Here is a 115,343-nt window from a genome sequence, read left to right on the forward strand (position 1 = left end):
CGCGTGAAGCTGGCGCTAAGAAAGTCTATTTTGCTTCGGCAGCGCCTGAAGTTCGTTTCCCGAATGTGTATGGGATCGACATGCCAAATGCTAATGAATTAATTGCTCACGGCAGGGAAATCAAAGAAATTCGCCAGCTCATTGGTGCTGATGCGTTGATATACCAAGATCTCACTGATCTGATCGCTGCGGTGCGTGAAGAAAATCCGGATATTGAAAGATTTGAAGGTTCAGTTTTTGATGGTATCTATGTCACAAAAGATATTGACCAGATTTATCTCGATTATCTGGAAAATCTGCGTAAGGATGATGCCATGAAATTACGCGGGCAGAGCGAAATTGAGAGTTTAGAAATATATAATGAAGGATAATTATATTCCTATTATCATTGAGTTATTTCTAGTATCTCAGAGGACACATGAAAAAACTGATCGTCGGGCTGACAGGAGCAAGTGGTGCGATTTATGGTATCCGATTACTGCAAGTCTTACAGCCTGTAGAAGATATTGAAACACATTTAGTGATCAGCCAATCAGCCCGACAGACATTGGCATTGGAGACTGACTATACCTTGCGGGAAGTTCAGGCTCTTGCCGATGTTGTGCACGATAACCGTGATATCGCTGCCTCTATCTCTTCAGGATCATTTAAGACAGCAGGAATGGTGATCTTACCTTGTTCTATTAAAACATTGTCGGGTATTGTGCATAGTTACACGGATGGCCTAATCACCCGTGCCGCAGATGTTGTCTTGAAAGAAGGGCGCAAATTAGTGTTGGGAGTCAGAGAAACACCATTGCATTTGGGGCACTTAAGGTTAATGACTCAGGCTGCTGAAATAGGGGCAGTGATAATGCCGCCAGTTCCTGCGTTTTATCACCGCCCTGAGTGTATTCAGGATATCATTGACCAGACAGTTAACCGGGTACTTGATCAGTTTGATATTGAACTGCCAGAGGATTTATTCAATCGTTGGCAGGGGACGAAACTCACTGATATTTAATGCTGGTTAGCATTTTCCTTTAATAAACTCTTTAAGGCTTCTTCTAATTCAAAATAGCGGAAGCTGAATCCAGCTTCTTCTAACCGTTTGGGTACAGCTTGTTGCCCCCCTAAAATCAGTGCTGCTGCTTCTCCCATTGCGATTCTTAATACAAAAGCAGGTATACGGATAAAAGCGGGGCGATGCAGGATTCTTGCCAATATCGCACTGAACTGATCATTATGAACAGGATAGGGCGCAGTTATATTGAAAGGGCCATCCAGTTCTGGAGAAACCAGCAAGTAATAGATGCCGTTGACCATATCATCAATATGGATCCACGGTATATATTGTTTGCCACTTCCTATTGCTCCTCCAAGTCCCAAACGGAATAGAGGCAGCATTTTTTTCAGTGCTCCCCCATTACTGGCTAAAACGATACCTGTCCGTAACAGGCATATACGGGTCTTTTCACTTTTAGCTTGTAATGCCAGCTTTTCCCAGCGTTCACAGAGCTGGTGAGAGAATTCATCATGGGGAGGATCATTTTCTGAGATAACGGCTTGCCCCTGATCACCATAATACCCAACGGCTGAACCGGAAATAAAAACAGCAGGAGGGGACTCACCAGCCTTAATTAAAGCGCTTAGTTTTTCAGTTAATTGCCAACGGCTTTGGCAAAGTTTATTTTTTTGTTCTGGTGTCCAGCGCTTATCAGCGATAGGTTCACCAGCAAGGTTGATAACTGCATCAAAATCGTCCAGATTGCTCTGTTCATTCAATGTCGTCCAGCATTCCACCTTATCGCTGAATAAAGAGTAAACCTTTTGTGGAGAACGGCTCAAAATGGTAATGGAGTGGGAGAGTGAAAGCAATTGATAGATTAGCTTGCGACCTATCAGCCCGGTTCCTCCCGTAACTAAAATATGCATAACCACCCCCTGTAACCAAAAGTGGATATACTCTCGTCTTTCAAGTTACAGCTCTGTTGGCTGCAACTTGAAATCCATCGGTATAATCATTGATTGACTATAGCAAGGGATGGCTTATACAGCAGCGAAATATGCTGTTATCTGTTATCAATATCAAGTTTTAGTGAAAAGTTTCGTTGCTAAACGAGCTTCCATCATTATTTGTATGCTGCCTTTGTTGCTGGCCGTTGACTGATGTTTTCGAGCCATTTTTCAACAGCAGGGTAATCCTGCAAATTAATTTTTTGATATTCATAACACAGCGCCCACGGATAGGTGGCAATATCAGCAATACTGTATTCATTGCCGCCAAGATACGGTGTTTTTTCCAATTGGGTATTCAGTACCTTGTATAAACGCTGAGTTTCTGTCACATAGCGGTTTATCGCATAGGGTACGACTTCTGGGGCATAACGATTGAAATGGTGGTTTTGTCCAAGCATCGGGCCGAATCCCGCCACTTGCCAGAATAGCCATTGTTGCTGTTGAATGCGTTCCCGTTCATTCTGGCTCAGAAATTTCCCGGTTTTTCCTGCCAGATAGAGCAAGATAGCGCCTGATTCGAAGATAGATATGGGTTCCCCTCCATCAGCAGGCTCATGATCGACAATTGCGGGGATCTTGTTATTGGGTGAGATGGCTAAAAATTCCGGGGTAAATTGTTCATCAGTACCGATATTGATTGGATGAATGGTATAAGGGAGACCGGTTTCTTCAAGGAACAGTGAAATTTTATAGCCGTTAGGCGTAGGAGCGTAGTATAGATCTATCATATAACCTCTAGTAATAATAATGTTAGGATAAATGTTAGATTTATTACATTAGCATTGATTTTGTTTGTCTGTAAAATGCCATCGATCCTCTATAGCTGTGTGAGTGGATTGTTAGGTGCTTGTATCAAGACGAAGGGTATAGAGAGGCCGCCACACAGCAAGAGTTAGATTCATAGATTATTTCGTAAAGGTTCTAGGATGACTCAAGAGAAATCAGTAAATATTGAGTGGGTTGATATCGTTAATGAAGAGAATGAAGTCATCGCACAGGCAACTCGCCAGCAAATGCGTAGCCAAAACTTGAGGCATCGGGCAACTTACATTGTTGTACATGATGGGATGGGGAAAATACTGGTTCAGCATCGCACAGAAACAAAAGATTTTTACCCAGGTAAATTGGATGCAACTGCTGGTGGTGTGGTGATGCTGGGGGAAAGTATGCTTGAATCTGCCCGCCGTGAAGCCGAAGAAGAGTTGGGAATTGCCGGAGTTCCTTTTGCGGAGCATGGGCTTTTCTATTATGAGGAAGATATCTGTCGTACATGGGGAGGGTTATTCAGTTGTGTCAGCCACGGGCCATTCGCGTTACAGGAAGAAGAAGTTTTCGCGGTTTACTGGCTGTCACCTGGAGAAATTACTGCTCGTTGCGATGAATTTACACCTGACTCTTTGAAGGCGCTTTCTTTATGGTTGGATCGCAACAAAAAAGATGTTAGCTGAGATCCGTAATTGAAAAGATAACGTTTACAGGCTCCTCATTCTGAAGAGCCTTTTATGCTTTTGTCTTTCAAATTGCTGCTTTATTGACTGCAATTTGAAATTCATAGGATGTATATTACTTTTTTTATATACCACTCAATAATTAATCTTTTAATATAGGTAAAGTTGTATTAATTATTTGTTTTTAAATGATTAATTGGCTTTTTTTCTTGAATTGAGCCAATTTTTTTAAATTGAAACTATAGTCAATTAGATGTATACAAAGACGCTATTACGGAAAATGTCAGTCGCATATATTTATAGTGGTAAGAATTATAAAATTTATAACACAGAAAATAATAAATACACTCAATAGATTTCAAGTTACAATTAGAGCGGAAAAAATAGAAATAGCCGATAAATAGTTAACTTGAAAGATAAAAAGTATCAGTGATAATTATTTATAGTAAGTCAGATTTACAAGGGGAGTGTCATGGTTGCATTAAACCTCAAACAAGGTCTGACAATGGCTGATTTCTCCAATGCTGTTGTGCGTGCTTTTATTGATATTACTATTATTGGTGGGATCTACTTTTTTCTCTGTGGTATATGGGGAGAGCCGCCTTCAGTAGGTGTTTACCTTATTATTTATCCACTGATTTCTATCATTACAGTTTCTTTTGAAATTATTTATGATAATGTCAAAGCTCATTCTGATAAATACACTCATCGCGCTTTGTTAAATAAAGTTGGAGAAGCAAGTGTTCTGATGAGTGGGCGTGGAAGTCATTATCGATTATGGGGGCTAATTATCCTTTATGCTTTAATGTTTTATATTATATTACTACTTCCTTTTTATTTTTTATTACAGAATACTTCACTTTCATTACAATTAAACATTTGGTTAGCATTAATTATAAGTTTTTTATTGGTAGTGTTTTCAAGTTGTTTTATTGTATCCAAACTTAAGTATTACGCTGTTGAATTATACGGGAAACTATTTTCTACTAAAAAAGTTGAGGTAAGAAAAGAAGACAGTGACGCACATATAATATTTAATTATTTTTTACCTTGGGCAATTATTTCCGGTGCGATTGCAGGCTTACTAGCATATGGTTATTTTCGAGAAGAAAGTGGTAATTTTACAGAGGTAATTACCGTTTCAGTAGTGGCTTTTAGTGCAGGAGGAACATCCTATATTATTTCTTTATGGATAGCTTATGTGACACAGAAACAAACTATCCTTGATATCGAAGCAAATTTATTACGCTTTGAAAAAGATGATAAGCTTGATGAAAGCTCAATGTATTTTTTAATTCATGCTTTTAGTGCATGTGTCATAGCATTAATCTTTATCGTGACGCATTTTTTATCTATAGATCATCTTTCTCCAATACAAATAACAGTTATTGAAACTGTGGTTGGAGCCACATCCGCTGTGGCAGGTTCAATAGCCGGGTTATTGAGAGGGAGAGCAAAAGTTTTATCCAAAAAAATATAAGTAACATTCTTGTCAGAATATCTTACTAATCTACCTTGATTTACGTGTATTCGAATAGATTTCGAAAGCATATTTAATGGTTAATAATGATGTTCCTGACAGCGGATGACAGTGAATGACAGTGAAAACACTCAATGCAGTGCATTAAATATGTGCTGGATACGAGACTGTTTTGTTCAAAACGCGAGGAATGTATGTCCAAGACGTATTTTTTGCATGATAGGAAAATTAGTGGGGATATTGCGATCGTTGGGATGGCAACTCATTTCCCGGATGCACCGAATTTATATAATTTCTGGGAAAATATTATAGGCAAAAAGGATTCACTGATCGATATCACTGAGATGTCAAAGGAAGAATATTGGAAAAAAGAACACTTTTACCATCCAGACCCAACAGCCGCCGATAAAACTTATGGTCATCGTGCTGGTTTTGTGCCTGCCATTGATTTTGACCCTGTGGAGTTCAAGATTCCGCCCGCGATTCTCGATTCGCTCAGTACAACCCAGTTATTTGCTCTGTATGTTGCCAAGCAGGCGATGCAGGATGCCGGTTTGCTGGATCAGAAAAACAGTAAAGTTGATCGTGAGCGTATTGGTGTAATTTTGGGGGGAGGCGGTAATGGTAATACATCATTCTCGCTGTCTGCCCGTCAGCAGACTCCTTACTTGCGCGAAATCATGATGAAGTCAGGTCTTTCCGAAGAAGTGGCAAGCGATATTATTGAACGCGCGCACGGAATGTATCTTGAGTGGAATGAAGACAGCTTCCCGGGGTTTTTGGGCAATGTTGCCTGCGGCAGAATTGCCAGTTATTTTGACCTTGGTGGCACATCTTATATGGTGGATGCTGCCTGTGCCAGCAGCCTTGCTGCAATCAAAGCCGCAATTGGTGAGTTACATTCCGGTAGCTGTGATGCGGTCTTAACAGGTGGTGTCAATCTGGAAAACTCTATTTTTTCTTTCCTGTGTTTCAGCAAAACCCCTGCATTATCGCGAAATAATGTATCCCGCCCCTTCGATCAGAATGCTGATGGCATGATGTTGGGGGATGGTGTGGGTATGTTGGTTTTGAAGCGTCTTGAAGATGCTGAACTGGATGGTGATAGGATCTATGCAATCATAAAATCTGTCGAAGCCTCCAGTGATGGCCGTGCTAAAAGTATTTTTGCACCCCGTCTGGAAGGGCAGGTAAAAGCACTGAAACGAGCCTATGCTTGTGCGGGGATTGTGCCGGGTGATATTCAGCTGGTTGAAGCACACGGTACAGGGACAGCATCAGGTGATGATACAGAACTTAAGAGTCTGCATGCTGTGTTTGGCGAGTTTCAGATCCCGCCGAAATCAGTGGCGATTGGTAGTATCAAATCCCAGATTGGACATACCCGTTGTGCAGCCGGCGCTGCTTCTATGATCAAAGTTGCATTGGCGTTACACCATAAGGTATTGCCACCAACTATTAATGTGAAGAAGCCTACCGATCTGTTGATGTCAGAAAACAGCCCTTTCTACGTCAACAGTGAAGCCAGACCGTGGCTACGTTCATTCAGCAATGCACCACGCCGGGCGGCATTAAGTGCCTTTGGTTTTGGTGGTACTAACTTCCACGCTATTCTGGAAGAGTATGAAAAACAGACACACGGCCGTTATCGGTTGAATGAATCACCTTGGATCATGTTGTTTAAAGGTGAAAATCCCGCGGACTTGCTTTCACTGTGTGAGGCAGCTTTATCCCGCTTCACTGGCGATTTACCGGAAAATGCCATTCGTCGGCATCTTGAGCAACAAGACATTGAAAACTTACAGTCGCATCAGGCCAGAGTTGTGTTCGTTTCTCAATCTGTAGCACAAACAGCGGAATTGCTTTCTATCGCTGTTAATCAGTTACAACAAAGCCAGTTACAGCAAAATAGCACCAACGGTTGGGAACATCCCCGCGGGATCTATTATCAGCCTAAAGGAAAAGCACTGGATGGCAAGGTTGTTGCTCTGTTCCCCGGTCAGGGTTCGCAGTATGTCAATATGGCGCGGGATATTGCCAATGACTATCCTGAAATGCGTCAATCACTGGAAGCACTGGATGATGTCGCTATCAGTCAGTCAGGTCATGAATTGTCCCCTGTTATTTATCCCGTACCTGCCTTTTCAGAAGAAGAACATACAAAACAGCAGCAACGGCTGACAGACACTGCTAATGCCCAGCCTGCATTAGGGGCAATCAGTGCGGGTTATTTCAATATATTAAAAAATATGGGCTTCAGACCTGATTTTGTCGCGGGTCATAGTTATGGTGAAGTCACAGCTCTCTGGGCTGCGGGAGTACTTTCCGAGAAAGATTTCCACCGCGTTTCTCTGGCAAGGGGATGGGCCGCTGCATCAGCTAGCCAGCTCTGTAGTACTGATTCGGATGCTGGTGCGATGCTGGCAGCTTCTTTGACCCATGCACAACGTGAAGAAATTCTGCAACGTTATACAGGTATTGTCATTGCTAATGATAACTCTGAACAGCAGGTGGTTTTTGGAGGAGAAACTGACCAGATTAATCAGCTATATGATGAGTTGAAAAAACAGAATATTCATTGCCGTATTTTGCCTGTCTCTGCCGCTTTCCATACGAAATTTATTCAGCCGGCCTATCAGCCTTACCGTGAGTGCCTGACTGATATCCATTTCCAGCCACCAGAGTGCAAATTATTCTCTAGTGCAACAGCAGAACCCTATGACAATTCACCACGAGTAATTCGGGAATTGTTGGCAGAACAACTGATAAAACCAGTTAAGTTCCGTCAGACCATAGAGGCAATTTACCAGCAGGGAGGGCGCTTATTTGTTGAGTTCGGGCCGAAAGGTGTCTTAGGCAAATTAGTATCTGATATTTTGAAAAACCGGGAGCATACCGTGATTTCAACCAACCCCAGTGATAAAGGGGAAGAGAGATTACAGTTAGCCCGTGCTCAGGCCAAATTACTGGCAGAAGGTGTCAGGCTGTGGGATATAAACCAGCATGTCCGCATCAAGCCAGTGGAAGAAGACAAAGGTAAACGTCTGACATTCAGACTAAGCGGCGGTTTCTTCTTATCCGAGAAAAATAAAGCTCGGCGTCAACATGCCTTGCGTGATGGTGATCATGCTGTTGTTGAGCGGTTTATCGCGGGATCATTACCACAGCCAGAAAAGGCAGTATCGGCAGAAATTGAAAGTCACCCTGAGCATGAAGTTGAAAGCGGAGTCGTCGATAACATCGAAGATGCCGTTGAAAGTTACATTGAAAACGAGATTGAAAGTAAGATTGAAAAGAAGACTGAAAAGGTGATTGAACACAAGCAACCTGTTTCAGCCGAATTTTTCCAACAGAACGTTCTGACAATTATTCAACGACGAGATAACCCCATGGAACAGAATAATAAATTGAGCGAAAGCCAAAATGCTGAAACATTAAATGGACTGTTGCAGGCTCAACAGGTAATGAGTCAACTACACCAGCAATTTCAGACGAATCAAAAAGAGTACATCCAGTTGTTGAGTATGTTACTGGAGAAACAATACAGTTTGCTGGAAAGTTGCAAAGATCACCAGAACCTGCCAACGATGCTCTCCAGTTTGAGTCAAAGTGTTCAATTGTTGGACAAAAACCTCGAATTATACCATACCAATCATGAACGCTATTTTATGACGCAACAGAGCCTGTTCCAGTCCGGGCAGGCAGCACCTGTTATGGCATCGGTTAGCCGTCTGACTCAATCTGTTGTCGAATATTCTGCCCCGGTAAAACCTGCTGAATCTATTTCTGCCCCTGTATCTAACATACAGCCAGTAGAAATGGTGGAAAAAATTGAGGCAGTGCGCCCAATGATGCCAGAAATGCCAGAAATGCCAGAAATGCCAGAAATGCCAGAAATACCTAAGACTGAGGAAGTTCCGGTTACGTCAGTGGTATCAATGGTTTCTTCTGAATCGGCTAACGAACCGATTAAGCTTGAGCCAGAACCGGAAAAAGCGGTCGTCAAATTGCAGGCGAAAGTACTTGATCCTGAAGTAGAAAAACTGATTAAACATCTTGAGCGGATCACTGAAGAAAGCATCATCAGCCAATTGATCAACATTGTCAGTGAAAGAACCGGTTATCCGCAGGATATGATCAGCTCAGAGATGGATCTGGAGGCGGATCTGGGTATTGACTCCATTAAGCGGCTGGAAATCTTCGGGGCGATGTTTGATGCATTCTCTGCGAACATGGGGCTTTATAGTGAGACAGCAAGAAATAAAGATATGGAAAACTTCGAAGTCGATTCGTTGAGCACTATTGCTAAGATGAGTGACTTCTTCAAGCACATGATCGATGAAGCAGTGAGTGCCTTGTATAACAAGGGGCTCGGATCTGAGCCAGAACAGGTACAGCCACCTGTAGAACACCATGAAAAAGAGCAAGTTGTTGTTGCGGAAAGCAGTGGAGGGGCATCCGACAAATTGCGGTCATTGGGATTTGTCACCTCGACAACGGCTTCATCTGAGGGCTACAACGTAAAAAAGCCGCTAGCTGAATCGCAACGGATGGTGTCCTCTGCGGTTCAGCCTGAACTGAATCATAATATTGCACTAAATAAAGAAGATGAAGAAAAGCTCTTTGCAGATTCGCCCGTTTCCCGTTTTGCGGTGGTGAAACAACCTCTGCCAATGCCGGATTGTTTGCAGGATGTTTTTTCATCCCCCAAACGCTGGCTGGTGGTGGAAGAGGGAACAACCAGTGTGGATAACCTGGTCGCAGATAAGACGGTTGTAGAGAACATCGTGGAAGTACTGGAACAGCGGGGACAGCAAGTGGTCGTTCTGTCACTGAAGCAAAATCAGGCCGCAATGGGTGACGAGTCTGTGCTGGATGCTGTATTGGAAAATATTGAACAGCAACATGGCACTATTGAAGGAGTCATCTATTTGCAGGCTCTGAAACAGGGGGTTAAGGCATTGGCTGATGTATTCAATGAGCAGGATTACCGCTCAGTTGAAACCACTTTCCTGTTGGCAAAACGCCTGCAAGGCAGCCTTACCCGTGACGGGAAACTGCCGGGATACTTCATGGTAATTATGCGGGGGGATGGTGAACTGCTGACTTCCGGGCGTGAATACTTACCGATTGTTTCTGCGGGCATCACTGGATTGACCAAATCGCTGAATATTGAATGGGGGAATGTCTTCTGCCGCACCGTAGACATTGATGCCAGAATGAAAGACAGCGACGTGGCAAAGGTAGTGATAGAAGAGCTTCAGGATAGCCGGACTGATGTGGCAGAAATTGGACGCAGTGTAAATGGTGAACGCATGACATTGGCGCTGAAGGAAGAAAAAGTATTATCAGCGGCATCAGCCATGCAGGTCAGTCCCCATGATGTACTAGTTGTGACAGGGGGAGCCCGTGGTATTACAGCACACTGTGTTATTGAACTGGCAAAACAGAGTCAGGCGGCTTTTATTCTGCTCGGACGTACCGATATGACTACACCGTTGCCGGAATGGTCTGTAGGCAAAACAACCTTGGCTGAACGCAAAACGGCAGCTATTGCCCATCTGCAAGGACAAGGGATTCAGCCGACACCGGTTAAGGTCAATAGTATGTTGAGCCGCCTTATCCATATTGACGAAATCAACGCCACATTACAGGCGATCAGGCAAGCAGGGGCGCGTGTTATATATCTGCATTGCGATATCACTGTTCAGGAACAGGTGAAGAGGGTATTGGAGCAAGCCCGGCAGCAGTTTGGGCCAATAACAGGCTTAATTCATGGTGCCGGAAATCTGGCGGATAAGCGGATCGAAAAGAAAACGCTGGCGGATTTACATTCGGTGTTTAATGCCAAAGTCAAAGGGCTTGAAAACGTATGTCGTGGGTTGGATTACACATCTCTGCGCCACATCATGTTGTTTTCATCAGTTTCCGGCTTCTTTGGTAACGCGGGGCAAACCGATTATTCACTGGCAAACGAGACGCTGAACAAATTTGCCTACCTGCCTTTCGGTGGCAAAAATAGCCAGATAATCCGTTCAGTGAATTGGGGGCCGTGGGATGGCGGTATGGTCAGCGATGTTCTCAAACGGGCTTATGAGGCTCAGAACATGGTGATTATTCCGCTTGACGAGGGAATAAAACGTTTTGTACGTGAGTTTAGTGATCCCCGTTCGCGTCAAATTACTATTGGAGGGAAAACTTATATGGCTCCGAAAAAAACGATACCTAATAAATTACGTAATGTAATCAATAACGCTGCAATTTGAAAAGTGAAAGTATAAAAATCACAAAAGAATGACTCCATTAAATAATGGAGTCATTAAATAATGAATAAATTAAATAGTGAAAGAATTATGCTGAATAACGAAAAATAATCATGAGTTATAAATAATAAAATTCAGGTTGCTAATATACCTGAGTGAAAATATTCGCTCAGGGGAACGCTATCATATTAAGGAGTCTCTCCTTTATGGAACATATTGCAATTATTGGGGTCGGGTGTTTATTTCCCGGAGCAGATACCCCTGAAAAATATTGGGATAACCTGTTACACGAAAAGGATTGTTCCACACCTTTATCGGCTCTGGAATTGGGGGTTGATCCGGCCTGTTATTATTCTCCGGTTGCCGGTACACCTGACACCATTAATTATGTCAATAATGGTCACGTTCGTGATTTTCATTTTGATGGCAAAGGATATAACTTGCCGGAAGAAGAATTAAATACACTGGATGATCTATTTAAATGGACAATCTATGCAGCAGATCAGGCATTAAACGACAGTGGCTATCGCCAGCATAAAAATGTATTGCAAAAAACAGGACTAATTCTCGGTAGTATCGGTATGCCGACTCATTCAACTAAAAAATTAATGAGTCCGTTCTATCACAAAATATTACAACCCTATATTCAAAAATTAATTGGGCGACCGGATTTTCAATTTAATCAATTCTGGCCACAAGATAATCATTCTGACCAGAATTTAATAACCGGCGGGTACAATGCCACAATTGCGGCATTGGCACTTGGACTGGCAGGTCCCCGTTATTGCCTTGATGCTGCATGTGCGTCAGCGTTGTATGCCATCAAACTGGGCGCTGGTTATCTTCTCAGCCACAAGGCAGACATGATGCTGGTTGGGTCAATTTGCCATGTAGACCATATCTATATCGACCACGGATTTAATATTTTGCAGGTTTTCCCTGAAAAGGGTGAGTCTATTCCTTTTGACAAAGCATCCAAAGGCGTAAAAGCCGGTGAAGGTGTTGGCGTCGTTGCTATCAAGCGTTATGCCGATGCTGTCCGTGATAACGATAAAATCTATGGCATAGTTGAATCTATTGGCTTGTCCAACGATGCGGGTACTAAGCATTTGTTAGTACCCGATCAGCAAGGACAAAATGTTGCATTGGAACGTGCTTATCGGAATAGTTCGCGGAACATCGATTACATTGAGTGTCATGCAACCGGCACTAATATCGGGGATCAAATCGAGCTATCGACTATTGAAACCTTTTTTGGTGAACATAATCTTGATGGACAGGGAAAAATTCCATTAATTGGTGCTAATAAAGCTATTAATGGTCACATGCTCACTGCGTCAGGTATGGGGAGTCTGCTGAAAGTCTTATTAGCTATGCAGCATAACCTGATCCCTGCCACGCCACGGGTCAATCAACTGGTTTCAACACCCCAAGGGAAGCTCAATATCGATTATATTGTGCGGAAAGCCAGGCCCTGGCCCGAAAGTCAGCGCCCTAAACGCGCCGGGATTAATGCCTTTGGTTTCGGTGGTGTCAACGGGCATATGGTTGTCAGTGAGGATACCCCTGAACGACGGGCTGCCTGTGTATCATTCCAGTCAGAAGAAACGCAGAAAATTGATCCACTGGCCATTGTCGGTATTGGCGTACATATGGCGAAAACTGAGGATAACCAGACGCTGGATCAGGTATTACAGCAAGGCACTCAGCACTTTTATCCACTGCCGAAAACCCGTTGGATTGGCATGGAGGAACGCTCTGATGTGTTGGCAATGCGTGGAGTGAGTCAGCCACCTTTAGGCTCCTATATCGAAACATTTGAATTTGACTGTAAGAAATTCAAATTGCCACCGAATGTTGTCGGAGCACACTTAAGTTGTCATCTGTTCCTGTTGCCTATCGCGGAACGTGCATTTCTTGATGCCGGTTATCGATTGGATGGCAGTAAGCGTAATATTGCCGTAATTGTGGCGGGAGGTATCGACTATAGCTGTCTGCGTTATCAGATACGTAATGAAATTAGCTGGCAATTGAAACAGAGCCTGAGTAGTCAAGGTATTCAATTGTCGGCAGAAGATACCCTTGCTTTGCAGGAGATCGTAAAAGATAGCCTGTTCCCGAAACCTTATCCCGAAGGTATTACCGGGGGGATTGGTAATATTGTGGCGAGCCGTTTGGCGGCACATTTGAAACTAAATGGCCCGGCATTTACGCTTTATGGTGAAGAAAACTCTCCGTTTAAAGCACTGGAACTGGCTCAGTTTATGCTGACCAGACAACATGTGGATGCAGTGATAGTTGCCTGTACCAGTTTCGGCGGCACTCTGGAAAATGTGTTGTGGGATCACCAGTCTGAGCACGGAAATCAGATAGTCGGGGATGGTGGCGGAGTGATTGTTCTCAAACGCGAGCAGGATGCCATTAGTGACAATACACCGATTTATGCCGTGTTGGATGGGATTGGTACTTGCTATTTGCCTGATCACTCCCTTGATTTCACAGTAAATGAAGATGCCATTGTGGCAGCCGCGCAATCAAGCTTGACCGCAGCCGGTTGTAGCGCAGATCAGGTCGGTTATGTTGAGTTGTATGCGGGCGGCAAATCTGGAGAGATTGCAACTGAATTGTCTGCGTTGGGGCGGGTCTATGGTGCGACAGACGGGCAACCAACGACGGCTATCGGCACTCTGAAAGCCAATTACGGGCATCTGTATGTATCTGCTGGCCTGTTCGGCATTATTAAATCGGCCCTGCAACTGACACAACGATACTTACCGGTATTGCCGGATTACCCTCATCGTCAGGAGTTGGCATATTATGCAGAGGGAAAATTCCACTTACCAGTACAAACTCAGGCGTGGCCAGCGCCGTTCAAAGCCCCTCGTCGTGCTGCAATCAGTCACTTGGGTATCGACCGCTCCTACAATCATGTGATTTTAAGTGAACCCCAGAACGGAAAACGTGCACGTCCAACCAGGCTACCGGCGTCAGATCAGCCCAGCCTGAAAGTGACAGTTTATACTGCGAGAGAAAAAACAGTAGAGGAATTCATTCTCAACGCCCAGACCGTGGATCGTTTCGCAGCGTTGGCTGCGGCTGCTGTACCGTCAAATGAGACAAACAAGGCAGAACTAAGCAAGGCAGAAACAGCGCAGAAAATGCCACTGTCGATGGAAGTTAACCATTTCATCCGCAATGCCAATACCCAACTGCGTTATCTGCAATTGGAACAGACATTTTATCAATTGATAAAACAGCATTTGGTAGAAATGCCGGGTACACCGTCAATAAATTCGCAACCCATGCCAGTTATCCAACCTGTTGTTACAAAGGTTATGCCCAAATCGGTTATGCCGAAAAAATCAGAGATAACTTTGCCGGTAATTTTTGACGAACAACAATTACTGGAATTGACCGACGGCAGCGTGGAGAAGATTCTGGGGCCTGATTATGCGGAAGTGGACAGCTATCCGATACGTACCCGTATGCCATCGCCACCGTTTATGTTTGTTTCCCGCATTACGGCGCTTTCTGCTGTAAAAGACAAACTGGAGCCCTGCTACATTGAATGGGAGTACGATATTCCCGAAGATGCGTGGTATGTCGTGAATGATCATGTTCCTTCCTTTGTCGCGCTGGAGTCATCTCATGCGATGATCGTGGCGTTTACAGTTATAGGCTGTGACATGATGTTCAAAGGAGAGCTTTGCTACCGGGCAGTGGATTGCAGCACGACAATTTACAGCGAAATGCCAAAGGCAGGCGAAGTATTGCGCGGACGTGTCAATATCACCTCAGTTATACGGATAGGTGGCCGTTTTCTGGCGAATTATGAATACCTTTGCTACGTGGGGGAACGTCTGGTATTCAGACTGGTAGCGGCTTCCGGTTTCTTTAGCCGTAAAGAAATTGAGAAAGCGGGGGAATTTGATACCAGAGCTTATTTTACCAGAGCCAAACCAGCCGGAGCGGCAAAACCGTTCACGCTGTTATCAAAAAACAAACAATCACAACATGAGCCGTCATATGCCGAATTCTTACATAAGGAACTGCTGCATTGTGGCCGGACAACATTCACCGAGCAGGACATCACCTACGTGATGAATGGTGATCTGACGGCCTGTTTCGGTTCCCAATATGGTCGTATCTATGGCAAAAATCTGTGTACACCTGATACCCGTATGTTAAGTAGGATCCTCAGCGTTGACACAATGGGGGGAATGTTTGGTCTGGGGCAGATAGTGGGTGAGTTTGATATCGATCCTGAACACTGGGCATTTAAGGCGCATTTCAAAAATGATCCTGTTATGCCGGGAACCCTGCTGGTGGAAGGTTCGGAACAATTGATGAAATTCTACCTATTCTATCTTGGATTAAATTCCCTGCCTGATCTGGAAGTACAGACGCTGACCGATCATACAACCAATGCCAAATTCCGTGGTGAAGTGCAATGTGAGCGGAATGTGCTGCAATACCGGTTGACCTGTAAGTCCATTGAAGCCCGCTATACGGACATAAACGACAAACTGGAATCTGTCACCCTGTTTTTCATTGCAGAAACTTTATACCGCGGCAGTGTGGTGGGGATAAGTGACAACATGGGAGTGCGGTATGTCCGTCGTCAGCCCCAGCAAATGACCGGAGCAGGTGTAGCAGAATTGGAACAGGACGCCACAAAATGAATCAGCACTTATCTGTCAATTTATCGGGTCACCAGCCAAAAGCACATCTGTTGATGGAAAGCCTCTCCCATTTGCAAGATTTGGCTGCCGAACTGCGGGTTATAAAATCCGGCACATCCGTTTCACTATTATCAGCAGATGAGCCGGTGGCAGAAAAGGCTTCCGTTCTGGGTAGCCTGCCGGCAATAACGGCAGGCAGTTTAGGAGATGCCGGCTTCATGGCGGATTATGGCGTGGATTACGCCTATTATGCCGGTGCGATGGCTAACGGTATCCACTCGGAAGAGATGGTTATCGCGTTAGGCAAACAGCGCATTCTGGGGATCTTTGGTTCCGGTGGCTTACGTATCCAGCGGATCGCAGAAGCAATTGCACGTATCCGGCAGGCATTGCCGGAAGGGCCATTCGGAGTCAATTTGCTGCACAACCCCGGCAATCCTGAATGGGAAATGGCTTGCGTGCGTCTGTGTATAGAAAATCAGGTGCGGGTAATTGAAGCATCGGCCTATATCAATCTCAGCCCGGCGCTGGTCTATTACCGTGTCAGTGGTCTGACCCAACAGCCTGATGGCACAATCCTGCGTCACCACCGCCTGATTGCCAAAGTTTCCCGTCGGGAAGTGGCACAACACTTCCTGCGTCCGGCTCCCGAAAACATGCTACAAAAATTACTGACAGACGGGCTTATCACCCCGGAACAGGCAGAGCTGGCACGACAAGGCTCAATGGCAGATGACATCACCGTAGAAGGCGATTCCGGCGGACATACCGATCAAGGTGTATTGGCCTGTATTTTCCGTTCCATTGTGCAGTTACGGGATGAAATCGCAGATGAAACCCAAAACGGCGCCCATAATCGCTACCAAGTACGGATTGGCGCTGCGGGTGGTTTGGGAACACCTCATGCCATTCTGGCGGCTTTTGCACTGGGAGCCGCTTATGTTGTCACTGGTTCAATCAACCAGAGCTGTGTGGAAGCGGGAACATCTGATGCGGTGAAAAAAATGCTGGCACAAGCCCGGATCAACGATGTTGCCACTGCTCCGTCAGCGGATATGTTTGAACTGGGTGCCAAAGTACAGGTGTTGAAACAGGGGAGTATGTACGCTGTGCGGGCACAGAAACTGTACAACCTATATAAACAATACGACAGCCTGGATGACATACCTGAACAAGAAATTACCCTGCTGGAAAAACAGGTGTTTCATAAACCACTGTCAGACATCTGGCAGGAAACTATCCACTATTTCCATACCCTCAACCAACCCGACACCATTACCAAAGCAGAAAAACAGCCGAAGAAAAAAATGGCGCTGGTCTTCCAGTGGTATCTCGGTCAATCGTCCCGTTGGGCGATTACTGGTGATCCTGTACGCAATATGGATTACCAAATCTGGTGTGGCGCGGCCATGGGTGCCATGAACGAATGGCTGAAAGGCACTCCATTTGAAGCGGTTGAAAACAGACATGTTAGTGATATCGCGAAACTATTGATGAATGGGGCGGCCTATCTGACCCGTATAGCATTACTCGAATTATTCAATGTTGTTGTACCTGAACAAGTGAAACGGCATGTATTGCTTAATCACGAGCTATCTGATCAAAAACAATCCGATCACGAACAACCCGACCAAAAATATGAGCAAGAATCAAAGGTGAGGAGTAAAGAATCTATGGATGCTTCAACAAAATTATGTTTGGACAATTCAAAAGGCTTTTATAAAAAATGCTGGGATCTGATGCCCGGCGGGTCACACTATAACTTTGGTGATCCTGAACGTCCGTTGGTGATCCCGTTTAATCGTGGGGAAAGATCCCGTGTGTGGGATTTGGATGGTAATGAACATCTGGATCTGTTCTGCAAATTTGGGGCATTACTGGTTGGGCATCATAATGAGGCTTACAACAGTTCGTTGATCGAATACATGAATAAAGTGACTTCCGTTGACACCTGTGATTTGGAAGTCGGTGTTTGTGAAACGATGGTCAAACACATCCCTTGTGCTGAAATGGTCCGTTTTTGCCTGAGCGGAACAGAAGCGGTACAAAACGCGCTGCGTCTTGCCCGTGCCTTTACTGGCAAAAACCGTTTTATTCGTTTCCACGGTCACTATCATGGCAATGCTGACAATATTATGGGCTGGCGCAAGAAGCAGGATCTGACTTACCCGGTGCCAGAGCAGTTCAAAGGGGACTTGTTAGATACATTGGGGCGTGATCCTAAAGTCATTACCGATCAGTCTTTTATGCTGCCGTGGAATGACATCGATATATTAACTGCCACCGTAGAGCGTTACCACAATGAAATCGCTGCTGTTCTGATGGAGCCGCTTTGCATTAACGGCGGGGGTATTTTCCCTGTTGAAGGTTATCTGGAGAAAACCAAGGCACTGTGTGAGAAATATAACATTGTGCTGATTTTCGACGAAATCATCACCGGTGTTCGTTTGGGACTGGGAGGCGCACAGAAAATACTGGGTGTAACCCCTCATCTGGCAACTTTCGGTAAAGCATTGGGCGGTGGTGCTATACCAATCTCCGCTATTGCCGGTCGCCGTGACATTATGAATCTGTACACCCGTGGGAAAGTCATCCATGCAGGAACTTTCAATGGTTATCCGCTTGGGCTGGCTGCTATCCAGACAACTTTCAGATTGATTGAGGAAGATCCCGGCTGTTATGAACGCATGGGTGACGTTATGCGCCAGATTTCCAATGTCTTTGTGAAAGCCGCAGAAGCTGTTGACCTGCCACTGGTTGTACAGGGAATGCCGACCGCACTGGTTTATCACTCTCAGGACACGCCAGTCAACTCTTCTGAAGGTTACAGCGATAAGGTTAAATTCTGCGACATCATCATTCGTGAAATTTCCAAACGCTATGGTATCCAGTTCTCTCCGTTGTCCCGCATGTACCCTAACCTGTTGATGTCACAGGATGATGTACGTTTCTTCGAAGAGCGGATCTTCGATGCAATGGAAAATGCCCGCAAGGTGATTGATATCACATTTAAAGAAGGGCTGGTTGGATGAGTCGGCAAATTGCTGTTGTAACCGGCGCGGCAGGGGGATTCGGCACCACGATCACCAAAACACTGTTGGATATTGGTTATCTGGTGGCCGCAACGGATATCAGCATACAAAAACTGGCGCTCCTTCAGGAGCGCCTCGGGCACCCTGAATCCCTGGCAATTTTTGAAATGGATGTGACTGATATTGCTTCCGTCGAACGGGCGGAGCAACAGATCACGGAAACATTAGGCAAGACGATCACCGTTCTGGTGAACAATGCAGGCATTATCCACCGGGCTTTCTGTCTGTCGGGCAGAGGGTTGCCGGAGTCCGTCAAAGTGATCGATGTCAATCTGGTCGGTGCTTTCAACTGTACAACGATTTTTGTTCGCCATATGGCGCAGCAGAAATATGGGCGCATTATCAATATCGCTTCCGTTGCTGGCATTTGGGGAGCGGCGGGAAGTGCTGCTTATGGCGCATCAAAAGCGGGATTAATTTCTGCTACAGAATCGTGGGGGCGTGAGCTGGGACCGTTGAATATCAGTGTCACCGCCGTTGCTCCGGGGATTTGCAAAACTGACATGCTGGAGCAGTTCGTCAGTTCTGGTCCGATGGAATCTGCGGCAGAAGATAAGATTGTGCGTTCGATTGTGCCTGTTGGGCGTTGGGGAACATCAGATGATGTGGCTGAAGTTGTGAGATTTTTGGCGAGTTGTAAAACCAATTATCTCAATACCGCAGTGATCTCACTGGATGGTGGAATGCGTGTTGGCACCATATAAGAGCGTATACCGATAGATCTCAGGGGGCAGCCAGTAAAGCTGCTACCTGAAAGATAACAGGTATGAAAAAACAGCAAGTAACACATTTAATCATTAGGTGTAGGGGATAAACATGCTCAACCATACCAAAAAAGATACCAAAAACATCTTAGTTACCGGCGCAACAGGTGTCATGGGGGGCAGGGTCTTACTTGAAGTACTGACTACAACTGATGCCAGTGTATATTGCCTAATAAGAGCTGAAAATAATTCACAGGCACTGGCGCGTTTGGCAGATTTTTTGTTCACCTACGATCAGGAAAAACGGAGTCGAGACCAGCTTCACCGTATTATTCCTGTATTGGGTGATATTACGAAAACAGATCTTGGGCTGACAGCAGAGCTTTACGCAGAATTAACCGGCAAAATTGACAGAGTGATCCATTGTGCTGCCTGGACCAGTTTAGTGGCATCTTATGGCCGGCTTGCGCCTGTTAATGTGTTGGGAACACAGAATATCATTGAATTCTGCCTACAGGGCAATATACCGATGCTTTATACCTCCAGCTTTAGTGTAGCGGGAGAACATCTATATAGTGACGGTTTTGTCCTGCATGAAACGGATCTTGATGTGGGGCAGAGATTTGATGACATGGATTATGAACGTACCAAATTTGAATCGGAACAGGCTGTCCATCGTGCGGGGGAAAAAGGTCTTAAGTGGGTCATTGTGCGTCCGGGCAATATTTGGGGCGATAGTACCGATGGCAGCTACCCATTGCGGCAAACTAAAGTCAAAGGCATTTATTATGAAATGATCAGGGCATTGGTGGAGACCGGGCTCACGTTCAATTCACAGGAAGATTTTGATATTTCTCCGGTGGATTATGTCGCGAAAGCAGCATTGTATGCCATTTTAGATATCGAAAAATTTAATGGAAAAACCCTTCATCTGACGGCTCCCGACCCAATCACTTTCAACGATATTGTTTTCTTCCTGAGGGAATTCGGTTATCACATTGAAACCGTTGACAACGATGACTACATGGAAGCGTTGGCACAAAACTGTTTGTATCTCAATGGGAAACCTTACCGTTCAGTTTTTACTGACATATTGGCACTCGCTCATAGCGGCATAGAAATGAATGAAAAAGCCAAATATGCCACAGAGATGACAATGGATTTACTCAGTGGCAGCGGTATTCAATGCCCACCATCAGATAAAACACTGCTTTTCCGTTATTTCAACTATTTAATTGAATCCGATTTCATTCCGCCTCCTCAACAGCAGGGAGAAAAGGGCGAAATCCGCAAAATGTCGGCACAGAGTGGTTATCTGGAACATCTGTTTGATGCTGACCTGTAATGAATGTTGATAAAAAATAAATAACAAAATATATACAAAACATATATTGAAACGGAGTTTGCAATGACTGCTCAGAATCTTAAGGTAACGATGATTCAAACCGATTTGGTTTGGGAAAATGCAACAAAAAACCGTGAATATATCGAACGCCACATTGCGCAAGTGACTGATAGTGATCTGATCATTTTGCCGGAAATGTTCACTACAGGGTTCAGTATGAAGCCACAAGCCATTGCTGAAACGATGGATGGCCCCAGTATCCAGTGGATGAAAAAGCAGGCAGCCGCGAAGGGGTGTACGATTGTCGGCAGTATGATTATCACTGAAAACCAGCATTTCTATAACCGTTTGCTGTGGGTCAATGCAGACGGTTCCATTGCTCACTATGACAAAAAACACCTCTTCTCTTTCGCTCAGGAAGATCATGAATACACAGCAGGTAATGCCCCGCTGATTGTGGATTTCAAAGGTTGGAAGATTGCCACTTTTATTTGTTATGACCTGCGTTTCCCGATTTGGTCACGCAATATCAATGGTCACTACGATGTAGCGCTTTATATCGCCAGTTGGCCTGCCAGACGCTCTCTGCACTGGTGTACCCTGTTGCAGGCTCGTGCAATTGAAAACCAGAGCTATGTTATCGGGGTCAATCGTGTGGGGCAGGATGGTAATCAACTCGACTATACAGGTGATTCCATGTTGATCGATCCGTTGGGTGAAATCTTACTGCACGAGCGGGATAACGAGGCAGTAAACACCATGACTATCTCTCTTGCTCATGTGCGGGATGTCAGAGAACGCTTCCCTTTCCTGAAAGATGCGGATCCTTTTGTTCTAAAAGAAAGCATTTTGAGGGAGTGACGTTCCGAATTTAGATTTTGCAGGAAATTGCAGAAATAAGTGTTGAAAGAATGGATTTAGGGGATATGCCTTTTCTGGCATGACGCCCGGGGCTGTTTTGTCACGTATCAAAGCTATTTTGTCATGTAATCGTGTTTTATTGAAGGAAGATGGCTAATGGTGATTTCAACCAAATTTGAGCGAATCGTTGTACGTTTCCCGGAAAATATCGCGGTGACACAGGGAAACGAAAGCTTGACCTATCGTACCTTGTCAGAGCGCGTTACCAGACTCAGCCATACGCTGCATCATCAGGCTGAGAGTCAGTACGTCATAACGTTGATGGAAGAGAGTATTTCTCTGATAACGGCAGCATTAGCCATCATGAAAACTGGCAAAGTGTTTGTTCCATTATCTCCTAAGTTACCGGAACAGCGCCTTGCCACATTATTGGCACAATTCCGTGGTGCAACTATTATCACTTGCCGTCAATGGTTGCCCCTGCTGGAGCATTTGTCAGAAGATTATTCGCTGGTGCTGGCTGATGAAGTACAGGAAAACCATTCAATTCCTTCGTTATTTGTGGGAGAGCCTGCCAGTACACATAACAACAGTGGTATCCATCATAACAAACCGGCATATGTCTACTTTACATCGGGTTCAACCGGGCAACCTAAAGCCATATTAGGGCGCGAAGACAGCTTATTGCATTTTATCCGCTGGGAAAGCCGTGAACTGAATCTGACGCCCGCTGACAAAGTCAGCCAATTAATAAACCAGATGTTCGATCCTTTCCTGCGTGATATGTTGTTGCCTTTGCTCAACGGGGCAACACTGTGCATTCCTCCTGCCCACGATATTCGTTATTCGCCGCAAGAATTGCTGAATTGGATACGTGAGCAGCAGATCAGCATTACCCACCTTATTCCTTCTTTGTTTCAAGTTCTGCTGGAGTGTCCGCAATCCAGTGATGACCTGCAATCTCTGAGGTATGCCGTTCTGTCGGGTGAAATGCTCAAAGGATCACTGGTAGAGCTGTTTTACCAGCGTCAGTTGCAACACACCCAATTAATCAACCTGTATGGGACGACAGAAACTACACTGGCGAGAGTCTACTATCGTGTTACAGAGAAAGATGTTCAACGTGCGCTGATCCCTGTCGGTAAACCCATAGACGATACCACCATTGTCGTCGTTGATGAGCAGGGCGAAACAGTTCCGGCGGGCGCCGAAGGGGAAGTATGGATCAGCACTCCCTTTATGAGTGCGGGTTACTTGTCAGCCGAGTCTGAAAATAACTTACGTTTTATCACCCCGGAAAAAGGGGAACTGGCTGGTCAGCCAGTTTACCGGACAGGTGATCTGGGACGTATTGATGAGCAGGGGGATCTGATCCTGCTTGGCCGTAATGACTTTCAGATCAAAATCAATGGACAGCGCCTTGAAACGGCAGAGATAGAGAGTCTGCTTGAACAACATCCTGCGGTACAACAAGCGATTGTACAGGCGTTTGAACAGTCGCATAAACCGTCACAAAGTGTGCGGCTGGTGGCATTTATCCGTCTGGCACCGGAAATGACAGTAACGGCAGAAGCATTAGATAGCTATCTGGCCCCCAATCTGGCAGCCGCTATGCGCCCTGCTGACTATCAGTTCTTGTCACTGTTCCCACTGTTATCCAATGGCAAAATTGACCGCAAGGCACTGCAAGCACCAGTTGTCAGCCAGACATACCAAAACCGACAGCATATTGTTATCCCACAGGGAGAACGGGAAACAAAGCTGGCAGCTATCTGGCAATCGTTGTTGCATATCAAACAAATCGGGCGTGACGATAGTTTTTTTGCACTGGGAGGGGATTCCTTACAGGCAATTCGCATGATTGCACAAGTGCGGGAAAAAATGGGGTTGAGTTTGCGTTTTGGTGAACTGTTCCAGCACCCCACTCTTGCCCAGTGTGCAGCAATATTGAATGTTGATGAGCGGTCAGAAGGGATAGCAGAGGAGATAACGGTAATCCCGCATACTGCCAGCTATGAACAGCAGGGTATTTACCTGATCCAACAGACTGCTTCTTCCAGCCCGATCTATAACATGGCCTATGCTGTCCAGTGGCAGGGAGCACTGAATCATCAGCGGTTACAACAATCCCTTGACGCTTTGATCGCTCGTTATGATGTACTGAGAACCAGTTTTCTGATGCAAAAAGGGGATATCATTGCGCAGGTAGCAGAACAGCTTTCTGCCAGCCCGGTTACTGCGAAGGTAATCTGGCAGGATCTGAGCCAGTATGGCTCACAGGCTCAAGCGCAAGCAGAAAACATTATCAACCAATTTGCGACCTTGCCATTTGAATTAACTGAGCCGCCATTGCTACGCATGACAGGGCTGACACTCCGGCCACATAGTCATCTGATTGTACTGGTCTTCCACCATTTAATTGTGGATGACGAGTCAGTGAAACGACTGTGGGATGAGTTACTAGAAAATTACAGCCTGCTGCAAGCAGGGAAAGCACTTGAGATCCAGCCCGCTCGTTATGGTCAACGGGAACATGCACGCCTCCAGCATCAGCGGATCAATGGGACTGCGGGCGTAGCAGCCCGTCAATACTGGCAGCGTCAGTTGGCAGGAACACTACCGCTGATCCAATTACCCTATGACTTTCCGACACCGGCCATACGCAGTTATCAGGGAGGGCGTTTGCCATTCAGCCTGCCCACCGCATTCCATGAACAGATTGATACATTAGCCTATCAGTATGGTGTCACTCCTTATCTGATCTTACAGGCCGGATTTATTGCATTTCTGGCACGTTATTCACGTCAGAGCGACATTCTGTTGGGAACACCCGTTTCCAACCGTCACTACAGTGAGGAGCAACAGCCGGTTGGTCTGTTATTCAACGTATTGGTGATGCGCAATCAGGTTGATACCAGCCAATCATTCGAACAACTGCTGGCCCAAGTTAAATCCACTTTTATTGATGCCATTGCGCATCAGGATATGCCGTTTAGCCAATTACTACCTCTACTAAAAGGCAATTTATTACAAAATAATGGGGAAGATAATCATCATCCGGGGATTTCTCCGCTGTTCCAGACTCTGTTTACCTACCAGAATATACCGGTTACCGGTAAACGAATGGGGGCTGTACAACTTTCTCCGTTACGCCAGTGGGATATGCAAATCGCCAAGTATGAGCTGACACTGGAGATGTGGCGTGAAGAGGGGGAATTACAGGGAATATTTGAGTATGCCAGTGATCGTTTTCTGCCAGAGACGATTTCCCGCATGGTGGAAAACTTCTGCCATTTTCTGCCGCACTTGATCGAACAACCGCAACAGGCCATCGGGCGGGTTTCTCTGCTCAGTCCTGCACAGCAACAGCAATTGGCTGAGTGGAACCAGACTGAACGCCCATTCAGCGATAATATCGGCATTCACCAGCTTATCGAGCGTCAGGTGCAGCGTGTACCAGAAGCCATTGCAGTTGAATTCGGTCAGCAGTCGCTGACTTATGCTGAATTGGATCAGTGTGCCAACCAACTGGCTTATTTTCTGATCCAACAAGGGGTAGGGCCAGAAGTTTGTGTCGGATTAAGTGTCGAACGCTCATTGGAACTGGTGATCTGTTTTCTGGCTATCCTGAAAGCGGGTGGAGTTTATGTACCGATTGATCCTGATTATCCGCTGGATCGCAGTCGTTATGTGATTGAAGATGCCGGCTTGCATCTGCTGGTGACACAAGATCAATTTATGGCACGTTATCAGGATTGCAACCTTCCTTTGTTCTCCCTTGAGACCCTGATGCCTCAACTGTCAGCATTCAGTGTTGAAAATCCACGGGTAGATGTCCGGGCAGAAAATACCGCCTATATCATCTATACCTCAGGCTCCAGCGGCAAACCGAAAGGCGTGCCTATCCGACACCGTAGTGTGTGCAATCTGGCAGAAACAGAAGTTGAATTTCTGGCTGTACCACCGAACAGCCGGATCCTCCAGTTCGCCTCTTTCAGTTTTGATACCTCCATCTGGGAAATCCTGATGGCGTTCTGTACTGGCAGCACATTATTAATGGCTCCCCGTCTCGCAATCATGCCTGGCCCAGATCTGCTGGAACAACTTATTACGCGACGTGTTACTCATGTCACATTGCCTGCATCGGCACTAGCCGCACTGCCTGAAGCTGAATTACCTGATTTGCAGGTACTGTTAGTAGCCGGGGAAGCCTGTGGTGTGGATCTGCTGCATAAATGGGTCAAAAACCGCCGCTTTATTAACTCCTATGGCCCGACAGAAGCAACAGTAGGGACAACCAATGCTGAATTGACGATGGACGATGACCATATTCACATTGGCCGTCCGATCCCCAACTCTCAGGTCTGGATTTTGGATGAATATGGCGCACCATTACCGATTGGCGTCGCCGGTGAACTTTGCATTGGCGGTGTTGGAGTCGCTACAGGTTATCTGCACCGACCAGAATTGACTGAACGCAGTTTTATCCCCGATCCGTTCAGCTCCCGGCCTGATGCCCGCCTTTATCGTACCGGCGATCTGGCTCGTTATCAGGCAGACGGTAATATTGATTATCTGGGACGTATTGACCAACAAATAAAAATCCGGGGTTATCGTATAGAACTGGGAGAAATTGAAAGCGCTCTGCGTCAGCATCCGGCTATTTCTGATGCGGTGGCGATGGTGCGGGAAGATTACCTGAATGCCAGCGCTATAGTTGCTTATATACTCACCCAACCTGATACCACGCTTGACCAGTCACAGATCGAGTCACATTTGGGGGGATCTCTGCCGGAATTTATGCGCCCTTCCTGCTACGTCTTTCTGAACGAATTCCCCCGATTACCGAATAATAAAGTGGACAGAAAACGCTTCCCTACACCGATGCAGCAGGCGAGCGAAGCCATTGTTGAACCCGCTCAGAATGAAACAGAACGGGCGATTATCCAGGTCTGGCAGACTTTATTGGGGCATCAGGCGATTGGCCGTAATACCTCATTTTTTGCCGCAGGTGGGCACTCTCTATTAGCAGCCAAAATGGTAGCTATACTTGCCAGCCAGTTCCGGCTGCATTTCAAAGTCAGCGATGTTTTTATCTGCCGAACTCCAATGCGGTTGGCTGAGAGAGTAGATTCAACAGCCAGTACGGGTTCATTAAATCTGTCTGTGATCCACGATGCACCATTGAGCTTTGCTCAACAACGGATGTGGTTCCTTGACCAACTTTATCCTGATAGCTGTCGTTACCACATCACCAGTATCAAAACCTTTGCCAGTATAAAAACGCTTGCCGGCAAGGAGAATGACGGTAATGTGGCTGAAATTAACGTGGAGGTTGAACGGATACAGAAAAGCGTAAACTTGCTGTTCCGTCGCTATCCGTCGCTCAATCTGCGTCTGCGGATGGAGGGAACCACGCCCCGGCAATATTACAGTGAGCAGTCACCGGACTGCCCGCATGAAATTATTGAAGTACAGAATGAACAGGAGTGGCAGCGGCAGTTACAGCAGCGAGCCGCTGGTATGATGCAGACACCGTTCCAGCTAATTGGACAACCATTGTACCGCCTGTTGCTGGTGACGGATGCACGGCAGGGAAGTGCCCTGATTGTCTGTCTGCATCATATTTTGGTAGATGAACAGGCACTGGCACAGCTTGATGATGAATTACTGTCGCTATACCAGTCAGAAGCGAATGGTCTTCCAGAAGAAAATAATCTGTCAGAAGAGAGCATCCAGCAGGCATCTGTTCCTGATTACCTGCAATTTGCAGCATGGGAGCGCAGCCCTGAAGCGCAACAAATTTGGCATAGCCAATTAGCGTATTGGCGTCAGGTATATCAGCAATTACCGCCAGTGGTGACATTACCTCAGCAATATCATGCACCTGTTGAAGAATCGAAAGCCGCTTACCATCGCCTGCCGCTGTCCATTGAGCAGACCAAAGCGCTGTGCCGGTTGGCACAACAGCAGGATACGACACTGTTTACCCTGTTATTGGCGGCTTTCCAGATCTTGTTGCAGCGCTACAGCAGTGAAGGTGACACAACGGGAGATATCGTTATTGGCATACCTGTTTCTCTGCGTGACAGGCCAGAACTGCAATCGGTTATCGGGCTTCTGCTGAACACCTTAGCGGTACGTCAGAATGTCGATATCAACCGTCCGTTTACTGAATTTCTGTTTGATAGTGCACAGACGCTGAATCAGGCAATGGCTAACAAAGACGTTCCGTTTGAACAGGTGGTGGATGTTGTTCTGCCAGCAGAGAAACGTTCGCTTGCTCCTCTGTTCCGGATCATGTTTGTGTTTAATGCGCACCAGCAACAGGCCAATCAACAACTTCGTACTTACGCTATAGACAGTCAGCTAATAGACAATCCAGAAGCCAAATTCGATTTAACCCTGTTTGTACAGGAAACAGCGGATAACCTGTTATTGTCGGTCGAATATCGTGAGGCGTGCTTTGCACCCGAAATTGTGGCGCAATTGGTGACACATTATGCCCGTTTGCTGGATAGCCTGTGTCGTGCGCCAGACCAGCCTGTCTATCAGTTGGCAATGTTGTCACCACAGGAACGGCAACAGCAGTTGAGTGATCTCAATGCCACAGCACAACCTCTGTTGCACCCGGTGGTGCATCAATGGTTCGAACAACAGGTGTGCAGAACACCACAGGCGATTGCCCTGTGGGAGCAATATGAAACAGGGTTAGCATTGAGTTATGACCAGCTTAACCAACACGCTAATCGGCTGGCGAGTGATTTACTGGCCCAGGGGATTGGTAAGGGTTCACAGGTAGGGATCTGCCTGCCACGTTCAGCCATGCTCGTGGTAGCGATTCTGGCGGTACTGAAAACCGGAGCTGCATATGTACCGGTTGATAGTACCTATCCGGCAGAACGTGCCCGTTTTATGCTGGAAGATGCACAAGTGGCACAGGTGATTACGACTCATGAACAGGCCACTAGATTAGCGTTGCCATCGCATCATATTGTACTGTTGACGCCGGGGCAATTTACCTTAGAACCAGTTACCTTAGAGCCAGTAACAGACAATCAGGCTGTTATCCCCAATCCTGATATTGCGATTTCACCGGAACAACCTGCTTATATTCTCTATACCTCTGGCTCTACCGGCAGACCAAAAGGGGTCATCATTCCACACCGGGGCTTGGGAAACTATCTGCAACATGCCTGTGAACATTATGGTGATCTGACTAAACGGGGAAATACTCTCCATGCCTCTATTTCCTTTGATGCGACGATTACCAGCCTGTTCCTGCCGTTATTACAGGGGCAAACCCTGTTTATCCTGCCTGAAGAGGATGATATTCCGGCACTGGTACAGGCATGGCAACAATTGCCGGATCTGGCAATGGCGAAAATCACTCCCGCTCACCTGGAACTCTTAAGCCAGCAATTATTGCCGGAACACGCAGGCCGGATACCACTGCTGGTGATTGGTGGAGAAAGCCTTTCTGCCAGCGCATTGCGTTTCTGGCGGCAACATGCTCCGCAGGTCAGGATCATCAATGAATACGGCCCGACGGAAGCCACCGTGGGCTGCTGTATTTACGACATACTGGCCGGAGACGTAAAAGGGGATGGTGCACTGCCGATTGGTCGTCCGATAGCTAATACCCGGCTTTATCTGTTAGATGAGTGTCAGCAACTGGTGCCGTTCGGTTCAGTGGGTGAACTGTACATTGGTGGGGCTGGAGTGGGTCTGGGCTATTTCAATCGTTCTGATCTGACTGAAAGCCGATTTATCACCGATCCTTTCTTTCCTTTATCACAGGAAAAACTCTATCGGACAGGAGACTTGGCGCGTTACCTGCCAGACGGAAATTTACTGTTCCTCGGTCGTAAAGACCAGCAAGTTAAACTGCATGGCTACCGGATTGAACTGGAAGAGGTCGAAGCTCAGCTTGCAGCTTGTCAGGGCGTTGCTCAGGCGGCAGCAGGTATGCGGGACATTTATGGACGCCAGCATCTGGTGGCCTATTTGGTGATGAACACACCTGCTGTGGCAGATCTGGAAAATGTGCGGCAGGAACTGAATCAACGACTGCCGGTACATATGTGTCCTACCCAATGGATCTTGCAGGAAACATTACCACTCACAGCTAACGGCAAAATTGATCGTAAGGTTCTGACACAAATCCCTTTAACTGAGCAACTCCGTCACACTATTCGCCGGATGCCGGTGACGGCACTGGAAAAACAACTGACAGAAATCTGGCAACAAGTGTTGGATCAGGAAAATCTGGGGATTGATGATGATTTTTTTGTTCTGGGAGGAGATTCCATTCTCAGCCTGCAAATAGTGTTCAGAGTACGGGAGATCGGTCTGCGGATCGCGCCGAAAATGCTGTTTGATTATCCTACTATTGCGGGATTAGCCGCTGTAGTGACACAAGTAAATAATGTTGATGGCAACGCTGAGGACAATACTCAACCCGTGCAGGGAGAATACGCTTTACTGCCAATTCAACATTGGTTCTTTGCACATCATCATGCTAATCCGCACCACTATAACCAGTCTTATCTGTATGCACTGGAGGAGGGAACCGACATACCACTTCTGGCGCGGGCACTGGCTCTGGTGGTCAATCAACATGATGGCTTGCGCTCTCGTTTCGCATTGGCAAACGGGTATGGGCCGGGGTATGGGCAGATAGGAGAACCTGTTACAGACTGGCAGATAGAACAATGTCAGATCACAGAAAACCCGGCAAGGGAAGCTCTGGCACAGGCTGTTGCTGAACGTCAGGCACAATTGAATATTGAACATGGTCCGTTATTAACCGCAACCCATTTTATTACCACAGAAGGGGATTATCTGCTGCTGGCAGTTCATCATCTGGTGATAGATGGTGTTTCATGGCGCATTATTACGGAGGACTTAAGTTATTACTATCGGACATTACTGGCAGGGGAAAACCCGCGTCTGATGGCAAAAAGTGCCTCTCTGATTGAGTGGTCATCTCACCTTGCGGATTATGCTCAATCTGAACAGTCACAGGATGAATATCATTTCTGGCAACAAAAACTGAATCAAACTGTACTTCCGCTGCCCTGTGATCGGGGAGAAAAACCTTTCCCCGGCTTAGTTAAAGAGTCGGCTAAATACCGGTTAGCACTGGATCTCACAGCCACCACAAATCTGATTCAGCACACCGGACACGCCTACCGTACCCATGTTGGTGACTTGTTACTGGCAGCGCTGGCAGCAACACTGCAACGCTGGAGTGGTTCTGAATTACTGCATGTGGATATGGAAGGACACGGACGGGAAAGCCTGCATGAAAATGTGGATGTCAGCCGGACAGTCGGCTGGTTTACGGCCATTTATCCTCTGTTGCTGTCACTACCTGCATCTTGTCCGCCTGATCAACTGCTCCAGCTTGTTAAAGAAGCGGTGCGTCAGGTGCCTTATAGCGGAACAGGTTATGGCGCACTGCGCTATTCCCGCTATACCCAGACATCCACCAATAATCAGTTGCCCGTTATCCCCGCGGCAGATGTCTGCTTCAACTATCTGGGACAATTTACCCGTACCTTCCATCAGACACCATTACAGGGCGCTGAGGATATCGGACTGGCGCATCGTCATGCGGCGGATAACTCAAGGTCATATGCGCTGGAAGTGGATTGCTACATTGATGAGGGACAATTGCAGATAGAGTGGGGGTATAACCACCAGTGTTATCAGCATGAAACCATTGATAAGTTGGCAATGGCGATGAAAGAGCAGATTATCCGGCTGACTGAACATTGTATGGCACAGACTCAGACCACTTACACACCATCTGATTTCCCGCTTACCCGTTTGAATGCCGAAACATTGCGCCAGTTGCAGCAACGGTATGGCGTGATGGAAGATATCTACCCGTTGACTTATACCCAAGAGGGAATGCTGTTCCACTCTATGGCTGGGCAAGGCAGCGGGCTGTATCACGAACAGTTGTGTTTTACTTTATCTGATAAAAAATCTGATGAGAATCAGTCTTATGGTGTGGATATTACCCGTCTACAGCAAGCATGGCAGCAGACGGTGGCTTACTATCCTATCCTGCGCAGCCGTTTTGAAATGAGCCTTGCCGGTGAGCCATTGCAAATCGTGATGCCTCAGCAGGAGCTGGATTGGCGGCAACATGATCTACGGCTGCATAATCCGGCTGATGTGGAACAGCATCGCCAAAATTTGTTGGCGGCAGATCTGGCGGAAGAGTTTATACCGGAACATGGTGCGTTATTCCGTATTACCGTACTGCAACTCCCGGCTGAACAAATACAACTTCTGTTCAGCCATCATCATGCCATGCTTGATGGCTGGTCAGTCAGACTGTTATTAACAACGGTTGAGTCCTTCTACTATCGTCCGGCTGATATCTTGTCACCTGCTCCGGCATTTAAATCCTTTATTCGCTGGCAACAGCAGAGCCGTAAAGCATGTCAGGATTATTGGCAGGCGCAATTAGCTGATGTCAATGCAGTAACACCGCTGCCCGCGGCTCACCCGGTCAGAACAGCCAGTCAGTTGAAACAGCGACATTCATTTAGTCTGTCTACAGAACTTTCCGGTCAGTTGGCAGAAACCGGACGTCGTCACCGTTTAACCATCAGCACCCTGATTCAGGGGGCATGGGCATTACTGTTACAACGTTACAGCCAGCAGGATGAATGTCTGTTTGGCATGACAGTATCCGGCCGTCAGGCAGAATTAGCCGGGATCGATAAAATGGTGGGACTGTTAATCAGTACATTGCCTATTCATATCACCAGTCATATGAATCAACCCGTTGTCAATTGGCTGAGTGCCATTCAACAGCAGCAGCGGGAACATGAAAAATTCAGTGATATCTCGCTGGCGGATCTGAAATCCACTTGTGGTCTGCCGACATTTGATACCTTGCTGGTGTTTGAAAATTATCCGCAATCCGGTGCACAGGAAAACCTGTTTCAATTCACACAGGCCACGGAAAGCACGAATTACCCATTGGTATTGGTCACGGCGTTCTCTGACAACCTGCATGGCGAGCTGGTCTATGACACGGGTCTGTATGATGCAACTATAGTAGCTCGTCTGGCAGAGCACTTTATCCGCATTCTGACCCAGTTAATGAATAATATGGCTGGTGTGTTGACAGATATTGCATTACTGGATCAGCAGGAGAAACAGCAATTGCTGACCCAATGGCAGGGGCCGGTATTGCCGATTTTTGCGGGTAATGTGTATAGCCTGTTTGCCCGTCAGGTGCAACGTTCTTCCCAACAGATTGCCGTGATTGATGGACAGAAGCCAGTCAGTTATGCGGAATTGGAGCTGCAGGTTGAACAGATCAGCCTCCGCCTGCATCACAGTCAGATTCATGCGGGCGACAGAGTTGCGCTCTATTTGCCACGCAGTCTGGATTATATCGCTGCCATGCTGGCAGTCAGCAGAATGGGGGCTTGTTATGTGCCAATTGATATCTCTTACCCCCCAGAGCGGGTCACTTATTTGTTGTCTGACAGCCAAAGCTGTCTGGTGTTGACCCATCAGGCGTTGGCTGCGGCTCTTGTTCCTGAAATTGCTGTACTGGCATTGGATCAGGAACCAGAACCTGTTCCGACGTGTTCTTTATCGCAACAATCTTTACCGCCCGTGACTGATGATGAAAATGGACTGGTATATCTGATTTACACCTCCGGCTCTACAGGAATGCCGAAAGGCGTCATGATTGAACATCGTAGTCTGATTAACTACTTGACCGATACCTGCTGGCGTTATCAGGTAACTGAGAATACCCAAAGCTTGTTCCATTCATCCGTCAGTTTTGATGCCACATTAACCAGCCTTTATCTGCCTCTGTTGCATGGCGGCACCATCACCGTGATACGGGATGATGCGGATATCGCTTCAATGGCGGAGATATTACAGCAACCATTACCACAGTCCTCATTACCACAGTCCTCATTACCACAGTTCTCATTAACACAAAAGCAGGGTGGGCATCTGTTGAAAATCACGCCTGCCCATCTTGGCATTTTGGGGGAATATCTGGATGCTGCCGCGAAATCCCGTGTCCATTCATTGGTAATCGGGGGAGATGCGCTGAGTTGTGAAACAGTACAGGAATGGCTGACTGATGTAGCAGATATTGGTGTGTTCAACGAATATGGCCCCACAGAGACGGTTGTCGGGTGTTGTGTTCATCGTGCAGATAAACATCAGGACTTACAGGGCACGATGCCGATTGGTCTGCCAATCGCTAATACCCGCCTGTTTGTACTTAATGAAGATTTGTCTCCAACCCCATTCGGCATGGCAGGAGAGTTGTATATCGGTGGATTGGGTGTGGCAAGAGGTTATTGGAATCGCCCTGAATTAACCGCAGAAAAATTCATCACGATATCAATTCCACAGGGGGGCATCTCACAAGAAGGTATGTCACAAGAGGAAGTGCCACACGAAAAAGTGCGGATTTATCGCACAGGAGATCGGGTCTGCGCCTTGCCGGATGGTGAATTGCTCTATCTCGGTCGTTGTGACCGACAAATCAAACTGCGTGGCTATCGTATTGAACCGGGAGAGATTGAATCTCAACTTATGCAGCATCTCCACGTTCAGCAAAGTGCTGTGCTGGCTTATTCAGGACTTGCTAATGCTGACAAACCGGGCGAGATACAGCTAATAGCTTGCGTGTCCCTTAAATCAGCAGCGAAAGCCAATGCTGTATCTTCAGAGCCATTTTCAGGACAGATGTCAGAACAAATACTTGATTTTCTCAGCAGACAATTGCCCACGCATATGCTGCCGAGCGCCATTGTACTGTTGGATGAGATGCCTCAAACCACGAATGGCAAGATTGATTATCAGGCTTTGTTGGTGCGTTTGCCGGAATATTTGTCTGAGTTGCAGCAGAAAGCATTACAGCAGAAAAAACAGGAGGGCAGCGTTTTACATATCCCGCAAACACCGCTGGAAAGCCGTCTCAGGGATATCTGGAGTGAGGTACTGCAACAACAACAGATTGGATGTGACCAGAATTTCTTTGCTTTAGGAGGGCACTCATTACACGCCTTACGCATTGCTGCCCGTATTGAACAGCAACTGGCAGTCAGGATCTCTCTGGCTGAACTTTTGCAATGCCAGACAATTAAACAGCTTGCTCATTTACTGGAGTCTCGTATGACCGGGGGAGATAGCGTTCGTCACAACACGAGCTCTCATAACACAAGCCCTCAAAACACCATAAAACGTGTCGCACGGGAACGGAAATAAAGAACGATAACAATGAAATATGCCCGACACCTGCAAAGTGAAGGGTATTTTGCCGGAGGTTTTATGCAGGAAAATACATTTCAATTTAAGGCATCCCTAGCGCAAAAACGTTTGTGGTTGCATGAACAACTCGAACAGCAATCGGCTATTTATCACATTACGACTGCGCTGGTGCTTGAGGGGAAATTGGATATACCGGCACTTCAGCAGGCTATCAGCGATATGGTGGACAGGCATGAGTCTTTCCGTACAGATTTTGTTTATCAAGATGGCACGCTTTATCAGCGTTGTCATGAATCGATCTCTTTACCGCTGGTAACGGTTGATTTGTCCATGCTGAGTGAAGAACAGCAAAAGCAACGCTTACAGCGGGATAACCAGCAGCCATTTAATTTACAACAGGCTCCTTTGTTGCGTTTTACCCTGTATCGTTGTGGAGATAAACACGGAGAAGATTGCCATTATCTGGTGATGGTACTACACCATATTATTTCTGATGGCTGGTCTGCCGGTATTATCAGTCGTGAACTGACCGCGTGTTATAACGCCCGTCGGCAGGGCAATGTCCCTGAACTGCCGCCGTTACCTATTCAGTACATTGATTACTCGGAATGGCAGCACCAACAGTATGAAAATACTGAATTTGATACATCGCTGGCATGGTGGAAAGAAAAACTGTCCGGTGTTGAACCCATCGCTCTGCCTTTTGATTACCCACGCCCTAATCGTTTGAGCCTGCAGGGTAAAACTCACTGCTTCACTTTATCGGCTGAATTGACTAAAGCCTTGGCACAACAGGCCCAACAACAGAATAAGACGCTATTCTCCACCCTGTTAAGTGCGTTTTACCTGTTACTTTATCGTTATAGCGGTCAAACCGATCTGGTTGTGGGTTCTCCGGTCTCAGGACGTGGACAACTGGAACTGGAAGGCGTTGTCGGTTTCTTTGTGAATACGCTGGCTTACCGGATTGAACTGGAGCCCCGCGCCACGTTTGCCGAATTGCAGCAGCAGGTTTTTGATACGGTCCTTGACAGTCTGTCGCATCAACAGGTGAGTTTTGAACAACTGGTGGAAGCGATCAATCCCAAACGTGACCTGAGCTACTCCCCGTTATTTCAGGTGATGTTCGCTTTCGATGGTTCTGACTCTGCCGGATGGCAGTTTGATGGAATGAAAGCGACGCCATTCACTTTATTAGGCGATTACGCCAAATTCGATTTGACCTTATCCATGGAAAAAGTGTCAACGGCCGATGGCGCAGAACAATTGCAGGGTGCGTTTGAATATAGCAGTGATCTGTTCGATGAAGCGACCATCAGGCAATTTGAGACGAATTTCCACTTCCTGTTGCAGGAAATCGCCCGGAACGCCCAAACCGCGCTGACGGATTATCAGTGTATCAATGAGGCTGAAAAACATTGGCTTCTGCATGAATGGCCGCGCCAACTGAGTCATCATCCGGTGACACAGACTCTGCATCAGGCGTTTGAACAACAGGTATTGCGTCGTCCGCAGGCTATTGCCCTGAGTGCTGATCATGGCCGGATGCTGACTTATGAACAGCTTAATCAGCGTGCCAACCAACTGGCACATTATATTCTGCAAATCAGACGGCAAATAGAAGTAACCACAGAGCTTACACCGCGGGTTGGTCTTTGCCTGGAGCGTGATGAGGAGATGCTGGTGGCTATTCTGGCTGTACTGAAAGCCGGACTGGCCTATTTGCCGATTGATGGCAGCCACGCGCCGGAACGGGTGCGTTTCTACGTTGAAGATGCCAATGTTCAGTTGGTGATTGGTATCCCCCAATACCGAACCCTGTTTGACCACGAAAAAGTGGATTATCTCTGCATCGACACGGAAAAAACCTTTATCCAGACCATGTCTCTGGCTAACCCTGATATGCCTTATCAACCGGATGCACTGGCTTATGTCATTTATACCTCAGGCTCTACTGGTGTCCCGAAAGGGGTGGAAATATCCCATGCCAATGTCATGCGGTTGTTCAGTGCCAGTGAACGCCATTTTACATTTACAGAAAATGATGTCTGGACACTTTTCCACTCCTGTGCTTTTGATTTCTCCGTATGGGAAATATGGGGGGCGCTATTGTACGGGGGTCGTCTGAGCATAGTGCCTTATTGGGTCAGCCGTACACCGGGGCACTTCTATCAATGGGTACAACAAGAAAAAGTCACGGTGTTGAATCAGACACCGTCTGCTTTCCTGCTCTTTATTACGGCAGATGATCAGTTGAGTGAAGCGAAAAAGAACGAAATGGAACCTTCGTTGTCACTGCGCTATGTGATTTTGGGCGGTGAAGCGCTGGAGCCGGCTAATTTACTGGGCTGGTTCAAAAAACACGGGGATGAAAAGCCTGAAATCATCAACATGTACGGTATCACCGAAACCACAGTGCATGTGACTTACCGCAGAATTAGGCAGGCTGATGCCTTGCAAGGCGGCAAAAGCCCGATTGGTGAAGCGCTGGATGATCTGGAAATTTTCCTGCTGGATAAACAGGGCAAATTGTCCCTGTTGGGCGCAGTGGGAGAAATGTACGTCGGTGGATCGGGTGTGGCACGGGGCTATCTGAACCGTCCTGAACTCACAGCACAACGTTTTATCGACAAACGGCAGATTTTCCCACAGGCGGAGGCCGGACAGCGGTTATACCGGAGTGGGGATTTGGCCCGTTTACGGCGCGATGGTTCTCTGGAATACCTTGGACGTGCCGATCATCAGGTGAAGATCCGCGGATTCCGTATTGAACTGGGCGAAATTGAAACAGCCCTGAAACGCATTGACGTCATAGAACAGGCTGTCGTGATGGCTCACCAATATGAAGGTAATCAGGCTTCTCATCTGGTGGCTTATATCGTACCGGCTTCTCACTCAAGTCCTATATCGTCCGCTGAAACGTTATCAGTTGAAACAATAAGAGCTGAGTTAAAACGGACACTGCCGGACTATATGTTGCCATCGGCCTTTATTTTCCTTGATGCTCTGCCATTGACCAGTAATGGCAAGATTGATCGTAAGGCGTTACCTGCACCGCAGCAAGTACGGCCGCAGCTAGCCAGTGAATATCAGGAAGCACGCAATGAAACAGAGACAGAATTGCTGATGTTATGGCAGGAAACATTGCCAGTATCCCAGATTGGTATTCACGATAACTTTTTTGCCTTAGGGGGTGACTCTCTGCGTGGTGTGCAATTGACCGGTAAAGCCCAGAATCGTGGCTGGCCCTTGACGCTGGTGGATCTGTTCCAGCACCAGACTATAGCAGAACTGGCAGCCCTGATTGATGAACGCGGGGCGAATGAACCGAATAAAGAACATCAACAGCCGGTACAGAGAATTGCTCCGTTCAGTCAGATTTCAGAGAAAGATCGCCAGCGTTTAGGGGAAAACCGGGAAAAAATCATTGATGCCTATCCGCTCAGCCGGATGCAGGCCGGTATGTTCTATCACATGAACATGTCTCCTGATGCCAATGTGTATCACTGTACCGGAACTTCCCATCTGCGCGTGAATGGACGGTTTGATGAGAAGGCATTCATAGAGGCGACCGCTCAGACCGTGGCGGCTCATGATGTACTGCGCACTGCGTTCGATATGGAAAATTACAGCGAACCTCTTCAGTTAGTTTATCAGTTTGCTGAATTGCCCATTGTTGTTGAAGATTTGCGTCATTTGTCAGAAGAAGAGCAGGATGAGCGGGCAAAAGCGTTACTGGAAGCGGAACGGGTCAATCCATTTGATCTGCTGAATCCGACACTGTTGCGTTTCTTCATTCAATTACGTACGGATAACTCATTCCAGTTTACGATGACCGAATGTCACCCGGTCTTTGATGGCTGGAGTTATAACACCATGATCGTGGAAGTGTTCAATCGCTATGCCACGTTAACAGGACAAGCCAGCTGGCAGGCACCGGATAAAAAATCGCTGGAATACCGTGATTTTATTGCACTGGAACAAGCGGCCATTGCTGATGAGAAACAAAAAGATTACTGGGCTCAGAAACTGGATGATTGCACTATCCTTGAATTACCCCGTAAACAGCATACGGACGGGATTAATGATGTTGTCGCATCTGCAACCAGTCCGAAATTGAAATCCTTTTCGCTGATACTGGACAGTACTGTCTATCAGGGATTGCGCCACCTGATGCAACAACTGGGTGTGCCGCTGAAAAGTATCCTGCTGACCGGCCATATCAAAGTGATGAGTATTTTCAGCGGAGAGCATGACATCCTGACAGGGATCACTGCCAATGGTCGCCCGGAAGCTCAGGGCGGCGATCATCTGTATGGCCTGTTCCTTAATATCCTGCCGTTCCGCCAGATTTTGACACCCGTTTCCTGGCATGAACTGATCCGACAAGTCTTTGCTAACGAAATTGAAGCGATCCCTTATCGTCGTTACCCGCTAGCGGAAATTCAGCGTCAATTCGGTCAGCAACCGTTGTTGGATGAAGTCCTGTTTAATTATATTGATTTCCATATTTACGATCAGATGGTGCCGGAAGTAGGGCTGGAGGTTGTGGACAGGCTGCATACTCAGGATGTTTATGAGGGCACTCACTTTACATTAGATGTACATTTTCAGCATCTGACTCTCTCGTCTGCTTTGGCGAGTGAGCAAATCTCTGTCCAGCTTGATTATGACGAAAATAAAATCAGCCGTGGATTAGCGGCGAACATGGCTGAATGCTATGCCGCTGTATTTGCTGCTATGGTGGCAGATCCACAGGCACTGCACTGTGCCAGCCACTTCCTGCCGATAATCCAACAACGGAAGATTGAAAGTTTCAATCAGGGAGCGCCGGGCTATCAAGGGCAAGAAACACTGGCAGCGTTGTTTGCTGAACAGGCTGCCCGTACTCCTTCAGCATGCGCGGTTGAATACGGAGATCGGCAACTCAGTTATCTGGAGTTACACCAACAATCCAACCAACTGGCCCATTTACTGGCACAAAAAGGGGTAAAACAGGGGCAGTATGTTGCTCTGTTACTGGGACGCAGTATCGAGTTGGTTATTTCGATGCTGGCGCTGGTAAAACTCGGCGCGGTTTACCTGCCACTTAATACCGAAGATCCCGATATCCGTCTGATTGAGCAGATCGAAGATACACAATGTGATCTGCTGATTATTGACAGGCGGATAACAGACAGGTTGTTGCCTTCGATTTCACCTCATCTTCCCCCTATTTTGTGGCTGGATGAAGAGCAGTCCGCATTGGCACAGATGCCGGTCACCGATCTGCCGGACAATCTCAGCCATCACGCCGAAAACCAAGCCAATTTACCGGCCTATGTCATGTATACCTCAGGTTCTACCGGTAAACCTAAAGGGGCATTGATCGGGCAGAAAGGCATTATTCGTCTGGTCAAAGATGTCAGTTATATTGACTTCCAAACCTTTGGTCGTTGCCTGCAATTGGCATCTGTCAGTTTTGATGCCTCAACATGGGAAATCTGGGGACCGTTGCTGAATGGCGGTTCTATAGTGATCTACCCGCAGGGTGCCATTTCTGTACTCCTGTTGGAAAAAATCATTAAGGAGTCGGGAGTGGAAAGTCTGTTCCTGACATCTTCATTGTTTAATCTGATTGTTGATGAGCGGCCACAAACACTGCAAACAGTAAAACAACTTATTTCCGGTGGGGAGGCGATGTCATCATGGCATGCAGCCCGTATTAAGGAGCGCTACCCTGAGCTGCTTCTGATCAATGGCTACGGCCCGACAGAAAATACCACTTTCACCACCAGCCATTGTTACCGTGCCACAGAAGGTAACAGTGTACCAATCGGAAAACCGAATGAAGGCAATCTGGTCTATATTCTTGATACCTTCCATCAACCAGTACCTATTGGCACAGCGGGTGAGTTGTATATTGGCGGCGATGGTCTGGCAATGACATACCTGAATCAGGAAAGTCTTTATCAAGACCTGTTTATTGAAAACCCGTTCGATAAATCCCTTTCCGCCCGGCTGTATAAAACCGGAGACCGTGGGCGTTATCTTCCTAATGGCGATATTGAATATCTGGGACGCATTGATAACCAGAACAAAATCAGAGGCTATCGGGTGGAGACCGGCGAAATTGAAGCCGTGTTGTGTAAACATCCTGATGTTGAACGTGCTGTTGTTCGTGTGATTGAGGAAAACCGGGGCAAACGGATCGCTGCTTATGTTGTTCTTCGTGCCGGACAAACACTGAATACGATGGAATTGCGCAGTTATCTGGCGGAAAGATTACCACGCTACATGATCCCGGCCTATTTTAGGGCACTGTCTTCTCTGCCACTGAATGACAACGGCAAGATCGATATTGCGCGGCTGCCGCACCATGATGTCTCGAATAATGGGGAAACTCCGCTTACTGCGACAACTATTGCTACTATAGATTTTGCTACTACAGATATAGCGACTACAAATGCCACGACTACAGCAGCTGTTACTACGGAGGCTACGGAAGAAGAAAACACACAATGGGAATTATCATCCGATCCGACTGTACAGGCCATTCAGCAAGTCTGGGCCGAAGTTCTGGATATGGAATTCCCTGATTGTGATGAAAACTTTTTCGATCTGGGTGGCGATTCACTGCTACTGGCTCGTGTCCATCTGAAACTGCATGCGTTGGGTTATAACCGCCTGTCCATTATCGATTTGCTGAATTACTCCACTATTCACCAGCTTGCTCAGTTTATCAACGGCGGGCGTGAACAGGATGAGCACAGTGTATCGTCATCAGCCATGAACACAGGACAGAAAAATAACGAGGTGAGTCAGAGCAATATCGCTGATGGTCGTCAACGTCTGGCTGAAATGCAGAAAAAAATGCAGCAGAAACAGGCAAAGGAATAGCGGGCAAACGGGAAGAGGAATAGCGGATTATGAATAACACCGAAGTTAATAAAGTTCAGGTGGATCACTCTCAGATGGCGCAATCTCAGATGACACAACCAATGGAATCAATGCATGGTTTTGAAATTGCCATTATTGGTATGGCCGGGCAATTTGCCGGTGCTAATGATATTGAACAATTCTGGCAGAATATCGCTGCCGGCGTTGAATCCATCAGGCCACTGAGTGATGCTGAACTGGATGCAGAAGGAATATCAATGGAGGCTCGTTCGCGAGCCGACTTCATTCGCAATGCTTCAGTATTAGACCATCCGGAAGATTTTGATGCGGAATTTTTTGGATATTCGCCACGGGAAGCGCAGGCTATTGATCCACAGCAGCGTCTGTTTCTGGAAACCGCATGGCTGGCATTGGAAAATGCCGGCTATACACCGGAGAAATTCCACGGGGTAATCGGTGTATATGCCAGCAGTTCCGGCAGCAGCTATTTACTGCACTATTTGTTGAATTACCCCACTGTAATGCGGCGCTTTTTGTCGGACGTGTTGTTATTTGGCAATAATAACGACCTGCTTTCGACACGGGTGTCTTATAAACTTAACCTGCGGGGGCCGAGTTTTACTATCGGCTCTGCCTGTTCAAGTTCAATGGTGGCCTTGCACTATGCCTGTCAGTCTTTGCTGGCGGGAGAATGTGACATCGCGCTAGGTGGCGGTGTTCATATCGGTTTTCCATCCCACAGCGGTTATCACTTTGATGGTAGTGGCATTCTATCCCATGATGGACATTGTCGTACTTTCGATGCGGAAGCGTCCGGTACATTGGGTGGTGATGGTGTCGGGATTCTGGTGCTTAAACGGTTACAGGATGCACTGGACAGCGGCGATCATATTTATGCGATTATCAAAGGCTCTGCGGTAAATAACGATGGGGCGGAGAAAATCGGTTTTACCGCGCCTTCAGTGGCAGGCCAGACTGCGGTACTTCAGCGCGCATTATTGGCGGCAGATGTTCCGGCAGAGAGTATCAGTTATATAGAAGCTCATGGCACAGCCACTCATCTTGGTGATCCTATGGAGATGAAAGCTCTGCTTAATGCTTATGATCAACAGGCTGTCAGAGTTCAGGAACGATTATCTCAGGAGCAACTATCTCAAGAGCAATTAGTCGGAGAGCCGTTAACCGACCGGATACGTTGTGCAGTCGCTTCTGTGAAGGCCAATCTGGGGCACGTAGATTCTGCTGCGGGTGTAACGGGAGTCATGAAAGTTGCACAGATGCTGACACATCGCTACCTGCCACCAGCGGTCAACTTTACCCGCTTGAATCCGGAAATTAATCTGACAGGCTCAAGATTTTATATTCCAACAGAAGGAGAGGAATGGCAGAGTCAGAGTGTTCGTCGCGCAGGGGTGAGCTCCTTCGGCATCGGAGGAACCAATGCCCACATGATTTTACAGGAGGCACCCTGTGTTCCCTCATCAGGCCCTGCTCATTCGCAGCAGCTACTCTGTTTCTCAGCCAAAACTCCGGCAGCATTACGGGCAAATATGCTGAAATTTCGTCAGTGGCTGGAAAAATCGCCTCAATTGCTGTTGGCTGATATCGCGTACACCCTGCATATCGGACGTCACGAAATGGATTACCGACATAGTCTGGTATGCCATGATCACAAAAGCGCCATTGCGGCGCTGGACAATTATTTATCCCAGACAGCACAGGAAAATGTGGTACAGGAAAATACAGTACGTACAGTTTCCTCATCAGTTGTCTTTATGTTCAGTGGGCAAGGGGCTCAGTATTCCGGCATGATGAAGGGATACTATGAGCAGGAGCCACAATTTAAAACAACCGTTGATAAATGTGCGGTGATCCTGCTTCCCTTACTGGGACGAGATATCCGTACGCTGATCTTCGACTCCACTCAGCGTGATGAAACATCGGTTCTGTATCAAACTCGCTATACCCAACCCGCTCTGTTCGTCGTTGAATATGCTTTGAGCCAGTTGCTGATGGAATGGGGGCTCCGCCCGACAGCCTGTATCGGTCACAGTATAGGTGAATATGTAGCCGCTTGCCTTGCTGGCGTATTTACCTTAGAGGATGCATTGAAGATTGTGGTCAGGCGGGCAGGATTAATGAACCAGATGCCTGCCGGTAAAATGTTAGCGGTGGGACTTGATGCGAAAACATTACAGGGCTATCTCAGCGAAGGCGTAACACTGTCAGCTTATAATGCTCCTGAGCTTTGTGTCGTATCCGGCGAAACAGACGCTATATTAGCGCTGGAAGGCCGTCTTGCGGAAGAAACTGAAAATAGCATTGAAGTAAAAGCGCTGCATACTTCCCATGCTTTCCACAGTGCCATGATGGATGGTTGTCTGGAACCGTTCAGGCAGTCATTTGATGGCATATCGTTATCAGCGCCCAGATTGCCATTTATCTCTTGTGTAACAGGAACATGGATCACCGCTGAACAGGCAACATCTCCGGATTATTGGGTTCGTCAGTTACGTGAGCCGGTTTCATTCAGTCAAGGTATTGCGTGCTTGTTGTCCCAACAAATGGCGTCTGCAAAAGTTCAGTCTCAAAAAGCCTCATCGCCAAAAACACCGGTCTTATTAGAAGTCGGACCGGGCAGTACTTTGGCCGGACTGGCAAAAATACAGAGTACGGGGATATCGGCATATCAACGAGTGCTCAGCAGTACACGTGGGATCAAACAAGATATTCAGGATCGGCAGCATTTGCTGAATATATTGGGGCAGTTGTGGCAGCAGGGGATATCTGTAGATTGGGCTGCGTTTTATCGGCAACAGAATCGTCATCGCCTCCCTCTGCCCGGATACGTATTCCAGCATCAGCGTTACAGTCTGGATACATTGGTTGGTGATGATTCATATCACAACCATCTTCATTCCAGCCAATTTGTACCAGATAATGGACGATTACCACTGGAACAGTGGAGCCATCAGGTTCGCTGGAAACAGATGACCGTACCAATGCTGGATCATGTCAGTTTGAACGGTCAGGTTTTCCTGATTTTTATGGATCGGGCCGGGATAGGAAAGCGGTTAACGACTGCACTGACACAATTGGGGGGTGAAGTCTGGCGGGTGATACAGGGCAAGCATTTCCATACTGATACCACTTCCCGTCAGGTAACGATTAATCCGCAGCACAGTGAAGACTATCAGGCTCTGGCAGATTTGCTTAAGCAGCAGAAAGTGCGGGTGAATAACATTATTCATGCCTGGTCGATAACTCGTTCGCCCTCCATTGCATTGAAAACAGCTTTCACAAATTATGAATCCTTACTGCATATTGCCCGGCAATTTGCGGTGGATAACGTTTCATCGGATAGCTTCTCAACCGATGGAATGGAAACAAAGGATGGACTGCAAGCAGATGTTTTAAAAACAGATGTCTTAAAAATTAGCCCATTAAGAATAAACATTCTCTCTAACCGACTGCATGCCATTACTGAACATGATTGTAATGATCCTGCTAAGGCGTTGCTTATTGGCCCTTGTCGCGTGATCCCAAAAGAGTTTGAGCAGGTACAGTGTAAGAGTATTGATATTGCATTGCCCGCTACCCGATGGTCACTGCCTTTACTCAATCCCATTCCGGCCAACACGATGATGTCAACATTGCTGACGGAGATCCTCGGGCAATCGGAAAAGCAGAATACAGAGCAACAGAACGAACAAGACAATATCGTCGCACTCCGTGGCAGACATCGTTATGTCCCGTTGATTGAAACCGTCACACAGCCGGTTGCGTCACCGCCATTATTCAGACAGGGAGGCAACTACCTGATCACTGGGGGATTTGGTGGCATTGGCGCCACGATAGCCACGCATCTGGCGAGCCGTTATCAGCCTCATTTAATTTTCATTAGCCGCAGTGAATTGCCACCTAAAAATGAGTGGTCAGACTGGCTGGAAAATCATGATGCCGACAATAAACGGTCACGTCATATCCGTTTATTGCAACAGTTACAACAGATGGGGGCTTCTGTTTCTGTCATTGCAGCCGATTTAGCGGATGCGGCCAGAGTCGGTAAAGCGCTAACAGATGTTGTACTCCAGCATGGACAGATCAACGGTATTTTCCACTGTGCCGGTATTGCGGACGGCGGACTGATTCAAAACCGCAGACTCGAAGACTCGCTTCAGGTTTTCCAATCAAAAGTGGTGGGAACACAAGTATTGGATAACTGGTTTAAACGTCAACCACTGGACTTCTTCGTCCTGTGTTCATCGTTGGCATCTACCGTGGGATCAATGGGGCAAGTTGCTTATTGTGCAGCGAATGCTTTTGAAGATGCTTATGCCTTGTCACGTCATCAACACTATTCAGTCAATAAAAACTCAAGCAAGAAAAACTCAGGCAGTAAAAACCATACCCGTTACCTTGCCATTGGCTGGGATTCATGGCGTGAAGTTGGAATGGCGGTGGATAGCTTGCGCCAGTGGTATCAGGATGATGAGGAACAGGAAAGTATTAAACACGGTATCCTGCCGGAAGAAGGTTGCCAATTACTGGAGTCACTATTGGCCCATGGTGACAGTGTTTATGCTATTTCTACCCGTGGCTTACCGCTGCCGGATATTGACCACGGATCAGAAGAAAATACTGCGTCAGGGCAAGATCCAAATGGGGCGAAGACAAGCTCATGGCAAAGTGACGCAGCTTCCACACAGAAGACCGCTACCCAGAAAACAGATGAACAGAAATTGTATCCCCGCCCGGTATTGAGTGTCGATTATCAACCGCCGCGTAACCAGACAGAAGAGATTATTGCTGATATCTGGCAGGAAAAAATGGGTATTGGCCCATTGGGCGTATTTGATGATTTCTTTGAACTCCATGGTCACTCGCTCATGGCGGTGCAGATCATCGCAAAAATTAAACAACGGCTGCAAGTAACGTTTCCCGTAGGTTTTATTTATGAACACTCCACCATTGAGCAATTAGCTGAACAGGTCAATCTGCGCAACAGGCAGAAAACGGAAAATCTGGCAGATAACCCGGAGGGAAGGAAATGACCGCCTATACTCAGAAGCGCGAGACAGCTCTGACTGCGCATCATTCTGGAAAAAATAAAGGGAAAGGAAATTGGTTCCCGTTGGGGTATTCTCAGCTCTGTTTCTGGTTTGTATCCACTGCACTTGGGGATACAGCCAACAATCAGGTAGGTATTTTGATTGAAGGGGACTTGCGGACAAACTTGCTGGAACAAGCCATCAATAACCTGATTCAGTCGCATATCTCCCTGCGTACGGAAATTCTGGATTATGCGCCGATGCAGCGGACTTGCCATGTCCGGGAGTTCGACTTACCCCTACAAGATCTGTCAGGGTATGATGCCGATGAGCAGGAGCAGTTCATTATCAAAAATGCCCGGCAATTCCTGAATACACCATTTGACCTGAAATCGCCACCTCATCTACGGGCGCAGCTTTTCCGGCTGGAGGAATCAAAGCATCTGCTGTTTTTATGTTTTCCTCACATTGTGGCAGATGGAGGAGCCATGTACCTGTTTGAACAACAACTATGGTGGTTTTATGCACAAAGGTGTCAGGGGAAGAAAAATCCGTTAAGCCTAGCTAAAAGCATGGTAGATCAGATGCAGATTGATGAATGGGTACGCTATGAGCGGGAGATCTATCAACGTCAGGGGCAGCAGGATCTGGTTTTCTGGCGGCGTCATTTGATGGGATATTCCTATGCACGTTTTCCCGCCAGTGATCTTAATCAGGAGAACTTTATCGATCATGAGTTCTATCTGCCATTTCCCGATGATAGCTACGCATTGCTGGACGTTCTGGCGAAACGGCACAAAGCAACGTTACAGATGGTCTTTCTGACATTGATTGGTGAGGTTGTTCATGAAATGACAGGGCAGTCACGTTTCTCACTCAATTCGGTGCTGGAAGGCCGGGACCAACCCGGAAGTGAGACGCTGATGGCACCCATGTTGCGTATCATGCCAGTGCCTATCAACATGGACAGGATCACAACTAAAGCAGCAGAACAGGGGGCGACAACGGTCGCCTTGCTGGAACAGGTCAGGGAAAATATTTTGTGTGCCTATGATCATATGGAATGCCCGTGGAGCCTGCCTGTTGGTGTTATGGCTAAGCAGCGTTGGCACAACAGTCCCCGGCTGTATTCTCTGGCAATCCGAACAGGTAGCTGGCTCTATAGCAAAATATTCCGGCGTGCTCAACTTTACCCGAGCTTTCTGGCTGATTTTCTGTTTATGGAGCCGAGACCGCCGCAGTCCATCATCCGCCGAAACAAACACAGTGTGGAAATTTCGCAACCAACGATTAACATCAATATATTGCAGGATGCGTTCAAATCTACGGTAGCTGATAACAAACCGGGTGGATTGCGTCTGAGTGGCTATTGGAAAAGTGAACATCGTGAACAACAAACCTTATCCAGTCAATCAATATCCACTCGATGGGAAAATGATTCCATCAATATTTACGTCACACTCTCTGAAGATGGGAAACCAATTATGCAAATCAATTGCTGCTGTTTCAATCAAGACGGGATCACACGTTTTACCGGGTTGCTGAAAGCGAAACTATCCTCCCTTTCCCAATTTATCACCATATGAGATACAGAGAATGGGTATTCAGAATCAAGAAGAGAAAGTGATTGAGTTTAACCAAGTCAAGAAACACTTCAAAGATTATCAAGCACTGAAAGGTATTTCTCTGGATGTGTATCGTGGGGAGTTTATTGGCCTGCTTGGCCCGAATGGTGCGGGGAAAACGACACTGGTTGAGATACTGGAAGGCCTGAAAAAACCGGATTCAGGCTCTGTACAGGTATTGGGAAAAACCTGGCAGCATGACGCACATTACTTGCGTCAACGTCTTAGTGGTGTCTTACAGGAAACATTGTTCATCAATAAACTGAAAGTGGAAGAAGTTCTGACTCTGTTCGGTAGTTTCTATGGCTGTTCACGTAAACGGGTACAAGATGTTATGGAGTTGGTTGAGTTGACGGAAAAACACAAAACTTATGTGGAGGGTTTATCGGGGGGACAGCGTCAGCGACTGGCACTGGGTGTCGCCATTATGAATGAGCCGGAAATCCTGATATTGGATGAGCCTACGACCGGGCTTGATCCGCGTTTCCGCCATGATACATGGGATATTCTGCGTAAACTTAACCGGGAAAAACAGTCAACAATGATTCTGACAACCCATTATATGGAAGAGGCTGAATACTTATGTGATCGCATTTGTATCATGAACAAGGGGGAAATCATTGCACAGGGCAGTATGGATGAATTGTTGAAAAAACACTGTAACGGCGACCTGATTGAACTGAGCACCCAATTTCCTGAACGTTTGCAGGTACTGAGTCAACACGGCCAGGTACTAAGTTATGAGTACGATGAGAAAAAACACAAGGTTCGTATGATGATTAACGACTCTGCCAGTTTTGTGGCCTATCTTTTTGAGTTTGCTAAAAAAGTCAATGCAGATATCAATGAGTTTATGGTCAGGAAAAAAACATTAGATGATTTGTTCATGATTCTGGCAGGGAGAAGATTCCATGAATAGTGCACTGGTCAATCTGATGAAAACCCAATTCCGGCAATATCTCCGTGAACCGGAAATACTGTTCTGGTCATTTGGTTTTCCGCTGTTGCTGGTTTGGTTATTAGGAGTTTCATTCTCATCTCAGGATATCCCGGAAAGGGATATCGGTATCGTCCTGCCTACAGAAATTGCGGAACAGCATAAGATCAAACAATGGGGAGAGCAGCTTGCAGCACATGAGCACATTATCTCCGGCATTATCAATCAGGATGAAATCAAACGTGATAAATTGGTGAAGGTGAAATATCGCATTAAATATTATTCTGATCACGATGCTGTAGTTCTGGGGTTGAAACGTGGTGATATCCAGATGTTTATTGAACAGAATGCAGAAGGCAAGCGGGTTCACTACCTTGATCCGCAGGACAGTAATGCACTGTTGACTTACTACCTGCTCAATCAACAGGAGGGAAAACAGGCAGACGAAAACCTCTTCATACTGGAAACACCGGGGTTACGTTATCTGGATTTCCTGGTGCCGGGATTGTTGGCGATGGCAATTATGGAAACCTGTCTGATCGCGGTCGGTTGGGCACTGGCAGAGAAACGCATTGCACGGGTAACACGTCAGATGTGCATCACACCGATGCGTAAATCCACATTTCTGATGGCACACATTCTGGCCTGTCTGATCATTAACTTCGCTGAAATATTGATGATTTACCTGTTTGCCGAAATTTACTTCGACATAGAAATACAGGGATCGTTTTACGCCTTTTTGCTTTTACTGTTCACGGGAAACATCTGTTTCTCCGGTGTAGCGGTTTTGGTAGCATCCCGCGCGCGCAAAGCCCAGACGGCGAATGGATTGCTGGAAGTTTCGATTCTGGTACAGGTTTTGGTATCAGGGATCTTTTTCAGTTACAAACACTTTCCACAATGGATGGTGAGTATCGTTGAATACCTGCCGTTAACTATTCTGGCAGATAATATGCGCAAGGTATTTATTGAAGGTGGGGATCTATTACAAGTTGTGCCCGCTTCAATTGCGTTAATTGTGATTGGGATTATCGCCTTTATATTAGGAATGCGAATTTTTCGCTGGTATTAATTGGATGGTATCAGGTTTGTAGGTATTACTTAAAAATAAGTGGCTGCTTTGGCGGCCGCTTATTTTTTAAATTCAGATAATCCATTGCTGTTATTCAGATTAGTCTTTATCCATCTATAAATCTATGGTCACTATAGGCAAGGATGCCCGCGCCTTGATGAGTTTCGCGCCTGATGAACCTTAAAAAGTGTTCGGCTTCAAAGAGCCATTTTTTATGTTAGGTTTCTCATCAGGCCAATAGGCCATCCATGTCATCAGTTATCAGTTTTTGCAAAATCCAGAAGTGAAGCAGGCTTATGATGAATTGGAGGATGAGTTTGAAATGATCAACATTGGGCAACTGGTCAATTAGATCGACCAGTTGCTTAACACTGCGCCCTAGAGCCTTTTTCACCAACTCCAGTTCTATCGCAACTGCGATAGAGCGCTACACCGGGGTATAAGTACTGAATGCGCCGGAATAGATGAAAACTACTCTGGCTTCTCTATACGCTCAGCTGGTTTTATCCTGAGTTTACCTTCCTCTGATACCAGCTCGAAACGGCTGACATCGGGGTTTAATTTCGTCAGTTCGGCCATTCTTCCCAGTAAGTCAATTATCTTCGTCCTCTTCAGCGTCAGAGTTCCGGTGCTTTCAAGCTTCATATCGCGTTTAGCCGCCTGTTCAATATTGACAATGTATATATTGGTGTCTTCTGATGCCTGATGAAGCAGCACTAGATTTTGGTCACTGCGCCAGAGTGACAGGTTGGCTATGCAGGTATCAGAAAACCGGATGACTGAACCCTGACCCCGGTCATCTATCGTGATATGCCGATAGTGAGTCAGCGCCTCGGAGGGGGAAAGCCAGTAATACGATTCTTTTGAATGTCCGGTGATGACCAGTCGATCGATGCCTGCCAGTTGCGGCAGACGGATTTTTTCATCCAAAGGAACCTGACCCACCTGTAACACCAGACTCTCCGGTGTTCGGTTAACAAAACGGTAATTCCCCACTGGGGCGGACTTTCCTTCGCTGACTTGCCACAATTCTCCGGTAGTCTGGTCATGGATATAACTGGCCTCCTGCCCGGCAACCTGACCCAAGTAATGCAGAACATGATTCGAGTTAAGTATGCTGGAACAAAGTGTTTTACCTTCCTTCGGCAGATACCAAGCAGGATAACCACGCTCAGAAAACAGTCTAACGGCTTGCGGTAATTCAACTTCATTCCTGAGCGCCACAATGGCTGAGGCAATTTGACTGTCCGGGCGACCCTGCATATGCCAGGCAATCAGCACCGGGCGGTCTGTCATCTTGGCATCAGCTGACAGCAGTAAGACCGCGCCGTCCGGGGTTTCCAGCCGGAGTGCATTGCCCTGACGAACTGCACTACGGTATTGATGGCTGGGGAGCCAGAGTTCCGCTGCGGCAGGTTCCTCAGAGAGCACCCGCTTTTCACTCAACTTAAGGTCAGACTCCGCCGACAGTGGCTGACGATATAACTGATGGTTATCGGTGTCAAAAATCCATGCCTGACTGCCATCCTCCGCTAAACCCAGATAGGTCAGAGTGTGTTCTGTAATGAGACCAACTCCGCCCTGCACCACCCGACCTGCCGTACTGTCATACCAGGCACTGATTGGTTTTCCATTGCTATCCTGCAACCCTAGCAGCAGCAGGGTGCTGAACCGATCTGGATTATCCTGCGCCAGTTGACTCAGTGCGACTGTCAGACCCTTTTGGTGAGATTGAAGCAGCAGCCAGTCTGCCGTCACCCCGATCAGACGGATACTGCCCTGATCATCTGCCAGCCACAACAGGCCACTACTGGAAAGTGCAACTAACTGCTTGTTCGCTATGGATACGGATCTGATATCATCAACAGCTACCTTGCTGGCCGGAGTGCCGGACAGGCCATTATCCCGCTGAAAATAAAGACGATGTCTCTGATGGCTGTAAAAATAATAACCCGGTTTATCACCGGTTGTGGTGAAAACAAGGGTGAAATCAGCCGTCAGGGCCAGCCGATCCGAATTTTTCTTTTTCAGCTCATCCAGGATGCCGGCATCCTCCTGATCCGGATTTATCCGGTTCATTTTGACCACATGCTGCAACTGCTTTCCATCAGTTTGTAACCAGTAATGTCTATCCACACCAGCTACTCGCCCAGAAAGGCTGATCACCTCCGACGGGCTGCCTTTAACCTGACGTTCCGGCGCACAGAGATCGCCGGTGAACCACTGATTCTCCGCCAGTGGTGTCAGAAGGCCATTAAACTCACCGTCACTGGAATCGAGGGAGACGAAGTTTTTTTCACTGATTTTATTCAGGCCAGCCAGCATGGACGTATTCCCGTCAACTGCCACCAGTTTCAGTGCTTCCTCTGCCACCTGATAAGTATACGAGATACGGCCTTCATCCAGCTGCTGTTCCACCACAAACCAGAGCTGGTCATTGCCCTGCATCACATGACTGCTGATTTTCTCCTGATCACTCCCCGGAAATTTTATCGGCAGATACTGCCGCAGAACTTCGCCACTGACAATATCCACTTGCCAGAGCGTGGCATCCCGGTAAAACCATGCCTTATTATCCTCAACTTTCGCCAGCTCTGCATAGCTGAGAAAATCTGCTGCGTCAGGGACGTTGGTGTAAATCATACGATCACGACCGGTCTCATAGAATGCACGGCCGACAGGACGGCTTTGCGGTGAGTGCTGGTAGTGTTCCACCACTAAATATGGCCTGTTGTGATGTTCAGAATTGCTTAACTGCCTGAGATGATCATGCAACGCATGCAGGTTGTTAAACTGGTCAGCATCCGTTGAGATCTCTGTTATCTGCCATGGATTCTCTTTGTTCTGCTCGACAGAAAATATCCCTGCATTACTCATGATGGAAATATTATCCGACTCTTCAGGCAGGATTATCTTTATACTGCCGATATGCAGTAGTTGTCTGTTATCTTTTTTGCTGAGACTGGGGTTAACATGAGAGCCGATATGACGGGCATCCAGTATCCAGTGGGTACTGATGTTTCCCTGCAAGGACAGAGAAACCCCCTCCTGCAAGCTGATACGGTATTTGCCCTTCCCGCCAGTCAGCTGATAGGACAAGAACCCGTGAACATCTTCCGGCAACTGCGGAATGACAATATCCCGGTCTTCATCATCCAGAATGATGTCAATCGGCGTCGCAACAAATTCCGGCTTTATACGGCGTACCACGCGCTCTGAGGGAAAAGCATAAAAATCAAAGTCGAATCGTCCGTCTTCTTCCAGTCGTCGCAGAACATCAAATCCGCGGTCGTTGCGGGCAGTGACGAAGGGCAGGGTCATATATTCGTAATTAATGTAGGACTTCATGGTAACTGGCAGGATCAGTATATCGCTGCTTCTAGGACGGAAATGGAAGTTGACCTGCGCCTGTTTGTGACCGATGCCTTCGCGGATATTAATTGCATGCTCTTTATCAGTATCAGCCGCTCTGCCGGACCACCAGAAAAAGTAATTTTTCCAGCCTGAGCCCCATGAGTAGGTCGGGTCGTTGCGATAGAGATACTGGCTGTCAAAAGTCAGGTGACCGTGGCGTAAATCGAGCTGACGGATCACGGCGCCGGGGATCGGCTCCATCACCGTATAACGGCTGCCATCTTTTGCCACTTTTTCCGTCTGCCGGTATCCACCCTGCCGATAAGCTGCGTCCAGATCGGCAAAATAATTACCTACCGCCTGTGCATCATTGGCCACTCTGCCGAATGCCTCGGCCAGAGCCGTAAAACCAATACCCAAACCAGCCAGTGGTACTGCCAGCGAGGAGGCAAAGCCAGCAACAATCGGGGCACCGAAGATCCCGGCACCAATACCCACGCCAGTTGTAACCAGGCCAGCACTGTCAAATGCCAGCTGAGTACCATAAACCGCCTTCTGGGATTCATTCTGTGCATGCGCCAGTTCTATGCCGTCCAGTACCACACTGATGATATTTAAACCCGCTCCGACACCAATGCTGACATGAGACAGCGATGAAAACAGGCTGCTGGTCACTTCCCGGCCTTCATTGGCCACCGCCCTGTACAAATTGGCGAGTTTGGCGCTGTCTTCCAACACACCATGAGCCATCTGCGCCAGGTTAACATAAGTGTGCACCCGCAGTGCGGTCTCTAACGTAGAGGGCATTGTATTGGGCACCCCATCACTGGCTACGGTGGTGCGGTTTCTATCGGCAAACCAAGGGATCAGCGTCTTAATCATAAAGGCGGAATTCAGTCCGTGAACAGCATCTACTTCAGGGATACCTGTACGCAGGGTTAGTTTCCCTTTGGTATACTCGTGAGTTTTGCTGACAGTCTCGAGATCTTTATCATAAGAATGAATAAAATCAATAATACGTTGGTCATCCGTTGTGAATGTCTGGGGAGAAAGCTCAGACCGTGCCGTATTAATAAACTGTAAAGAATAACTTCCCGGCTGGGACTCACTCTCCCTGAGGCTGCCCAGTACTGGCTGCCATTCTTCTGCGGACAGTGCGTTTTTGCTGTACAGCTGCTCCGTGGCCTGCTGAAAATCCTCTGCACGGTTAAGCATCTCCAGCAACCGGATGTCAACCTGCACATTGTCTGGAACCGGAGCCGTTTTGTTTCCCAGTGGCGGGTTAACCATATCCCCTGTAAGGACTGATTTACCTGGCGTTACTGTTTTCGCCCATACACTATTCTCCGGATTAAAAGCAAGCGTGACTTTATTACCGTTTTCCACGAATTGTTTCCGGCCTTCAGGGCTGACAGTAATTTGAGTGGTATAAGCCTTAACAGAAAGTGGACGAATACGCTGGTCAAGCGACTGAGCAAACTTTAGCGCATAGCTTTCCTGCTGGTTCTCACCAGCCAGTGAACAGCTCACCATGCTGATATGTTCAGGGGGCGTTTTAACGCCGGAGTCTGTACAGAACTGGCTGAGTTGTGACGCCAGATCTTCCGGAGTGCGTTTGGCCAGCGTCTGGTGATTAATTTTATCCTCACCATTGCGGCTATGACCAACCAGTTGCCAGCGGATTTTTTCTTTATCCTTCAGGATAGTCAGGTCACCATGAACCATTTGGTATTGACCCCGGGCATCCAGCTGCACTAGCACCGAATCAGGGTGTTTTCCCGCCAATTTTGCTGCCGCTGCTCTTACTACAGGGTCGTTTTCAAGCTGAATAATCAGCTGACCATCAAAGCGGGACATTCCACCCTCATGGTGAACCTCAACTACCGGCTTTTCCCAGTTACTGACAGGTTTTTCATCGAACGGAGCAATGCTCTCTGATTCATGATGGTAGCGACCTTTCTCCTGTTCCGGTAGCGCCGGCATTGGACCAGAGCGGGTAAAAAGCGGTGAATGGAACTTCTTAGCCTCTGGCAAGCCCTGATTGATGATCGGCAAGACTCGTTCCATCACTCCCTTATACAATTCACCCTGCAACGCTTTCTCTTTGCTTTCAGCGCGGTAGTTGTCGAACATCTGTAACATGTCCTTGCCGATACTGTCCGCACTCTTCGGTTCGTAACGCGCAGCGACATAGAAGGTTTCAAAGAACGAGTGATAGCCGTTACGGATCATGAAGGCCGCATTGGCCATCTGGAACTGCCAGTACTCCTTAACGCTCAACGTGCGACCGAACAATTCCGGTAAGACATTGCTGACAGTCTGGGTGGTCCCTGAAATCCCGCCTACGAACGGGGTATCCAGGTCATTCATGTAGAGTGTAGCCTTATTATTGGGATCCGGCCGAAACTGGTTGTAGCTGCGGTACTTATCGTCCTTGAGCAGGTACGGACCATCGTGATACGCCAGCTCCTCAGGGCCGGTATTGAGGATCAGATATGGGTCTGGTTGATTCAGCCGGTTATTGATTATGACCTTGTTGTCACCTTTTTCCGACATCAACTCAGCATGGGGATTTACCGGGACTGCAAGCTTGGAAAAGCTATCGGCTACCGGACGCAAAACATGGAACAAGACCTGTTTGCGCAGGCTCCTGCCCTCATTACTCAACAGTGCCTCTCGCGCCTCTTCAACCGTCAGATACAGTTGTATATCATTGCTCTCAAGAACCTTGGGATCAGCCAACAACAGGGTGAGCAACTTGCTATCCAGCAAGTGCTCAACCGCAGCCTGATCGAAAACCTGTATTTTCGGGTTGCTTGGATGCTGTGCTATATTGGCGCTGGCGACCCGCTGGGTTTCCTCTTCGACAGCCTGAATACGCCACTGTTCGTACAGTGGCGCCAACAGCTTCTTGGCCTGGGCAATGTCACTTTGCACATAGCCATTTTGCAGAACCTTGTCCATAGCCGGGTTCTCCACCAAGCTCGCCGCTAATCCGAACAACAGCGGGTCATTATTGACGTTCTGCCAGACCGAAGCGGCGAACGCCTGTTCCCACAGTGACTTGTTCAGGTTATTGCCCTTGATATCGCGCATTCTGTCAGAGGTGTACTCCGATTCCAACACCCCTGCGGGGGTGATATGGTTGCGTTCGAGCAAACGCACCAGTTGCTGCTCGAACGCTGTGCGTTCGCTGCTGCCTTCAAACAAACGACTGGCTTTCGCACCATCGTCTCGCAATTGATCCAGCTTCTCGAAAAATGCGGCGTTGTATTGATACAATTCGGCGGCCTGTGTCTTACTCAAGTGACTACTGCTGATCTTGTCGCCATCAACGCTCATCACCACAAAGGGCGTTGCGGACAAGTGAGTTTTGCTCGGGGTTTTGCCCGGTGGCATTTCCAGCAAATACTGGCGCCCGGCAAAACCAACCGAGCGTTCCAGCTCATGGATATTGACGAAAAGCCCGTCACGATCCGGGTGGTGACTGTTCTGGCGAAACCCCTCCAGGCCGATAGTCTGGAAGCTGGAGATATCAGCATTCTGGTTGATCAGATCACTCAAGGCTCTTGGCAATGGCACCTCACGGGTGATAGTGGTATTCAAAGCTTGACCAGACACCTGAATCCCAATCTGGTTCGGCACTTTGCGGTCAACGTTGGTCAGCAACATCTTGCGGCCATTATCCAGCAACTGCGCCTTGAAGCCTTCGCGCAAGGTACTTTCCGAAACCAGATAGTTGGAGAAGTACTTCTCGACGAATGCAGTTTTGACCAGCACTGAACGAATTGGCGCATAAGTCGGCGAGCGAAATGATGGCGGCTCACTCTTGAGCCGGTATTGTTGTTGCCAGGCCAGGGAGCGGGCTGCGGTACCGAAGGAGAAGTTGAGTACCCCATTCGTCGGCACGACCAACCTACCGTTCTCCAGAAAGAAGTCCTTGAAGCGTCCATCGGTGCTGGCATTGACCAGAGCGACGTTCATGCGGATGTAGCCAGGACGTTCTTCCATCAACAGTAGTGAAATATTTACCGGCAGATCATCGGAGGCTTGGGGCACCTTGGTCAGCGCGTCGAGAGCCGCAGCCTCTTTCGTCGGGGATGCCTTGAGTAAGTCGTTGTAGCGGGCATTGACGTCCCTGTAAGCTTGCAGCTCGGAAAACAGCACCACGTATTCTGGGGTAAACGTGGAGTCGGCCACCTGTGTGGCTAGTTGCTGTTCCAGGAACTGGATCTTGGCATTCAGTTTGGCCTGTTTGTCCGCCTTGCCCTCACTCAGGTTTTTGGCATCCTGGGGCTTGCCGGAACTGAGCATAGTCAACGCTTTGTTCCAGGTGCTTTCAAAATGCGTCATGGACGTCTGTTGGCGGCTGTATATCCGGATATCGCGCTCTAGTTGCTGCTTGTAGGCCTTGATCGCCGGCGTGTCAGGTTTACTGTTCATCTGCTGCCGTCTTTGCTGTAGCGTCTGCAACTGGTCGTCGATAGAAACAGGGTTGTCCTGCATCTGAAAATGCTGGGCTGCCAATACACTCAGGGTACTTTGCTGCATTTCTTGCAGCCGTTCGTTTACCTGCCTGATATAGTCGGCACGCTCGTCGGCATCCATGTTGAACCATTCGGTCTGACGACCCGTCGCTTTGATCTGTCGATCGATCAGAGTATTGAGCAATTTTTTGAAGTCTTTGGACATATAAACCATTACAGTAATCCTTTGTCTGTTTTTGAGCGAAGCTTTTTGCGTCGCGGAAGTTAGTCAGAATATCTAAAGATATCTAACTGTGTTGATAATTATTGTCAGTAATGATCACTATTAGCAATTGCGATTTAAGCAAATAATTGCGTCTATAAATCAATTGGTGGATTTATAATGATGATGTTTGTTATCTAGTTATTTTCGTTTATTTTATTATCTGGATATGACGTCAAAGGCTTTATAACGACCCTTGCCAGTTCCGATATGACGGTATGCTATTTGGAACATTTTGTATCTTCGTCATTTTCGAATAGCGGCATGAGAGCATAAGTTTTTCTCCAAAATTAATTCTTTATTACCTCAAGAATAATAAACCTTCACTAAATATTCCCTTCTTTAAAATAGATATCTTAGTTATTCCTTAATTGAAAATTACACCATCCCTCAGTATTCACCTGCCTGTTATACCTTCTGAATAATAAATCAAATGTCAGTATGTAATTTATGAACTGTATAATTTGTTTTATTTCTCTCTCCGTAATAATTAAAAAACACCCTATATTAAATAAAAAATAATGTGGACTTGAATCTAAATGACAATCAAAATTATACAGATAAATAACTGTGCTGATTTAATAGTGAGTAATAAATCATGGTTATAATTAAAATAAGAGATGAAGGGTATAAATAGTTATTCAGAGTAACTGAAATATAAAGTAACTCACATCAGTAATGGAGAGCGTTAACCATTAACACTGGTAAATATCAACTATTTTTGTATAAAGGAGAATGCTGAAAGATTGCGAGAATCTCTGTAGTGATGCAACGATAGATAATAACGAGACTTACCAGATTAAATAATAATATAGGCCGGGATAGGTGAAAAAGCGTTAGGTTTCTAATAGTGGATTACATGAATACCAAAGCATGAATTGATTTAGGTTGGGTATAGAGCTGCAATCTACTCGTTTGTGTCATAGAGTGCAAGTGACTTGCGAACGGAATGCATTCGTATAATTTATTATGAGAATACCTGAAAGTGCGTTGAATTCGAATTTATATAGTCTTCATCCTTCTCAGGAGGATGTATTTTACGAACAGGCACTTTATGAAAATAGTCCAATACACAATCTCGGTTGGTATACTTTTATAGAAAAAGAGGTTGATATAGACCTTTTGCAAAAAGTGTGGAATGTGCTGCATCAACATATTGATATGTTGCGCTTGCGCATATCGGTTAATTCAGATAATGAAGCGATACAATACATTGAAGAACAGAGTATACCCGAATCAATTATATTTCATGATGTTGCCATGCAGGCTGAACCTGAAAAAGAAGCAAAACTCTGGATGCGGCAACAAATTGAAATTCCGATAGATTATTTAAAGGAAACACCATACCAGGTTTTCTTGATCCGTCTGGCTGATGAAAAGTATTACTTTTTCACTAAAATCCACCATATTATGATTGATGGTGTCGGTTTTTACCGGCTTCATGAGTATGTCCATAAATTATACAAATGTCTTAAGGATGGAACATCAATAGCATGGTTATCAGACATTCCACAATATTTGGCTGCAATAGCCAAGGCAAGAGAATATCTAAATAAAACTCACTATGAAAAAGATAAAAATTATTGGATTAATTTTCTAAAAGAAAAAGAGATACGCCAATTAACGCCTTGTTACTCAAACACAGGAAGTAGTTATGGAACGTTAATATTACCTCTTTCAATTAAAGAGGATTTGCGTTTTTTTTGTAAAAGATATCAGACTAATTTGCTTTCTATTTTTTCAGGCCTGGTCGTTATGATGATGTCTGAACTTACCGGGCAACAAGGGTTAACTTTTAACACGATCACACATGGAAGAAAGAAAAAATCAGAAAAATATATTGTTGGCATGAGCGCAAATATATATCCAGTACATTGTCACATTTCTAATACAGCAAGTGTGATTGAACAGATTAGATTGATAGAATCTGAGCTGAAAAATAGTTACTATCACTGTAGATTCCCCCGATCTCATCTTATCCGAATAGCTAATCAACACAGGCTCTCCTTGCCTAATATATCTATTTTTTATGAGCGCTTTTCTGAGTCAGCCTCTGAAGTTTCTGAAAATCAGTATTATCATATAGATGGAGTATTTAATATTTATCCTATCGTCTTTCGATTGAAAGATTATGGATATGATCAGGAACTAAAAATAACGATAGATTATCGACAGGAATATTTTAGTGAACTGGATATCAACAGAATACTTGAGCGATTACAAAACTTATTCGTTGCCTTGATTAATAATCCTGCATTGTTAGTCAGTGAGTTACCTATTTTATTGGAGCAGGAACGCCAAACATTGCTGCATACCTGGAACCAGCCCGATATACCGCATCCGCAAGACCATACTCTCCAGCAGCAATTTGAGGCTCAGGCGGCAGCCAGACCGGACAGCGTGGCGCTGGTGTTTGAAGGGGAAACGCTGACTTACCGCCAGTTAAATGAACAAGCGAACCAGCTGGCCGCTGTGATCCGGGCACAGTATCAGCAGCAGCGCAATGAACCCATGCCTGTTGATACGCTGGTAGCTTTGTATCTTGATCGCAGTCTGGAAATGGTCATCAGCATACTGGCGGTGCTGAAAGCCGGCGGGGCTTATGTCCCGATATCTCCGCAATATCCGCCTGAACGTATCCGGTTTATTTTGCAGGATACAGCATCACCTTGTGTGGTGACCCAAAAACAGTATCTGGCAACGCTGGAAGAATATACCCGGACACAGGTTGAGCCGCCGGCATTGATAGCGGCGGATGATCAGGCCGTGACAGAAAACCCGCCGGCAGAAAATCCGGCTCCCGTAAGCGGAGCTATGGATCTGGCTTACGTCATCTATACCTCGGGCACGACCGGGCAACCGAAAGGCGTGTTGCAGACACATCATAATGTTGTCCGTTTATTTGCGGCCACTCAGGGAGATTATCAGTTTGACCAAAATGATACCTGGGTGCTTTACCATGCTTACACCTTTGATTTCAGTGTCTGGGAATTATGGGGCGCATTGCTCTATGGCGGGCGTCTGATTATTCCAACAACAGAATACATAAAGGATTTCGGCAGATTCAGCCGCCTCTGTTCTGATCAGAAAGTTACCGTATTAAATCAGACGCCGGGGGCATTTTATGCCTTTATTGAGGCATCACTGAATATGGATGCTGAATTTCCCCATCTTCGCTACGTGATTTTCGGCGGAGATAAACTGAACCCGGTTCAATTAAAACCCTGGTGGGATCATTACGGCGATCACTCTCCGGCCCTGATTAATATGTATGGGATCACTGAAACAACCGTACATGTTACCTGCAGGAAATTAACCCAGGATGATGCGATAACAGCATCCAATATTGGCCGGCCGTTAAATGATATGTATGCCTATGTGTTGAATCATGCCGGGCAACCTGTCCCTATTGGTGCTCCCGGCGAGTTATACATCGGCGGAGCCGGACTGGCGCGCGGGTATTTAAATCGGCCTGAACTGACCGCCGAGCGGTTTGTGGCAAATCCGTTTGCGACAGACGAGGATAAAGCACGGGGTTACTCCCGCCTGTATAAAACCGGCGATTTAGTCCGCTGGTTATCGGATGGCAACCTGGAATATCTGGGGCGCAATGATTTTCAGGTGAAAATTCGTGGTTATCGTATTGAACTGGGGGAAATTGAAAGCGCACTGGCTGCACATCCGCAGGTCAAGCAGGCGGTAGTGATTGATCGCGAACATGAAGGTAATAAAGCACTGGTGGCTTATTTGCTTGCGGAAAATACGGTTGCGGAAAGCGAACTTTCAGATGATGAATTGTTCAGACACTTATCTGACCGCTTACCGGAATATATGGTGCCGGCCAGTTTTACCCGTCTTGAATCAATTCCGCTGACCCTGAATGGTAAAGTGGATCGTCGGGCATTACCAGAACCTGTCTGGGTAAATAGAGACAGTTATGTTGCACCCCGCAATACACTGGAAACTCAGCTCTGTGCCATTTGGCAAGAGGTATTGGGGCTGGAACGGGTTGGCATTGAGGATAACTTCTTCCGTATTGGAGGCAACTCCCTGACAGCGGTTAAGCTGACCGCCGCCATTCGCCGGATTTTGGCAATGGATGTTTCTCTGGCACAGGTGTTTGAGTTGAAAACGGTTGCCGGATTAGCAGCCCAGATGGGGCAGCAGACATCTATTGTCATTCCTCATATTGAGCTTGCCCGTTATCCCTTGTCCTTTGCTCAGGAGAGGATGCTGTTTATTGAGCAGTTTGAACAGGGCACATATGCCTACCATATTCCTTATCTGATGCTGTTGGATGAAGGAGTTAGCTTATCTGTACTGGAAAGTGCAATTAATCAGGTGGTTGAGCGTCATTCCGTTCTGAAAATGGTTTACCGCAGTGGCGGTGATCATACTTATCAACAACTGCATTCTTCTCAACAACTGATTGAAGAGCCGCTGGCTTTCAAAACACAGCTTCTTGAGAGTGTTGAGATACTTTGGCAAATATTGCGTACTGAATTAGCTACACCATTCAATTTGACAACAGAGCCGGGTTTGCGCCTGCGCCATTACCAGGTCGGTCACAGTCACTATCTTTTGTTCATGTGGCATCACATTGCCATTGATGGCTGGTCGGTGGATATCTTTATGCATGAGCTGGCGGAGGTTTACCATGCTCTGCTCGAAAAGCGTGACAGCCGTTTGCCCGCATTGGAAATCACTTATGGTGATTATGCCCACTGGCAGAAGGCGTATTTGCAGGGAGAAGAAGGAAAACATCAACGGGCATACTGGCAGCAGACACTGGCGGAGTATGAGCCGTTGCTTTTGCCGACCGATTACCCCCGTCCGGCACAGGTAGATTATCAGGGACGAAATTTCGGCTTTACGTTAGGAAGTGAACTTACCGGCCAGCTAAAGACATTAGCAAAACAGCAGGAAACCACCCTATACACTGTTTTACTGAGCGGTTTTTATCTCATGCTGGCGAAGTTCTCCGGGCAAAGCGATATTGTGCTGGGGACACCGACTGATAACCGACATCATGCCCAGACTCAACCCTTGATTGGGATGTTTGTCAATTCACTGGTTCTGCGGGCACAGGTGGAACAGACCGGTAGTGTGGAGCATCTGATTGAACATGTTCACGATGTGATTGCTCAGGCCAAATCCCATCAGGATATACCGTTCGAGCAGTTGGTTGACGCCCTTGGGGTTGAGCGGGATGCGTCCCGTCATCCTATTTTTCAGGTGCTGTTCGGGCTGCAAGACACTGGGAAAATACTACAAACAGCCACAGATTTACCGTTTAGCCCAGTGCAGTTGGATGATTCTCTGTATAGTCCGGCTAAGTTTGACCTGAGTCTGTTTATTGCTGATAACCCAGCCTGCCTGGCAGGGGCGATCAATTACGCTGTCAGCCTGTTTGATGAAACGACAATAGCCCGGATGGCGGCAAGTTATCAGCAGGTACTCGCCACGTTTGTGGCAGATCCGCAGCAATCCTTGAGCCGCATTGATGTGTTATCTGCGCAGGAACGTCATACCCTGCTGTATGGCTGGAACCAGACGGACAGGCCCTGCCCGTCAAATACCCTGCAACAACAATTTGAGGCTCAGGCGGCTGCCACACCGGATAATAGGGCGCTGGAATTTGCCGGAGACACCCTGTCCTACCGCCAGCTTAACGAACGGGCAAACCAGTTAGCTGCCGTGATCCGGGCGCAGTATCAGCAGCAGCGCAATACCCCGATGCCGGCAGAGACGCCGGTGGCGTTATATCTGGATCGCAGTCCGGCGATGATTATCGCTATTCTGGCGGTGTTAAAAGCCGGGGGGGCCTATGTCCCGCTTTCACCGGAATACCCGCCGGAGCGTACCCGCTTTATTCTGGCTGACACACAGACCCGGTGTGTGGTGACTCAGCAACACCATTTGCCCGCACTGACGGCCTGCACACAAACACTGGCGGTGGCTCCCGTTCTGATTGCCGCCGACGATCCGGCAGTGACTGCCGGTTATCCTGCTGATAATCTGCCGCCGGTAAACAGGGCCACCGATTTGGCCTATATCATTTACACGTCAGGCACCACCGGCCAGCCGAAAGGAGTGGCACTGACTCACCGCAGTGTGATGAACCGCCTGTGCTGGATGTTGTCGCGTTATCCTTTCCGGCCCGCCGATAAAATACTGCAAAAAACCCCGTATACCTTTGATGTGTCGGTGTGGGAATTGCTGGCGGCGAACTGGGTGGGCGCATGTATCGTGATTGCTCCGCCGGAGGCACATAAACAGCCGGCGGTGTTGCAGCAACTGATCCGGCAAAGCGGCGTGACCATGTTGCATTTTATCCCGCCTATGCTGGGGGCATTCTGCCAGACCCTGGAGGCAATGGGTCAGCAGTTACCGGACAGGGTGCGTTATGTTTTCTGTAGCGGGGAAGCGCTGACGGCGTCGCAGGTCAGGGCATTTAACCGGGTCCAGGCGGGCCGCTCTGCCCTTATCAACCTTTATGGGCCGACGGAAGCGGCGATTGAAGTCGCCTGTTATGAGACGGATACGGCGTGTCACGGCAATGTGCCGATTGGGCGGGCGATTGATAATGTGCGGCTCTATGTGCTGGACAAATACGGTAACCCTTCCCCGACAGGGGCACCGGGCGAACTGCACATTGGCGGTATTTGTCTGGCGCGCGGTTACTGGAACCAGCCGGCCCTGACGGCAGAGAGTTTTGTGCCGAACCCGTTTGCGACAGCGGAGGACGCCGCATTGGGGTATACCCGGCTGTATAAAACCGGGGATTTGGTGCGCTGGCGGCCGGACGGCAATCTGGACTATCTGGGACGCAATGATTTTCAGGTGAAAATCCGTGGCTACCGGATTGAACCGGGGGAAATCGAAAGTGCGCTGGCGACTCACCCTCAGGTGAAACAGGCGGTGGTGATCGATCGGGAACACGAGGGAGACCGCGTGCTGGTGGCTTATCTGGTCACGGAGGGCGGGGTGCCGGATGAGAGCCTGATCGGGCATCTGTCAGCCCGTCTGCCGGAGTATATGGTACCGGCCAGTTTTACCCGCATTGAGTCCGTGCCGCTGACGCTGAATGGCAAACTGGACCGCCGGGCTTTACCGGTTCCGGTCTGGGTAAACCGTGAACAATATGTGGTACCGCGCACGGCACTGGAAACCCGGTTGTGCATGATCTGGCAATCGGTATTGGGGCTGGAACGGGTGGGAATTGAAGATAACTTCTTCCGTATCGGCGGTAATTCCCTGCTGGCGATTAAACTGGCAGCCGCTATTCGTCATGCTCTGGCGGTGGATGTGCCATTGGTTCAGATCTTTGAGTTAAAAACAATTGCCGGACTAGCAGCCCATATGGGGCAGCAGGCTTGCACGGTGATCCCCCATGTTGAAATGGCGGATTATCCTCTGTCTTTTGTTCAGGAACGGATGCTGTTTATCGAACGTTTCGAACAAGGAACCCATGTATATCATGTTCCTTATCTTGTTCAGCTAAATGATGGAGATAGTTTGCCGTTACTGGAAATGGCAATTAATCAAGTTGTTGACCGCCATCCGGTGATGAAAACTGTGTACCGCAATGATGATGAGGGACAAGTTTATCAGCAGGTACTTGAAGAACGACTTGCTTTCAGATCACAGTCTTGTCGGAGTGCTGATGATTTTTGGCAAACGGTACGTACTGAACTGGCAACACCATTTGATCTGACGGCAGAGCCGAGCCTGCGTCTGTGTCACTATCTGTGTCACTACATGGTGGCAGAAAACCTAGTGACAGAAAACCTAGTAGCTGAAAGTCATTACCTATTCTTCATGTGGCACCATATCGCCATTGATGGCTGGTCGATCGGCATTTTTATGAATGAGCTGGAGGAGTGTTACAACGCTCTACTGGGATCCCGTAACAGTCAACTGCCTGCTTTGGAGATCAGCTATGGTGATTATGCCAGATGGCAACGCGAGTATCTGCAAGGTGACGTGAGGGAACAGCAGTTAGCATATTGGCAGCAGGTATTGGCGGATTATGAACCTCTGGCTCTGCCAACCGACAGGCCGCGACCGGCACAGGTGGATTATGAAGGTCAGAACTTTATTTTTGCGTTGGAATACGGGCTATCGGAACAACTGAAGGCATTGGCAAGGCAGCAGGAAACTACCTTATATACTGTGTTGCTCAGTGGTTTTTATGTCACGTTGGCGAGGCTGTCCGGTCAAAATGACATTGTACTGGGGATGCCTACTGACAACCGACATCATGTCCAGACTCAGCCATTAATCGGCATGTTTGTGAACTCGCTGGTACTGCGGATGCAGCTCGAACAGACCGGCAGTGTAGAAAATCTGATTAGGCAGACGCACAGCGTAGTTGCACAGGCTAAAGCTCATCAGGACATGCCATTTGAACAACTACTGGATGCACTGGCGATTGAGCGTGACACTGCCCGCCATCCCATTTTCCAGATCATGTTTGGGTTGCAGAATTTCTATGAAGACTGGTCAGCCGGTGCCAATCTGCCATTTAGTACCGTTAAATTAGAAGAGTTCCTGCATAGTCCGGCCAAATTTGATCTCAGTCTGTTTATATCCGATGACCAGCCTTACCTGACTGGTTGCATCAACTATGCGGTAAGTTTGTTTGATCAGACAACAATAACCAGAATGGCAGATCTCTACCGACGTATCCTGACCGCTTTTGTGGTGGATCAGAAGCAATCTCTCGCCACGCTTGAGGTACTGTCAGAGCAGGAACATCATACTCTGCTCTATAGCTGGAACCAGTCGGATGCTCCATACCCGCAAGATTGCACACTCCAGCAGCAGTTTGAGGCACAGGTTGTAGCCACACCGGATAATATTGCGCTGGTGTTTGAAGGGGAGAGCCTGACTTACCGCCAGCTTAATGAGCGGGCAAACCAGTTAGCTTCTGCTATTTGTGAACACTATCAGCAGCAATACCATGCGCCGATGCCAGCTGATACCCCCGTGGCCCTGTATCTGGATCGCAGTCTGGAAATGGTGATCAGTATGCTGGCGGTACTGAAAGCGGGCGGTGCTTATGTGCCGATCTCTCCAGAATATCCCGCTGAGCGTGTCCGCTTTATTCTGGCTGATACTCAGGCTCCGTGTGTGGTGACCCAACAGCGGTATTTACCGGTATTAAAGACACACAGGCAGTATCTGCCTGTTCAGCCTGCTTTGATAGCGGCGGATGATCAGACCGTGACTGCGGGGCATCCGTCAGAAAATCCGGCCTTAATCAACCAGCCGACCGATCTGGCTTATATCATCTACACCTCAGGCACCACCGGTCAGCCAAAAGGGGTGATGGTGGAACATAGCAGTGTTCTGAATCTGACTCAGTTTATTGCCAGAACACATTCACTGGCACCACAGGTGAGAGCGCTGTTTTTCTCCAATTACGTGTTTGATGCTTCTGTCTTTGAAGTTTTTCCGGTGCTGATGTCCGGTGCTACCCTGTATATTGCTCCTGCCGCAGTAACCGGCGACAGTGAGCAACTGCTGGCGTTTATCAATCAACATAAGATCACCAAAGCCTTTATTCCTACCGCCTTAATGAACCATTTTTCTGCGGAATTATTCGGCTCAACCTTGCAGGTGATCCATACCGGTGGAGAAGCTCTGAATGCCCTGACGATCCCGCCGCATATCACGCTGTTCAACCAGTATGGCCCGACGGAAATCACCGTGTGTGCCAGCCAGAACTTATTGCTGCACGGTGATCTGGCTATTGGGCAGGGGATTGATAATACCCGTCTGTATGTGCTGGATGAAAATGGCAACGTGGCTCCGATTGGCGCGCCGGGGGAACTGTATGTCGGTGGTATTGGTGTCGCGAGAGGGTATTTAAACCAGCCGGAGCTGACTGCTGAGCGGTTTGTGGCAAATCCGTTTGCTACCACTGAAGACAAGGCTAAAGGTTACACCCGTCTGTATAAAACCGGGGATCTGGTGCGCTGGCGGCCGGATGGCAAGCTGGAATATCTTGGGCGCAATGATTTTCAGGTCAAAATCCGGGGCTACCGTATTGAATTGGGGGAAATTGAGAGTGCGCTGGCGACCCATCCACAGGTAAAACAGGCGGTAGTGATTGACTGGGAGCATGAGGGACATAAAGCACTGGCAGCTTATCTGATTACTGACGGAAGCATAGAAGATCAGAGCCTGATTGAACATATATCAGTCCGCTTGCCTGAATATATGATCCCCGCCAGTTTTACCCGCATTGATTCGGTGCCTCTGACGCTGAATGGTAAGTTGGATCGTCGGGCATTACCGGAACCAACATGGGAGAACAAGAGGGGGTATGTTGCGCCACGTACAGAACTGGAAACCCAACTTTGTGCTATCTGGCGGAAGGTCTTAGGGGTGGAACGTGTTGGTATTGAGGACAACTTCTTCCGCATTGGTGGTAATTCAATTATGGCCATCAAGCTGGCCGCCGCTATTCGCCGTACCTTGTCAGTGGATCTTCCGCTGATACAGTTATTTGAGTTGAAAACGGTTGCTCAGTTGGCTGCTCACATGATGGGGCAGCAGAGTTGCACTGTGATCCCACATGTCGAATTGACCCGTTATCCCCTGTCATTTGCTCAGGAACGGTTGCTGTTTATTGAACAATTTGAACAGGGTTCTCATGCTTATCATGTTCCTTATCTGGTGTTGCTGGATGAAGGCGCTGACCTGTCTTTGCTGGAAACAGCGATTAATCAGATTGTTGATCGCCATCCGGTGATGAAAACCGTCTACCGTAATGATGATAAGGGGTTGGCTTATCAGCAAGTGCTGGATGGGCATATTCTGCTCAGGTCACAACGTTGTGAAGGAGCTAATTCGCTGTTACAAACGGTACGTGCTGAATTTGCTATTCCGTTTGATCTGACATCTGAACCAAGCCTGCGTCTGCGTCACTATCAAGTAACGGAACAACATTATCTACTGATGATATGGCACCATATTGCTATTGATGGTTGGTCTGTCGATATCTTTATGGATGAACTGGCGAAAATTTATCAGGCATTGTCAGCGCCCCGTGATAGCCAACTGCCGCCGCTTGATATCACCTATGGTGACTACGCTAAGTGGCAACGCGAATACTTGCAGGGTGAAATACATGAACGTCAGTTAGCGTACTGGCAGCAGGCTTTGGCGTGCTATGAACCTTTGTCACTACCAACCGACCGATCCAGACCGGCACAAATCGATTATCAGGGGCGGGATTTCCATTTTGTGTTGGAAAGAGAACTTTCTGATCAACTAAGGGAGCTGGCAAAACAGCAGGAAACGACGCTATTTACTGTATTACTCAGTGGCTTTTATCTCATGCTGGCGAAACTGTCTGGACAGAATGACATCGTACTGGGAACGCCGACTGATAACCGACACCATGTCCAGACTCAGCCACTGATTGGTATGTTCGTAAACTCATTAGTATTGCGGGCGCAACTTGAGCAGGGCAACAGTGTGACCCATCTGATAAGACAGACACATACTGTTATTGCTCAGGCCAAATCCCATCAGGATATGCCGTTTGAACAGCTGATTGATGCACTGAAAGTTGAACGTGATACGACTCGTCACCCGATTTTCCAAATTATGTTTGGATTGCAGAATTTTGGTGAAGGGCAACAGGATGCGTCAGGTCTGCCATTCAGACCTGTGAATCTGGAAGACACTGTATACAGCCCTGCCAAGTTTGATCTGAGTCTGTTTATGTCCGATGGCAAAGACGGTATCGCTGGTGGTATCAATTACGCTATCAGCTTGTTTGATGAATCAACGATATCCCGGATGGCAGATTTCTATCAGCGTGTTCTGACTGCTTTTGTGATGGATCAGAAGCAAACGCTGGCGGAGATTGATGCGGTGTCAGAGCAGGAACGTCATACCCTGCTCTATAGCTGGAACCAGACGGATGTCCCGTACCCGCAAGATTACACACTCCAGCAGCAGTTTGAGGCACAGGTTGTAGCCATACCGGATAACATTGCGCTGGTATTCGAAGGGGAAAGCCTGACCTACCGTCAGCTAAATGAACGGGCAAACCAGTTAGCCTTTGCTATTCGCCACCATTATCAACAGCAACGTCATGCGCCAATGCCGATTGATACCCCCGTGGCCCTGTATCTGGATCGCAGTCTGGAGATGGTAGTCAGTATGCTGGCGGTACTGAAAGCGGGTGGTGCTTATGTACCTGTCTCTCCGCAATATCCCGCTGAGCGTGTCCGCTTTATTCTGGCCGATACTCAGGCTCCGTGTGTAGTGACCCAACAGCGGCATTTGCCGGTATTAGAGACATACTGCGAGATACTGCCTGTTCAGCCCGCTCTGATAGCGGCAGATGATCAGGCCGTGACCGCCGGTCAGCCAGCAGAAAATCCGGCCTTAATCAACCAGCCGACCGATCTGGCTTATATCATCTACACCTCAGGCACCACCGGTCAGCCAAAAGGGGTGATGGTGGAGCATAGCAGTGTTCTGAATCTGACTCAGTTTATTGCCAGAACACATCTACTGGCGCCACAGGTGAAAGCGCTGTTTTTCTCCAATTATGTGTTTGATGCTTCTGTTTTTGAAGTTTTCCCGGTGCTGATGTCCGGTGCTACCCTGTATATTGCTCCTGCCGCAGTAACCGGCGACAGTGAGCAACTGCTGGCGTTTATCAATCAACATAAGATCACCAAAGCCTTTATTCCTACCGCCTTAATGAACCATTTTTCTACGGAATTATTCGGCTCAACCTTGCAGGTGATCCATACCGGTGGAGAAGCTCTTAATGCCCTGTCTATCCCGCCGCATATCACGCTGTTTAACCAGTATGGCCCGACGGAAATCACCGTGTGTGCCAGCCAGAACCTATTGCAGCACGACGATCTGGCTATTGGTCAGGGGATTGATAATACCCGTTTGTATGTGCTGGATGAACAAGGCTATCTGTCCCCGATTGGTGCACCGGGAGAACTGTATATCGGTGGTATTGGTGTCGCGAGAGGGTATTTAAACCAGCCGGAGCTGACTGCTGAGCGGTTTGTGGCAAATCCGTTTGCTACCACTGAAGACAAGGCTAAAGGTTACACCCGTCTGTATAAAACCGGGGATCTGGTGCGCTGGCGGCCGGATGGCAAGCTGGACTATCTGGGACGTAATGATTATCAGGTCAAGATCCGGGGCTACCGCATTGAATTGGGAGAAATTGAAAGCGCGCTGGCGACCCATCCGCAGGTAAAACAGGCGGTAATGATTGATTGGGAGCAGGAAGGTCACAAAGTTCTGGCGGCCTATCTGGTGAGCACGGGGAATGTCTCTGCTGACGCCCTGATTGAGCACCTCTCCGGTCGTCTGCCGGAGTATATGATACCTGCCAGCTTTACCCGTATTGAGTCAGTGCCATTGACCCTGAATGGTAAGTTAGATCGCCGGGCATTACCGGAACCGGCCTGGGGCAACCGGGACAGCTACGTAGCACCGCGCAATGCACTGGAAACCCGGCTTTGTGCTATCTGGCAGGAAATATTAGGGCTGGCACAGGTAGGCATTGAAGATAATTTCTTCCGTATCGGCGGTGATTCGATTGTCAGTATTCAACTGGTCTCTAAACTCCGACAGGCTGGCTTTACTGTGCAGGTTAAATCGATTTTTGAAGCGCCAACAGTAGCTCGTCTGGCACAGGTATTGGCACAGGATCAGCAGACAGTCAGTGTGGTGGCCGAACAGGGCAAATTAAGTGGGGAATTTGGCTTATTGCCTGTCCAGCAGGATTTCTTCAATCGCCAGTTACCGCAGCCACACCACTGGAACCAGGCCTTTATGATCCGCCTGCCCGGTACGATCAAACATGGTGATATTGAAAAAGCGCTGAATCAACTGGCTGAACGACACGATATGTTGCGTGTCCACTTTGTTGAAACGGCAGCAGGTTACCGTCAATGTTATCAGGCCGATATGCCTTTATGGCTGTCAATGTTACATCACTGTGATGTCAGTCAATGGGATGAAACAGCATTACGCCAGCAACTGACCGAATGGCAGAGCAGTTTTGATTATTGTAACGGGCCTCTGTGGCAGGCGGCGCATTTGACCGGATATGCAGACGGGAGTGCCCGCTTATTCTTCGCGTTTCACCATCTGATTATTGATGCTGTGTCCTGGCGGATCATGGCAGAAGATATGCGTTTGTTGCTACAGAAAGACGCGCTACAGGGCGATAACTTGCCGGCAAAAACCAGCAGTTACCGGCAGTGGGTCAGCGCTGTGCATCACTATGCCGAGTGCCATCAGGAGGAAGTGCCTTACTGGCAACAGGTCATGGCGGAAAGCGGGACTTATCCGGCTGTAGAAGAGACTCGTCAGCATCGGCTAGGTATCTCTGAGGCACTGACCGAGACCTTGTTGCGTGAGGCCAATGCCGGTTATCACACCGAAATTAATGACCTACTGCTGAGTGCCCTTGCGCTGGCCTTGCAGGCGTGTTTCTCACGGCCGATCAATCGCATTCTGCTGGAAGGTCACGGGCGGGAACATATCGATAATACATTGGATGTTTCTGAAACCGTCGGCTGGTTTACAACCCTGTACCCTGTCCGGCTGGCAATGCAGGCCGCTATTGCCGAAACCATTATCCACACCAAAGAAATGCTCAGGGCCGTACCGAATAAAGGGCTGGGCTACGGTGCTCTGCATCAGGCCGGGTACTTGACGGGTAATCTGCCGATGATCAGTTTCAACTACCTCGGTCAGTTAGGGGGAGAAGCGGGAGAACAGGACTGGTCACTCACCAGCGACGATTGCGGAACCATGATAGCCGACAACAATAAGAGCCATTTGTTACTGGATATTAACGGTGCAGTGCAGGAAGGCAGATTGCAGTTCAGTGTGAATTCCTGTTTATCACAACACCAGACACAGACATTTATTACCGCGTTTGAACAGGCACTGATGACGGTGATTAAAACCGCTCAGCAACAGGCTCAGGCGGGAGGCGTGAAGACTCCGAGTGATTACGGCATTAAAGGAGTTTCAATCGAGCAGTTAAATCAACTGACTCAGCGTCTTGGTCATGCGAGTAATGAAAATTCGCACTTCCATTCAGAAAAGAAAACCATTTTGGATGTGTAACAATATGTTGAAACTATTAGAAGAACTTAATAAAAATCACATGTCAGTATGGGTTTGTGAAAACAAATTAAAATTAGCTTTTTCAGGGGAAACTCCGCCTGTTCAATTGGTCGATAAAGTAAAAGCAAAAAGGGAAACTATTTTAGATTTCTTAAATGCAACATGTATTTTCTCTGAAAAAGATTTTCAAAGTTTTATCCTGAGTGAAAATCACGCTAATTTTAATAACGTCAATAAAAATAGTAACAATGAAATTGAAGTGATATTTCCCGCTACCAGTTTGCAGCAGGGGTTTATTTATCATCATCTGGCTCAGCCACAAGATGATGCCTATCGTGTACAACTGTTGTTGGATTATCACACAAATGTAGACCTTGCCGCCTATCAGCAAGCATGGTCACTGGCTTCCCTGCGTTTCCCGATACTCAGAACCGCGTTTGACTGGGAAGGTGAAGTTTTGCAGATCGTAACTGAAGGGGCAAGTATTAGTGCAGCCAGTTTTACTGTTCAGGATCTCAGCCGATTATCCGCAGAAGAGCGGGAGGCAGCGATTGATGCCATTCAGCAGCATGACCGGACACAAGCGTTTGATTTAAGTCAGCCGGGATTAATTCGTTTCACCATTATCAGGCAACATGACCAACTGGTGACGGTGATGATTACCCAACATCACTGTATTGCCGATGGCTGGAGTAACCCGGTTTTATTGCAGACTGTGCATGACTATTACAACCAACTGATGCAGGGACAAACGCCCCGGATAGAGGTGGATAAAGCGTATCTGGCGACTCAGCAATATCACCTTGATCACAAACAAGCCTCTGAAGCGTATTGGGCTGAGCGTAAAGCCCAATTCCACAGGGCAAATGACCTTTCGGCGCTGTTAAGCCATAACGTTGATTTGAACCGAATAAAAGCGGTAGAAAAACCTGCTGAGCAGGTGCTCACGATACAGGGGAATACCTATAAACAGCTTAAGGCAATGTGCCGGGAACAAGGTGTGACACTGAATGTGGTGTTGCAGTTTGCCTGGCATAAATTGCTGCACAGCTACAGCGGGGATGAACAGACCATTGTGGGAACAACTGTATCAGGGCGGGATGTGCCGGTCGATGGTATCGAAGCCAGCGTTGGCCTGTATATCAATACGTTGCCATTGAGGGTGCAGTGGGAAAACAGTCAGACAGTAGCCGACGTTTTACAGGCAATACAGAATGACATTGCGGCGCTCAACAGCCACAGTGCCGTGTCACTCGCCAGCTTGCAACCGGATGGAGCACGTTTATTCCATAGTCTGCTGATTTTTGAAAACTATCCGGCACCCGTGGTAAATGAAACCAGAGACGGAATTGAAAAAACACTGACATTCCGCAAAGCGATTGAAAAAACAGATTATCCGGTGTTACTGATGGCCTATGAACACGGTGATAATCTGATAGTGAAACTAAGTTATGGTGAAGACTGGCTGACGGGTAAACAGGCTCAGCGTTTGCTTCGTCAGGTTAAGTGTATTTTATCCACGGTAGCGCGGGAACCCTACCAGCCCCTTTCATCGGTGATGTTCCTCAGTGACATGGAACGCGATACCCTGTTGTATAGCTGGAACCAGACAGATATGCCGTACCCGCAAGACCGTACACTCCAGCAACAATTTGAGGCACAGGTTGTAGCGACACCGGATAACATTGCGCTGGCATTTGAGGGAGAAACTCTGACTTATTGTCAGCTCAACAAACGGGCAAACCAGTTGGCCTTTGCTATTCGCCAACATTATCAGCAGCAGCACCATGCACCGATGCCAGTTGATACCCCCGTAGCCTTGTATCTGGATCGCAGTCTGGAAATGGTGATCAGTATGCTGGCGGTACTGAAAGCGGGCGGCGCTTATGTACCTGTCTCTCCCTCTTATCCGGTAGAGCGGGTTCAGTTTATTTTAGAAGATACCCGTTCACCCTGCATAGTGACTCAACAACAGTATTTGGCCCCATTGGCAGAATGCACGCACTTGTTGGCGGAACTACCCACTCTGATAGCGGCAGATGATCAGGCCGTGACCGCCGATCAGCCAGCAGAAAATCCGGCCTTAATCAACCAGCCGACCGATCTGGCTTATATCATCTACACTTCAGGCACCACTGGTCAGCCAAAAGGGGTGATGGTGGAACATACCAATGTCCTGAATCTGACTCAATTTATCGCCAGAACACATCTACTGGCACCACAGGTGAAAGCGCTGTTTTTCTCCAATTACGTGTTTGATGCTTCTGTTTTTGAAGTTTTCCCGGTGCTGATGTCCGGTGCCGCCTTGTATATTGCTCCCGCCGCAGTAACCGGCGACAGTGAGCAACTGCTGGCGTTTATCAATCAACATAAGATCACCAAAGCCTTTATTCCTACTGCTTTGATGAACCACTTTTCTGCCGAGTTATTTCGCTCAACTTTGCAGGTGATCCATACCGGTGGAGAAGCTCTTAATGCCCTGTCTATCCCGCCGCATGTCACACTGTTTAACCAGTATGGCCCGACGGAAATCACTGTGTGTGCCAGCCAGAACCTATTGCAGCACGGTGATCTGGCTATTGGTCAGGGGATTGATAACACCCGTCTGTATGTGCTGGATGAACAGGGCAATCTGTCCCCGATTGGTGCACCGGGGGAACTGTATATCGGAGGTGCTGGTGTAGCACGTGGGTATTTAAACCAGCCTGAACTCACCGCTGAGCGATTTGTGGAAAATCCATTTTACACAGCCGAAGACAAGGCACGGGGTTATACCCGCCTGTATAAAACCGGGGATTTGGTGCGCTGGCGGCCGGATGGCAAGCTGGACTATCTGGGGCGTAATGATTATCAGGTCAAAATCCGGGGCTACCGGATTGAATTAGGGGAAATTGAAAGTGCACTGGCTGCACATCCGCGGGTAAAACAGGCGGTAGTGATTGACCGGGAACAGGAAGGCCATAAAGTCCTGGCGGCCTATCTGGTGAGTGAGGGGAATGTATCCGATGACGCCCTGATTGAGTACCTTTCCGATCACCTGCCGGAGTATATGATGCCTGCCAGCTTTACCCGCATTGAGTCAGTGCCATTGACCCTGAATGGTAAGTTAGATCGCCGGGCATTACCAGAACCGGTCTGGGGCAACCGGGACAGTTACATCGCACCGCGCAATGCACTGGAAACTCAGCTTTGTGCTATCTGGCAGGAGGTATTGGGACTGGCACAGGTGGGTATTGAAGATAATTTCTTCCGTATCGGCGGCGATTCGATTGTCAGTATCAGGTTAGTTTCCCGCTTGCGGAAAGCGGGTTTTACCGTTCAGGTCAAGTCGATTTTTGAAGCGCCAACGGTGGCTCGTCTGGCACAAGTGCTGACACAGGAGCAACAGACAGTCAGCGTGGTGGCTGAACAGGGGGGGTTAAACGGAGAATTTGGCTTATTACCTGTCCAGCAGGATTTCTTCAATCGCCAGTTACCGCAGCCACACCACTGGAACCAGGCCTTTATGATCCGCCTGCCCGGCACGATCAAGCATGGCGATATTGAAAAAGCGCTGAATCAACTGACTGAACGACACGATATGTTGCGTGTCCACTTTGTTAAAACGGCAGCGGGTTACCGTCAATGTTATCAGGCCGATATGCCTTCATGGTTGCCTGCATTACGGTATTGTGATGTCAGTCAATGGGATGAAGCGACATTACATCAGCAACTGACTGAATGGCAGAGCAGCTTTGATTATTGTAACGGGCCTCTGTGGCTGGCAGCGCATTTGACCGGATATGCAGACGGTAGCGCCCGCTTATTCTTCGCGTTTCACCATCTGATCATTGATGCCGTGTCCTGGCGGATCATGGCAGAAGATATGCGTTTATTGCTACAGAGTGATATTTTGCCGGCAAAAACCAGCAGTTACCGGCAGTGGGTCAGCGCCGTGCATCGCTATGCCGAATGCCATCAGGGTGAAGTATCCTACTGGCAACAGGTCATGGCGGAGAGCGGGACTTATCCTGTAGCGGGGGAACTCAGTCAGCACGAGGTAGCTATCTCTGAGGTACTGACCGAGACTTTGTTGCGTGAGGCCAATGCGGGTTATCACACCGAAGTTAATGATTTATTGTTGAGTGCCCTCACGCTGGCCTTGCAGGCGTGTTTCTCACGGCCGGTCAACCTTATCTTGCTGGAAGGTCACGGGCGGGAACATATCGATAATACGCTGGATATCTCTGAAACTGTGGGCTGGTTTACAACCCTGTACCCTGTCCGGCTGGCAATGCAGGCCGATATTACCAAAACCATTATTCATACCAAAGAGATGCTCAGGGCTGTGCCGAATAAAGGGCTGGGCTACGGTGCTCTGCATCAGGCCGGGTATTTAGCTGGTAATCTGCCGCCGATCAGTTTCAACTACCTCGGTCAGTTAGGGAGAGAAGCGGGAGAACAGGATTGGTCGCTTACCAGCGATGATTGTGGTGCTATGGTCGGCAATCAGAATAGTAGTGATCTGTTGCTGAATATCAATGGCATGGTTCAGAGCGGGCAACTGCAATTCAGTGTGATATCGGGTTTACCACAACTTCAAACACAGATGTTTATTGTTGCGTTTGAACAGGCACTGATGACGGTGATTAAAACCGCTCAGCAACAGGCACGAGCGGGGGGCATGAAGACTCTCAGTGATTACGGTATTAAAGGCGTTTCGATAGAACGTTTACTCCATTTTCAGCAGAAATACCGGGTTGAGGCACTGTATCCTGCCACCAGTCTACAGCAGGGGTTTATTTATCATTATCTGACTCAGCCACAGGATGATGCCTATCGGATCCAGTTATTGCTGGATTATCACACACAGCTGGATGTTGCCATCTACCAGCAGGCCTGGTCACTGGCCTCACTGCGTTTTCCTATCCTGCGAACCGCCTTTGACTGGGAAGAGGAAGTTTTGCAGGTGGTGACCACAGGCGCGAGTATCGGTACGGACAATTTCGCTGTTCAGGATCTCAGCCGATTTCCCGCAGAAGAGCGGGGGGCAGCGATTGACGCCATTCAACAGCATGACCGGACACAGCCGTTTGATCTAAACCAGCCGGGGTTAATTCGTTTCACCATTATCAAACAACATAATCAGTTGGTAACGGTACTGATCACCCAACATCACAGTATTGCCGATGGCTGGAGTAACCCGGTTTTATTGCAGGCTGTGCATGACTATTACAACCAACTGATACAAGGGCAAACGCCCCGGATAGAGGTGGATAAGGCGTATCTGGCGACTCAGCAATATCACCTTGATCATCAACAAGCCTCTGAAGTGTATTGGGCTGAGCGCAAGGCTCAGTTCCACAGGGCAAATGATCTTTCGGCATTGTTAAGCCATGACGTTGATCTGAGCCGGATAAAAGCGGTAGAGAAACCTGCTGAACAGGTACTCACGATCCAGGGAAATTCCTATAAACAGCTTACGACAATGTGCCGGGAACAAGGTGTGACACTGAATGTGGTGTTGCAGTTTGCCTGGCATAAATTGCTGCACAGCTACAGCGGGGATGAACAGACCATTGTGGGAACAACCGTATCAGGGCGGGATGTGCCGGTCGATGGTATCGAAGCCAGCGTTGGTCTGTATATCAATACGTTGCCATTGATGGTGCAGTGGGAACCCACACACACGGTAGCCGATATTTTACAGGCAATACAGAATGACATTGCGGCGCTTAACAGTCACAGTGCGGTGTCACTTGCCAGTCTGCAACCGAATGGGGCACGTTTGTTCCACAGTCTGCTGATTTTTGAAAACTATCCGGCACCGATGACGAATGAAATCGGAAAGGGAGTTGAGAATACAGTGACATTCCGTCGCACTGTTGAGAAGGTGGACTATCCGGTGCTATTAATGGCCTATGTGCAAAATGACAGCCTGATAGTCAAATTGAGTTACGGTGAAGACTGGCTGGCAGACAAACAGGCACAGCATTTACTTCGTCAGATTGAGAGTATTTTGTCTGCGGTGGTTCACGATCCACACCAACTGACTTCAACAGTGATGTTCCTCAACGATACTGAACGCCACACCTTACTGTATAGCTGGAACCAGACGGATGTGCCGTACCCGCAAGACCGCACACTCCAGCAGCAGTTTGAGGAACAGGTTGTAGCAACACCGGATAACATTGCACTGGTATTTGAAGGGAAGACGCTGACTTACCGTCAGCTTAACGGACGGGCAAACCAATTGGCCTTTGCGATTCGCCAACATTATCAGCAGCAATACCATACGCCGATGCCAGCTGATACCCCCGTGGTTCTGTATCTGGAGCGCAGTCTGGAGATGGTAGTCAGTATGCTGGCGGTACTGAAAGCCGGCGGTGCTTATGTACCCGTCTCTCCGCAATATCCCGCCGAGCGTATCCGCTTTATTCTGACCGATACTCAGGCTCCGTATGTGGTGACCCAACAGCGGTATTTGCCGGTATTAGAGACACACTGCGGGATACTGCCCGTTCAGCCACGACTGATAGTGGCTGACGATCAGAACGTCACTGCTAATCAGCCGTCAGAAAATCCGGTCTTAACCAACAAACCGACCGATCTGGCTTATATCATCTACACGTCAGGCACCACCGGTCAGCCAAAAGGGGTGATGGTGGAACATACCAATGTCCTGAATCTGACTCAGTTTATCGCCAGAACGCATTCATTGGCACCACAGGTGAAAGCGCTGTTTTTCTCCAATTACGTGTTTGATGCTTCTGTTTTTGAAGTTTTCCCGGTGCTGATGTCTGGTGCTACCTTGTATATTGCTCCCGCAGCGGTAACCGGCGACAGTGAACAACTGCTGGCGTTTATCAATCGACATAAGATAACCAAAGCTTTTATTCCTACCGCCTTGATGAACCACTTTTCTGCCGAGCTGTTCCGCTCAACTTTGCAGGTGATCCATACCGGCGGGGAGACGCTTAATACGCTGGAGATCCCGCCACATATCACGTTGTTTAACCAGTATGGCCCGACGGAAATTACCGTATGTGCCAGCCAGAATTTATTGCAGGGGGGGGATTTGGCCATTGGCCGGGGAATTGATAATAGCCGTCTGTATGTGCTGGATGAACAGGGCAATCTGTCTCCGATTGGTGCGCCGGGCGAACTGTATGTCGGTGGTGCTGGTGTAGCACGCGGGTATTTAAACCAGCCTGAGCTGACTGCCGAGCGATTCGTGGCAAATCCATTTGCCACAGCCGAAGACAAGGTTCGGGGTTACACCCGGCTGTATAAAACCGGGGATTTGGTACGCTGGCGGCCGGATGGCAAGCTGGACTATCTGGGCCGCAATGATTATCAGGTCAAGATCCGGGGCCACCGCATTGAATTAGGGGAAATTGAAGCAGCATTGGCGGCGCATCCACAAGTAAAACAGGTGGTAGTGATTGACCGGGAGCAGGAAGGTTATAAAGTCCTGGCGGCCTATCTGGTTGCAGAGGAGGGGCTCTCAGACGATAAACTGATCAGCTACTTATCTGACTGTCTGTCGGAGTATATGGTGCCTGCCAGCTTTACTCGTATGGACTCTATTCCGTTAACCCTGAATGGTAAGTTAGATCGTCGGGCATTACCGGAACCGATTTGGAGCAGTCAATATAGTTATGTGGCCCCGCGCAATGCACTGGAAAGCCAGCTTTGTGCCATCTGGCAGGAGGTTTTGGGACTGGTGCAGGTAGGTATTAAAGATAATTTCTTCCGCATTGGTGGGGATTCTATCAGAGCGATTAAACTGACGGCGGCTATTCGCCAAACGTTGGCAATGGATGTTTCACTGGCACAATTGTTTGAATTGAAAACGATTGAAGAATTAGCCACACAGATTGGTCAGCAGACATACACAGTCATCCCTCATATTGAGCTTGCTCGTTACCCCTTGTCCTTTGCCCAGGAACGGATGCTGTTTATTGAACAGTTTGAACAGGGCACTTACGCCTACCATATTCCTTATCTGGTGCAGTTGAATGAAGGAGTCAAATTATCTCTGCTGGCAAGCGCAATTAACCGGGTGGTTGAGCGTCATAATGTGTTGAAGACGGTATACCGCAGCGATGATGATGAGGGATATGGATATCAGCAAACACTGGAAGATGATCTTCTGATTGAGTCACACCTCTGTACGAGTGTTGAGGCATTGTTGCATACAGTACATGCTGAATTGAGCACGTCATTTAATCTGATGACAGAACCGAGTTTGCGCCTGCGTCATTACCGGGTCGGTCACAGTCATTATCTTTTATTCATGTGGCATCATATCGCTATTGATGGCTGGTCGGTGGATATCTTTATGTATGAGCTGGCGGAGGCTTACCATGCTCTGCTTGAAAACCGTGACAGCCGTCTGCCTGATCTGGAAATCACTTATGGTGACTACGCTCATTGGCAGCGGGCGTATTTGCAAGGGGAAGTGAGAGAGCGTCAGTTAGCATACTGGCAGCAGGCTCTGGCGGAGTATGAGCCGTTGCTTTTGCCGACCGATTACCCCCGTCCGGCACAGGTAGATTATCAGGGACGAAATTTCGGTTTTACGATAGGAAGTGAACTTACCGGCCAGCTAAAGGCATTGGCAAAACAGCAGGAAACCACTTTGTTCGCTGTCTTATTGAGCGGTTTTTATCTCATGCTGGCGAGGTTATCCGGGCAAAGCGATATTGTGCTGGGGACACCGACCGATAACCGCCATCATGCTCAGACTCAATCCCTGATCGGGATGTTTGTCAATTCACTGGTTTTGCGGGCACAAGTGGAGCAAGTCGGTAGTGTGGAGCATCTGATTGAACATGTTCACGATGTGATTGCTCAGGCCAAATCCCATCAGGATATGCCGTTTGAGCAGTTGGTTGATGCTCTCCAAGTTGAGCGGGATGCGTCCCGTCATCCTATTTTTCAGGTCATGTTCGGATTGCAAAACTTTGGTGAAAGCCTGCCTGATGGAATGACTTTGCCATTCAGTCCGGTAAAACTGGATGACAATTTGCACAGTCCGGCTAAGTTTGACCTGAGTCTGTTTATTGCTGATAACCCATCCTGCCTGACAGGGGCGATCAATTACGCTGTCAGCCTGTTTGATGAAACGACAATAGCCCGGATGGCGGCAAGTTATCAGCAGGTACTCGCCGCGTTTGTGGCAGATCCGCAGCAACCCTTGAGCCGCATTGATGTGTTATCTGCGCAGGAACGTCATACCCTGCTGTATGGCTGGAACCAGACGGACAGGCCCTGCCCGTCAAATACCCTGCAACAACAATTTGAGGCTCAGGCGGCTGCCACACCGGATAATAGGGCGCTGGAATTTGCCGGAGACACCCTGTCCTACCGCCAGCTTAATGAACGGGCAAACCAGTTAGCTGCCGTGATCCGGGCGCAGTATCAGCAACAGCGCAATACCCCGATGCCGGCAGAGACGCCGGTGGCGTTATATCTGGATCGCAGTCCGGCGATGATTATCGCTATTCTGGCGGTGTTAAAAGCCGGGGGGTCCTATGTCCCGCTTTCACCGGAATACCCGCCGGAGCGTACCCGCTTTATTCTGGCTGACACACAGACCCGGTGTGTGGTGACTCAGCAACACCATTTGCCCGCACTGACGGCCTGCACACAAACACTGGCGGTGGCTCCCGTTCTGATTGCCGCCGACGATCCGGCGGTGACCGCTGGTTATCCTGCTGATAATCTGCCGCCGGTAAACAGGGCCACCGATTTGGCCTATATCATTTACACGTCAGGCACCACCGGCCAGCCGAAAGGAGTGGCACTGACTCACCGCAGTGTGATGAACCGCCTGTGCTGGATGTTGTCGCGTTATCCTTTCCGGCCCGCCGATAAAATACTGCAAAAAACCCCGTATACCTTTGATGTGTCGGTGTGGGAATTGCTGGCGGCGAACTGGGTGGGCGCATGTATCGTGATTGCTCCGCCGGAGGCACATAAACAGCCGGCGGTGTTGCAGCAACTGATCCGGCAAAGCGGCGTGACCATGTTGCATTTTATCCCGCCCATGCTGGGGGCATTCTGCCAGACCCTGGAGGCAATGGGTCAGCAGTTACCGGACAGGGTGCGTTATGTTTTCTGTAGCGGGGAAGCGCTGACGGCGTCGCAGGTCAGGGCATTTAACCGGGTCCAGGCGGGCCGCTCTGCCCTTATCAACCTTTATGGGCCGACGGAAGCGGCGATTGAAGTCGCCTGTTATGAGACGGATACGGCGTGTCACGGCAATGTGCCGATTGGGCGGGCGATTGATAATGTGCGGCTCTATGTGCTGGACAAATACGGTAACCCTTCCCCGACAGGGGCACCGGGCGAACTGCACATTGGCGGTATTTGTCTGGCGCGCGGTTACTGGAACCAGCCGGCCCTGACGGCAGAGAGTTTTGTGCCGAACCCGTTTGCGACAGCGGAGGACGCCGCATTGGGTTATACCCGGCTGTATAAAACCGGGGATTTGGTGCGCTGGCGGCCGGACGGCAATCTGGACTATCTGGGACGCAATGATTTTCAGGTGAAAATCCGTGGCTACCGGATTGAACCGGGGGAAATCGAAAGTGCGCTGGCGACTCACCCTCAGGTGAAACAGGCGGTGGTGATCGATTGGGAACACGAGGGAGACCGCGTGCTGGTGGCTTATCTGGTCACGGAGGGCGGGGTGCCGGATGACAGCCTGATCGGGCATCTGTCAGCCCGTCTGCCGGAGTATATGGTGCCGGCCAGTTTTACCCGCATTGAGTCCGTGCCGCTGACGCTGAATGGCAAACTGGACCGCCGGGCTTTACCGGTTCCGGTCTGGGTAAACCGTGAACAATATGTGGCACCGCGCACGGCACTGGAAACCCGGTTGTGCATGATCTGGCAGTCGGTATTGGGGCTGGAACGGGTGGGGATTGAAGATAACTTCTTCCGTATCGGCGGTAATTCCCTGCTGGCGATTAAACTGGCAGCCGCTATTCATCGTGAAATGGAGATTGAGATCCCATTGCATATATTGTTTAGCTACCGATCTGTGTCTTTGTTAGCAGAATGGTTGGAAGATGGGCATTCTAAATGTGAGCTGCTTCATCGATTAACGCCAAAATCAACAGCAACAGATAAATTGTTTATGGTTCATGCAGCGAATTGTGGTAGTGAGGTATATACTTCGCTGGCTAATGAATTATCTAATGTATATAACTGTATAGGCATCAATAATTATAATTTGCTTACGGAATATCACATTAGTTCATTAGAAAAAATAGCTCAGGTCTATTTAGAATTGATTTTAACTGAGACTTCTATTGATAAGCCTATCAGGATATTAGGCTGGTCATTAGGAGGACAATTAGCGATGGAAATTGCATTTCAACTTGAACAGAGCGGAGCAAAAAATATCGGGTTATTTTTATTAGATACAATAATAAATACCGATGAGTTAAAAAGAGTAAAAAATCAAATGGATATGTCATATGTTGTTAAAGGTGTTACAAAAAAATTACAGCAGATGGGTGCCGAAGATACTTATATAAATAAAGTATTGGAAGCTATTCCTTTTGAAAATAAAATTATTAATTGTGACTTAAGTGGTAAATTAACACATACAAAAATCACTCTATTTAAAGCAGGAAAAACCGATCAAAGTTACAAAGGAGAAATTGGGGTATTGGTAAATCAGTTAGTAGCTAAAATGCCGGATAATAATATTTCTGCCTGGATTACTACTCCTCTAATGATTAAATTAATTAAACATTGTTCTCACTCGGATATTATTGAAGCTACTTCCATTATAAAAGATGGAATCATTAATAAAAATTCAGTTAAGGAAGGTGTATCAATATTCACTGAATAAGTTTCAACTAACTGTATAACTACAATTATATGATCCTCCAGAAGCAACGGTAATCAGCTTCTGGGGGATTATCAGGCCAATTTCTTTGAATGACGCTAACACTCATCTATAGAAATATCATCTAACCATATGATTTTAATCTAATGTTTTTTTATTATATTAAAAATTTGTATTTGCAAATATTTTTTGATACATCTGATCAAAAAATATCACCTCAAGGACTGAATAATTATCGAGCAAAAAAAGCTGCTTTTTCGTCCGCGCTAATTTTATACCTCTTTTTATTTAGTTTTTATGCATGAACATTGCATAAATTGAAGAAAAAATCATTTTTATAAATTGTGAAAAACATCATAAAGTAAATTTGTTGTGATTTTATTGTGTTGACTTTGTTAAAAATCAAGGTAATGATTCGATTAATTGTTAACCAAAACAGGCAATAAAAGGCATTGGAAGATTAATTTGAAAATTAAATGAAATGTTGATCGAATGAATGAATTTAATTGGAAATCAATAGAAATAATTAATAGAAAATATGATTTTATCTATTAATTTGAAGAAATATTCTATTAAATATAAATTCATTATCGCCTTTCTTGTTCATTTTTCCGAGGTAAAACAAATGTCGAAAACGATTCAGAGAAGTTGGTTTGATCAGTATATGGTTCCTTGTTTTTCACCGGCACCGTTTATTCCGGTCAGAGCTGAAGGTTCCAGAGTGTGGGATCAGGATGGAAAAGGATACATTGATTTTGCTGGAGGTATTGCTGTTAACGTATTGGGACATGCCAATAATGAATTAAAAGAAGCGTTAAGTGCCCAAATGGAAAACCTCTGGCATATCGGTAATGGTTATACAAATGAACCTGTTCTAAAACTGGCACAAGCGCTGGTTGAAAGTACCTTTGCTGATAAGGTTTTTTTCTGTAACTCTGGTGCTGAAGCGAATGAGGCAGCACTGAAAATTGCCAGAAAATATGCCTTGGATAAATATGGCAGCCATAAAAACGAAATTATCTCATTTGAAAACTCTTTTCACGGCAGGACACTATTTACAGTGACAGTTGGGGGGCAACCCAAATACTCACAAGATTTCGCTCCGCTTCCACAACAAATTACTCACCTCCCTTATAACGATATTGAAACGATCAAAGCACATATTTCTGAAAAGACCTGTGCAGTTATTGTTGAACCCATTATTGGTGAAGGGGGAATTATCCTTGCTGATCAGGCATTTCTGGAGGCTTTAAGGGAGTTGTGTGATCAACATCAGGCCCTGCTGATTTTTGACGAAATACAGACAGGAATTGGTCGCACGGGCTATCTGTATGCTTACGAAGAAACAGGTGTTGAGCCAGATATATTAACCAGTGCGAAAGGGCTAGGAGGTGGTTTCCCTATCGGGGCTATGCTGGTTAAACAACATATTGCCGAGGTTTTCCAGCCGGGTTCACACGGTACAACATTCGGTGGTAACCCATTGGCAGCCGCAGTTGCTCATAAGGTATTGAGCATCGTCAATCAGCGGGAATTTCTGGCAGGTGTGCAGGCGCGTCACCATGAATTTATCCGGCAGATGTCCACCTTGAACCAACGTTACCCGTTGTTCAGTGAAATCCGTGGCAAGGGGTTACTACTGGGGGCAGAGCTGGAGAAAAAATATCAGGGCAAGGCTAAAACTCTGACCAATATCGCGGCGGAAGAAGGGTTAATTGCCCTGATTGCCGGGCCAGATGTGCTGCGTTTTGCTCCGGCATTAAATATTGAACAACAGGATATCAACGAAGGCTTTGCCCGACTTGAAAACGCCTTCAAGCGATTTGTTCAGGAATAAAAGTAGTTTTGAGGTGATACCATGATGCTATTCAGATCCGTTCAACATAAAGATTTGGGGGATATTCTCAATCTCTCATCTTGTGCTGGAGTTGGTTTAACATCGTTGCCAAACAATCAGGAATACTTGGCGTCCCGGATTTCACGCAGTATTGATTCATTTAATGATGCCCGCGGACGCTCACAACAGGGATTCTTGTTTACTCTGGAAGACACGGAAAAGCATCGTGTTATTGGGGTGAGTGCGCTGGAAGTTGCGGTTGGGTTAGAGGAGCCTTTCTATAATTACCGGGTACAGAAATCTGTGCGCTCATCCCGTGAATTAGGTGTTTACAACTCTTTTGAAACACTAATTGTTGGTCAGGATTACACCGGATGCAGTGAATTGTGTACCTTGTTCCTTGATCCTACTTATCATGGGGGACGCAATGGTGTTTTCCTCTCCAGAAGTCGGTTCTTATTTATTTCGGCCTTTCGTCATCTTTTTCCGAAATCTATTTTCGCGGAAATGCGCGGAGTGGTAAATAAACAGGGAGAATCGCCATTCTGGAATGCTCTTGGGCAACACTTTTTCAATGTCCCTTTTGCACAGGCGGATTATTTAACAGGCATTGGTGCGAAAACATTTATTGCTGAATTAATGCCGTTCCATCCGATTTATGTCCCTCTGTTGCCTGAAGAGGCACAACGGGCTATCGGGCAGGTACATGAGAATACTGTGCCAGCCCGTATCATTTTAGAGAAAGAAGGTTTTATCTATCACGATTTGGTCGATATTTTTGATGCCGGTGCCATCTTACAGGCTGATATTGATGATGTACGGGCGGTAAAAGCAAGCCAGCTTGTGTCTGTACAAAAATGCGAAAATGTTTCCAGACAGGGTAATGGCAGATTATATATTGTTTCTAACCTACATTTTCAGGATTTTAAAGCATTGCTACTGAGTATCCCTGATCCTGCTGACATTCATAAACTAAATAATAATGAATTGAAGTTGACTTCCGCAGAAATGGATGCAATTCAGGTGGCGGAAGGGGAGTCAGTACGCTGTGTTGCTCTTTTTTCTGAGGAAACTTCACAATGAATTATCAAGCAAATTACATTGATGGTAATTGGATTGCAGGGCAAGGTGTACTGATCGTCAAACATTCACCCGTTGATCAGAAAGTTTTATGGCAGGCACATAGTGCTTCTGTTAATCAAGTGGATGAAGCCTGCCAGGCAGCCCGTAGAGCGTTTCCGGCATGGGCAAAACTGGCAGCTGAAAAGCGTATTGCTATTGTTCAGACGTTTGCTGATTTATTAGCACAGGAAAAAGAAACAATTGCCCGTGTGATCAGTGGAGAAACCAGCAAACCGTTGTGGGAAACCCGGGCGGAAGTTCAAGCCATGATTGGTAAAGTTGCTATTTCCATTGAAGCATGGCAGCAACGGACAGGTTATTCTGAAACTACTATGCCGGACGGCAAAGCCATATTACAGCATCGCCCCCACGGTGTGATGGCAGTTTTCGGCCCTTACAATTTCCCGGGACATTTACCTAACGGTCATATCGTCCCTGCATTAATTGCCGGTAACACATTAGTATTTAAACCAAGTGAACTGACCCCAATAACAGCAGAAAAAACCATGGCTTTATGGGTCAGAGCGGGCTTACCTGCGGGAGTGCTGAATCTCGTTCAGGGAGGCAGAGATACTGGCGGTGCTTTACTGGATAGCTGCGAGATTGACGGTGTGTTGTTTACGGGCAGTGCAACAACCGGTTTTCATTTCCACCGTTTGCTGGCCGGGCAACCGGAAAAAATGCTGGCGTTGGAGATGGGAGGCAACAATGCCTTGATCGTGGATGATTATGAGGATCTGGATGCAGCCGTGTATACCATTATTCAATCCGCATTTATCTCCGCCGGGCAACGTTGTACTTGTGCTCGCAGGTTGTTGGTAAGACGTGGAGAGAGGGGAGATGCACTGATCCAGCGGTTGGTCGAAGCAACGCGTCAGATAGTTCCATCCCGTTGGGATGCAGATCCTCAACCTTTCATGGGCGGAGTTATCTCTTTGACTGCGGCAGAAAGCTTACTGGATGCTCAATCCCGATTATTAGCATTGGGAGGTACTGCCTTGCTCATTTTGACACAGCCCGATCCTCACTCAACATTTATGACCCCTGGTATTATCGATCTGACGGGTGTCAGTCATATTCCCGATGAAGAATATTTCGGCCCTCTATTGACTTTGCAACGCTACGACAGTTTTGAGGAGGCTGTTTCCATTGCTAATGACACTCGATTTGGTCTGGCATCGGGATTGATATCACCTGATGAGAGTCTTTTTCAGCGTTTGTTAGAGGAAGCAAGAGCCGGAATTGTGAACTGGAATAAACCATTGACCGGCGCTTCCAGCAAAGCACCTTTTGGCGGGATTGGCGCATCAGGTAATCATCGCCCAAGTGCTTACTATGCCGCAGATTATTGTGCCTGGCCGATGGCATCTCTGGCGACAGACAAATTAACTCTGCCTGATACACCTGTGCCGGGGCTTGATTTTTTCCGCTCTTAATTTTTCCGATTAACATCATTTTCAATGAACAGCAGAAGAACCGAGGTCATTATGTCGGGAATTGAAGCAAACTTTGATGGTTTGGTGGGCATGACGCATCATTATGCCGGGTTGTCGATGGGTAATGAAGCCTCAATGAATCATCGTGGACAAGAGTCTAATCCCCGTAGAGCGGCACTTCAGGGGTTACTAAAAATGAAAGCATTGTCTGATATGGGATTAGTACAGGGGATTTTGCCCCCGCAACAACGCCCTAATCTACCCGCCCTGCGGCAACTTGGGTTTACAGGCAATGATGAGCAGGTATTAAGTAAAGCTGCACGTTATTCACCGTTGTTACTGTCCAATCTCAGTTCAGCTTCTGCCATGTGGACAGCTAATGCAGCAACAGTTTCACCTTCTGCTGATAGTGCAGATCGGCGAGTTCACTTTACGGTAGCAAATTTAAATAACAAGCTGCATCGCTCACTGGAAAGTGTCACAACATCCCAGATATTAAAGGCGGTTTTTTCCGATCAAAACTATTTTGTCCACCATGATCCATTACCCCAACATGCTGATTGGGGCGATGAGGGCGCAGCAAATCATAATCGTTTTTGTGGTGAGTATGATGAAGCGGGAGTGCAGTTATTTGTTTATGGGCGTAGTGCCTTTCAGTATGGGATAACATCAGAACATTATCCTGCGCGGCAGACATTGGAAGCAAGTCAGGCCATCGCACGATTACATCAGCTTGAGGAAACACAAATTGTCTTTGCTCAGCAGAATCCCATTGCTATTGATAGCGGAGTCTTCCATAACGATGTGATTGCTGTCAGTAACCGGAATGTTTTTTTCTATCATGAACAGGCATTTTTAAACCAGCAGTCAGTATTGGCTGAACTTAAGGAAAAACTGGCCCATCTGGAGCAAAAGTTGATCACAATTGAAGTACCGGCATCGCAAGTGACCATTCAGGATACGGTAAGATCTTATCTTTTCAACAGTCAGTTATTAAGCCAGCCTGATGGCAGCATGATGCTGATTTTGCCGGAAGAGTGCCGGCAAAATGCCAATGTTTCAGCGTACTTACAGTCTCTGGTTGCGTCAGAAAATTCACCTATCAGTAAACTCCATTTCTTTGATTTGCGCGAAAGTATGCGTAACGGTGGCGGGCCGGCTTGTCTGCGGCTTCGGGTTGCCATGAAAGAGAAAGAATTGGCAGCAGTCAATCCGGCTGTACTGATGACCCCAGAGCTGTACCTGCGTTTAACGGACTGGGTTGAACGTCATTATCGTGATTCTTTGTATGCCGATGATCTGGCCGATCCACAATTGTTAACAGAAGTCTATTTTGCTCTGGATGAATTAACTCAGATCCTCGATATTGGCTCTGTCTATGAATTTCAGCGTTAATCGGGAGGTCAAATGGATTTACTTTCTCTGTTGCTTGAAAAGAAGTCGCTTGAAAAAAATCTTGAGAACATGCTCAGCTTCCCGCCCTCATTAACAGCAACATGGCTGGCGAAAGGCGTATTACAGCTAATTCCACAACAGAGGAAAAGCGATACATTGATTATTTCCGCAGGGATACATGGTAATGAAACAGCTCCTGTGGAGATTCTGCTCCAATTATTATCACAACTGGTGCAGGGAACTTTATCATTACAACATAACCTATTGCTGATTTTCGGTAATTTGCCCGCCATGCGTGACAATAAGCGCTATATTCACAATGATCTCAATCGCATGTTTGGTGGACGGTATCAGAATTTTCCTGCCGGGATTGAATCAGAGCGGGCAGCAGAACTGGAATCTGTGATACAGCGATTCTTTCAGGAGCCGATGGTTATGGCATCAGCACGACGCTGGCATCTTGATCTGCATACTGCCATTCGTGGCTCCTGTCATGAACAATTTGCGTTATTACCTTTCCAACAGCGTGAGTATGCGGCTGATTTATTACAATGGCTGGAGGGAAGCGATATTGATGCACTGGTTTTCCATAAAAGTGAAGGTGGTACATTCAGTCAATTTACCAGCCAATATTTCAACATGGATAGTTGTACGATGGAAATTGGCAAGGCGTATCCCTTTGGACAGAATGAGCTGACTAAATTCAGAAATATCACGACGGCATTACATGATCTGGTAGCAGGCTCGTTCTCTGTTAAACGGGAAAAACCGACAATCAAACGTTACCGCGTTATCGATTCAATTATCAAACAAGACAGTAGTTTCCGGCTTCATATTCCAGAAGATACAAAAAACTTCACTGCACTGCCGGATGGTTTTGAAATTGCCAGTCAGGAAAATCAATTCTGGGAAATTATTTCCCCGGCAAACTTTATTTTGTTCCCCAATGCCAATGTTGCCATTGGTCTAAGAGCGGGTCTGTTATTGGAGCAAATAATGTAATCAATTTATGTAAATTCATAATAAACAGAAAACCGTGGAGGTTATTGATGACAAATACGGTAAAAACACCTGTAGAGCAGCCGATAGGTGCACAGAAACTTCACCGTGGATTAGGAAAACGCCATGTCCAGTTAATTGCCATTGGCGGAGCTATCGGGACAGGTCTATTCATGGGAACAGGGAAAACCATAGCTGTATCAGGCACATCCATTATTTTGACTTACCTGTTGATCGGTTTTTTTGCCTTTATGGTTATGCGAGCAATGGGAGAACTATTGCTCACTAAGCTGGATTACCGTACGTTCGCTGATTTTGTTGCTGATTATTTAGGGGAAAAAGCCAGTTATTTTCTGGGATGGACATATTGGATGAGCTGGGTAGTGAGCTGCATTGCTGATGTTGTGGTATGTGGTGGCTATATTCAGTACTGGTTTCCTGATATTTCCCTCTGGTTTACCGCGTTGTTTATTTTGGGATTGATGTGTTTATGTAACTTTTTTACGGTGCGATTGTTCGGAGAGGCTGAATTTTGGTTTGCCATGATCAAAGTAGTGGCAATAATTGCACTGATTATTGTTGGGGTAGGAATGGTTGTTGTTGGCTGGACTTCACCTAATGGAGTAACAGCATCTGTTCGTCATCTGACTGAGCCAGAAGTATTCTTGCCCAATGGTGTAATCGGGTTTCTGGCGGGTTTTCAAATTGCCATTTTCTCTTTTACTGGCATTGAGCTGGTGGGTACAGTTACGGCTGAAACGAAAGAGCCGGAGAAAATCTTACCAAAATCCATTAATAGTATTCCTATCCGTATCATTATTTTCTATGTATTTTCCATGATGTGCATTATTGCCGTCACTTCATGGCCGCATATCTCTCCTGAAGTCAGCCCATTTGTTACGTTATTTGCATTAGCCGGATTACCGGCCGCCGCCGCAGTCATCAATTTTGTGGCACTGACCTCAGCTATGTCCTCAGCAAACAGTGGATTATACTCCTGTACCCGCATGTTGTATGGCTTGTCCACGGAAAAGCTGGCACATGGTAAATTTGGGTTGCTTTCGGTGGGTAATGCAATCCCAATTTTCAGCCTGATATTCTCTGTTGTCTGTATGGCAAGTGGTGTCCTTCTGCTGTTTATTATTCCCGATGTTATGAAGTTATTTACCATTGTTTCAACTGTGGCAGCCATCATGGTTGTTTATAGTTGGTGCATGATATTGCTTGCTTATCTGGCGTACCGTAAGAAACGGCCTGATTTACATCAGGTTTCTGCATATAAAATGCCAATGGGCATTCCGATGACATGGTGTACCCTGATATTTTTTGCTTTCACAGTAGTGATTATGATCTTTGATTATGATACGCGTATTGCATTATATGGCACACCTGTCTGGTTTGTGATATTGGAAATTTTATGGCGTATGCGGAAAAAGCAGCAGAAAACGATTATAGAGATGATTAATTAATAGAATTTGAATATCAGAAAATAAATAACTGTCAGTTAATTTTCAATCTATTACTGTTATTAGAAGTTATTTCTGATAGTTTATTAATTAATAATATTTTAAGTTTATTGAGTTAAATAAATATTATTTAAATTCTATTATAGATAGGTTGTGGAAAAATATTAATCGGATAAATATTATTCCTTTATTTATATTGTTATACCAGATGGAAGCTGAAATATCTTTGCAACTCTTTGTGATTGTGATACCAAATTCCGTTTTACTCAATCCCGGCTAAAAGCCGGGATTGTAGAAGACAAGCTCACGTAAAAATTACTCGTTTTCCTGCTGAGTTGCCTGAATAGCAGTCAGTGCAACGGTATAAACGATGTCGTCAACCAGTGCGCCACGGGACAGGTCGTTAACAGGTTTACGCATACCTTGCAGCATTGGCCCGATAGAAACCAGATCCGCAGAGCGCTGTACTGCTTTATAAGTGGTGTTACCGGTGTTCAGATCCGGGAAGATGAACACAGTAGCCTGACCAGCAACCGGAGAGTTTGGTGCTTTGGATTTTGCTACGTCTGCCATGATAGCCGCATCGTACTGCAATGGGCCGTCAATGATCAGATCCGGGCGTTTTTCCTGTGCCAGGCGGGTTGCTTCGCGAACTTTCTCTACATCGCTGCCGGCACCAGAGTTGCCGGTGGAGTAGGAGATCATGGCAACACGAGGTTCGATACCAAATGCTTTTGCAGAATCTGCGGACTGAATCGCGATTTCAGACAGTTGCTCAGCGGTTGGATCCGGGTTGATTGCACAGTCACCGTAAACCAGCACTTGTTCTGGCAGCAACATGAAGAATACAGAAGAGACCAGAGAGCTGTTTGGTGCAGTTTTAATTAACTGCAATGGTGGACGGATAGTGTTTGCCGTTGTGTGAACAGCACCGGAAACCAGACCATCAACTTCGCTTTGTTCCAGCATCATTGTGCCCAAAACAACGTTGTCTTCCAGTTGTTCACGGGCAACAACTTCGGTCATGCCTTTGTTTTTACGTAGTTCAACCAGACGTGGAACATAACGTTCACGTACAGAAGCCGGGTTAATGATTTCAACGCCAGCACCCAGTTCAACACCCTGAGCGGCTGCCACACGGCGGATTTCTTCTGGATCACCGAGCAGAATACATTCAGCGATACCACGCTCAGCACAGATAGACGCTGCTTTAACAGTACGTGGCTCATCACCTTCCGGCAGAACGATACGTTTGCCAGCCTGACGTGCCAGTTCGGTCAGCTGGTAACGGAATGCTGGTGGAGACAGGCGATTCGGACGCTCAGAAGCGGCTGCCAGGGAATCAATCCACTCGTTGCTGATGTGCTGTGCAACGTAGTTTTGCAGTTTTTCGATACGCTCGTGGTCATCCGCAGGAACTTCCAGACTGAAACTTTGCAGGTTCAGGGAAGTTTGCCAGGTATTGGTTTTCACAGTGAATACAGGCAAACCGGTGCTGAATGCACGTTCACACAGTTCACGGATGGAGTCATCAATCTTATAACCACCAGTCAACAGGACCGCACCAACTTCAACGCCGTTCATGGCTGCCAGACAAGCAGTGATCAGAACATCAGGACGGTCTGCTGAAGTCACCAGCAGAGAGCCAGGACGGAAGTATTCCAGCATGTTTGGAATGCTGCGGGCACAGAAAGTCACAGACTTGATACGGCGGGTTTGGATAGCACCTTCATTGATAATGTCTGCTTTCAGGTGTTTTGCCATGTCAATCGCACGGGTGGCGATCAGATCGAAATTCCATGGAATGCAGCCGAGAATTGGCAGTGGGCTGTTTTTGAATGCAGTTTCCGGATCAACATTAGTAATGGTGGCTTTTGTTGCTTCGTCGAAGATTTCGGACAGGTCAGGACGAGTGCGACCTTGCTCATCAACCGGAGCATTTAGTTTGTTGACAATGACACCGATGATGTTCTTGTTCTTGCTTCCACCGTATTCTGCGCGGCTCAGTTCAATCTGTTCTTTTAATTGTTCCGGGGAGTGAGTACCCAATGCAGTAACGAACACGATTTCAGCATTCAGTGTCTTGGCGATTTCATAGTTCAGAGACTGCGCAAATGGATGTTTACGAGTCGGAACCAAACCTTCGATCAGAACCACTTCTGCGTCTTTGGTGTTAGCGTGGTAGCGAGCCACGATCTCTTCCATCAACATATCTTTTTTGTTGGTGGTCAGAAGAGATTCCACATAAGCCATATCCAGTGGATCAGTAGCAGGAATGCTGGAGTGAGAGCGGATAATCGTTGTGGTTCTGTCTTGGGAGCCACTGTTACGTTGTTGCGCGATAGGTTTGAAGACACTCAGACGAACGCCTTTTTGCTCCATGGAGCGGATTACACCCAGGCTGACACTGGTTAAACCAACGCTGGTGCCAGTAGGGATCAACATAATTGTACGGGACACGGAAACCTCTTTAACGGTTGCTCGTCAGTCAATCAACGTTACTTTAATGTGATAAATAACCGCCAGCAATGCTGGCGGTTATCAGAAGTTATATTACTTATGCAGTCAGGCGCGCTGAGTCCTGAGCGATCACCAATTCTTCATTGGTTGGGATCACCAGAGCAGGACGGCTGTTGTCAGTTGTGATCACGCCATCTTTACCGAAACGCGCGGCAAGGTTACGCTCGTGATCGTATTCAAAGCCTAGCAGAGCAACTTTTTTCAGAGTCAGCTCACGAACCAGAGCAGAGTTTTCACCGATGCCGCCAGTGAAGATGACTGCATCCAGACGACCTTCCATCAATGCACCGTAAGCACCGATATATTTCGCCAGACGGTGGCAGTAAACGTCCATTGCACGTTTTGCATCTGCTTTGGTTTCGTAGTTATCTTCTACATAACGGCAGTCGCTGGTCACTTCAGTCAGACCCAGGAAACCGGATTCTTTGGTCAGTAAAGTATTGATCTGGTCAATGCTCATGCCCATTGCATCATGCAGGTGGAATACGATAGCTGGGTCGATGTCACCGCTGCGAGTACCCATAACCAGGCCTTCCAGTGGGGTCAGACCCATAGAAGTATCAACACACTTACCGTTAACAATGGCAGAAACAGAGCCACCGTTACCCAAGTGGCAAGTGATAATGTTCAGTTCTTCAACGGGTTTGTTCAGCATCTTAGCTGCTTCACGGGAAACATAGAAATGGCTAGTACCGTGTGCACCGTAACGGCGGATGCCATGTTCTTTGTACAAATTGTATGGCAGTGCATACAGGTACGCTTCTTCAGGCATAGACTGGTGGAATGCGGTATCAAATACTGCAATGTTTTTCTCAACCAGATGAGGGAAGGCTTTTTTCGCTTCTGCGATACCGATCAGGTGTGCAGGGTTGTGCAGTGGTGCGAATGGGATCGCCGCTTCAATACCTTTGATAACTTCATCAGTGATAATCACAGAAGAAGTGAATTTTTCACCGCCGTGAACGATACGGTGACCGATGGCTGAAATTTGCTCAGAAAGTTCTGGCTTTTCAGACAAAATCGTATTAACAATGAAGTTCAAAGCTTCACTGTGTGCTGCGCCGGCACCTAAAGCAGCTTCGTTTTTCGCGCCATCTATTTTCCATTTAATACGGGCTTCTGGCAGACCAAAACATTCAGCCAAACCAGACAGATATTCTTCACCATTGGCAGGATCGATGATAGCGAATTTCAGAGAGGAGCTACCGCAATTAAGAACCAGTACCAGCTTACTTGACATGGAATTACCTATTATCTTGTTGTGATCTAATCTTAAATAAGAAAAGTGTTAAAAAAATGAAGCAATTTATTAACAAACGAACCAAAATGTTGCGGAAACAGGCGGTTTTTCTGTTTTGTTGCTGCAACAACACAAAAGTCTGTGTAGGATACCGTTTGCCAGTAATAAAGACAAAATATACTTAATACTACAAAAAAGATTTTATCTTTTGTAGGGATTTTTTAAAAACTATGCTTTTAATTGATTGAGGTCATGATGAATATGACGCCACCTGTCAACCAGGGTTGGTTTAAAAAAGTCCAGTTAGGGCAACAATATCTGAAAATATGGCCACTGGAAAAACAGCTTGCGCCTGTGTTTCCAGAAAACCGTGTTATTAAAGCGACTCGCTTTGGCATTCGCTTTATGCCGCCATTGGCGATCTTTACCTTAACCTGGCAAATCGCATTGGGCGGGCAGTTAGGGCCATCTGTTGCGACAGCACTGTTTGCCTGTAGTCTGCCGTTGCAGGGGTTATGGTGGCTGGGAAAACGGGCAGCAACGCCTTTGCCTGAAAGTCTGCTGAAATGGTTTTATGAAATTCGTGAGAAATTTGCTAAAGCCGGGATCGCAATGATGCCAGTAGAAAGCACGCCGACTTACTTATCACTGGCTGAATTGCTGAAACGGGCGTTCAAACAGTTGGATAACTCTTTCCTTGATGATATTTAAACCGTCAGAGTCCATTCTGACAGTTTTTGAATCAGTTGACTGATAAATTCCCCACTCAGAACTTTTTACGCTATCTTGCCTATGTAGATTTTCATTCAGGTTTTTTACTCTCGGTTAATGCCACCTGAATGAATATTGTTGAGATATGCCAGATTATTAACACACGACTGCATTTGAAGGAGTTGGGTTTTGGTACTGAAATGTAGAGGTTTTTTATTTGATTTGGATGGTACTCTGATTGATTCACTGCCTGCGGTTGAGCGGGCATGGATTAAGTTCGCTGATAAAATGGGTATCGACCGTGATGAGGTTCTGAACTATGTTCACGGTACTCCGGCGATATTATCATTACGCCATTTTATGCCTGATGCCACGGAAGAAGAGATTGACAGCATTTTCAAGTGGATTGAAAAACTTGAAACGGAAGATACGGAAGGTATTGCCGCTTTACCCGGTGCCATTGCTCTGATTGATAAACTGAATGCGCTGGATATTCCGTGGGCAATTGTGACATCGGGGACTGTTCCTCTTGCTTCTGCCCGCCATAAAGTGGCGGAGTTACCGGAACCTGCTCATTGGGTAACGGCTGAATCTGTCAAAAACGGTAAACCAAATCCTGAACCTTATTTGTTGGGCGCGCAAAAATTGGGATTGTTGCCAGAAGAGTGTGTGGTCTTTGAAGATGCAGCGGCGGGAATTCATGCCGGGCTGGATGCAGGCTGTCAGGTCGTTGTCGTTCATGACTCACCGGATATTCCACGCAGAGATGAAATTCATATGACTATCACGAATCTGGAAGATATCGAAATTGTTAAATCTGGTGGCTATGTAACAATTTATGCTATGAATCAGGCAGTTTGTTGATCTACGCCGAAGATTTTTTCTGACAAAATTGGTCTACTTACTCTATTCATGCCCTATGGCAATTAGGTTTTTGTTGATAATACCCGGCCTGCCTGTTGACAGACCGGCTTTTCTGATAGAGGCCGTATTGAATAGCGAACTGTTGTGGGTATTAACCCTGTTATTGATAGCCATTGTTCTTTTCACGACCAATAAAGTCAGAATGGATGTAGTGGCTTTACTGGTGATTATTGCTTTTGTCCTGAGCGGTACGCTCTCCTTAAATGAAGCTACAATCGGTTTCAGCGATCCCAATGTCTTGTTGATTGCAGCACTGTTTATTATCGGCGAAGGGCTGGTGAGGACAGGTGTTGCTTATCAGATGGGAGATTGGCTGGTGCGGGTTGCAGGTAATAGCGAAACCAGAATGCTGGCTTTGCTGATGTTGTCGGTTGCCGGACTAGGGGCTTTTATGAGTTCCACAGGGGTTGTTGCTATTTTCATCCCTGTTGTTTTAAGTGTGGCGACCAGAATGCAGACTTCACCGGGGCGGTTAATGATGCCATTAGGGTTTGCCGGCCTGATCAGTGGCATGATGACACTGGTTGCGACTCCTCCCAATATGGTGGTGAATAGTGAGTTAGTCCGTGAAGGGTTACACGGCTTTGGTTTTTTCTCCATTACACCTATTGGTATTTTAGTTTTGTTGGCGGGGATTGTTTATATGCTGATTGTCCGCCATTGGCTGGGAAGCAAAACTCCCCAGAAAACTGATGAGCGTTACCATCGTTCATTTCGTGATCTTATCCGTGACTATAAATTATCCGGGCGCGCCCGTCGTCTTGCTATCCGGCAAAATTCGCCATTGATTGGTCACTCTCTGGATGAGTTGGGATTGCGTGCACGTTATGGGGCTAATGTTATCGGTATTGAGCGTTGGCGAAAATTCCGGCGTGTGATGGTTGCTGCAACCGGCGAAACGGAATTCCGGCAACAAGATGTTCTGCTGGTAGATATGTCTGACAGTGATGTGGATTTGCGGCAATTCTGTAGCGAACAACAGTTAGAACCTATGGTATTACGCGGGGAATATTTCTCTGATCAATCCCGTGATGTCGGCATGGCGGAAATATCTGTGCTCCCTGAATCGGATTTGTTGGGACAATCGTTGCGCAGTATGAAATTCCGTACACGCTATGGGCTTAACGTAGTAGGTATCCGACGCAGTGGTAAAGCATTGGTCGGTAAGTTGGTTGATGAACCTCTGCTGCTTGGTGATATGTTGCTGGTCATTGGTGACTGGAAGTTAGTACGGGAATTGAAAACCAAAGCGCCTGATTTTATCGTGCTGAATTTGCCCATTGAAGTGGAAAGTGCCGCACCGGCAGCATCTCAGGCACCTCATGCGTTGTTTTGTCTTGCTTTAATGGTGGCAATGATGTTGACCAATGAAATTCCCAATTTTATCGCCGCTCTGATTGCCTGCCTGTTGATGGGAAAATTTCGCTGTATTGATATGGAAAGTGCTTATCGTGCCATTCATTGGCCAAGTCTCATTCTGATTGTTGGTATGATGCCGTTTGCACTGGCATTACAAAAAACCGGTGGGATTGATTTAATTGTCAGTGGATTAATGGATATCGCTGGTAATATGGGGCCACGAGCCATGTTGATATGCCTGTTTGTGCTTTGTGCCGTTATTGGATTATTTATTTCCAACACCGCAACAGCCGTGTTGATGGCACCTATTGCCATTGCTGCCGCCAAAGAGATGTCGGTATCTCCACTGCCTTTTGCGATGATAATTGGGGTAGCGGCTTCAGCGGCGTTTATGACTCCGGTTTCTTCTCCCGTCAATACTCTGATATTAGGGCCGGGAGGATATCGATTTGCTGATTTCCTGAAACTGGGCGTGCCTTTTACATTCATTGTATTGGGGATCAGTGTGGCAATTATTCCCGTTCTTTTTCCGTTCTGATGCTATAACGGGCAGCTTCGCGAAAACATGAAGCTGCCCGATTGTTTTTACAGACTGATTTTATAGGCTAATTTCATCAAGAGAGAGGCTGAAGCTTGGAACAAATACGGTTATGAAATAATCCATTTCCTGGCTGTGACGTTTTTCTAATGTTTTTTCTAACCTGATTTTTGCTTGATTGAATTCAGAATTGCCAGCCGATAATTCTTCCAAACATTTTAAATAAGCACATAACGCATCAGCTTGTTTAATAATATTAGTTTCTTCTTCAGTATAATATTGATCGTCTAAAATAGGGCGAAAATCATTTTGTAATTCAATTGGTAACATATCTAATAATTTATGTTGGGCGATCTTTTCTATTTTTTTATATTCATGGGCAATTTGAGGATTGTAGTATTTTATTGGCGTTGGTAGATCACCAGTAATAACCTCACTGGCATCATGATACATTGCTAATATTGCGATCCGGTCAGCATTAATATTGCCACCAAATTTACGGTTTTTTATTATCGCCAGTGCATGTGCGACAAATGCAACCTGTAAGCTGTGTTCTGAAACATTTTCCTTACGTACGTTTCGCATAAGAGGCCAACGATTAATCAATTTTAGGCGGGATAATTGGGCGAAAAAATGGCTCATAATCTTCTCTTGCTATGGGACAACGTGATTATGATTATGATTGTGGGCGTTGGCTGGACGGAAGTAAACCATTTGCGGTTGAAAAAGACAGTATTACATGTTTTATGCTTCAAGTTGCAGCTTTGTTGGCTGCATCTTGAAGTTGACTAATATCTTGATGCTTATCTAATCGAATAGCGTTTAGTCATTTTTTTGATGTTTATTGGTGATATTTACCGATAAAACGGGCAAATTTCTCAATAGCCATTTGCAGATCCGCGATATGTGGCAGGGTAACAATGCGGAAGTGATCTGGTTCTGGCCAGTTAAATGCAGTTCCCTGAACCAACAACACTTTTTCCTGTAGTAAAAGATCCAAGACCATTTTCTGGTCATCATAAATATTGAAACGCTTGGTATCAATTTTAGGGAACATATATAAAGCACCCATGGGTTTCACACAGGAAATTCCTGGGATCTGATTAATCAGCTCCCAGGCGTGATTGCGTTGTTCATAGAGGCGTCCTCCCGGAAAAATGAACTCACTGATGCTTTGATAGCCACCTAATGCAGTTTGAATTGCATGTTGCATCGGGACGTTGGCACAAAGACGCATAGATGCCAACATTTCCAATCCTTCAATATAGCCTTTTGCCTGTTTTTTCGGGCCATTCAGTACCATCCAACCCTGACGGAATCCCGCAACACGATAGGTTTTTGACAGGCCGTTAAAGGTGACGGTAAAAAGATCTGGTGCCAGTGTGGCGATGGAATGATGTTGAGCGTCATCATATAGGATCTTGTCGTAAATTTCGTCAGCAAAAATAATCAGATTATGCTGGCGGGCAATTTCCACAATTTCCAGCAGGATTTCTTTACTGTATACCGCCCCTGTCGGGTTGTTCGGGTTAATAATGACAATACCGCGGGTACGTGGTGTGATTTTACGGCGGATATCATCTAAATCAGGGAACCAGCCTTGTTGTTCATCACATAAATAGTGGACAGATTTGCCGCTGGAGAGAGAAACGGCGGCTGTCCAGAGTGGATAATCGGGAGCTGGAACCAGCATTTCATCGCCAGTATCGAGCAAGGCCTGCATAGACTGAACAATAAGTTCAGAAACACCGTTACCAATAAAGATATCTTCAACGGTAACATCCAGCATATTTCGGGCCTGATAATGTTGCATGACTGCCTTGCGCGCAGAGTACAGACCTTTTGAGTCAGAATAGCCCTGGGCTGTTGACAAATTGCGGATGACATCAACTAAAATTTCATCAGGTGCTTCGAAACCAAATGGGGCCGGATTACCAATGTTTAATTTCAGTACCTTATTCCCTTCCTCTTCAAGCCGTTTGGCTTCTTTGAGTGTATTACCTCGAATGTCATAACAGACATTATCTAATTTGCTGGATTTATTAATGGAAAACATACGATGCCTTAACCTTTTCTCTGGGCAAAAGTGGATCTGATCCGGCCTACAAAATGTGATGTTCAATGTACTCCTCTCTGTCAATCTTTTGAAGAGCCTCTGATATCTTTGGTGAAAATGATTGTTTTAAAGTCTAATGCATAAGTCTGCTATCTGAAAACATCAGATTTATTGGATTATAGTTTCAATTTTTTTTATTATGTTGGAATTTAATTCTGCATAATGAGCTGTTTTTAGTTGGCTGACTGAGATGAGAAAGCATCTGGCACTGATTCTTTAACCTAAAGCAGAAATGCAAGCTGAATTGTCAATAAAAGTAAGATAATTTGTATAATGTATTCTTATAATTTATCTTTGCCGACATAAAATTAATTAAGGGTTTTATCATAGATACTTTGGCAATGTTTTTGAATTTTTACCTGTAACATTTTCATGACTTTTCGAGAAAAGTATTAATTCATTAAAAATACTAATATTGTTTAGTTTGGTTAAGTTTTCCGAATTGAAGTTATGTTATTCTTTGCGGTAAGTCAGAAAAAGACTATTTGTACTGGAAATTAGTGATTATGTGAGGTAAATAGGTTTTTGTTTGTGTATTAATTTAAAGATTGCATAAATTTTGTTAAATAAAGGAGAAAATAAAACCCATGATGATATAAATAGTAAAAAAATGCAGTAAACCTTTGCCCTCTTTAATAGAGTAGAGTAATGTCAGAATCGGTATTATTTTATTTGATACTGCTGAAGTAAAAACACCAGGTTAGTTAGTAATTAAAATCAAAAAAAAGTGATGAATAAACAATGATAAATGCAAATCGTCAGATAATAAACCTCGATCTCGATCTGCTAAGAACTTTCGTTGCCGTTGCTGACTTAAATACTTTTGCAGCAGCAGCAGCAGCAGTTTGTAGAACGCAGTCGGCTGTCAGTCAGCAAATGCAACGTTTAGAGCACCTTGTGGGGAGAGAGTTATTTGCTCGCCACGGGCGTAATAAGCTTCTTACCGAGCACGGGCTTCAACTTCTTGGTTATGCGCGCCAAATCCTGCGTGCTAATGACGATGCTACCGCGTCATTAACATACAATGATGCAGACGGTGAACTCAGGATAGGAGCGTCTGATGACACAGTTGATACTCTCCTGCCTTTCCTGTTGAACCGTATTGCTTCTGTCTATCCGCGTATAGCTGTTGATGTGCGTATTAAACGTAGTCAGTTTATTGAAAGTATGCTGGATAACCATGAAATTGATTTAGCATTAACCACAGCAAAAATTAATCACCATCCTAGTACTGTATTACGTTCTTCGCCTGTACTGTGGCACTGTGCACCAGATTTCCAGTTACAGATGAATGAGCCTGTACCTTTAGTCGTAATGGACGAAACCAACACGTTCCGTCAGATTGCTCTTGAAACACTTGATATGAGTGGTATTCCATGGCGTATCGCCTATGAAGCCGCGTCTATATCTGCTGTTCGTTCTGCTGTCAACGCAGAGGTTGGTATCACTGCTCGTCCTTTGGAAATGCAGAACGCAGATTTAAGAATTTTGGGAGAAAGTGAAGGGCTACCACGTTTACCTGAAATACAATTCTTTTTGTATCGCAACAGTAACGAACAAAATGAATCTGTCCTGACTGTTTTCGATGCTATAGAAAATAAGAAAACACCTTATACCGTGACATCAGTTGAATCGGATGAAACAGACGGCATTGATGAATCTGTTGAATCTACTGAAGAGTCTTCGATAGAAAATATAAGCGAGTAATATTACGTGTGTTTTATAGGCTAATATTTCCATTTTATTTGTGGAAATATTAGCCTGTTTCTAAGTTGCTATTAATAATTCTTTCATGTTTCCATTCCCATTTCTGATATTTACCACTAAAAATATCCCCTATTAATTTTCTTATCCCTTTCGAATTTTAGTTAAAACAATGTTGTTTTGTTAACAACTTTCGTTTTTTAAATTGATAAAATAAATCTATTTTCAGAAATAGTTGTGCTATTGAACTTCAATCGTTTCTTTTTGAAACAATCCATTAAGAATTGAATAAGTTATGTTCTTCTGTTTAATGTTTTTCAATGAAACTGTGCACTTGATCATAAAAATATCCCAATCGGTACAGTGGAAAGACAGGTTTTTCCTGAGATAATAGTGTAGTAAAGTCGAGTTATCGGTTAAACTAGTTATAATGTGTTGATAGTTTTTTATTCTACTGACACGTTTTAGCGATATATAAGCACAAACTGTTAATCAAAGGTGTGTGCTTTGTAAATAAATAAGCAGGCGCTTTTGTCATGACAGATAAAAGTGTTGAGAGGAATAAAAACCAAGACGATCCATGCCATCAAAAAAATTGATTAGCACTGTTTCAGATTTGGTTGTTATCCCTTCCCATGAATCGATGTGGTGCAATACTGCCGGCAAAAAGAGCAGACCCTTGACACCACTTTTGATGAGTAAGCAACGAGTATGTCTACATCTACTGGAGTTTTATCTACTGGAGTTTTGGCCCATCACTGGGCGTTTGCGATTTTCCTGATAGGTGCTCTTGGTTTGTGTGCACTCATGTTACTGGGTGCGTACTTTCTTGGGGGCAGAGCGAAAGCCAGAGCAAAACATATACCTTATGAATCGGGTATTGATTCTGTCGGCAGTGCCCGTCTCCGTCTGTCGGCAAAGTTTTATCTGGTTGCCATGTTCTTTGTCATCTTCGACGTTGAAGCCCTTTACTTATATGCATGGTCAGTCTCTATCAAAGAGAGTGGCTGGTTGGGCTTTGCCGAAGCAAGCATTTTCATTTTGGTGTTATTGGCAGGTTTGGTTTATCTGGCACGTATCGGGGCATTGAATTGGACACCCGCACGTTCAAGGCGTCAGGTCAGTAAACCCAGTGTTGATGCTCATACCGCTAATGTTAATACCAACAACAGTCACATGCAGTAATAGCGAGGCATAAAGATGGATTATACGCTCACCCGCATAGATCCGAACGGTGAGAATGACCGTTATCCCCTGCAAAAACAGGAGCTTGTCAGCGATCCCCTTGAGCAACACGTCCACCGTAGTGTCTATATGGGTAAATTAGAACATGCTCTGCATGACATGGTGAATTGGGGAAGAAAGAATTCCTTATGGCCTTATAACTTTGGTCTTTCTTGTTGTTATGTAGAAATGGTGACGTCTTTTACCGCCGTTCATGACGTAGCCCGCTTTGGTGCAGAAGTACTGAGGGCATCTCCCCGTCAAGCTGATTTCATGGTGATCTCAGGCACTTGTTTCGTCAAGATGGCTCCTGTGATCCAGCGTTTATATGACCAAATGCTGGAACCAAAGTGGATTATTTCGATGGGAGCCTGTGCAAACTCAGGCGGTATGTATGATATCTACTCCGTCGTTCAGGGAGTTGATAAGTTCATTCCTGTTGATGTCTACATTCCGGGCTGTCCACCCCGCCCTGAAGCTTATATGCAGGCACTGTTGTTATTGCAGGAATCTATTGGCAAAGAACGTCGCCCACTGTCATGGGTTGTTGGTGATCAGGGGGTTTACCGCGCAAATATGCAATCAGAAAGAGAACGGAAGCGCGGTGAACGTATTGCAGTGACAAACCTGCGTACCCCAGATGAAATTTAAGGCTTTTAGCCATTAAGAATAACCAGAGCAATGTCGTAACCCAAAAATGTGTTGCGATCACATTAAACCCTGATCAAGCGTTGTGGTGAAGAATGATGACAGATCAGATAGCGCAAGAAAGCGTACGGCCTGCTTGGGAAACAAGGGATCACACAGATGATCCGGTCGTAAGTGAGCTTAATCGCCAATTTGGCCCTGATGCGTTTACCGTCCAGCCTACCCGAACCGGTATGCCGGTTGTCTGGGTAAAGCGGGAACAATTGCTGGAAGTAATTACGTTCCTGAAGAAGTTGCCCAAACCCTATGTCATGCTGTTTGACTTGCATGGTGTTGATGAGCGTCAGCGCTCTCACCGACAAAGTCTGCCATCGGCGGACTTTTCGGTGTTTTATCACTTGATTTCCATTGAGCGTAATCGTGACATCATGCTGAAAGTTGCGCTCAATGAAAAAGACCTGAATATCCCGACCATCACATCAATTTTCCCGAATGCCAATTGGTATGAACGTGAAACGTGGGAAATGTTTGGCATTACATTTAATGGTCATCCGAATTTACGTCGTATCCTGATGCCACCAACTTGGGAAGGTCATCCGCTGCGTAAGGAATATTCTGCGCGCGCCACAGAATTTGATCCTTTCATATTGACCAAGCAGAAAGAAGATCTGGAAATGGAAGCGCTGACTTTCAAACCAGAAGAGTGGGGGATGAAACGCGGCACTGAAAATGAGGACTTTATGTTCCTTAACCTTGGGCCAAATCACCCCTCGGCTCACGGTGCATTCCGCATTGTTCTTCAGCTTGATGGTGAAGAGATTGTTGATTGTGTTCCTGATATTGGTTATCACCACCGCGGCGCGGAAAAAATGGGGGAACGTCAGTCATGGCACAGTTATATCCCTTATACCGACCGGATCGAATATCTGGGGGGATGTGTCAATGAAATGCCTTATGTGCTTGCCGTTGAGAAACTGGCTGGCATTGAGGTGCCTGAGCGCGTGAAAGCTATCCGCGTCATGTTGTCTGAGTTGTTCCGCATCAATAGCCACTTGCTCTACATCAGTACCTTTATTCAAGACGTTGGTGCAATGACCCCGGTGTTCTTCGCCTTTACTGACCGCCAGAAAGTTTACGATATTGTTGAAGCCATTACCGGATTCCGTATGCACCCGGCCTGGTTCCGTATTGGTGGTGTTGCCCATGACTTGCCGCGAGGCTGGGATAAACTCCTGCGTGAGTTGCTGGACTGGCTACCGAAACGTTTGAATTCCTATGTTAAAGCGGCATTGAAAAATAGTGTCCTGAAGGCACGTTCTGTCGGAGTGGCTGCTTACAATGCTAAACAGGCACTGGATTGGGGCGTAACAGGGGCGGGTTTGCGCGCAACAGGTATTAGCTTCGATGTACGTAAATGGCGTCCTTATTCCGGTTATGAAAACTTCGACTTTGAAGTACCGACGGGATATAACGGCGACTGTTATGACCGTGTGATGCTGAAAGTGGAAGAGATCCGTCAGAGTATGCGCATCCTTGAACAGTGCCTTAAACACATGCCGGAAGGCCCGTTCAAGGCTGATCATCCACTGACCACGCCACCACCCAGAGAGCGTACCCTGCAACATATCGAAACCATGATTAACCATTTCCTTCAAGTGTCATGGGGGCCGGTTATGCCTGCCAATGAATCATTCCAGATGATTGAAGCGACTAAAGGAATCAACAGTTATTACCTGACCAGTGATGGTAACACCATGAGTTACCGCACCCGTATCCGCACACCGAGTTTTGCTCATCTACAGCAGATCCCATCGGTGATCCGCGGCAGTCTGGTTTCTGACCTGATCGTTTATCTGGGTAGTATCGATTTTGTTATGTCTGATGTGGATCGCTAACGATGCAAAGTGAATTTAACGCAAACAAGCAAGCACGCCTTGATGTGGTTAACGTAACGGACGCTCAGACACCGGATAAGTTTGTGCTGAGTATCGGAGAACGTGATGCCATTGAGCAGGAAAAACACCACTACGAAGATCCGCGTGCAGCGTCAATTGAGGCACTGAAAATTGTGCAAAAACAGCGTGGTTGGGTGCCGGATGGTGCGATCTCAGCCATTGCTGAAGTTTTAGGTATTCCTGCCAGTGATGTGGAAGGTGTGGCGACATTTTACAGCCAGATTTACCGTCAGCCAGTAGGGCGTCACATTATTCGTTATTGTGACAGTGTTGTTTGTCACATCACGGGCTATCAGGGGGTTCAGGCAGCAATAGAAAAACACCTGAACATTCGTCCGGGTCAAACCACAACAGATGGGCGTTTCACATTATTGCCAACCTGCTGTCTGGGTAACTGTGATAAAGGGCCAACCATGATGATTGATGATGATACCCACAGTTATGTGAAACCCGAAGAAATTGAAAAATTGCTGGAGCAATATCAATGACAACGCATTCAGGAGTGAAAGAAATTATCCGCACGGCGGAAACTCATCCCCTGACATGGCGGTTGCGTGATGACCAACAACCTGTCTGGCTGGATGAATACCTTAGCAAGAATGGCTACAAGGGAGCCGAAAGAGCACTGAAAGGCATGGCGCCTGATGAAGTCACCACATTAGTAAAAGATGCCGGTTTGAAGGGGCGCGGTGGCGCAGGTTTCTCCACAGGGTTGAAGTGGAGCCTGATGCCGAAAGATGAAAGCATGAACATCCGCTACCTGTTGTGTAATGCTGACGAAATGGAACCGGGCACTTATAAAGACCGCTTGTTGATGGAGCAACTACCGCACTTGCTGGTGGAAGGAATGCTGATCAGTGCTTTTGCCTTGAAAGCATACCGTGGCTATATTTTCCTGCGTGGTGAATATGTTGAATCTGCGGTTCACCTGCGTAAAGCAATTGAAGAAGCGAAAGCGGCGGGGTTGCTTGGTAAAAATATTCTGGGCAGCGGTTTTGATTTTGAGTTATTTGTTCATACCGGCGCGGGACGTTATATCTGTGGTGAAGAAACTGCACTGATTAACTCCCTTGAAGGGCGTCGTGCGAACCCTCGTTCCAAACCTCCATTCCCGGCAACCTCTGGTGTTTGGGGAAAACCGACCTGTGTCAATAACGTTGAAACACTGTGTAACGTTCCTGCCATCCTCGAACATGGTAAAGAGTGGTACATCGGTCTAAGTGAAGGCAAAAGTAAAGATGCTGGCACTAAACTGATGGGGTTCTCTGGCCGGGTCAAAAATCCGGGCCTTTGGGAGCTGCCTTTTGGCACCACGGCCCGTGAAATTCTTGAAGATTATGCTGGTGGTATGCGTGATGGGCTGAAATTCAAGGCTTGGCAGCCAGGTGGGGCGGGAACCGATTTTCTGACAGCAGATCACCTTGATTTGCCGATGGATTTCGAAAATATCGCCAAAGCTGGCAGCCGTTTGGGAACAGCTCTTGCAATGGCAGTTGATCATGAGATCAACATAGTTTCCCTGACCCGTAACCTTGAAGAATTCTTCTCCCGTGAATCCTGTGGCTGGTGTACACCATGCCGTGATGGTCTGCCTTGGAGTGTAAAAATCCTCCGCGCCATTGAAGAGGGGAAAGGTCAGCCTGGTGATATCGAAACTTTGGAACAACTCTGCCGTTTCCTCGGCCCCGGCAAAACTTTCTGTGCTCATGCACCCGGTGCCGTAGAACCTTTGCAGAGTGCGATCAAATATTTCCGCGAAGAATTTGAAGCAGGAATTGTCACCAAAGATTACGGAAATACCAGCCTGATTGCGGGCATTCAGCCGAACCTGCTCAAGCAGCGTTGGTAAGACGGGTTTACAGGAATAACCTGTAAGAATGTCGCGCAAGAACGGTTTGTTAAAGCAGAATTTTTGATTAACGCCTGCCACGGCAGGCCATTGGGAAGCATGCTGACTATGGCTACGATACATGTAGACGGCAAAGATTATGATGTAAACGGGGCTGATAACCTGTTACAAGCCTGCCTTTCATTGGGGCTTGATATACCTTATTTTTGCTGGCATCCAGCGCTGGGAAGCGTTGGCGCTTGCCGCCAGTGTGCGGTTAAGCAATATCAAAACGCAGAAGATACACGTGGTCGTCTGGTAATGTCTTGTATGACACCGGCTTCAGATGGCACATATATCTCCATTGATGATGAAGAAGCAAAACAGTTCCGCGCAAGTGTCGTGGAATGGTTGATGACTAATCATCCCCATGACTGTCCTGTCTGTGAAGAAGGCGGAAACTGCCATTTGCAGGATATGACAGTGATGACGGGACACTCGTTCCGTAAGTATCGTTTTACCAAACGTACTCACAGAAATCAGGAACTGGGGCCATTCATTGCTCATGAAATGAACCGTTGTATCGCTTGTTACCGCTGTGTCCGCTACTACAAAGATTATGCGGATGGAACGGATTTGGGCGTTTATGGTGCTCATGACAACGTCTATTTTGGTCGCCCCGAAGATGGCACACTGGAAAGTGAATTTTCCGGTAATCTGGTTGAAATCTGTCCGACAGGTGTCTTCACTGATAAAACTCACTCAGAGCGTTATAACCGTAAATGGGACATGCAGTTTGCTCCAAGTATTTGTCAACAGTGCAGTATTGGTTGTAACACCAGTCCAGGGGAACGTTACGGAGAATTGCGCCGGATCGAGAACCGTTATAACGGTACGGTTAACCACTATTTCATGTGTGACCGCGGTCGTTTTGGTTACGGGTATGTCAACCGTAAAGATCGTCCTCGCCAACCACAACAGCTTCGCGGCGATCAATGGATCTCGCTAAATGCTGAGCAAGTTATGCAGGGTGGGGCGGATATTCTGCGTCAGGCGAAAAACGCTATTGGTATCGGTTCACCACGTGCCAGTATCGAAAGTAATTTTGCACTGCGTGAATTGGTTGGTGCAGAGAATTTTTACAGTGGCATTTCAGCGGAAGAGCAACATCGTCTTGATATGATGCTGGAAATTCTGCAACAAGGTGGTGTTTATACTCCATCTCTGCGTGAAATTGAAGATTATGACGCAGTGTTAGTTCTGGGTGAAGATCTGACCCAAACAGCAGCCCGTATGGCATTGTCAGTACGTCAGGCAGTCAAGGGCAAAGCACGTGAGATGGCAGCAGCTCAGAAAGTGGCAGACTGGCAAATTGCGGCTGTAATGAATATCGGCCAACATGCCAAATATCCTCTGTTCTTAACCAGCGTCGATAATACCCGGCTGGATGACGTCGCGGCATGGAATTACCATGCGCCGGTTGATGATCAAGCCCGCTTCGGTTTTGCTGTGGCACATGCCCTGAACAAGATAGCTCCTGCCGTCAACGACTTGTCGGATGAGCTAAAAGCGAAAGTAGAACTCGTTGCTCAAGCCCTGCGTGAAGCGAAAAAACCATTGATTATCAGTGGCAGCAATGCAGGCAGTGATATCCTGATTCAGGCAGCCGCTAATATTGCCTGGGCGCTGAAAGATAATGGCGCTAATGTCGGTCTTTCCTACGTTGCAGCGTATGCGAATAGTCTTGGTCTGGCGATGATGGAAGCACAATCGCTGGATGTAGCCTTGCAGCGCATTGCCAAAGGAGATTCAGATACTGCTATTGTGATGGAAAATGATCTCTACCGCCATGCTCCGGCCGATAAAATTGATAATGCTCTGGATAGTCTGAAAAACCTGATTGTTGTTGATCATCAACGCACTGCTATTATGGATAAGGCACACTTGATCCTGTCAGCTTCCAGTTTCGCTGAAAGCGACGGCACTCTGGTTAATCAGGAAGGTCGTGCTCAGCGTTACTTCCAGGTGTATGAGCCTGCATTCTATGACAAATCTGTTGTCATGCTGGAAAGTTGGCGCTGGATGCACTCTTTGTATACTACCTATACACAACGCCAGACGGACTGGACTCAGCTTGACCATGTAATTGAAGCGTGTGTCAAAGAGATGCCGCAATTCAAAGGCATCGTTAATGCAGCACCGGATGCCACATTCCGTATCCGTGGTCAGAAACTGGCTCGTTCACCTCATCGCTACAGTGGTCGTACTGCGATGCTCGCCAATATCAGTGTTCATGAACAGCGTCAGCCACAGGATATCGACACCGCATTTGCTTTCTCAATGGAAGGTAACAACAACCCATTTGCTGAACGTCAGCAAATTCCATTTGCATGGGCTCCGGGTTGGAACTCACCACAGGCATGGAATAAATTCCAGGCAGAAGTGGGCGGTAAACTGCGTTTCGGTGATCCTGGAGTACGCCTGATTGAGACGGTTGATGGAGGATTGAACTACTTCGATAGTATTCCGGCCGCTTTTACTGCGCAGAAGAATGAATGGTACATCGCACCTTATTTCCATCTGTTCGGTAGTGAGGAATTGTCTCAGCGGGCAGATGTCATTCAGGAACGTATGCCTGAGCCATATGTGATGATAAATCGTCAGGATGCTGAAAAGCTGAATGTGAAGGAAGGTTCCATGATGGCATTTGATTGTGCGGGGCAGCAATTATGTTTAGCTGTACGTTTAAGCGGCAATCTTGCTCAGGGTCAGATTGGCCTGCCGTTGGGAATGCCGGGCATTCCACCCGTTCTGGCAGGTAAATCAGTTAATAACTTACGGGAGGTCGCATAATGAATTGGATTACTCCCGAATTAATTGAGATTTTGATTTCTGTCCTGAAAGCGGTTGTCATTTTGCTGGTCGTAGTTGGCTGCGGGGCGTTTATGAGTTTTGCTGAACGTCGTTTGCTTGGGTTGTTTCAGAACCGCTACGGACCAAACCGTGTAGGGTGGGGCGGGTCACTGCAGCTTGTTGCTGACATGATAAAAATGTTTTTCAAAGAGGACTGGGCACCACGTTTCTCTGATCGGATGATCTTTACTTTGGCGCCTGTCATCGGGTTCTGTTCCCTGTTACTGGCCTTTGCCATTGTACCGGTAAGTCCGACGTGGATGGCAGCAGATCTGAACATCGGTATCCTGTTTTTCATGATGATGGCAGGTCTGGCTGTTTACGCCGTGTTATTTGCTGGCTGGTCAAGTAATAACAAATATTCCTTGTTGGGAGCCATGCGTGCATCAGCACAGACACTGAGCTATGAAGTGTTCATCGGGCTGTCCATGATGGGAGTAGTGGCCCAGGCTGGCTCTTTCAACATGGTGGACATCGTTAATTCACAGCAACATTTGTGGAATATCATTCCCCAGTTCTTTGGTTTCTTGACCTTTGCTATCGCTGGTGTTGCGGTGTGTCACCGTCATCCCTTTGACCAACCGGAAGCAGAGCAAGAGCTGGCGGATGGTTATCATATCGAATATTCCGGCATGAAGTTCGGTATGTTCTTTGTCGGGGAATATATCGGTATCGTGACGGTATCCGCTTTAATCGTCACAATGTTCTTTGGTGGCTGGCATGGGCCTTTTCTGCCTCCATTCGTCTGGTTTGCGCTGAAAACAGCATTCTTCATGATGATGTTCATCTTGATCCGTGCTTCGTTACCGCGCCCGCGTTATGACCAGGTGATGTCATTCGGCTGGAAAATCTGTTTGCCGTTAACTTTACTCAACCTGCTGGCGACTGCCGCAGTGATTTTATACAACGCTCAATAAAGGGGTGATTGAACCATGACATTAAAAGAGTTATTGGTTGGTTTTGCCACCCAGGTACGCAGTATTTGGATGATAGGGCTTCATGCCTTCCATAAACGCGAAACAAAAATGTATCCCGAAGAACCGGTTTATGTGCCACCCCGTTACCGTGGGCGCATCGTTCTGACGCGTGATCCTGACGGTGAAGAGCGTTGTGTCGCCTGTAACCTGTGTGCGGCAGTGTGTCCGGTGGGATGTATCTCCCTGCAAAAAGCCGAACATAAAGATGGCCGCTGGTATCCTGAGTTTTTCCGCGTCAATTTCTCGCGTTGTATCTTCTGCGGATTGTGTGAAGAAGCCTGCCCGACTACCGCTATCCAATTGACGCCGGATTTTGAGTTGGGTGAATTTAAACGTCAGGATCTGGTGTATGAGAAAGAAGACCTGATGATTTCCGGGCCGGGTAAATACCCTGATTATAACTTTTACCGTAAGACAGGTATGGCGATTGATGGCAAAGATAAAGGTGAAGCCGACAATGAAGCCAAACCTATCGACGTTAAAAGTCTGTTGCCATAAGGAGCGATATTCATGGAATTCACATTTTATATCGCAGGGTTGGTTGCCATCCTCGCAACACTCAGGGTAATAACGCATACCAATCCAGTACATGCGTTGCTGTACCTGGTTATCTCCCTGCTGGCACTT

At 46.9% G+C, this 115,343-nt stretch carries 45 protein-coding genes (2 of these 45 only partly in view); 38 read left to right on the forward strand and 7 right to left on the reverse strand.

Translation table 11 applies throughout. The features are described from left to right. Window positions 1–371: the 3' end of an amidophosphoribosyltransferase gene (gene purF / locus HGO23_RS07545; protein WP_099136444.1), read on the forward strand. Its footprint begins 1,147 nt before the window's first position; the window shows 371 of its 1,518 coding nt (coding positions 1,148–1,518); its start codon lies beyond the left edge, outside the window; the stop codon is at window positions 369–371. A gap of 47 nt (window positions 372–418) precedes the next feature. Further along, entirely contained in the window at window positions 419–1,003 is a 585-nt protein-coding gene (locus HGO23_RS07550) for a UbiX family flavin prenyltransferase (RefSeq protein ID WP_209028456.1), read from the forward strand. Here the strand turns inward: HGO23_RS07550 and HGO23_RS07555 are convergent. Further along, window positions 1,000–1,914 (reverse strand): TIGR01777 family oxidoreductase, encoded by a 915-nt coding sequence (locus tag HGO23_RS07555; RefSeq protein ID WP_209028457.1) that lies wholly within the window; start codon window positions 1,912–1,914, stop codon window positions 1,000–1,002. The two genes, HGO23_RS07550 and HGO23_RS07555, sit on opposite strands and share 4 nt — an antisense overlap. A 197-nt stretch (window positions 1,915–2,111) precedes the next feature. Beyond that, a complete protein-coding gene (locus HGO23_RS07560) occupies window positions 2,112–2,726 on the reverse strand; it encodes a glutathione binding-like protein (RefSeq protein WP_099136447.1) in 615 nt (204 codons plus the stop codon). 198 nt (window positions 2,727–2,924) lie between these two features. On the opposite strand from HGO23_RS07560, the gene yfcD reads away from it, so the two are divergent. The 14 genes from yfcD (at window position 2,925) to HGO23_RS07630 (ending at window position 50,712) form a co-directional block, all read left to right on the forward strand. Beyond that, a complete protein-coding gene (yfcD, locus tag HGO23_RS07565; protein ID WP_099136448.1) occupies window positions 2,925–3,446 on the forward strand; it encodes an NUDIX hydrolase YfcD in 522 nt (173 codons plus the stop codon). Window positions 3,447–3,918: 472 nt separating this feature from the next. Further along, entirely contained in the window at window positions 3,919–4,926 is a 1,008-nt protein-coding gene (locus HGO23_RS07570) for a DUF6347 domain-containing protein (RefSeq protein ID WP_209028458.1), read from the forward strand. 194 nt (window positions 4,927–5,120) lie between these two features. After that, complete coding sequence (locus HGO23_RS07575) at window positions 5,121–11,192, forward strand: type I polyketide synthase (RefSeq protein WP_209028459.1); 6,072 nt, start codon at window positions 5,121–5,123, stop codon at window positions 11,190–11,192. Window positions 11,193–11,395: 203 nt separating this feature from the next. After that, window positions 11,396–15,871, forward strand: a complete 4,476-nt coding sequence (locus HGO23_RS07580; RefSeq protein WP_209028460.1) for a polyketide synthase family protein — start codon at window positions 11,396–11,398, stop codon at window positions 15,869–15,871. Further along, window positions 15,868–18,903, forward strand: coding sequence for a PfaD family polyunsaturated fatty acid/polyketide biosynthesis protein (locus tag HGO23_RS07585; protein ID WP_209028461.1), 3,036 nt, complete (start codon window positions 15,868–15,870; stop codon window positions 18,901–18,903). The genes HGO23_RS07580 and HGO23_RS07585 overlap by 4 nt, the downstream gene beginning before the upstream one ends. Continuing rightward, a complete protein-coding gene (locus HGO23_RS07590) occupies window positions 18,900–19,667 on the forward strand; it encodes an SDR family NAD(P)-dependent oxidoreductase (RefSeq protein WP_099136453.1) in 768 nt (255 codons plus the stop codon). The genes HGO23_RS07585 and HGO23_RS07590 overlap by 4 nt, the downstream gene beginning before the upstream one ends. 112 nt (window positions 19,668–19,779) lie before the next feature. Beyond that, window positions 19,780–21,012, forward strand: coding sequence for an SDR family oxidoreductase (locus HGO23_RS07595; protein WP_099136454.1), 1,233 nt, complete (start codon window positions 19,780–19,782; stop codon window positions 21,010–21,012). Between the two features lie 63 nt (window positions 21,013–21,075). Continuing rightward, window positions 21,076–21,873 (forward strand): amidohydrolase, encoded by a 798-nt coding sequence (locus HGO23_RS07600; protein WP_099136455.1) that lies wholly within the window; start codon window positions 21,076–21,078, stop codon window positions 21,871–21,873. Between the two features lie 156 nt (window positions 21,874–22,029). Then, window positions 22,030–35,145, forward strand: a complete 13,116-nt coding sequence (locus HGO23_RS07605; protein ID WP_209028462.1) for a non-ribosomal peptide synthetase — start codon at window positions 22,030–22,032, stop codon at window positions 35,143–35,145. Window positions 35,146–35,157: 12 nt separating this feature from the next. Next, window positions 35,158–42,027, forward strand: coding sequence for a non-ribosomal peptide synthetase (locus tag HGO23_RS07610; protein WP_209028463.1), 6,870 nt, complete (start codon window positions 35,158–35,160; stop codon window positions 42,025–42,027). 29 nt (window positions 42,028–42,056) lie between these two features. After that, window positions 42,057–47,081 (forward strand): type I polyketide synthase, encoded by a 5,025-nt coding sequence (locus HGO23_RS07615; RefSeq protein ID WP_244967919.1) that lies wholly within the window; start codon window positions 42,057–42,059, stop codon window positions 47,079–47,081. Beyond that, window positions 47,078–48,664: a condensation domain-containing protein gene (locus tag HGO23_RS07620; RefSeq protein WP_209028464.1), complete on the forward strand. Its 1,587-nt coding sequence runs from the start codon at window positions 47,078–47,080 to the stop codon at window positions 48,662–48,664. Before HGO23_RS07615 ends, HGO23_RS07620 begins: the two co-directional genes overlap by 4 nt. A gap of 10 nt (window positions 48,665–48,674) precedes the next feature. Then, entirely contained in the window at window positions 48,675–49,622 is a 948-nt protein-coding gene (locus HGO23_RS07625; RefSeq protein WP_209028465.1) for an ABC transporter ATP-binding protein, read from the forward strand. Then, a complete protein-coding gene (locus HGO23_RS07630) occupies window positions 49,615–50,712 on the forward strand; it encodes an ABC transporter permease (RefSeq protein WP_209028466.1) in 1,098 nt (365 codons plus the stop codon). Before HGO23_RS07625 ends, HGO23_RS07630 begins: the two co-directional genes overlap by 8 nt. 471 nt (window positions 50,713–51,183) lie before the next feature. On the opposite strand, the gene HGO23_RS07635 is transcribed toward HGO23_RS07630, so the two are convergent. Then, window positions 51,184–58,767, reverse strand: a complete 7,584-nt coding sequence (locus HGO23_RS07635; RefSeq protein ID WP_209028467.1) for a TcdA/TcdB pore-forming domain-containing protein — start codon at window positions 58,765–58,767, stop codon at window positions 51,184–51,186. Window positions 58,768–59,805: 1,038 nt separating this feature from the next. On the opposite strand from HGO23_RS07635, the gene HGO23_RS07640 reads away from it, so the two are divergent. The 8 genes from HGO23_RS07640 (at window position 59,806) to HGO23_RS07675 (ending at window position 94,062) form a co-directional block, all read left to right on the forward strand. Beyond that, window positions 59,806–73,956: a non-ribosomal peptide synthetase gene (locus HGO23_RS07640; RefSeq protein WP_244967923.1), complete on the forward strand. Its 14,151-nt coding sequence runs from the start codon at window positions 59,806–59,808 to the stop codon at window positions 73,954–73,956. Window positions 73,957–73,960: 4 nt separating this feature from the next. Then, complete coding sequence (locus HGO23_RS07645) at window positions 73,961–85,807, forward strand: non-ribosomal peptide synthetase (RefSeq protein WP_244967924.1); 11,847 nt, start codon at window positions 73,961–73,963, stop codon at window positions 85,805–85,807. A 622-nt stretch (window positions 85,808–86,429) separates the two neighbouring features. Continuing rightward, complete coding sequence (locus tag HGO23_RS07650) at window positions 86,430–87,641, forward strand: aspartate aminotransferase family protein (protein ID WP_099135762.1); 1,212 nt, start codon at window positions 86,430–86,432, stop codon at window positions 87,639–87,641. Between the two features lie 21 nt (window positions 87,642–87,662). Continuing rightward, window positions 87,663–88,724: an arginine N-succinyltransferase gene (gene astA, locus HGO23_RS07655; protein WP_209028470.1), complete on the forward strand. Its 1,062-nt coding sequence runs from the start codon at window positions 87,663–87,665 to the stop codon at window positions 88,722–88,724. After that, the gene (gene astD, locus HGO23_RS07660; RefSeq protein WP_209028471.1) at window positions 88,721–90,199 is read left to right on the forward strand and encodes a succinylglutamate-semialdehyde dehydrogenase; all 1,479 of its coding nucleotides are present in this window, start codon (window positions 88,721–88,723) and stop codon (window positions 90,197–90,199) included. Before astA ends, astD begins: the two co-directional genes overlap by 4 nt. Window positions 90,200–90,250: 51 nt before the next feature. Continuing rightward, window positions 90,251–91,594, forward strand: coding sequence for an N-succinylarginine dihydrolase (astB, locus tag HGO23_RS07665; protein ID WP_099135759.1), 1,344 nt, complete (start codon window positions 90,251–90,253; stop codon window positions 91,592–91,594). Between the two features lie 12 nt (window positions 91,595–91,606). Continuing rightward, window positions 91,607–92,596: a succinylglutamate desuccinylase gene (astE, locus tag HGO23_RS07670; protein ID WP_209028472.1), complete on the forward strand. Its 990-nt coding sequence runs from the start codon at window positions 91,607–91,609 to the stop codon at window positions 92,594–92,596. Window positions 92,597–92,643: 47 nt separating this feature from the next. After that, window positions 92,644–94,062: an amino acid permease gene (locus tag HGO23_RS07675; RefSeq protein WP_209028473.1), complete on the forward strand. Its 1,419-nt coding sequence runs from the start codon at window positions 92,644–92,646 to the stop codon at window positions 94,060–94,062. A gap of 312 nt (window positions 94,063–94,374) precedes the next feature. Here HGO23_RS07675 and pta read toward each other — a convergent pair whose 3' ends face one another. Both pta and ackA read right to left on the reverse strand, forming a co-directional pair. Next, window positions 94,375–96,519, reverse strand: a complete 2,145-nt coding sequence (pta, locus tag HGO23_RS07680) for a phosphate acetyltransferase (RefSeq protein WP_209028474.1) — start codon at window positions 96,517–96,519, stop codon at window positions 94,375–94,377. A gap of 97 nt (window positions 96,520–96,616) precedes the next feature. Next, window positions 96,617–97,819, reverse strand: a complete 1,203-nt coding sequence (gene ackA / locus HGO23_RS07685; protein ID WP_099135755.1) for an acetate kinase — start codon at window positions 97,817–97,819, stop codon at window positions 96,617–96,619. A 255-nt stretch (window positions 97,820–98,074) separates the two neighbouring features. Between ackA and yfbV the strand changes: the two genes are divergently transcribed. The 3 genes from yfbV (at window position 98,075) to HGO23_RS07700 (ending at window position 101,351) form a co-directional block, all read left to right on the forward strand. Further along, window positions 98,075–98,530: a terminus macrodomain insulation protein YfbV gene (gene yfbV / locus HGO23_RS07690; RefSeq protein WP_099135754.1), complete on the forward strand. Its 456-nt coding sequence runs from the start codon at window positions 98,075–98,077 to the stop codon at window positions 98,528–98,530. A 189-nt stretch (window positions 98,531–98,719) separates the two neighbouring features. Beyond that, window positions 98,720–99,394: a sugar phosphatase gene (locus HGO23_RS07695; protein ID WP_099135753.1), complete on the forward strand. Its 675-nt coding sequence runs from the start codon at window positions 98,720–98,722 to the stop codon at window positions 99,392–99,394. A 127-nt stretch (window positions 99,395–99,521) separates the two neighbouring features. Beyond that, a complete protein-coding gene (locus HGO23_RS07700; RefSeq protein WP_209028736.1) occupies window positions 99,522–101,351 on the forward strand; it encodes an SLC13 family permease in 1,830 nt (609 codons plus the stop codon). Window positions 101,352–101,411: 60 nt separating this feature from the next. Here the strand turns inward: HGO23_RS07700 and yfbR are convergent, their stop codons facing one another. After that, window positions 101,412–101,993 carry a 5'-deoxynucleotidase gene (gene yfbR, locus HGO23_RS07705; protein WP_209028475.1) on the reverse strand — a complete coding sequence of 194 codons (582 nt, stop codon included), beginning with the start codon at window positions 101,991–101,993 and terminating at the stop codon, window positions 101,412–101,414. On the opposite strand from yfbR, the gene HGO23_RS07710 reads away from it, so the two are divergent. Next, entirely contained in the window at window positions 101,985–102,143 is a 159-nt protein-coding gene (locus tag HGO23_RS07710; protein WP_209028476.1) for a hypothetical protein, read from the forward strand. The genes yfbR and HGO23_RS07710 overlap by 9 nt on opposite strands. Window positions 102,144–102,192: 49 nt before the next feature. Here the strand turns inward: HGO23_RS07710 and HGO23_RS07715 are convergent, their stop codons facing one another. Then, a complete protein-coding gene (locus tag HGO23_RS07715) occupies window positions 102,193–103,407 on the reverse strand; it encodes a pyridoxal phosphate-dependent aminotransferase (RefSeq protein ID WP_099135751.1) in 1,215 nt (404 codons plus the stop codon). Between the two features lie 801 nt (window positions 103,408–104,208). Here HGO23_RS07715 and hexA point away from each other — a divergent pair. The 10 genes from hexA to nuoJ all read left to right on the forward strand — a co-directional run. Next, window positions 104,209–105,174, forward strand: coding sequence for a transcriptional regulator HexA (hexA, locus tag HGO23_RS07720; RefSeq protein WP_099135750.1), 966 nt, complete (start codon window positions 104,209–104,211; stop codon window positions 105,172–105,174). 708 nt (window positions 105,175–105,882) lie between these two features. Then, window positions 105,883–106,356, forward strand: a complete 474-nt coding sequence (locus tag HGO23_RS07725; protein ID WP_099135749.1) for an NADH-quinone oxidoreductase subunit A — start codon at window positions 105,883–105,885, stop codon at window positions 106,354–106,356. A gap of 15 nt (window positions 106,357–106,371) precedes the next feature. Next, a complete protein-coding gene (locus HGO23_RS07730; RefSeq protein WP_099135748.1) occupies window positions 106,372–107,046 on the forward strand; it encodes a NuoB/complex I 20 kDa subunit family protein in 675 nt (224 codons plus the stop codon). Window positions 107,047–107,138: 92 nt separating this feature from the next. Further along, entirely contained in the window at window positions 107,139–108,938 is a 1,800-nt protein-coding gene (gene nuoC, locus HGO23_RS07735) for an NADH-quinone oxidoreductase subunit C/D (protein ID WP_209028477.1), read from the forward strand. A gap of 2 nt (window positions 108,939–108,940) precedes the next feature. Then, the gene (gene nuoE / locus HGO23_RS07740) at window positions 108,941–109,486 is read left to right on the forward strand and encodes an NADH-quinone oxidoreductase subunit NuoE (protein WP_099135746.1); all 546 of its coding nucleotides are present in this window, start codon (window positions 108,941–108,943) and stop codon (window positions 109,484–109,486) included. Beyond that, complete coding sequence (gene nuoF, locus HGO23_RS07745; protein WP_209028478.1) at window positions 109,483–110,847, forward strand: NADH-quinone oxidoreductase subunit NuoF; 1,365 nt, start codon at window positions 109,483–109,485, stop codon at window positions 110,845–110,847. The genes nuoE and nuoF overlap by 4 nt, the downstream gene beginning before the upstream one ends. A gap of 108 nt (window positions 110,848–110,955) precedes the next feature. Then, a complete protein-coding gene (gene nuoG / locus HGO23_RS07750; protein ID WP_099135770.1) occupies window positions 110,956–113,679 on the forward strand; it encodes an NADH-quinone oxidoreductase subunit NuoG in 2,724 nt (907 codons plus the stop codon). Beyond that, complete coding sequence (gene nuoH / locus HGO23_RS07755) at window positions 113,679–114,656, forward strand: NADH-quinone oxidoreductase subunit NuoH (protein ID WP_099135744.1); 978 nt, start codon at window positions 113,679–113,681, stop codon at window positions 114,654–114,656. Before nuoG ends, nuoH begins: the two co-directional genes overlap by 1 nt. Before the next feature lie 15 nt (window positions 114,657–114,671). Beyond that, entirely contained in the window at window positions 114,672–115,214 is a 543-nt protein-coding gene (nuoI, locus tag HGO23_RS07760) for an NADH-quinone oxidoreductase subunit NuoI (RefSeq protein WP_047682329.1), read from the forward strand. A gap of 12 nt (window positions 115,215–115,226) precedes the next feature. After that, on the forward strand, window positions 115,227–115,343 hold the beginning of the coding sequence (gene nuoJ, locus HGO23_RS07765) for an NADH-quinone oxidoreductase subunit J (protein ID WP_099135743.1). Its footprint extends 414 nt past the window's final position; 117 of the gene's 531 nt are visible here — the first part of the coding sequence; its start codon is at window positions 115,227–115,229; the stop codon falls past the right edge of the window.

The sequence above is a fragment of the Xenorhabdus budapestensis genome (assembly GCF_017743015.1).
Classification (GTDB): domain Bacteria; phylum Pseudomonadota; class Gammaproteobacteria; order Enterobacterales; family Enterobacteriaceae; genus Xenorhabdus; species Xenorhabdus budapestensis.

Excerpts from the sequence above, each read along its gene's own strand:
- HGO23_RS07550 (WP_209028456.1), top strand. The coding sequence starts at position 419 with ATGAAAAAACTGATCGTCGGGCTGACAGGAGCAAGTGGTGCGATTTAT.
- HGO23_RS07555 (WP_209028457.1), bottom strand. The coding sequence starts at position 1,914 with ATGCATATTTTAGTTACGGGAGGAACCGGGCTGATAGGTCGCAAGCTA.
- HGO23_RS07560 (WP_099136447.1), bottom strand. The coding sequence starts at position 2,726 with ATGATAGATCTATACTACGCTCCTACGCCTAACGGCTATAAAATTTCA.
- yfcD (WP_099136448.1), top strand. The coding sequence starts at position 2,925 with ATGACTCAAGAGAAATCAGTAAATATTGAGTGGGTTGATATCGTTAAT.
- HGO23_RS07570 (WP_209028458.1), top strand. The coding sequence starts at position 3,919 with ATGGTTGCATTAAACCTCAAACAAGGTCTGACAATGGCTGATTTCTCC.
- HGO23_RS07575 (WP_209028459.1), top strand. The coding sequence starts at position 5,121 with ATGTCCAAGACGTATTTTTTGCATGATAGGAAAATTAGTGGGGATATT.
- HGO23_RS07580 (WP_209028460.1), top strand. The coding sequence starts at position 11,396 with ATGGAACATATTGCAATTATTGGGGTCGGGTGTTTATTTCCCGGAGCA.
- HGO23_RS07585 (WP_209028461.1), top strand. The coding sequence starts at position 15,868 with ATGAATCAGCACTTATCTGTCAATTTATCGGGTCACCAGCCAAAAGCA.
- HGO23_RS07590 (WP_099136453.1), top strand. The coding sequence starts at position 18,900 with ATGAGTCGGCAAATTGCTGTTGTAACCGGCGCGGCAGGGGGATTCGGC.
- HGO23_RS07595 (WP_099136454.1), top strand. The coding sequence starts at position 19,780 with ATGCTCAACCATACCAAAAAAGATACCAAAAACATCTTAGTTACCGGC.
- HGO23_RS07600 (WP_099136455.1), top strand. The coding sequence starts at position 21,076 with ATGACTGCTCAGAATCTTAAGGTAACGATGATTCAAACCGATTTGGTT.
- HGO23_RS07605 (WP_209028462.1), top strand. The coding sequence starts at position 22,030 with ATGGTGATTTCAACCAAATTTGAGCGAATCGTTGTACGTTTCCCGGAA.
- HGO23_RS07610 (WP_209028463.1), top strand. The coding sequence starts at position 35,158 with ATGAAATATGCCCGACACCTGCAAAGTGAAGGGTATTTTGCCGGAGGT.
- HGO23_RS07615 (WP_244967919.1), top strand. The coding sequence starts at position 42,057 with ATGAATAACACCGAAGTTAATAAAGTTCAGGTGGATCACTCTCAGATG.
- HGO23_RS07620 (WP_209028464.1), top strand. The coding sequence starts at position 47,078 with ATGACCGCCTATACTCAGAAGCGCGAGACAGCTCTGACTGCGCATCAT.
- HGO23_RS07625 (WP_209028465.1), top strand. The coding sequence starts at position 48,675 with ATGGGTATTCAGAATCAAGAAGAGAAAGTGATTGAGTTTAACCAAGTC.
- HGO23_RS07630 (WP_209028466.1), top strand. The coding sequence starts at position 49,615 with ATGAATAGTGCACTGGTCAATCTGATGAAAACCCAATTCCGGCAATAT.
- HGO23_RS07635 (WP_209028467.1), bottom strand. The coding sequence starts at position 58,767 with ATGGTTTATATGTCCAAAGACTTCAAAAAATTGCTCAATACTCTGATC.
- HGO23_RS07645 (WP_244967924.1), top strand. The coding sequence starts at position 73,961 with ATGTTGAAACTATTAGAAGAACTTAATAAAAATCACATGTCAGTATGG.
- HGO23_RS07650 (WP_099135762.1), top strand. The coding sequence starts at position 86,430 with ATGTCGAAAACGATTCAGAGAAGTTGGTTTGATCAGTATATGGTTCCT.
- astA (WP_209028470.1), top strand. The coding sequence starts at position 87,663 with ATGATGCTATTCAGATCCGTTCAACATAAAGATTTGGGGGATATTCTC.
- astD (WP_209028471.1), top strand. The coding sequence starts at position 88,721 with ATGAATTATCAAGCAAATTACATTGATGGTAATTGGATTGCAGGGCAA.
- astB (WP_099135759.1), top strand. The coding sequence starts at position 90,251 with ATGTCGGGAATTGAAGCAAACTTTGATGGTTTGGTGGGCATGACGCAT.
- astE (WP_209028472.1), top strand. The coding sequence starts at position 91,607 with ATGGATTTACTTTCTCTGTTGCTTGAAAAGAAGTCGCTTGAAAAAAAT.
- HGO23_RS07675 (WP_209028473.1), top strand. The coding sequence starts at position 92,644 with ATGACAAATACGGTAAAAACACCTGTAGAGCAGCCGATAGGTGCACAG.
- ackA (WP_099135755.1), bottom strand. The coding sequence starts at position 97,819 with ATGTCAAGTAAGCTGGTACTGGTTCTTAATTGCGGTAGCTCCTCTCTG.
- yfbV (WP_099135754.1), top strand. The coding sequence starts at position 98,075 with ATGAATATGACGCCACCTGTCAACCAGGGTTGGTTTAAAAAAGTCCAG.
- HGO23_RS07710 (WP_209028476.1), top strand. The coding sequence starts at position 101,985 with ATGGCTCATAATCTTCTCTTGCTATGGGACAACGTGATTATGATTATG.
- yfbR (WP_209028475.1), bottom strand. The coding sequence starts at position 101,993 with ATGAGCCATTTTTTCGCCCAATTATCCCGCCTAAAATTGATTAATCGT.
- HGO23_RS07715 (WP_099135751.1), bottom strand. The coding sequence starts at position 103,407 with ATGTTTTCCATTAATAAATCCAGCAAATTAGATAATGTCTGTTATGAC.
- hexA (WP_099135750.1), top strand. The coding sequence starts at position 104,209 with ATGATAAATGCAAATCGTCAGATAATAAACCTCGATCTCGATCTGCTA.
- HGO23_RS07725 (WP_099135749.1), top strand. The coding sequence starts at position 105,883 with ATGTCTACATCTACTGGAGTTTTATCTACTGGAGTTTTGGCCCATCAC.
- HGO23_RS07730 (WP_099135748.1), top strand. The coding sequence starts at position 106,372 with ATGGATTATACGCTCACCCGCATAGATCCGAACGGTGAGAATGACCGT.
- nuoC (WP_209028477.1), top strand. The coding sequence starts at position 107,139 with ATGATGACAGATCAGATAGCGCAAGAAAGCGTACGGCCTGCTTGGGAA.
- nuoE (WP_099135746.1), top strand. The coding sequence starts at position 108,941 with ATGCAAAGTGAATTTAACGCAAACAAGCAAGCACGCCTTGATGTGGTT.
- nuoF (WP_209028478.1), top strand. The coding sequence starts at position 109,483 with ATGACAACGCATTCAGGAGTGAAAGAAATTATCCGCACGGCGGAAACT.
- nuoG (WP_099135770.1), top strand. The coding sequence starts at position 110,956 with ATGGCTACGATACATGTAGACGGCAAAGATTATGATGTAAACGGGGCT.
- nuoH (WP_099135744.1), top strand. The coding sequence starts at position 113,679 with ATGAATTGGATTACTCCCGAATTAATTGAGATTTTGATTTCTGTCCTG.
- nuoI (WP_047682329.1), top strand. The coding sequence starts at position 114,672 with ATGACATTAAAAGAGTTATTGGTTGGTTTTGCCACCCAGGTACGCAGT.